Here is a 94503-nt window from a genome sequence, read left to right as displayed (position 1 = left end):
CGTGGCGCAGATCGGTGATCACATCGGCGAGATCGTCGGAGATCCGGGCCGGGACCTGGCATGAGTGCCTTGCGGGGCACCCGCCCGCTAGCGCAGCGCCTCCGCGAACAGCGGTACGACGTTCTCCAGGGCGTAGCCCACGGACAGCACGGAGTTGGTGGCGAACGCCTGGCTCACGTCCTGGTCGTCGAAGACGACCGAGCGTCCGGCCTCGACCGCCGGAAGGGACATGAACAGCGGGTCGGTGCTGATCTCGGTGGCCTCGACGCCGATCGGTGCCATCACGACCAGGTCGGCGTCCAGCATCTCCAGGTTCTCCTCCGAGACCGACACGGAGAACGCGGTTCCCGCCTCGGCCTGGACCTCCGGGTTGTTGGTGAAGCCCAGCGACTCCATGAAGTCGACCCGGCCGGTGCCCCGGACATACGCGCCCCAGCCGCTGGAGGTGCGGGAGCCGATGGTGACGCTGCGGCCGTCGAACTCGGGGTTCTCCTCGGCCGCCGCTGCGGCGGCGCCCTCCGTCTCGCTGATCAGCTGCTCGCCCTCGGCGCCGAGCCCCAGCGCCGTGGCGATCATCGTGGTCTGCTCCTGCCAGGTGATCTGGTACTGGTCGCCGCCCTCGGGCACGCCGATGGTCGGCGCGATCTGGCTGAGGGTGTCGTAGCGGGTCTGGTCGCCGCTGGACTTCACATCGAGGATCAGATCGGGGTCGAGTGCGGCGATCCGCTCGTACTCGGGCTCCAGCGTGCCGATCTTCTCCGGGCTCTCGTCGTAGCGGTCCTCCGCCCAGGGGCCGACGCCGTCGCCGCCGAAGGCGAGCCAGTCGCTCTGGCCCACCGGCTGGACCCCGAGTGCGAGGGCCGTCTCGGCGTCGCCCCAGCCGAGCGCCACGACGCGCTGGGGCCGGGAGTCCACGGTGACCGTGCCGAACTTGGTGGCGACCTCGGCCGGGAACGCCTCGGCGGACGACGAGGACGGCGAGGCGGAGGCGGTGTTCTCGCCGTTGTCGTCGGAGGACGACGAACAGGCCGTGCCGAGCAGGGCCAGGAGCAGGGTGCCGGTCAGGGCGCGCAGGGCGTGGCGGGGCCGTATGCGGGTCCTCGGGCGGGGGTCCCGGGTCCCGGGGAGCGTGGCTCCTCGGGTGGTTCGGGAGGTGGTGTTCGCGGACATGCGGTTTCCTTTCGTGCGGTGTGGTGGCTGGGTCAGGGACCTGTTCCGGCCGGCCGATGATGTTCCCCGGACGGTCCCGGTCACCCGGGTGCCGGGACGTGGTGGCGGCCGAGCGGGACGACCATCGGTGTGGCCGACGCCGGGTCGGCGATGACCGTCGAGCGCAGGCCGAAGACCTCGTGGACCAGGGACTCGGTGACGATGTCGCCGGGCGGGCCGGCGGCGACGATCCGGCCGTCCTTCATCGCGATCAGGTGATCGGCGTAGCGGCAGGCGAGGTTGAGGTCGTGCAGGACGAGGGCGAGTGTGACGCCCCGGTCCCGGTTGAGATCGGTGAGGAGGTCGAGGACTTCGAGCTGATGGGTGATGTCGAGATAGGTGGTCGGCTCGTCCAGGAGCAGGACGCCGGTCTCCTGGGCGAGGGCCATGGCGATCCATACGCGCTGGCGCTGGCCGCCGGAGAGTTCGTCCACCGGCCGGTCGGCCAGGTCGAGAACGTCGGTGGCGAGCATGGCGGCGGCCACCGCCTCGTCGTCGGCCGTGGTCCAGCGGCGGATCCAGCCCTGGTGCGGGTAGCGGCCCCGGCCCACGAGATCGGCCACCACCACTCCGTCGGGCGCGACGGGTGATTGCGGCAGGACGCCGAGCGTGGCGGCGACCTGTTTCGTGGGGGTCCGCTGGATGTCCCGGCCGTCGAGCAGGACGGCGCCCGCGAGCGGGGGCAGCAGTCTGGCCATGGCCCGCAGCAGGGTGGACTTGCCGCAGGCGTTGGGGCCGACGACGACCGTGATCCGTCCGGGCGGCAGGGTCACGTCCAGATCGGAGATGATCCGGCGCTCACCGTAGCCGAGGCTCAGTTGCCTGGCCTGGAGTGTGTGGGAGGGGGATGTGGTCGTCATGGTGTCGGTTCCTCTGGGACAGGGCGGGGAGAGGGTGGTGTCGCTGGGGCGGCCGTCTCGGACGGGCCTGATCTCCGGATCTCCGGTGCGGGACGGGGATCGGCCGAGGCCGGTCGGGGATCGGTGCGTGCAGAGGGTCAACCGCCCTGGCCGACCCGGTTGGCGCGGGCCAGCAGCACCAGCAGATACGGCGCTCCGACGATGCTGGTGACCACCCCGACCGGCACCTGGACCTGGGGAATCGCGTGCTGTCCGACCAGGTCGGCCACCGCGACCAGCGCGGCCCCGGTGAGCGCGGCCGGGAGCAGCGCGGCCCCGTGTCCGGGCAGCAGCCTGCGGGCGATGGGCGCGCTCACGAACGCGACGAAGCCGACCGGTCCGGCGGCGGCCGTGGCGACCCCGGCGAGGCCGGTCGCGCAGGCGAGCAGCGCCAGCCGGTCCCGTTCGACGCGGGAGCCGAGCCCGGCCGCCGTGTCGTCACCGAGCCGCAGCACGGACAGCGACCCGGCGGCCAGGAAGGTGAGCGGGACGAGGACGCAGAGGGCGGTGACGAGGGGCCACACGTACGACCAGGAGCGCCCGTTGAGGCTGCCGGCCAGCCAGACGAACGCGGCCTGTGCCTCGGTGACCTCGGAGCGGGTCATCAGATAGGAGACGACGCTGGACAGCCCGGCGCCCGCCCCCACCCCGATCAGCACCAGCCGCTGGCCGCCGACGCCCCGCCGCCAGGCCAGCGCGTAGACGGCGGCGCCCGCCGCCAGGGCTCCGGCCAGCGCCGCGCCGGAGAGGGCGAGTCCGCTCACGCTGTACACCATCGAGGCCAGGACCGCGGCGACGCCCGCTCCGGAGCTGACGCCGATGATGTCGGGGCTGGCCAGCGGATTGCGCAGCAGGGACTGGAAGATGGCGCCGGACAGCCCGAAGCAGGCGCCGACGAGGACGGCCAGCAGGGCGCGTGGCAGGCGCAGTTCCCTGACCACGAAGCGGCTGCCCGCGTCGCCGCCGCCGAGGAGCGTGTCCCACACCTGTCCGATCGGCAGCGCGATGTCGCCGAAGGACAGGGCGACCGTGAAGGCTCCCGTGACGAGCAGGGCGAGGGCCGTGGAGACGGTGGCGAAGCGGGCGGTGCGGTGTCGGCGGGAGCGGCGCAGCCCGTGGGCGGCCGTGAGGAGGCGCGGGTCGGGGCCCTTCACACCGCCGTCCCCCACTCCGTCGTGCGGCCCGGTGCCCTTGCGGTGGATCCGGTCCGTCACCGGCCCCCCGCTCACAGCGCGCCCCGTGCGGAGCGGCGGACGAGCAGGATGAAGGGGACGCATCCGAGGGCCGCGGTCACCACGCCGACCTGGACCTCGCCGGGACGGGCCACGACCCGCCCGGCCACGTCCGCGAGCAGCAGCAGCGCGGGCGCGAGCAGCGCGCTGCATGCCAGGATCCAGCGGTAGTCGGGGCCGGTGAGCAGCCGCGCGACATGCGGTACGGCGAGACCGACGAAGCCCAGCGGCCCGGCCACGGCGGTCGCCGCGCCGCAGAGCAGGACGACACTGACGGCGCTCCAGATGCGGGTGACGGACAGTCGCTGGCCCAGTCCCCGGGCCACGTCGTCGCCGAGGGCGAGCCCGTTGAGCCGGGGGCCGAGACCGAGGGCGATCACGGCCCCGGCGGCGATGAAGGGCAGGGCCTGCCCCAGTAGGCCCATGTCGCGGGTGTCGAGCGCGCCGATCTGCCAGAACCGGAACTGGTCGAAGGTCTGGCTGTCCGCCAGCAGCATCACATTGGTCACCGAGCCGAGCGCGGCCGTGGTGGCGGCGCCGACGAGGGCGAGCTTGACCGGGGTGGCCCCCTCACGGCCCAGGCTGCCGACGCCGTAGACGAGGACGGCGGCGAGACAGGCGCCGAGGAAGCCGAACCAGATGTAGTGGGCGGGGTCGGTCAGCGCGAGGACGCTCATGGCGAAGACGACGAAGACGGCGGCGCCCGCGTTGACGCCGAGGAGGCCGGGGTCGGCGAGCGGGTTGCGGGTCAGTCCCTGGATGACGGCGCCCGCGAGGCCGAGGGCCACGCCCGCCAGCAGTCCGGCCAGGGTGCGGGGCAGCCGGACCTCGTGGACGACGAGTTCCGCCCGGACGGACGGGTCGGGGCTGAACACCCCGTTCCGTACGGCCTCCAGCGGCACATGGCCGGAACCGACCGTCAGACTCAGCACTGTGGCGGCGAGCGTCACGACCGTGAGGAGAGCGAGGACGACACCGATGCGCAGGGGGCCTCGGGAGCGCGGGCGGGTCGGCGCGGCGGCGGGTGTGCCGTGCTCGGTTTCTCCGCCCTTGCCGGGGGCGGGGCGTGCGGCGCTGCCATCGGACTCTGCGCTGGTCACGGGCGGGTGCGGGGGATCGTTCACCGGAAGGTGGGCACCGCTGTTCAAGGACGGCCTGGCCGGTGGGGGGCTGCTACGGCATCGGTCAGTGGGCGCATGGGCATATCCTCGGGGCGGTGATATGGAGAAATCATCTCCGGTAGGTAAGGTGAGGCAAACCTAACACCAGATACAGTAAGGACGGCAACCATCAACCCGAGGGGGCAGATTTGAGCCAGATGCTCTTCACGAACGGGCACGATCCGGCCCTCACAGGGCAGACCGCGGACCCGAAGGGGAAGACCCCGGAGGTGAAGACCCCGGAGGTGAAGACCCCGGAGGTGAAGACCCCGGAGGTGAAGACCCCGGAGGGCTGCACGGAGATCGGCTCACCCGCCGAACTGCGCGCCCTGCTCGGGGAACCGTTCCCCCTCGTCATCGAGAAGGTGCACGACCGGCTCACCGACGCGGACCGGGACCTGCTCACCCGTTCGCCGTTCTGCCTGCTCGCCACCTCGGACAGCCGGGGCAACTGCGATGTCTCACCGCGCGGCGACGGCCCCGGCTTCACCCACGTCCTGGACGCCTCGACCATCGCCCTGCCGGACCGGCCCGGCAACCGCCGAGCCGACAGTTTCCTGAACATCCTGGACAACCCGCACGCGGGCCTGCTCTATCTCATCCCCGGCAGCAAGGATGTCCTGCGCGTCAACGGCCGCGCCCGCATCCTCACCGACGCCCCGTTCTTCGACGCCATGACCCGCGACGGCAAACGCCCCGCGCTGGCCCTGCTGCTGGACATCGACGAGATCTTCCTGCACTGCCCCCAGTCCCTGCGCCGCTCCGGCATCTGGGACCCTGCGTCCTGGGAACAGAGGGACTGAGTAGCGGGACTGACACTCGTCACAGCACGCGCCCCCGATGCCGCAACGGAACCCCTGCCCCCCGGGCGGGGCCCCACATCGGACCGAAGACCGCGCCCACCGCCCCCACTTGAGTGACTGGCAGACTGTCCCCCGGTCACGCGCTGCGGCAGCGCAGCTTTCGGGGAGGGATCAGGATGGGCACGAACTGGCGCAGCACAGGCCGCACGGTCTCCGCGGTCGCGGTGTCGGCGGTCCTCGTGGCGGTCACGGCGGCCTGCGGGGGCGGCTCCAGCGACGCCGCCCAGGCCGACAGCGGGCTCACCGCCGCGCTCGGCGGCATCCCCCAGGACCAGAGCGACCGGCCCCTCGTCTACTCGGACGTCCCCGAGGTGCGGCGCCTGACCCGGCAGAACGCGGAGCAGTACGCGGTGATCTCCGGCTTCGGCATCCCCGAACTGGCGCAGACCGCATACGCGGGGGAACCGGCGCGGGAGGCGTTCGGTTTCGACGAGACGGTGGTCGACACCTCCGTCCAGATCGGCGCGGACGCCGTCCGCCTGACCGGCCGCTTCGATGTGGACGCCGTCACCGGGGCGATGAAGAAGCGCGGCTGGACCGAGACGGAGAGCGACGGCGCACCACTGCTCACCCAGGACGGCACACGGGTCGCCGTGTCCTCGTCGGTCCGCTCCCTCGCCTACACCCGGAACGCGGCCCTGCCGCCGCTGAACAACGCCGAGACATCGGTCGCGGCGGACACGGCCTTCCGGGCGGTGGCCGACTGCATCGGTGACGACACCTACCACGCCACGTTCTACGGCAAGGACCGCGAGGGCCAGCTGCCCGGACTGACCCTCTTCGGCATCGGCGCCCGCGCCGGGGACGACGGGGTCTCGAAGGAACGCCTGTGCGCGGTGACCCGGTCGGCCGAGGCCGCCCGCACGGTCGCCGACGCCCTGCGCCCGGCGACGGCCGCCGGAGAACGGTTCGCCGGTGCACGCGTCGAGATCCGCGACGGCGCCGCGCCGGTGGTCACGATGGAGTGGACCAACTCCGTGTCGGAGCTGCGGCCAGGCTCCCAGAACCAGACCAATGAACTGCCCCAGCTGTTGATCCGCCTCCGCTGAACGCCACCGGGGCGCCGGGTGGGGGTGCGCAAGGCACCCACGGCAGGTGCCGAACGCGCCGACCGCTGGCACGACACTCCCCACGCTCGATCCGAAGCCGCACGCGATCCCCCCTCACCCATGCTGGGATCCATCGCTATGAACGATCACCTCCTTGACGAAACCGACCTGATGGACAGGACGGAACGGAATCTGGCGGAACACGCCTGTCACCTCCACCGGGGCATGACCGGTGCGACCGTCACCGAGGCTGCTGACCTCCTGATCGCGGACAGCGGCCTGGACGACGACACGTTCAACATCGTCGCCGCGGCCCGCTTCACCGCCGCCGATGTCACGGCACGCGTCACCGAGACCGCTCAGACCCTGACCCGCACCGGCCACCGCTTCTCCTGGTGGGTGGGGCCCGCCTCGGCACCGGCGGACCTCAGCGCCCGCCTGACGGCGGCCGGTCTGCCCGCGTCCGCACACGAGACGGCGATGTGGGCCGCGCTGGACGACCCCTTGCCACCGCCCATCGTCCGGGGACTGGACATCCAGAGGGTCACCACACCCGCACAGCTCGCCGATTACGCCATGGTCCTTGCCGCGAACTGGAACCCGCCCGCCGACACCGTCCGCCGCTTCTTCGCCGAGGCCGCCCCGCAGGCGCTCGCCGCGCACTGCCCGGCCCGGTATCTGGTCGGCTACGTGGAGAACCGTCCGGTCTGCTCCGCCGAGGTGTTCCCGCACGCGGGAGTCGCCGGCATCTACAACATCTCCACCCTGGCCGCCCACCGGCGACGCGGATACGGCGGTGCCATCACGCTCGCCGCACTCCGGACAACCCGTGACCTGGGCCACCGCATCGCGGTCCTCCAGGCGTCAGCGGAGGGTGAGCCCGTCTACCGCCGCCTGGGGTTCCGCCCCTGCGGCCGGTTCACCGAACACGCCGTCAACCCCTGAACCACCCGGACGCCACGGGCCTCTGAGCGCTCCCGCCGGTCCGGTCACCACGACTCGTCGACCGCCACCGCTGCGAGGACGGCGGCCCCGTGGCGGCCCGCGATGGTGGTGGCCGCTTTCATACGCCATCGGCAGGCAGGCGAACGACGAAGCGGGCCCCGGGGGCATGGCCCTCGATGTCAATACGGCCGTGGTGGACGGTGATGATGTCGCGGACGATGGCCAGTCCGAGTCCGCTGCCGCCGGTGTCTCTGGCGCGGGCGTCGTCCAGGCGGGTGAAGCGGTCGAAGACACGGTCCCGGTCGGGTTCGGGGATGCCGGGGCCGTCATCGGTGATGGCCAGTTCCGCGGTGCCGTCGCGGACCCGGAGACTGACCGTGATCCGCCGGACGGCGTGCCGGAGGGCGTTGTCCAGCAGGTTGCGTACGACGCGTGCGAGGGCGTCGGCGTCGCCCTCCACACGTGCCGCGCTGACGGCGTGCTGGTCGATGGTCAAGTGGGTGCGCTCGCGGGCGCGGTGGACCTCGGCGAAGACGATCTCGTCCAGGTCCAGGGAGCACATACGGAGTCGGGGGCGGGCATCGAGCCGGGCCAGCCACACGAGGTCGTCGACGAGGCGGGAGAGCCGTTCGCAGTCCTCCACCAGGTTGGGGGCCAGGGTGTGCCAGTCGGCGGAGTCGGGGTGCCGGGCGGCGACCTGGAGTCGAGTGTGGAGGCTGCTCAAGGGGCTGCGCAGTTCGTGGGCGGCGTCCGCGATGAACTGGCGCTGCTTCTGCGTGGCACCGTCCAGCCGGGCAAGGAGGTCATTGAGTGTGGTGGCGAGCCGGCCCAGCGCGTCGGCCGAGGAGGGGACATCGAGGCGGCGGCTGAGGTCGGAGGCGGTGATCTCCGCGGTCTGCGCGCGCAGCGCCTCGACGGGGCGCAGCGCCCGCCCGGTGAGCATCCACGCGACGCTGGTCAGCGCGGCGACGGCCAGCGGCACGCCGATGGCCAGACCACCGGTGAGCTGGTCCAGGCTGGTGTCGACGTCCTCGGTGGGCACGGCGGCGTACACGGTCACCGGATCTTGTCGGGTGCCGGCGGGGACGGCCACGGCACGCCAGCTCGTGTGGTCGCCCTGGGGCAGCTGGTTCAGGCTGCGGGCATGCGGTTCGTCGGAGGTGCTCGGCGGGAAGTCGAACGCCCGGCCCCGGCCCTGAAGGTTCGGCGAGCTGGACCGCACCGTGCCGTGGCTGTCGACGACCTGGACCGTGATGTCACGATCACCGGGGGCGGGAAGTGTGGCGGGCAGCCTTCCCGAGTCGACGATCTCCGCGACGGCCTGAGCCCGCTGCCAGGCGGCCTGGTCGAGACCGTCGATGAGGCTGTTGCGCAGCCAGGCGACCAGCACCACAGCGGCGCCGACGAGACCCACCGTGATCACGAGCGCCGCGGCAGTCGTCAGCCGCAGCCGCAGTGACCGGCGGGACCACCAGTCCCGGATGGGGTTGCGCACCGCGTCACCTGCCGACGCCGCGCAGCCGGTAGCCGGCGCCGCGCACGGTGTCGATCAGCCGGCGCTCGAACGGGACGTCGATCTTGCGTCGCAGATAACCGACGTACACCTCGACGATATTGAGATCGCCGTCGAAGTTCTCGTCCCACACATGGGTCAGGATGTCGGTCTTGCTGACCACCTCGTCGCGATGGCGGAGCAGGAACTCCAGCAGTCCGAACTCCCGTGCCGTCAGGGTGAGTTCCTGTCCCGCGCGGCGGCACCGGCGGGAGGCGGGGTCCAGGGTGAGGTCATCGGCGACGAGCACGGCGGGCCGGGCGGGTGCCCCGCGTCGCAGCAGCGCCCGCAGATGCGCGACGAGCACGACGAGGGAGAACGGCTTGCTCAGATAGTCATCGGCTCCGAGGTCGAGGGCGTCCGCCTCGTCGTACTCGCCGTCCTTGGCGGTGAGCATCAGCACCGGGGTCCATACGGCGGCGGCCCGCAACCGCCTGAGGAGCTCGTACCCGGAGAGTCCGGGCAGCATGATGTCCAGCAGGATGACGTCCTGCTGCTCGTGGACGGCACGCCAGAGCCCGTCCACGCCGTTGTAGGCGACATCGGCGACGAAGCCCTCCTCGGCCAGACCGTGGGCGAGCCCTTCGGCGAGACCGCGTTCGTCCTCGATGACAAGCACCCGCATGTCCGCCTCCTACCACTCCGCGCCGCGCCTTGGGGGGCGGCTTGCTGAGAGCGGGCTGAGAGCCGGAGTGGTTCTCAGCCCTCTCTCAGGAGCCTCGTCGCAGGGTGGGGATGTTGCCCCGCACGGGCGAACCCCTCCAGCGGCGAGGACAGGCACCATGACCAACGATCCCACCAGTCGCGAGGCGATGCCCGTCACGGCAGTGCCGATGGGTGGGGCCGGGAACGCAATTGCCTTAGCCGGCCTTCTTCCGGGGGCCCTGGTCAGGAATACCTCCCACACATCCCGCATATTCCATACATTCCACACACATTCCACATACGGGATGGACCGGCTGCTTTTCGGCGAACAATTCAATTCCACCGCTCTCATGACCGATGAAATCGCGGCCAGAATCCGCAGAGGATTCCCAGAAGAAGACCAAGGAAAGGAGCCGAAAGCATGACTTCCACCGCTCCCCCTCAACCCACCGTGACGGCCCGACCGGCTACCTATGTGATGCGGAAGCTTCCGCACGTGACGGCCCTGTTCTGGGCCCTGAAAATCATCGCCGTCACCCTCGGGGAAACCGCAAGCGACCAGTTCGCGATCGAACTCAAGATTGGGTACGAGACCTGCGCGGTCGCCTTCTTCATATTCTTCACCATCTTCGCCATCCTCCAGATGCGGGCCAAACGATTCCATCCGAGCCTGTTCTGGACCGTCATCTTCAGCACCAGCATCGTCGGCACCTCGATATCGGATCTCATGGACCGCGGCGTCGGCCACTCCGGGACCGTGACGCACAATGGGATCGGTTATGGTGCCGGTGCAATCATCCTCACCAGCATCCTCGTGGTCATCTTTCTGGTGTGGTGGCGAACCGGGCAGACCTACGACGTCGAGAAAATCGCCACCCGCAAGGGCGAGGGCCTCTACTGGATCGCGATCCTGGTCTCCAACACCCTCGGCACGGCCAGCGGCGACTGGCTGGCCCACGGCACCGGACTGGGATTCCGCAACGCGTTCTTCGTCATCGCCGGAGTAATGCTGCTGCTGCTCGCCGCGCACTACATGACCAACATCAACGGCATGGTGTTGTTCTGGCTGGCCTTCGTCCTGACGCGCCCGCTGAGTGCCGCCGCCGGTGACTCGATCACCAAACCCGTCAGTCAGGGCGGGCTCGGGCTGGGCACGCTGTGGGGTTCCGTGGCACTGGCGGCAGTGCTGATCGTGCTGGTCGCCTTCCAGACCTGGCACATCCGCCGTCACCCGCTCGACCTGCTGCCGGCCCCGACCCACAGGATCACCGGAGAGCCGCAGCGGCCCAATGGACAGGTCGTCCTGGCCTATGGACCGCACCCTGACCAGATCCTCCGGACGTCGAAGGCGGCGGTCAGCTGACGTTGCCCTCCGGTTCCTCCGGCCTTCGGTTCCCCGGCCCTCGGTTCTCGGTCTCCTGGCCCTCGGTCCCCTGATGTCGGGGGCGCGGGGGCCAGGGGTCGGAGGCCGGGGGCGGGGGGCTGGAGGCCGCCCGTTGCCTTACCCTGCCCTGCCCTGCCCTGCCCTGCCCTGCCCTGCCCTGCCGCAACGGCCATGCGAGACTCCCCATCATGCGCGCCGACCTAGACCTTCTCCGGGACCTCATCGCCGCCACCCCGTCGATCGTCACCTGGCCGGGCCGAGGCCGCTCGGAGAGCGTGATCCGCGCGGCGGAGTCCATCACCGGTCCGCTGCCCCGCTCGTACCGCTGGTGGCTGGCCGGGTACGGCGAGGGTGCGCTGCGTGGCCGTCCGCTCGCCACGGTGGAGCCCGTGCCCGGCCTCGGCGAACCCGGGCTCATCGAGGACTGGTCCGGCGGGGACCGGCTCTGGTTCCACGAGAGCGACGACCACGAGCGGTACGGATTCGCCCTCGACCGGGCCGCCGACGGGGAGTGGCCCGTCGTCGTGCACAGCCGCGTCACCGACGAGGAGTACCCGTTCGCCGACTCCTTCGCCGGGTTCCTCACCGTGTGGACGGCGCTCGCCACCGGCCTGCGGGAAGGGCCGAACCCGGCCGTCGCCCGGCTGTGGCGTGCCACCCCCGGGCTACGGCTGCCGGACGGCGGCGCACTGCTCGGGCCGCACACCTTCCATGCCCGCAACGACGCCTGGGAGGTGCCGGGGCGCGCACCCCACTGGGTCCTGGTCGGCGAGGACGGCGGCGGAGCGGGCCTGTTCATGCGTCGGCACGGCCGCGACCGCTCATCCCTGTACCGGCTCGCGCCCGGCCCTCCACCGAGCGATGTCGCCGACCAAGGGGAATGGCTGGCCGCCGACCTCTTCGACTGGCTCGACCTTCTCCCCCGGCCTGCGCACACCTCCACCTGACACGCAGATCGGCCATCACATCCTCCCCGCCGAAGCCGGTCGAGCGCCTCGTCCGGGCATTCCTGATCGGGCGGGAAGTGGGGCCGTTCGGTCACGTACCGGCCGCAGCGGCGCCGGTTTGTATCTGGTCGGAACTAACCTCGGGCCGTGGCTTCCGAAGAGCTCAATCATCTGTTCCTGGTGCTGACCGGCCAGGCGATGCCGGATCTCGACCCGACGCTGATGCGTGAGCATCTGGTGCTTCCGCAGCGGGAATTGGAGCAGCAGCTCGTACAGCTCCAGGAACTACTGGTGCGGGTGGCTCAGTCGGTGTCGGCAGAGTCGAACGGGGATTTCAGCGAGGCGTACTACGAGGCGATGCTGACGTTGGCGTCACCGGAGGGCAAGGCGCTCCTGGAGGGGCTGCGGGACGCGGCGAAGCAGCTCGGTGACTTCGCCGAGGAGTCGGCGTACCAGGCCGAGTACACGATCCTGATGATCCTGCTCCAACTGGGCCTTTTCCTGGTGGAGTTCGCGGTCACGTTCGTCATGGCGATCTGGAACCCCTGGGGCGCGATGATCCGCCAGGCGTATCTGCGTGCGCTCTACCGGAACATTCTGAACAGCCTGATGTTCAGATTGACCTCCGCGATTGCGTCGCAGCAGGTCCTCCAGATCGGTCTCGCTGCGGCGATGGACCGGCTGGCACAGTGGAGTCTGGCCAAGCAGGGGAAGGTGTCGGCGAACGGCGACGCGTATCTGAAGCAGTCCGTCATCTTCGGGTCGATCGCGGGGTTCGTGGCGGTGCCGGTCCAGTTCGGGGCGTCGGCGCTGGCGCAGAACGTGATCAAGCGGATGCACAAGGGAGCCGGGGACAGACTCCTCAAGAACCTCAGCGACGCGCTGGCGAACCGACCGGACCTCAAGAACCTCAAGACCCTCGCCAGCGACACGACGGACGACGTGGCCGACGACGTAGCGGACAACGCTTCGGACAAGGGGGTGGGCGGGACTCCGAGGCTGGTGCCCCGGCCCGAGAACAACGTGGGCGGGTTCACGGGGGACGGCCTTCCGCCCCTGGGTGGTGGAGCCATCGGTGGTCCGGACCGGGTGTTCGCACGGGACTTCGCAGACCGGATCACGGATGTGGCGAACCGGATCTCCCGCGACCAGGATCCCCTGGGGACGAATCGGCCGTTCGTCTCCGACATGGGTGACATCTTCGCCCGACGCTTCGGTGACGACATGGGCGGCGAGGATTCCGCACGGGCCCTGGGCCGGGACTGGGCCGACACTTTCCTCGGCAACATCCACCAGGGCACCCTGGGCGGCTCCCTGCGATCGGTGCTGGACGGGCGGCTGCCGGCCTCCTTCGGGGACGATGTGCTGCGGGCCATGTCCACATCGGTGCAGGATCTGTTCGGAACGAAGAACTTCGGCAGCAGGTTCGTGAACTTCACCCTGCACGCCGTCGGTGACGGAATCATCGGCCTCGGCTCCGAGATGGTCTTCAACGGGATCACGCAGAAGACCTTCAGCGTCAGCGGTGGCGGGTTCCTGACCTCGATCACCAGCGAGCGGGCCGCGAGCATCTTCAACTCCGGTGCCGAATGGCTGGCGAGGAAGTTCAAACCGGCGAACCTCGATATCGAGGTGAACAAGATCCCACTCGTCTCCGATCCGAGCACCTACCCGGGCACAGGGGCCTCCCCTGCCTCGACCGACCCCCACACGGGTGACGGCGACGACATCGGCACCGTCCGTCCCGGTGTCGTGAACACGGTCGGGGGTGGTGGCCCGAGTGGCGGTGTGTCCACGACGACCACGGGCGTCGGCTCCGGGGCGCCGACTATGCCGACGATGCCGACGGTTGATGACCTCCTGATCAGCAGTCAGCCGGTCGACATTCCGGACTGGCCGGTCCTGATCCCCCAGGCGTTCACCCCTCCCCTGATCGATGCCGGGCCGTCGGCGGCTCCTGACCCGGTCACCGGCATCGGTGGCTCCGAACGTCCGAGCCTCTGGCCGACCGCGAGCGGACGCGACACCGACGTGACGTCGCGCGGCACCGGACCGGGCGACCCTCCGAACCGGGACACCCCGTATGACGCCCAACCCCTGACCTCCGCGTCACCCACTCCGTACCGGTCCGGTGACCTGCCGGGGACGACACCGGGAGAGGGTGGCCGGGACATACCCGGCCCGGGAGGACGGCCGCCGCTGACGTCACCGGCCTCGTGGAATCCGGCGGTCGCCGCCGCCACGCCCATCGACGTCCCCTCGCCGACCTCATCCGAATCGACCACCATCACGCCACCGCCGCCTGGGGCGTACGCGACTGGAGGGATGGGAGGGCCTGGAGACCTGAGACCGTCAGACCTCAGGGCGTCGGACCTGAAGACATCAGACCTGAGGGCGTCGGACCCGAGGCCAACGGACCCACGCACATCGGATCCACGAGCCTCAGAACCGAGGTCCGCCGACTCCCGGCCCGCCGAGACCCGCTCCCCCGCCACGGGTACGGCACCTCACCGGGACAACAGCACCGAACCCCACCCGACCAGCACCACCTCCAATGGCCTCTCCGACCCACTCCCGCAGGACACGGACACGGACTCGGGCTCGGGCTCATCCGACGACACCTCCGACTCCGTCTCCATCACCTCCGACAGCTCCCTCACCTCCGAGGACTCCGTCGACTCCCTCAGCTCCGCGTTCACGGACAGCACAGCCCGTACCGACCCCGACCCCGACGAGGACGAGGACGAGGACGCGACCCGCGCGGACGCCGAGCGCGCCGGAATCGACGAGCCATTGCCGCTCGGTCTCGCCGACCGGGCGGCCCTGCTGAAGCAGTTGACGGACCCATTCCCGCACACCACGTTGACGACGGACCAGCTCAGAACCACAGTGCGGGACGCCATCGCCGCCACCCACGCACAGAACCCCGCGCACCTCGACGAGCATGTGATCCTGCTGGAAGAGCTGGCCCGTCTGCTGTATCCGCACAACACACCCGAGGCGTTCCGGCAGCAGCAGCCGCACAGTCCCGCCCAGGCCGGGAGTGGTATGCGCGACGACATCGGCATCGGTACTCCCCGTACCGATCGCCGTCTCGCCGCCGGGCCCGGCTGGGCCCCGGTCACCGACTGGGCCACCCTGGACAGGGCCCTCGAAGCCGCGGGAACCGGTTCCACCGCGCTGATCCTCACCCAGAACACCACCGGCCCCGGCCACGCCTATGCCGCCCATCGCACCGCCGACGGCACCCGCTGGACCGAACTCCAGGCCAGGTCCCCACACCAGCAGGTCACCCAGCATCCCCCCGCCCCGGCCCCGCGCGACACCCGCGCCGTCGTCATCACCCCGAACGGCCGGGTCGCCCGGACGACGACCGAGGGCGCACTCACCCACACCCCTGACCACACCTCGTACAGCACCCTCACCGACCCACCCCCCACCACCGCCTACAAGGGCTTCGGTTTCGAGGCCGAACTCAAGTACATCCTCAGGTCGTCCAGCGCGCTCAAGTACGGAGACGTCCTCGCCGTCCACTCCACCGGCCTCAAGATCGTCGTGGACAAGGACACGTTCTTCCTCGGCATCGACGGCAACTACTACGACACGGAAGAGAGGGCCCTCGCGACCACCGGGACGGCACCCTGGCCGGTGCCGGTCTTCATTCCCGAAGTGATGTCACCCACCACCTCGGCCCTCCCTGGTGAGCGGAAGAACCCGGGGCCGAACGTGATCCAGACGTACTTCACCACGCGCGGTCAGCTGGACGGGGCACACACCGGACCGGCCGACTCCCGACTGGACCGGCTGCTGTCCACCGACTCACGGTGGGTGATCCAGCCGGCCGGGAACTCCGTCACGGTGGCGCCCACCTCCGCCGGGCCCGGTCACGCCGCCTACGCGCAGTTCACGGCGGAGGTCCCGCTCGCCGGACTCACCCCCATGCCCGATCTCACCCGGCTTCGCCTGGAGTCGCCACCCATCGGGGGTGTGTCGGGCCCGCCGCGCCCGCCCGTCACCGGGCAGCCGTCGCGGGGACCACTCGGCCCCGGACACGAGAGCCCGTTCCCTCAGCAGCACACTCCCGCCGATCCGCCGACACCTGACACTCCGCCCGCCGACGGGGACGACGGAACCGATCAGGGGTCTCGGCGCCTGGCCGACAATGTCTTCGACACCCTCGTGGTGAGCGGCCGGGAGACGGATCGGCCGTCCGCCGAGCCGCACACCCACGCGGGGCCTCGCGGAACGGGCGCGCACGATCAGCGGTTCCCGCTGGACTTGCTGCGCAATGAGGTCAATCTCCGGCTGCCCAGGCTGGGGTGGACTCGCGGGGCCGTCGACGAGGCCACCGTCCAGCGGGTGCTCCGGAAGGTGCACGGGCCCGTGGCGGGCGTCAATCTGCGGGATCTGGCGGAACAGATCGCGGGCCGGATCACCGCGGGCCGAACTGTCAGGATGCGCGGGGGTGCGACGGGCAGCGGGCACGATCCGCGGCGGAGCGCCGACGAGGCCGGGCACGCCGGTGACCCGACCCCGCAGGACACCGCCGCCCAGCAGGCGGGCCCGTCACGCCTCACTCGCCGGACGCCCGGCCCCGACGAGGACTCCGCCCCGGCCGGGGTGACGGCTACGGAGGAGCGACGTACGACACCGACCCCGCAGCCCGAAGGACCCGGACGCGGCACGGTCAGTGGGACCGTCGGCGAGACGGACGACAACGCCCCGGCCCCGGCACCAACCCTGGTCCCAGCACCAGCACCAGCCCCGGTCCCGGTCCCGGCCCACCAGGCGGAGCCGGCCGAGCAGTTCTACTCCCGGGAGATCGCACGCCACCTGGAGTCGGAGCCGATCGACACCCGGGGCCTGCTGGCCCTGCTGCAACGGTGGTCCTCCAGCCCCCAGCTGCTCGACTCCGGCACATTGCAGACCGCGTACCGGGACCTGACCGGTGCCGAGCTTGCCACCGACCTCAACCGGGCGGTGGAGCAGGGTCGGCTCAACCTCGTGGATCTCCCGGCGGTGTCGCGCCGTCTCGGGCTCAGCACCGACACCCGGCCCGCCGAGGAGGCGCTGCCGCACATGGCGGCCAGGAGTCCGGCCGACGAGCCGGCGCTGCCCGCCGTGGTGGAGTACACGGAGGAGGTGCACCTCGCGTACCAGGAGGACAACCCGCAGAGCGCCCTGTCCCTGCTGGACGCCCTGGACCGCGATCTGCGCAAGGTGTGGACGGTCGAGGCCGCCTGGCGCAGACAGCACGGGAACTTCATGGGGCCCGCGCTCATGGCGAAGTGGCCGACCTACGGCTTCCGGATCGCCGACGCGTTGGGGTTCGCCGACCGGGCTGCCGTACCGGTGGCGCAGGTCGGCCAGTGGTACCGGCAACTGGCGGATCTCACCTTCGAGCACTACCGGCACGGCACGGTCCCGGTCACCACCGGGCATCCGGAGGACGGCTGTTTCTACCGCTCCCACCTGTGGGCCCTGCAACTGATGCGCTGGGGGGTGATGCCCCAGAAGGTGTACGCGGCGCGGGCCTCGGGGACCAAACTGACCGTGACGACCCACACCGCCCTCAACGCCACCAGGGACGCCCCCGGGCAGGTGTCCTGGAGGTTCCATGTGGCCCCGGTGGTCCACGCGGCGGTCGTCGGCGGCAGAACCGTGCCCTTCGTGCTCGACCCCACCCTCCAGCGCGGGCTCCTGACGATCCCTCAGTGGATGCAGGCCCTGGGCCTGTCGTCGCAGCCCGGAACGTACCGCTTCTACCAGGGCCCCCTGACCCAGGTGCACCATCAGCTGGCCGTCGACCGGCAGCAGCGCCCCGGCGCCTGGAGCACCGACGGGGCGACGCTGCCGCTGGATCCCACGCTGCTGCTCACCGACGCCCACGCCCACAGCTTCCCCTACCCCACCACCCCACCGATCACGTCCTGGCAGGAGAGCAACTCCCGGGTGCTGGAGAACTCCAACCGGCTCTACCGCCACCATGTGCGGGCCGAACGGCGGGAGCTGGCGCGCACCCTGGACCGCATCCTCGCCGCCGCTCCCGCCGGTCACCCGTCCGGGCAACTGCTGGAGCAGCTACGGGCCGAGGTCGAGCGCCGTGGGCCCATGCCCGGATTCCTCCAGGAACGCTCCGAGTTCGACGCCGAGGCCCGTCGACTGCTGGCCCCCACCGACTACGACCGCTTCGCGTCCCTGTTCCCACCACCGGACCCGGCCGCCCCCACGGTCGAGGAATCATCGGACGGCGAGACCAGCGAGGAGGAACCGGACCCGGACGACCAGTCCAGCCACGAGGACTCCTCCGACTCGGATCGTGAGGGCGGAGACGAAGACCGAGACGGCGACGGCGACGGCAACGGCGACGGCAACGAGGAACGGGGTGCCCCTTCGGGCGGGGAGCCGTCGCCTCCGGGCCGGTGAACGCATAGGTTCCGCCGCCTCGGAGCGGCTCTGTCAGCAGCAGCACTGCCGCACAGGCGGCGATGTCGTAGGCGTCGATGTACGACAACACACGCCCCGCACCGTACGGACCCTCCAGCACGCCACTATGGATTCAGGAACGCCGATTGATCACCGATACGAACGAAGAAGCCGGGTCGGAGCCGCCCCCTGACGACACCGCTCCGCAGGCCGTGCGCCCTGCCCACACCGCAGCACTCAAGCACCGGCGCCGCCCCGTCCGGTTCCCGGGCCGGGCGTGAGTCGCGTCCATCCGCCGGGCGGAGCCAGGAGTGTGCGGACATGTGGTCTGCGACGGCGCATCCGGACGTGTCCCCGGTAGTCGCGCAGGATGCGGTGGCCGAGGTGTTCGAGGGCCTTGAGGGCGAAGCCGTTCGCCGGACACATGCCCGCGCCCTTGCCGAAGGGGAGGTACGCGCGCCTCTGGTCGTCGGTCAGTCGCTGCCAGCGCGAGGGAAGGAACTCCAGCGGCCTGTCCCACACGGCCGGCGACCGGTGGATCGCGTGCGTGCCGATCAGGACGTGCTCACCCTCGTGGACCCGGGTGCCGCCCAGGTCGTGGTCGGCGGCGGCCACTCTCATCAGGCGCCAGGCGGTCGGATACAGGCGCAGCGTCTCCCGCACCAGCTGACGGACGTCCTCCGTCCGCACCGCCGGGGTGTTGCAGCCGTGCCGGATGCCGAGCAGCACGACCCATTCGAGCGTCACACCGGTGAAGCCGACCGTGGACAGGACGAGGCGTTGCAGCAACTGTGCCCGATCGGCGGTGGACAGCTCTCCGGGCAGCCCCAGCACCAGGTCGACCAGGTCCTGCGTGCCGTCTTCCGCCGGACGCAGCCGGTCCAGTCGCGCGGCGAGCCCGGCGCGGATGGCGGGCACCGTACGGTGCGAGCGTCTCACCACATGGCCGACGATGTCGTCGGCGACGATGCTCGACGTCGTGTAAGCGTCGATGAGGGCATTGATCTCGGTGTGGCGCGGGTGTGCGATGGCCGGGGCGAAGTACCGTCGGACGACTTCGACGCCCCAGCGCTGGTGGTGCAGGCGTCCGCGGGCGTCACTGACCTCACCGAGAGCCGAGTCGAGGTCGAACGACGCCGGGAGGTCGTGTCGGGCCAGCACGCCGACCAGTCGGCGGGATGCCTCGTTCCGTACCGTCGGGGGCAGGGTCTGCGGCCCGAGGCGGAGGAATCCGGACTGGGACAGATAGTCGGCGGAGGGATCGGCGAGTACGGTCAGGGCCGCGTCGGCGTCGGCCACGAAGAGGGTGCCGAAACGGAGCAGGAACGGACCGTGGCGGCCCGCGGCCTGCTCCTCCCACCGCCTGAGCTGCGGCCACAGGCTCTTCCTGTCCAGCAACACAGTCGTCGGGCTCTCCCCTCCGGCACAGGGTGAAACGTCCGTACGGCCCGTCCTCCTACCGAGAGGACATCAGTCCGGGCGCCCGTATCTGTCGCCGTACTGGTTGCGGCGCGTCCGCGCCTCACCGGTGAGAGCCCGCAGGCCCCTGCTGATCCATGCGATCACACTGTCCTCCATCCACGCTGGGATCAAGTCCGTTCGGGATCACGGCTGTTCGGGCGGACGAGCAGGCGGACGTCAGTCCTGCCGCCCGTAGCCGACGAAGTATCCGTGCCACCGCGCCCGCATTTCACCACTGAGAGCCCGGAGGCTGCTGCTCACCCACGACATCGTCGTCCTCCTCGCGCGTCAGTGCTGCTGGGCTCCGCCGCCACCCGGTTCGCAAGCCGCTGGCAGGAGAGGCCAGGCCATCAGCGGCGAGAGTACTCCCGCCGAGGAGGCCGGATGACTCCCGGAACCGGCCAAAGATGCCGGCAGGAAGGCGCGCTCTGTCGACCAGCGGGCCTACGACATTCTGGTCGCCGCGCTCGCCCGCTGAAGCCGGGTTTTGGCTGTTCTCGACCGGTTCGAGGGGGCGGCGCCTGCGGTCACAGGCCGCCGGATGTTCCGGTGCGGACCCGGGTCAGCACCTGGTCGGCCAGGTGCCGTGGGGCCAGTTCGCCGTCCAGGAACACCGTGCCGCCGGGCAGGGTGCCGATCGCGGCCATGCACGGCTCGATCCTGTCGCGGCACCAGCGCCGGACCTTCTCGTCCTGCTCGGGGTTGTCCGGGGTGAAACTCCGGCCGTCGATCCGCTCCGCCAGGATCTTTGGAGGGACCTTGAGGAAGAAGTGGTGGATGTCGATGCCCGCGCCTTTCAGCACGCCGAAGATCTCACCGATGTAGTCCGGATCGAGCAGGGTCATGGGGACCAGGACCGGACGACGGTACTCCTCGACGAGGCCCACGGCGAGGTCGGCGACCTGGCATCGCCAGAGTCGTAGGTCCTGGAAGTCGCCGGTCGGCACCTCAACGATCTCCCGCAGCACATAGCCGACCATTTCCGGGTCGTAGACCAGTGCCTCGGGCCAGCGCGGACGCAACTCGTCCACCAGCGTGGTCTTCCCGCTGCCGAACGCGCCATTCACCCAGATGATCAACGTAGTCCCCCGTCGCGTTGCCACGCGCCCCCTTCGGGCCCGGCGTACCGGATCAGGATCAGCATGCCGGGCGGGGCCGGGCGGGGCCAACTTCCGCTGCCGGGCCGGGTCCGACAGACCGTGGCGGGGCGCCGCGTCCCGGTGCCCAGCCCGGCCCCTCGGGGCGGGCCCGTGTCAGCCTGCCATGTCGAAGCGGGGCTCCTCTGTCCGGGTGCGCTTGACCTCGTAGAAGCCCGGGACCGTGGCCATGAGGAGAAAGCCGTCCCACAGTCGGCCCGCCATCTCCCCGGTGGGGGCAGGGGAGACGACCGGTCCGAAGAAGCCGACCCGCTCGCCGTCGGGCGCGGCGAGGGCCATCACGGGGGTGCCGATGTCGCCGCCGGCCAGGGCGACGGCCCGCGCGTGCGAGGAGCGGATCGCCGCGTCGTGGGCGGTGGACTCGGCGGCCTCCGCCAGGTCCTCGGGGAGACCGGCGTCCGCCAGGGCCGCGGTGAGGTTTCCCCAGTCGCCCTGGAGGTGGAAGCGGGTGCCCATCGCGGTGAAGAGGTCGCCCAGCGCCCGCTGTCCGAACCGCTCCTCCGTCGCGGCGCACACGCGTACCGGCGCCCACATGTACTCCTCCCACTCGCCCTCGGGGTTGTCGTCCCGGTGTTCGTTGAGCACCGAGAGACTCATCACCCGCCAGCGAACGGTCACCGGCCGTACCTTGGTGACCTCCACCAGCCACCGCGAGGTGATCCATGTGTAGGGGCACACCGGATCGAACCAGAAGTCCACGCTCCGCTGTTCGACCATCTGATCGGCTCCTTCCACTGTGCCGACTGAGAGCCGACTGAGATCGGTCGGTCCGGACTGGAGTGACTGACCGACACGAGAACCGTGTCGCCAGCCGCAGCAGCGGCAACCCTACGTCGCGGCCGGCGGTGACTGCCGAGCGTGGAGGTCGGACGTCGATGCCTGCCACGGGGGTGTCGGCGTGCCGTCCGGATCAAGGCCGTGCGGCCAGAGCCCGGTGAACAGCTCGCTCATCTCGCGCGGGTGGTACGGGGCGCGGTTGTTCCCCTGGTCGGCGGCCCGCCGGGCCAGGGCCGCGGCGCCGTTCTGATCCCCGGCCTTCTCCCGCATCACGGCCAGGCGGTACAGGGCGCTGATGTTGCCGAGGTCGGCGGCCTCCCGCAGCAGGGCCTCGGCACCCTCCCGGTTCCTGGCCTTCTCCCTCATCACGGCCACGAGGTACAGCGCGCCGGTGTTGCCGAGGTCGGCGGTCTGCCGGGCCAGGGCTTCGGCGCCGTCCTGGTCCCCGGCCTTCTCGCGCATGACCGTCAGGCGGTACAGGGTGCTGGTGTCGCCGAGATCGGCGGCCTGCCGGGCCAGGGCCTGGGCGCCCAGCCGGTCTCCGGCCTTCTCCCTCATCAGGGCAAGGCGGTGGAGGGCGTCCACGTTGCCGAGGTCGGCGGCCTCCCGCAGCAGGGCCTCGGCGCCCTCCTGGTCGTGGGCCTTCTCCTTCATCACGGCCAGGTCGTACAGGGCGCCGGTGCCGTCGGCGGTGTGCCGGGCCGGGGCTGCGGCGCCGTCCTGCGCCTTGGCCTGCCCCCTCCGCTCCCGCCGCTCCGTCACCTCCGTCAGCTCCGGCACCTCCCTCAGCTCCGTCAGGAGGTACAGGGCGCTGGTACTGCCGAGGTCGGCGGTTTCCCGGAGCAGGGCTTCGGCGCCCTTGGGGTCCCCTGCCCGCTCCTTCAGCATCGCCAGGCGGTACAGGGCGTCGAGGTCGCCGTGATCCGCGGCCTGCCGGGCCAACGCCACCGCACCCTCCTCATCCCCGGCCCTCCCCCGCATCATCGCCAAGTCATACAACGCACCGGTATTACCCAGATCAGCCGCCCGCCGAGCCAACACCGCAGCCCCATCCCGATCCCCCGCCCTCTCCCGCATCACCGCCAAGCGGTACAGGGCGTCGAGGTCGCCGTGATCGGCAGCCTGCCGGGCCAACGCCACCGCACCCTCCTCATCCCCGGCCCTCCCCCGCATCATCGCCAAGTCATACAACGCACCGGTATTACCCAGATCAGCCGCCCGCCGAGCCAACACCGCAGCCCCATCCCGATCCCCCGCCCTCTCCCGCATCACCGCCAAGCGGTACAGGGCGCTGATGTTGCCCAGGTCGGCGGCCTCCCGCAGCAGGGCCTCGGCGCCCTCCTGGTCTCCGGCCGCGTCCCGGTGCTCCGCCTGGCGGTACAGCGCGGCGGTGTTGCCGAGGTCGGCGGCGCGGTGCCGCAGGTGGTGGGCCCATTGCAGACGGTGGCGGCTTTCGGCCGCCTGGGCGAGGTTGTTGAGGTCGTCGGGGTGGGTCAGGTGGGTATGGGCGGCGTGCCAGAAGGACGCGGGCGGGCAGAGGTGGCGGCGGGCGGTGCGGCCGTGCTGTTCGAGGTAGTCGGCGAGCCGGAGCCGTGACTCCGCCTGCGGCGCGATGGCGGGGGCCGGGGAACGCCTTGAGGGCCGCGGGGTGGTGCGGCGCAGGGGTGCTTGCTTGCCGTGGACGGGTTCGGCGAGTTCGGCGTAGGCGGTTTCGGCCCAGTCGTCGGTGAGCTGGTCGTAGTCGGTCTGGCCGAGGTAGTCGATCGCGGCGTCGGTGAGGAAGGCAGGCGGGAGATGCGGGCCGACGCCGAGGCGGCGTGCGTCCATCGCCGCTTCCAGCAGCGCTTTCGCGGCGGGGGTGCGGGGGTTGTGGTAGCGGTTGAGGAGTTCGGGAGCGCCTGCCAGGTCCTGGGTCACCCTCCCGTCGTCGCGGGCCCGGGTGAGCGCGTCGGCCAGCAGCAGGTCACCGTTCTCGGCGAGCGCGGCTGCCGCGGCCAGGGCCTGGCTGTCGAAGGCGTCGGGGACGGGCAGAGTCCGGCCGGAGAGGAGTTCACGGACCCGGCTGTGCAGATCGTCCGAGCCCGGGGCGGGAAGCACCGTGTACCGGTGGGCGTACTCGGGCCAGAGCGTGCCGAGCACGAGGACCGGACCGCGCTCCGGGCTGACCAGCAGTTGGTGGACGGCGGACGCGATCCGCTCACCGAACGCGCGGTCCCCGAGGTAGTGCTGGGCCTCGTTCAGCCACACCACCGTGCGGGGCGTCACCCGGTGCAGGTCCTCCAGCGCGGCCTGTGCGCGGGTCGGGTCGAAGGGATGCCACAGCCGCCATCCCCGGTCCGCGAGCGGCTGCACGGCTTCCCAGCAGGCCCGGGTCTTCCCCGTCGACGACGTCCCCACCAGCACCACGATCCCGCTGCGCCCGGCCGCCGCGTCGCTCACCGCCCCGGCCAGCACCCGGTCATGCCCCCGGGACACATACCCGGGCAACTCCTGCGCCCCGCCGACGCCGCCGCAGCCCGAGGCGATCCTGCCGGGCCCGGCGGGATGAACCTCCAGATCGTGCGGGCTGTACCCCTCGATCGCCCGCCCCGGCCCGTCCGCGGTCACCGTGCCCTCGTCGCCGACGACGTGCGGCGCCGACGCGGTCCGGTGCAGCGCCAGCAGTTCCCCGGGCGGCAGCTTCAGCACCCCGGCCAGCGCCGCCACCGTCTCCGCGGACGGCACGGGCCCGTTCGGGGACAGCGCCTCCGACACCGTCGTACGCCCCAGCCCGGCGCGGGCGGCGAGCTGCGTCCGGTTCAGCCGGGCCACCGCCACCGAGGCGGCCAGCCTGCCGCGCAATTCGGCCAGCGCCGCACCGCGGCCGTCGTCCTGCTCGTCGCGCACGTGCCCGCCCCCGGTCCTGAGGTGTGTTCGCCGGTGTTCATCTTCGTCCGTCCGGACCCCGGCGCACACCGTTTCCACGACCTTCGACCACGTCAACACCCGTACTAGCAAAGGGATCCCGCCGTGGTCGTCGCCGTGGTTCTCCAGACCATCGCCCTCGTGATCGTCGTCGCGCTGCTCGCCGCGGCCTGCGCGGGCAAGCTGGCCCGCATGGACGGCGCCGGCTATCCCACCGCCCTCACCCGCGCCGCCGCGACCTTCGCCGCCGTGATCGGCCTCGCCGCCACGGTGACCGCGGCGCTCGCCGCCCTGTTCGACTGAGGCCGCCCCGGCGGAGGCGGAGCGGGCGGAAGCGGCGCGGGTGGGCTCGCGCGGGCCCGGGGGGCGCCTCCTCCTCATCGGCCACTCCAACCCGGTACCGGGGCGGGCTCGCGCGGGCCCAGGGGTGCCGGAGGGGGCCGGGGGGCGTTGTTCCGGATGGCCACGGGGCTGTGCCCGGTTGCGCCGGTTCTCAGAGGTTTCGGGCGTCCCGGCCTCCCCGGACAGATTGGCTTAGGTTAGGCTTACCTTTGTCGCTTGATGATGGTCGCGTCTCCGCCCCGGCGAGGCGTATCTCGTGGTGCCCGGAAGTCCCCCGCGTTCCCCCGCAGTTCCCCGCAACACCCTGCCGCTCACGCCGCAGGTCCTGCCCGTCCCGTACGTCCTGCCCGTCCCGTACGTCCTGCCCGTCCCGTACGTCCTGCCCGTCCCGTACGTCCTGCCCGTCCCGTAGTCCTGCCCGTCCCGTACGTCCCCGTGCGTCCAGCACACCCGGCAACACCCCGCACGTCCCGTACACCCCCGTACGTCCAGTAGACAAGGTGCGTCATGGCCTTCGCCGCCTCTCCCTTCCGTCGCCGTAATCTCGCCGTCGCGGGTTCCCTCGCGCTCGCCCTGTTCATGACCGGCTGCGGCGGGTCCGACGACACCGCCGGTGACGACGCCGCTTCCGGTGATGCCGGGGCCACCGCGGGCGCCTTCCCGGTCACCATCGACAGCGCGCTCGGTGAGGCCACCATCGAGAGCGCGCCCCAGCGCATCGTCACCCTCGGCCAGGGTTCGGCGGAGACGGCCATCGCCCTGGGCACCGTCCCGGTCGGCGTGGAGGACTACCCGTGGGGCAGCGACGACACCGGCTATCTGCCGTGGGTGCACGCGGCGATCACGGAGCGGGGCGCCGAGCTGCCCGAGGAGTTCACGGGCGGTGAGGAACTGGACATCGAGGCCATCACCGAGCTGGAGCCCGACCTGATCCTCGCCCCCTGGTCGGGCGTCACCCAGGACCAGTTCGACATCCTCAAGGACATCGCGCCGACCGTCGCGTACCCGGAGGAGGCGTGGTCGACCAAGTGGGACAACCAGATCGAGATCATCGCCAAGGCCCTGGGCAAGCCCGACCAGGCGCAGGTCCTGATCGACGACATCGACAAGCAGCTCGCCGACGCCGCCGCCAGCCGCCCCCAGTACAAGGACATCACCTTCTCGTACATCTACAACAGCGGCCCCGGCACCCTGGGCATCTTCAAGCCGCAGGAGCAGCGCGTGGCGATGGTCAGCAAGCTGGGGCTGAAGGTGGACCCGGTGGTGGACACCTTCGAGGAGACCCCGGGCACCGACTCGGCGGTCATGGGCCTGGAGAACGCGGACAAGCTGAGCGACAGCGATGTGCTGTTCACCTTCTACTCGGACGCCAAGACCCGTGAGGAGGTCGAGGCGCAGCCGCTGTACGGGGCGATCCCGGCGGTCCGCAACCAGGCGCTGGTCCACAGCAACGACCAGCCCTTCGTCACCGCTTCCTCGATCATCAACTCGCTCACCGTGCCGTACAGCATCGACCGCTATCTGCCGATGATCGACAAGGCCGTCGAGCGAGTCGCGCAGTAGTCGGCCACCGCCGTACCGACCGACCCGACGACGACCTCACCCACGGGAACCGGCGTTGACCACACTCACCTCCACCCGTCCCGGAAAGGGCCGCCCCGCCGCGCTCCGGCGGGGCGGCCCCGCCCGCTATGCCTCGGCACTCCTGCTGTGTCTGCTGCTGCTCGTGTGCGCCCTGCTGGCCAGCGTGATGTTCGGCAGCCAGCCCACCTCCCTGCGCGCCGTCCTGGAGGTGGTGACGGGGGACGGCGAGAGCTACACCCGTACGGTCGTGGAGAGCCGTTATCCACGGACCGTACTGGGGCTGATGGCCGGGCTCTGCCTCGGCGTGGCCGGGACCCTGATGCAGGGCATCACCCGCAATCCGCTGGCCGAGCCCGGACTGCTCGGCATCAACGCGGGCGCGTCCGCCGCGATCGTCGCGGGCACCGCGTACTTCGGGGCGGCCGGGCAGCGGGAGACGATCTGGTGGGCGCTGGCCGGGGCGCTGCTGACCGGGCTGGTGGTCCATGTGATCGGCACGGCGGGCGGGGGCGGCGGCCCGGTCCGGCTGGTGCTGGCGGGCGCGGTGCTGTCGGCGGTGCTGGCGGCGTTCGTGCAGGCGGTGGCGCTGTCCCGGCCGCAGGTCTTCGACACCTACCGGTACTGGGTGGTGGGGTCGCTGGCGGGGCGCGGCTATGACGCGTTCTGGGCGGTGCTGCCGTTCGTGGCGGTCGGGTTCGTGCTGGCGCTGGTACTGGCTCCGGGGCTGAACGCCATGGCGATGGGCGACGACAAGGCCGCCTCGCTCGGGATCAGTCCGGTGCGGGTCAAGGGCGCGGGGCTGCTCGCGGCGACCCTGCTGAGCGCCGCCGCGACGGCGGCCGTCGGGCCGATCGCCTTTGTCGGGCTGGCGGTTCCGCATGTGGTGCGGGCGCTGGTGGGGGCGGACTTCCGGGCGCAGATCCTGTTCACCACACTGGCGGGCCCGGTCCTGCTGCTGTTCTCGGATGTGGTGGGCCGGGTGGTGCTGCGTCCGCAGGAGCTGATGGTGGGTGTGATCACCGCGTTCGTGGGCGCTCCGGCGCTGTTGTTCGCGGTGCGTCGGATGCGGGGGGCGGCATGAGCGGCATGACTGGTACGGGCGGTATGGGTGGGGCGAGTGGCTCCACCGCGGTCAAGGAGCGCGGGTCCGCCGGGCAGCGGCATCGGCCGGGGCGGGGGGTGCTGCGGGTCGGTCCGTGGATCGCCCTGCCCGTGCGGTATCTGACGGTGACGGCGGCGGGGGTGTCCCTGCTGTTGCTGGCCGCGGCGGCGGTGGCGACCCTCTCCCTCGGGCGCCTCGGGATCGCGCTGCCGGAACTGCCGTCGGCGCTGGCGGGCGACGCGACGGGCAGCGACGCGTTCGTACTGAACCGGCTGCGCGGGCCGCGCCTGGTGGTGGCGATCGCCACGGGCGCCGCGTTCGGGCTGTCCGGGGCGCTGTTCCAGTCGGTCACCCGCAATCCGCTGGGCAGCCCCGATGTGATCGGCCTGGGCGCGGGTGCCGGGGCGGGGGCCGCGGCGGCGGCGCTGTTCCTGCCGAATGCGGTGCCGGTGGCGGTGGGCGCGCTGCTCGGGGCGCTGGTGGCGATGGCGGTGGTGTACCTCAGTACCGGGACCGGGTTCCGCAACCCCGGGCGGCTGGTGGTCGCCGGCATCGGGGTCTCGGCGATGGCCACGGCCCTGACGCAGTACGTCGTCTACGCCGTCGAACGCGACCGGGCCAGCGCGCTGACCGCCTACATCAACGGCAGTCTGTCGGCACGCTCCTGGGAGGACGCCCGGACCATCTGGCTCGTGCTGCTCCTCGCCCTGCCCCTGGCCGCGCTGCTGGCCCGCCCGCTGCGGGTCGCGGAGATGGGCGACGATCTGTCGGCGGGACTGGGCGCGCGTCCGGCCCGGACGGCGACGGCGGCGATCCTGCTGTCCATCGTGCTGTCGGCGGGCGCGGTGAGCGTGGCGGGGCCGATCGCCTTCATCTCCCTGACGGCCCCGCAGATCGCCAAGCGGGTCACCCGCAACGGCGGCCCCCACCTGGTCATGTCCACCCTTCTCGGCGGTCTCCTGCTGGTACTGGCCGATCTGACGGCCCAGCAGCTCCCGCTCTTCGACAACCTGCCGGTGGGGCTCTACACCATGGCGCTGGGTGGCGCGTATCTGGGGTATCTGCTGGTACGGGAGTGGCGGCGGGTTGGGGGGTAGTGGGTGGTGGACGGGGTGGCGGGCCGGGGGGAGCCGGGGGAGCCGACGGATGGGGTGGCGGGCTGGGGGTAGTCGGTGGATGGGGTGGCAACCAGTGGGTGGGTGGGGGCGGAGAGGGTCGGTCGGTCCGTGCATGACATCCGTCACCAAAGCGGGTGACAGACCGCAATGGTGAGGCCGTCCGAACGCCCGGACACTCACCTCATGACGAATCATCAGCCCGGCGACGGCCCCTCCAGCCGACCCTGGACGCGCCGCGCGGTGCTGGCCGCGACCGGCACCATGGCGGCAACCACAGCCCTGGCCGCCGCCACCCCAGCCACAGCCACAGCCACCGCCACCGCCACGACCACGGCCTCGGCCACCCCCACGACACCCGCTCCTCCCCTGCGCCTGACCCTGCCCGCACCCACCGGCCGTCACCCCATCGGCACCCACACCCTGCGGCTGGTGGACCGCTCGCGGCGGGACCCCTGGGTGCCATCCCGGCCGGTGCGGGAGTTCATGGCGCAGATCTGGTACCCGGCGGCCCACCCGCCCGGCCGCACCCGGGCCCCCTGGATGACCCCGGCGGCGGCCCGTCACTTCCAGGCGTCGGGCGTCCTGCCCGCCGGTTACGTGACCCTGCCCGACTCCCACGCCGGAACGGACCTCCCGGCCCGGACCCTGGGCGGCGCCCGCCCGGTGATCCTCTACTCCCACGGCCACGGCCAGCACCGTACCTCGGGCCTCTCCCTGGTGGAGGATCTGGCCGCCCACGGCTATGTCGTCATCACGCTCGACCACACCTATGACGCCGGGCAGGTCGAGTTCCCCGGCGGCCGGGTGGAGACATACGGCATGCCCGAACTGACACCCGAGCTGCCGCCCGAGGAGGAGCGGCGGATCGTCGAGCGGGCACTGCGGGTACGGGTCGCGGATGTCCGGCACACCCTGGCGACGCTCACCCGCGCGGTCCGGGACGGCGACCCCGCTCTGCCCTCCGGTCTGCGCCGGATCATGGACCTCTCCCGCACGGCGATGTTCGGCCACTCGCTGGGCGGCGCCACCGCGGCGGAGGTGATGTGCCAGGGCCTGCCCGTGCTGGCCGGGGCGAACCTCGACGGAGCCCTCTTCGGCGATGTCCTCACCCATGGCCTGGACCGCCCGCTCCTGCTCCTCGGCGCCGACGAGCCCGACCCCCGGAGCTGGCTGGACACCTGGCCCCGTCTGCGTTCCTGGCGCCGCTTCCTGCGGCTCACCGGCTCCGCGCACTTCTCCTTCACCGACTACACTCCCCTGCTCCCCCAGGCCGCCCCCCGTATCGGCGCGTCGCCCGAACTGGTCGCCGCGCTCATCGGGACCCTGGACGCACCCCGGTCGCTGGCGGTTCAGCGGGAACTGCTGCTGGCCTTCTTCGACCTGCATCTGCGGGGGCGCGGGGCGCCGGTGCTGGAGGGGCCGAGGGGCGACATGCCGGAAGTCGAGTTCCGGAAGGAGGCGGGTTCCTGACGGCTGAGGGCCCGACCTGCCCGTAACACCCCCACCCGCGCCGCAGCCGAGAACCGCGAGCTGTTGGGATGCCATGCCGCCTGATGGACGCGCCCCGCCCGCCCGTGCAGATGAGAGCAAGTCAAGACTACGGACCACGGCGGAGCCGGACCGTCCCCGTGAATCGGCTGACGCACACGAACCGGCCGCCGTGCCGGAACACCCGCCCGGGACAGCCCGTGTGCCAGCGCGGGATTCAGGGCGTGTCGGTGACCCGGCTGAACAGCCGGCCGGCGAGGTCGACCCCGGTCACCGCACCGTTGGCGTCACGGGAGAAGTAGCCGCGCTGCCCCTGAAGACCGCCCTCGGTGACCAGGTACTCATCACCGTCTCCGGCAAGAAAACCCATGGTCGCGGCGGGGTAGTCCGGGGGCATGTCCTCGTCCGAGGCCTCACGGATCTCGGGCTTGATCCCGACCGCCAGGGTGAGACGTGTGCCGTCGGTGGCGATGTCGAGGTTCATGGCGTCGATCTCGTACCGCCCGACGACCTCCCGCGCCCGGCCCTCCTCGTACGGGACCGGCTCCACCGTCTTCTCGACGACGCCGAGGCAGTGCTCAAGTGCCCATCGGACGACGGACTGGTTGAAGGGGTAGCCGTTCGGGCCGGCGTTGGCCAGGGAGACCACCGCGAAGTTGCGCTCGGGCACGATGAGCAGTTCGGCGAACTGGCCGTTGCCCGAGCCGCCGTGCCCGATCGCGTGCAGGCCGTCCAGGTCGTGCAGGAACCAGCAGATGCCGAAGCCGTCGCCGAGCGTGCTGGCGCGCAGCGCGACCGTCTGCTCCCGCATACGGTGCAGCTCCGCGGCGGGGAGCACGCCCTCGCCGTCGCCCAGCTGGAACCGCGCCCAGCGCAGCAGATCGCTCACCGAGGAGGAGAGGCCGCCGCCGGGGTTGTCGGCGCGCGCTCCCTCCTTGAACGCCGCCCAGGGCCGGGCGGGGCGCATTTCTCCGTCGTCGCCGCGGTTGTATCCCACCGCGAACTTGCGGACCATCACCTCGGTCAGGCCGTACACGGTGTCCGCCAGGCCGACCGGCTCCAGGACGAGCGAGGCCATGGCCTGCTCGAAGGGCTGGCCCGTGACCGTCTCCACGACCCGCCCGGCCAGGTTGTAACCGGCCTGGCTGTAGGAGGCGCGGGCCCCGGGCGGTGCGATGAGCGGCAGCTGCGGCAGCTTCGCCATGAGCCCGGTGAGGGAACGGTCGCCCTCGCCGTCGTCGATCAGATTCCAGTCCAGACCCGCGGTGTGGTTGAGCAGGTTCAGTACGGTGATCTGCGCCGCGGCCTGCTCATCGGCGAGCTTCAGCTCGGGCACATAGCGCCGCACCGGCGCGTCCAGGTCCACCTTCCCCTCGGCGACGAGGCGCATCAGCGCGGTCGCGGTGAAGGTCTTGGACACCGACGCCAGCGGGAACAGCGTCCTCTCGTCGATCGGCAGCGGGTTGCTGAGGCTCGTCACGCCGTGCGAGGCGTACATCTCCTGGCCGTCCAGGAGCACCCCCACGGCCACACCGGGCACGCCCAGCTCGGTGGCCTGCGCGTCGACGAAGTCCGACAGCTCGACCTGCGTCTTCTGAGCGTCCTGCGTGTTCAGCATGTCCTGCGTCATTGCTCCCCCTTCGGGTACTTGAACTAAGTACGAGAAACACCATAGAGGCCGACTTGAACTATGTGCAAGTCCTCCCGTGAACTAAGTTCAAGTAAGGTGGTCGCCATGCCCAGAGACACCCTGACCGCGGACCGGATCGTCCGCGCGGCCATCGAACTGCTCGACGACGAGGGGCTGGACGGCCTCAACATGCGCAGCCTGGCGAAACGCCTCGACTCGGCCGCCACCGCCGTCTACTGGCACGTCAAGGGCAAGGACGACTTGGTCCGCCTCGCCAGCGACGCGATCTGGCACGAGGTCGAGCTGCCCGACCTCTCCACCACCGACTGGCGCACGGCCGCCACCGCCCACGCCGACAGCATGCACGCGATGTTGACCCGGCACCCCTGGCTCGTCCAGGCGTTCGGCAGCCACCTCCTGCATGGACCCGCCCAGGCCCGCTACAACGATCTCAGCCTGGCCATCTACGAACAGGCGGGATTCACCGCCGACGCCGCGGACCGGGCGGCAGCCGCCGTGTTCACCTTCGTACTCGGCAGCGCACTCGGCCCTGCCGCGGAGGTCTCGCTGAACCGCCGGCTCGGTAAGAACGGCGCGGACGCGGAGAAGCTGATGGCCGACGCCGTGGCACAGGCCACGGAGACCGCCATGCAGTTCCCACGCCTGCGCGAGCGCCTCGACACCACGGCCGCGAGGGAGTACGCCGCGGCGCCGGACAGTTCCTTCGAGTTCGGCCTTCAGTCACTCCTCGACGGATTCGAGGGGCGCCTTGCCGCCGATGGCGCCGGTCGGCGAAAGTGAGCCGCTCGCCTCGTCGTCCCGCAGGCAGTGGTTCCATGGATGACGCGTTCACCCTCCTTCGGCATGCGGTCGACCTGCTGCCCGAGGACGCCATGGCAGCGAACGGCCAGACGGCCCGAGAGGTTCGCAGAGAAATCGGGCTCCAGGAATGGGAGATGGCACTCGACGCGCTCATCGAGATCGCGGACGTCCATCCCGTGTCCGTCACCTTCTGGGAGACACTCGCCGAGGCTGCTCGGCAGATGATGCTCGACCGTCGGCGTCGTTGGTGCGAGTGGCGGGGCTGGGAAGTCACGTTCGGCACCATCCGCGCGACCCTGAGTCTGCTGGGAACCGACGAGGGCGGACGACGGAGCGCCTTCTCGGGGGACGGCCGACTCAGACCCATGTGGGACATCGGCAATCGCACCGCGGACGGACAACAAGCCCTCAACATCGCGCGCCTGTGGGTGGAGTTCGCACCACAACTCGGCCCCGGTGAGACAGCCGATGTGCGCCTGGCTCCCCTACAGCCCGAACAGTGGCAGCACCTGAAGCCCGGTGACATAGTCACCATGCACGAGGCCCGACCCGCCACCGGCATCGCCGAGATCATCGAGGTCCTGCCACCACGCGCCTGAGCCGATCCACTCATGCCGTCCAAGGGCGGTAGGCACCTGCTCTGGCGTATCGAGTGCGGCTGATGGCACCATGGCGCCGATGATGACCACCAGAAAGACCCATGCCGCGTAAGCGCCCGGGGGCGATCCGCGCCCTGCGCGAACGCCGACCGCCCGAGTGGGCGCATGAACTGCCGCCCGTCGACCGTCTGTCGCCCGATACGAGTGCCGCGATCCACTTGGTGGAACATGGTTCCTCCCGCAGCGGTGAGGTCCAGCCTGGGCGAACCTCGGAGTTCCTCCACAGCTACCGGACATTCTTGCGCCGACCCGGTCGGAAGCTGAGGTTGACCGCCTCGGAGTGCCCGGCGTGCCCCGGGTGCCGGTACGACGACATCGCGGTGGTCAGGGACGCGTTGGAGGACAAGGTGGGCATCCTCCCGCTCCCGGCCCGATCCGAGTTGCGACGACTACTCGCCTCTCTTGATGCGGAGTTCCGAAGCAGGACACTGCCCGACCCTGATCCAAGCCACTGGGTGGACTGGAGTGGCAATCCGTACCGATGGTGGCACCGGCGGCTCTACGCGGGTGTCTAGGGTGAGGGTCTTGTCCTTCACCCGGTGACGGTGAGCGCCCCGTACTTCTCGGCGGGCCGCTCACCTCGTCGTCGGCGTGCGATGAAAGCCCACGGACCGGCTTCAGCTTGGCCGGTGAGCCCGGCGGCAGGCCGCAGACAGCAGACAGCAGACAACCCAGGATGTCAGTGGCTCCTGGCACGATGCGGCTCATGGATCTCGTACACCCGCTCGATGGCCTGGATGCCCGGCCCTGGTCTTCCCTCTCTCATGCCTACGGCGGCGCGGAGGATGTTCCCGATCTGCTCCGGGCTCTGACCGGCGCGGACGTGGATGCGGCGGACGAGGCGCTGGACGAGTTGTACGGGTGCGTTCTGCATCAGGGGACGGTCTACGCCGCCACCGCGGAGGCGGTGCCGTTCCTGGCCCGGATCGCGGCGAGCGGCCACCGCACGGCGGACGTCCTGGCGCTGCTCGGCGGCATGGCGGAGAGCGGGGACGAGTACGGTGTGGCGCCGGGCACGGTCAGGGCGGCCGTGGCGGACCAACTGCCGCTGCTGCTGCCGCTGCTGGCCTCCGCGGACCCGGAGATTCGCCGGACCGCGGCCTGGGCGGCGTCCCACACCCGCGCGGCCACCACTGTGCTCCCCGCCCTCCGGGCCCGCTGGAACGAGGAGCCCGAGTCCTCCGCGCGCGCGGAGATCCTGGCCGGGATCGCGCGGCTGGACCCGCGGGGCGGAGCGGCGCTGGCCGCCGCCGTCCTGGACTCACCCCAGTCGGCCGAAGTGCTCATGGCCGCCGTCTTCGCCTCCCTCGACGCCAGCGCCGCGTGGACCGCGCCGGTGCACCGGGCGATGCTGTCCCTGCTGCCCGCCGACGCCCTGCGCTCCGATTTCGACCTCCGCCGCGGCGAGCCGCTGGCCGCCGTCGTCGCGGCGCTCCTGGGCCGGGGGAGCCGTACGGATCGCGAGGCGGCGTTCGCGCTGGTCGACGCGGCTCTTCATGACGACCGGGCCGAGGTGCGGGCCGAAGGGATCTGGGCCGCGGACCGCGCCTGCATGGTCTCGCGCAGTGCCCCGCCGCGGCTGGTGCGAGGCTTGCGCACGGCGGCCGTCGACGAGGAGTCGGTGATCTCCGTCTCGTCCCTGCTGGGCCGGCTGGGCAGCGTCGCCGCTCCGGCCGCGGACGTCCTCGCCCCCCTCGCCGGGCGGAACCCGGACCATGACGACGACCATGCGGACCGGGCTCTGGCCGCGCTCGTACTCGTCGCGCCCACGCAGTCGGGCCCGCTCCTGGCCGCCGGGCTCGGGCGGCGCCCGCGGGCCCTGGACGCGGCGGCCGGGTGGCAGAGCCCGGAGGACGCTCCGTTCCCGTACAGCGGCGCACTCCTCGACGCCGTGCGAAGCCGTCTTGCCCGGCCCGAGGCCCTGAGCGGCAACGAACCCTGGCGGCTGACGAGCTTGCTGGCGGGCTGGGGCGCCAGGGCGGCACCGGCGCTGCCCGAGTTGTGCGCGGCGCTCCCGCGTTTTCCCGGTCAGGTCGCCCCGGCCATCGCCACCGTCGCCGCCGGATCCGCCCCGGCGGATCGTGCCCAGGCGATCACCGCGTTGCGGACGCTGGTGGCCGCACGGGAATCCCTCCCGGCGGCGAAGGCCCTGAGCGACCTCGGCGGCGAACTCGCGCCCCTGCTGCACTGCCTCGAACAAGCCCTCGTGCGTGACGCCGACGGGCGCGAGGAGGCTGCCAGGACGGCCGGTGCGCTCGGTCCCCGGGCAGCGGCTCTTGCGCCCGCCCTGCGCGAGGCGCTCAGCGGCCCGGACGACGACCACATCACGCCCGTGCTGGACACGGACACGGCTCTTGCCGAGGCTCTGTGGCGTATCACGGGCGACGCGGACGAGGTGGTCGCCGTACTGGACTCCGTCTTCGCGCGCGCCGAACAACTCCCCTGGTCCCGGTGGTCGGTGGTGCGGGCCGCCCGCGCGGCGGCCCTTCTCGGCGGCGCGGGGCGGGCGCTCACGGCCCGGCTGGAAGCGGCCCTCGACGATCCGACGCAGGCACCGGCCGCTGTGCTGGCGCTCCGCGCCGTGGCCGAACCCGCCTCGCTGGACCGCGCCGCGCTCGCCGAGACAGCCTTGCGGTCGGCCGAATCGGACGCGGATCCGGTGGGTGCCTGCGATGCCCTGGAGGCGCTGGGTCCTGTCGTGCTGAACGGCGACCACGCGGGGCGGCTCGCCGCCCTTGCCGACGGTGATGCCCGGGTGGTCCGCTCGGGAGTCGAAGGCCGTGTCATCCGCCAGGACGAAGCCCTCCGCACCCGAGCCCGCGCGCTCCTCAGCGCCTGCCCAACCCCCGCAACACCCTGACCCCCCGGGCATGGTCAGCCCCGCCTCGGCATCCGGACCGGACCACAGCCCGCACCACTCGTCCCGGACCGTGATCGTCCAATCCGCCGTCGGTCAGGGCTTGTGTGCTGTGGGCTTGCGTGCTGTGGGCGGGTGCCGTGTCGAGTTGCGTGTTCAGGCGCTGCGGGACCCCGTATCGAGCCCCCGCACCAGATTTCCCGGCGCCGACAGAGTGAAGTGGTGTGGCCGGATCCCACCCCCGGGGCACACCTGTTCACGTCGGCCGAATGCCGTCGGTGTGAATCGGGCGGTCGTGGACAGGGTCGCGCGGAGCGGGTGTTCATGAACGTCGGACAGTCCCCGGACTCCCCGTGGACGGTCTTCTCGGTTCCCCACAGCCGGACCCCGACGCCCGGTCTCCGCGACCGGGCCCCGACGACTTGGAGCTTCTTCCGTGCACCGCAGAATCCTCGCTCCCGGCGCGCTGGCCGCGGCCTCCGTGCTGCTGGCCGTCCCGGCATCGGCCGCCGGCGTGTCCCCCGGAGCCCCCGGCATCGGCGACCCCTACTACCCGGCCTACGGCAACGGCGGCTACGACGTCTCCCACTACGACCTGCGGCTGAAGTACCAGCCCGCGACCGACCGGCTGGAGGGCACCGCGACCCTGCTGGCCCGGACCACCCAGGACCTCAGCCGCTTCAATCTGGACTTCCTGCTGGATGTCTCCGAGGTCCGGGTCAACGGGGCGCGGGCCACGTTCACGACCTCCGGGGAACATGAGCTGGTGATCGTTCCGCGTACCCCGCTCGCCGCGGACACCGAGGTCACGATCGTGGTGCGGTACGCCGGGGTGCCGTCCTCGAAGGAGGCGTACGGGCTCACCAACTGGCAGCGCACCTCGGACGGCGCGTTCGCCGCGAACGAGCCCGAGGCGGCCTGGTGGTGGTTCCCCAGCAACGACCACCCCAAGGACAAGGCCACCTACGATGTCTCGGTCCAGGTGCCGGACGGCACCGAGGCCATCTCCAACGGCACTCTCCAGTGGACGAACTCGCGGGCGGGCTGGACCCGCTGGTACTGGCGGTCGAACAAACCCCAGGCGACCTATCTGGCCACCCTCGCGGTCGGCCAGTACGAGATCACCACCGGGACCACGGAGAGCGGGCTGCCGGTCCTCAACGCCTACAGCGAGGACCTGGGCGATCTGGCGGGCGCCGCGCGGGCGAGCGTCGAGCGTACGGGGGAGATCACCGACTGGCTGGCGGAGTACTTCGGCCCCTATCCCTTCAACGCGGTCGGCGGCTATGTGCCGAGCGGGGACGCCTGGTACGCGCTGGAGACCCAGACCCGGCCGTTCTACGGGCCCAATATGTTCATCGACGGCTCCAACACCTCCGTCGTCGTCCATGAGATGGCCCACCAGTGGTACGGCGACCTGGTCTCGGTGGACGCCTGGAAGGACATCTGGATCAACGAGGGCTTCGCCCGCTACGCCCAGTGGCTGTGGTCCGAGTACCAGAACGAGGGCACGGCCCAGGAGCTGGCCGACTGGGTGTACGCCTCGCGCCCGGCCGACGACCCCTTCTGGTCCGTACGCGTGGGTGACCCCGGCCCCGAGCACCTCTTCGATCTGGCCGTCTACGATCGCGGCGCCCTGGCCCTGCACGCCCTGCGCAGCGAGATCGGTGACGCCGACTTCTTCCGGATCCTGAAGGGCTGGCCGCAGCGCTACGCCCATGGCAACGCGTCGGTCACCGACTTCCGGCAGTACGCCGAGGAGGTGAGCGGCCGGTCGCTCACCGCGCTCTTCGACACCTGGCTGTACCAGCCGGTGAAGCCGGACGCACCGGCCGCCCCGGCATCGGCCGCCGCGGCGGCGGCTCGCTCCGCGGACTCGCCCCCGGAGCAGCCGAAGTCCTGGGAGGAGATCACCGCCACCAACCGCGTGCACGACCACTGACATCCCACCCGGGCCGGGTCCCGGGTGGGTGCGATGTCAGTGGGTATGCCGGACGGCCCGTCCACACGGGCCGTCCCCGGCGCCGCCGCGCGCTCTGCCCGGTCGGGGGACGCGGCGCCTGTTCCCGGCGGCCGGTCTCCCCCCGACCGGGCGGAGACCGGCCGCTTCCGGCGCCGGGGGGCGCACCGTCACCTGGCCCGCACCCCTCACCTGCCCCGCCGCAAAAGCGGCGGCCCCGTACCGCGCGGTCGCCCTCGGCACCGGCCGACTGCTCGCGCCACCGCACATCGTCGGCGGTCGACGACGGTCGTCGTACGGTGGTTGTGGTGGGACCTTCATCTGTCCGGGGTGACGACACCCTCCAGTGCCCGAGGCAGCGCGTAGGCGCGCTCCTCGGGGAACAGCCGCCGGGCCTTGCCGGCGTGGCCGGTCCGGATCAGTGTCGATGCCTTGCGGACCTGGGCGGTGAGGTCGGTGAGGTCGGTGATCCAGTCGTCGGTGAACGTGCGGATCAGGTGGCGGCCGATGCCGACCTGGATGCTGTAGTGGTTCAGTGCCGCTCCTCGCGGTGAGCGCTCCGGGTCCCACTGGACATGTACGGCTGCCTGGGCCACCGCTGCCGGGTCGGCGGTCGTCAGCACGGCCTGGGACAGGGCATCCTCCCAGCCCTCCCGAGTGATCCGCACGGCGAGGACTCGTTCCTGGCCCGGTTTGCGGGCCCAGTTGCTGCGGTGCATCAGCCACAGGAACGACGGCTTGATCCAGGTCATCCGGTGGAAGGAGAACGGCGCCACGAAGCGGCCCGCCCGCAGTGCCGCGTCGGCGATGGCGGGCGAGTACGCCTGATAGACCACGATCGTGCGGGCGTCGTAGTCGGCACGAATCTGATGCTGGGGCGTCATGGGCCGCACCCTGCCATCCGATCCGCCCACGTAGCGAGCCCTTTTTGCCCTGCGGCCCCCGGCGCCGATCCGCCGCGCCACGGTGCCGGCGCCGGGGGCGGCCCGCGACCGGTGGGGCCATGCTCCACCTGCCGAGGCCGGTCGCCGACCACCGCACCGGGACGCCCGCGCATGATTTCGCCGTCGCCCTCACCTGTCCGGATCTGTGGGTTCGACGTCCGTTCGCGTGGTGGGCGGAAGTCCGGGTCAGCCCAAGACTGGAGTGAGTCAAGTCGGTGCATGGTTCTGGGTTCTCGCGCCGTACGTGATCGCCGGGATGCCCATCGGTGTGGGCCATGGGCCGAGGGCGTCCAGCTACGACACTCCGGAAACAGTGAGGTGATGCCCGTTGCCTGTCAGGGACCAGGCGGAACGATTGCGGAGGGCTTCCCTGCGCGTCACCGCGCAGCGCACCGCCGTGCTGCACGTATTGGAACAGCATCCGCACTCCGACGCCGGATTCGTCGCCCGTGCCGTTCGGGAGGTGATCGGCGCGGCATCGGTCCAGGCCGTCTACAACGTGCTGGACGTGCTGACCGGGGCCGGGCTCGTCCGCAGATTCCAGCCGGCCGGCTCCCCCGGCCTCTACGAGCTGCACACCGACACCCAGCACCACCATGTCGTGTGCCGGGCCTGCGGCGCGGTGGCCGATGTCGGCTGTGCCATCGGGAGACGGCCCTGTCTGACACCACCGGACACCGATGGCTTCGTGGTCGACGAGGCCGAGGTGGTCTTTTGGGGACTGTGCCTCTCGTGCACCGGCTCCTCCGGACAACGCCGTGACGTGTGAACACACCACGGCATCGGACACTCTTCAGGAGATGAAATGGCTTTCGAGGACAACACCCACCCGCTGACCACCGCGGCGGGAGCCCCCGTCACGGACAACCAGAACAGCATGAGCGCAGGCGCCCGGGGTCCGCTGCTGCTCCAGGATCTGTGGCTGATCGAGAAGCTCGCCCACTTCGACCGTGAGGTCATCCCCGAGCGTCGTATGCACGCCAAGGGATCCGGAGCGTTCGGCACGTTCCGGGTCACCCATGACATCTCCCACTACACCAGGGCCGCGATCTTCGGGAAGGTCGGCAATGAGTGCGAGATGGTCGCCCGGTTCTCCACGGTGGCGGGCGAGCGCGGTGCCGCCGACGCCGAGCGGGACATCCGCGGTTTCGCGCTGCGCTTCTACACCGAGGAAGGCAACTGGGACGTCGTAGGCAACAACACACCGGTCTTCTTCCACCGCGACCCGCTGAAGTTCCCCGACCTCAACCGCGCGGTGAAGCGGGACCCCCGTACCAATCTCCGCGACCCCGAGAACAACTGGGCGTTCTGGACGGGCCTGCCCGAGTCCCTGCACCAGGTCACCATCATCATGAGCGACCGGGGGATTCCCCGGTCCTACCGGCACATGCACGGCTTCGGCTCGCACACCTTCAGCCTGATCAACGCCGCCGGGGAACGGAACTGGGTCAAGTTCCACTTCCGCACCCGGCAGGGCATCGAGAACCTGACGGACGAGGAGGCCGCGAACATCATCGCCCACGACCGCGAGTCCCACGGGCGTGATCTGTACGAGTCGATCGAGCGCGGCGACTTCCCGAGGTGGACCCTGTATGTGCAGATCATGCCCGAGTCCGACGCCGCCACCTATCGGTTCCACCCCTTCGACCTCACCAAGGTGTGGAGCAAGAAGGACTACCCGCTCATCGAGGTCGGCGAGTTCGAGCTGAACCGCAACCCGGACAACTACTTCGCCGACATCGAGCAGGCGGCCTTCACTCCGGCCAATCTGGTCCCCGGCATCTCCTTCAGCCCGGACAAGATGCTCCAGGGACGGCTGTTCTCCTACGGTGACGCCGCCCGCTACCGGGTGGGCGTCAACCACCACCAGGTCCCGGTCAACTACCCGCGGGGCGCCAAACTGGTCAACACCTATCACCGCGACGGGGCGATGCGCGTCGACGGCAACCAGGGCGGTGTTCCCGGCGTCGAACCCAACAACTTCGGCCGATGGGCCGATCAGCCCGGCTACGCCGACCCCGCCCAGGCCATCGGTGCGACGGCCGACCACTTCGACTTCCGGCAGGACGACGACGACTACTTCACCCAGGTCGGCGACCTGTTCCGGCTGATGACCCCGGCACAGCGGCAGGCACTCTTCGACAACACCGCCCGCGCGATCAAGGGCGCCCAGCACAAGACGGTCCTGAGGCACATCGAGAACTGCGCCAGCGCGGATCCCGCCTACGGCGAAGGCGTGCGCGAGTCCTGTGAGACCTTCGGCGCGCTCTGAGTCGCGGGGCCCGACGATCGCCCTCCGGCACCGGCCCCCCGTCCACCGCCGCGCTCTGAGTCCGCAGGGCCCGACGATCGCCTCCGACACCGGCCCCCGTCCACAGCCACCGAACCCCGCCAGTCCTCGTACCGGCCTCCTGAGGGGAACCGGTCCGCGAGCCCTTCCAAGGTGCGCCCGCCGAGCCACTCCGGGTAGGGCACGAGGGCGTGCCCCGCCGGGGAGGCGAACGGGGAGGCCCGCTGGGGGAGTTGTACCGGTGCCCGGCCGGGGCGGCACCGGCCGGGACTGGCACCGGCCGAAAGTGGGACCGGCCGGGACCGGCACCGGCCGGGACTGGCACCGAGCCCATCAATGCCCGTTCGGGCAGTCCTCGTACCGCCCTCTTGAGGGAAACCGGTCCGCTGTTCTTGAGTCGTCTTCTCCGGCGGCGGCCGTACCGGCCGTGCGCCGGGGTTTCGGTGTGCCCTCGGATCACAGGGAGGACCGGCATGGCGAGGACGGACCCGGACAGACCCCGGTCGGTGACGGCCGAGTTCGAGGCGCTGCGCCGGCGTTCCCCGGACACTCCCCTCCTCACCTATGTCGATGACGACGGCCGGGACACGACCGTCCTCACCCCCTCCGCGCTGGCCGCCGCAGCCGCCGGCGCGGCCCGGGAGCTGACCGGTCGAGGGCTGCGGCCGGGTGACCCGGTGCTGCTGTGCTACCCGCCGTCACCGCACTTCGCGGTGGCGCTGCTCGCCTGTCTGCGGTCGGGTCTGCTGCCGGTCCCGGTGTATCCGCCGAACCCCCTGCGGCGGCCACCGGACACCACCGCCCTGGCGGCCGTGGCCCGGGACTGCGGTGCGGTGGCCGTCCTCACGGAGACCGCGTACGACCGGGCGCGGACCGTCGGCAGGGTCGTCGGCGCGGTGTCCGCGCGCCCGGCGTCCTGGACGGCGCTGCCCTGGTACCGCACGGACCGCTGGCGCCCCCTGGACCCCGACGCCGAGGACACCGGGCCCCCCGTTCCCACCGAGCCGGACGCCCCCGCGCTGCTCCAGTACACCTCGGGGTCGACCGGGGATCCCCGGGGTGTGGTGATCACCCACGGCAACCTGTGGGAGGAGACCACCGCGAACGCGCGCGACCTCGGCCTCGGCGAAGGCACCCGGGGGGTGTTCTGGCTCCCGCAGTACCACGACTTCGGACTGATCAGTGTGCTGCTGAGCGCCCTCTCCGGGAACGGGGGCGCCCATCTGCTGTCCCCGCTGGCGTTCCTCCAGGACCCGGCGGTCTGGTTCGACGTCATGGACCGGGTCCGCGCCACCCACACGGCGGCACCGGACTTCGCCTACGACCTCGCGGTCCGCCGGACCACCGAGCGGACGCGCAGCCGCTGGGACCTGTCCTCGCTGCGGGTCGTGATGTCGGCGGCGGAGCCGATCCGCGCCGACGCCATGGACCGCTTCTTCGACGCGTTCGCCGTCACCGGTCTGCGCCGCGAGGCGTTCTACCCCGCCTACGGACTGGCCGAGCACACCGTCAGCGTCACCATGGGCGGCCGGGCCCGGCTGCGGCTGGACCGGGCGGCGCTGGGCGGCGGCAGGGCCGTCCCGCTGGACGACCGCGACGCGGACACCCCGTCGGCCGTGCACCTCGGGTGCGGGCGGGTCACCAAGACCGGGGCGCGGCTGCGCATCGTCGATCCCGGCACCCTGCTGCCGTGCGAGCCGGGGAGGGTGGGGGAGATCTGGGTGGACTCCCCCACCAAGGCGCGCGGCTACCAGGGCCGTCCGGAGGAGACCCGGGCCGTCTTCCGCGCGCGGGTCGCCGACGGGGACCCGGCGGAGTATCTGCGCACCGGGGACCTCGGCTTCCTCCACGACGGTGAACTGTTCGTCACCGGCCGCCGCAAGGACCTGATCATCCTCGGCGGTCGCAATCTGTATCCGCAGGACATCGAGGAGAGCGTCCGGCGCTGCCATGACCTGGTGCGTCCCGGAGGGATCGCGGCGTTCGCCGTCCCCGAGGAGCCGGGACGGGTCCACGCGGAGCGGCTGGTGGTGTTCGTGGAGGTCAGGGAGGCACGGCCGGCTCCCGAGGCGCTCGACGCGCTGGCCGCCGCCGTGCGCGCACGGGTCCGCCGGGACCACGGCCACGGCTGCGACCTGGTGATCGGCACGGCGGGACTGGTCCTGAAGACGACCAGCGGCAAGGTCCGGCGTGCCGCCTGCCGCGCCGCCCACCTCGACCCCGGCGCGGGCGCGGGGGACGCGGTCCGGAACCCTCACCGGGGTGCGAGACCGGCGCGGCCGGTGCTGCGGACCCTCCTCATGGGTACCGCGTCCGACGCGGCCCCCACCCAGGGGTGAGCGCATGGCATCCCACCACGGGCCGCTGATCTGCCGGGGCCCCGGCGACCCCCGCCTCCACGACCTCGACGCCGCCTTCCGCGCCCTGCTGGACCTGGTCGGCCGCACGGTCGCCGACGCGTCCCGCGCCCTGCGCACCCGGGCGTTCCACGGCGTGTCGGTCACCGCGTCGGGAGAGCTGGAGGTACTGGACGCGGCGGAGCAGACGTATGCGGACGGCTCCAGCTCCAGCTCCAGCTCCGGCTCCGGCTCCGGCTCCGGCTCCGGCTCCGGGGAGCGGACACCGCACGGCTTTCTGCGGCCGGGGCGCCGCTTCGGGGTGCTGGCCCGCTACAGCAACGCCGTCTCCGGCGACGACATCTCCCCGGCGGTGCGCGGGGTGACCCTGCGTCTGTTCGACGGCCCCCCGCACCCCTCGGACACCGGCGCCGTCCTGGACCTCACCCTCAACACCGGGGAGTGCTTCCACGCGGCCAGCGCGCATGAGTTCGTCGCCCTGAACCATGAGGGCCCGGAGTGCGACGCGCTGCTGGCCCGGCACCCCGACCGGCGCGACCGGCTGTGGAGCAACCACCGCCTCGCCGTGCCGTACCCGGAGTACGACTACTACTCCCAGGTGCCGCGCGGCTACCTCGCCCCGGACGGCACGGTGTGGGCGGCACGGTTCCGGCTGGTGGCGCCGGACGGCCCCCGCGATCTCGGGCACTGCGACCCGGAGGGACGGTGGCTGCCACCCCGTCCCCCGGACCGGCTGCCACGCCCCGCCGGTGACACCCGGCCCCCGGCGTTCCTCCGCGACGCGCTCCGCGCACAGCTCGCCACCGCGCCCGTGACCTCACTGCTCCAACTCCAGCTCCACCCCCTCTCCGGCGATCCCACCGCCGACGCGGCCGTGTTCGACGCGACCCGGCGGTGGACGCGACGGCCCTGGCGCAACCTGGCCCGGCTGCGGCTGACCGGGGTGGTGCCCGACGACGCCGTGGAACCGCTGCGCTTCAACCCGGCGCTGGCACCACCCGACCTGGGCATCGCGCTGTCCGGCTCCCCGCACGCCACCACGTCCGTGGACCAGCTGCGGGCCCTCGTCTACGCACTGGGGTCGGCGGCGCGGCTGGGGCTGCGGACGGCCGGGGAAGGCAGGGCCGTACCGGCGGCTTCCACCGTCAGGGACCGGCCGTCCCGTCCCGACAGCGACCGCGACGCCTCATCAGGGGCAGCACGGGGCGGGTCTCGTAGCGTCTGTGTCGTGGGGGCCGGTCCCGGGGGACTCGCCGCCGCGCGGCGGCTGGAGCGGCTGGGGCATCGGGTCACCGTCCTGGAGTCGGCGCCGGACATCGGCGGCAAGAGCGAGTCCGTGGAGTTGGACGGCGCTGTCTACGATCTCGGCGCGCATCTGTGCACGACGGCGTACACCACCGTCTCCCGGCTCGCCGACGAACTCGGTGTCGTGACCGTGGACACGACCCCGTACCTGGTCCACGGCGACCGGCCGCACCCGCCACCGGACGACTTCTTCCGGCCGGACGTGTTCCGCCGCTACCAGCGCCTGCGCGCCGACCGCTTCCCGGCTCTGGCCCGTCCCGGACTGGCGCATTCCGCAGGCGCGCTCGCGGCCCCCGTCGGGCAGTGGCTGGCCGAGCACCGTCTCACCCCCATGGCACGCTCGCTCTGCACCGGGTTCACGGCCGCCGGGTACGGCTCCCTCGACGCGGACATCCCCGCGCTGCTGTTCGCGAAGTACGCCGAGCTGACGGGCCTGCTGTCCACCACAGCGCAGTTGCGCGGCCACACCGGCGGGTTCACTCCGGCGGCCGGGTTCGCCGACCTGTGGCGCCGGGTGGCGGCCGAGCTGCGGGACGTACGGACCGGGGTGCGGGTCGAGCGGGTCGAGCGGACGGGCGGCCGGGTGCGGGTCCGGTGCGGCGACGGGGCCGTCGTCGAGGCGGACGACCTGGTGCTCGCCGTCTCCCCCGACCGGATGCGGGAGGCGCTCGACCTGTCCGAGGAGGAACGGGAACTGGCCGCTCTGGTGCGGTACATGCCGTACCGCACCCTGCTGTGCACGATCACCGGACTCCCCCGCTCCGGGTTCTATCTGCTGGCGGAAAACATTCGGTCGGCGGACCCCGGCCGCTGTGTCTCCTTCCATCACCGCCATCCCGGCACCGATGTCTACACCTGCTACGCCTATGACGGCCCCGGCGGGTCCGGGGCGGCGGAGCGGCGGCTCGCGCGGGACGTGGAGCGGCTCGGCGGACGGCTGGTGGCGGTGCACGAGGAACGGAGCTGGCCGTTCATGCCGCACTTCGGCAGCGCCGCGACCGGTGCGGGAGCGTATGAGCGGCTGGAGGCGCTGCAAGGTGTCCGGGGGACGTACCACGTGGGCGGACTCCCCGCGTTCGAGCTGGTCGAGTGTGTCGTCGCGCACGCCGAGGACACGGTGGACCGCCACTTCCCACCGGTCGGGGCGACGGCCCCGACGCGGACGGCGGCAGCGCCGCCCCTCCCCGCCTCACCGAGCGGAACGGCCCCCACCGCCCCCACCGCCCCTGCCGTACGCGACTGGCTGGCCGCGCGGCTCGCCGCCGAACTCGGTGTCCCCCGCGACACCCTGGACACCGCCGCACCCCTGGACGACCACGGCCTGACGTCGCTCACCGCGGCCGTGGTGCAGTCCGAGCTGTCCGAGTGGCTCGGCTACCGCGTACCGCACACCCTGCTGCTGCACTCCCCCACCCTGGACGCGGTGGCCGACCGGCTGGCCTCCCACGGTCAGGACGGCGGCGTGGACGCGACCGACCAGTCCCCCGGCACCGCGCCGTCGCCCCTCCTGCTGCCACTCACCCCGGTCCGGCCGCTGTTCCTGCTCGGCGGGATCGTCGGCACACCGCACTACCTCCGTCCGCTGGCCCGAGCGCTCCACCGCGCCCACCCCTGCTTCGGTCTGCGGTCACCCGGACTGGACGGACTGGAGCCGCCGCCGGACCGGATCGAGGACCTGGCGGACCGGTACGTCGAGGAGCTGAGGAAGGTCCAGCCGCACGGCCCGTACACCCTCGCCGGGCACTCGTTCGGCGGACTGGTCGCCTACGAGATGGCGCTGCAACTGGCCCACGAGGGAGCGGAGATCACCCGGCTGGTGCTGCTGGACACCTATGTGCCGGTACCGGGACAGCGTCCGCCGCCGTCCGACGAGACGGCCGCCATCCGCGAGCTGTGCCGCATGAACGCGGCCGTCTCCGGCACGCCGGTACCGGAGATCGACCCGGAACTGCCTCTCGCGCGGCAGCGGGAGCTGCTGGCCAGAGCGCTCGGCGCGACGGACTCACTGCCTCCCCAGGACCATGTCACCCATCTCCTCACGGTCTACCAGGCCAATCTGGAGGCGCTGACGGAGTACCGGATCAGCCATACCGAGGTTCCGGTGACCCTGATCCGGGCGCGGGGCGGGTTCCCGTCCGTGATGGATCCCGAGCGGGCGATCCGGCATCCCGCCGACCCGTGGAACGGCTGGAGCACCGCGCGGCTCGCCGACTTCGAGGTGCTGGAGGCGCCCGGGGACCACTTCACCCTGCTGCGCGCGCGGCACCGCCCCCGGCTCGCCGCCCTGCTGACCCGGGCACTGCGCCCCCGGGACGGCGGCGACGCCGTGCCCGCACCCGTCCCGGAGCCGCCCCGATGACCACCACCACCGCCGTCCCCGCCCCACCCCCCTATGTCTCGGGCGGCCTACCCGTCCTGGGTCACGCGGCGGAGTTCATGCGCCGGCCGGAATCGTTGCTCGCACGGGGCCGGGCGGAGCACGGCGATGCCTTCTCCCTCCGGCTCCCCGTGGGACGCGCGGTGGTGATGGGCGGGTCCGAGCACGCCGGGTTGGTCTTCGGGCAGCCGGAGGAGAGCCTGTCGATCCGGGAGGCGTATCCCTTCTTCCGGCACATGTTCACGGCCGAGGCGTACTTCCTGGCGGAGCACGAGGAGTATCTGCGGCAGCGCGAGATCGTGCTGCCGAGATTCCGGTCGCACCGGATGGCGGACCATCTCGGCGTCATGGAGCACGAGATCGGCACCTTCGTCGCGGGGTTGTCGGACGAGGGCGAGTTCGACCTGGTCGAGGCCATGGGCCCGCTGGTGCTGCGGATCGCGGCCGGCTGCTTCCTGGGCCGTGATGTCGGGGCCTCGATCAGCGGGTTCTTCTCCCTGTTCCGGGACTTCTCCGGCGGGGTGGACCCGCTGCTGCCGGGCTGGTTCCCAGCACCCCGTCTCATCCGCAGCCACCGGGCACGCGACCGGCTCCGCACCGAGGTGGGCCGCCTGCTCGACGACCGGCGGCGCAATCCGCTGCCAGAGCCCGACTTCCTCCAGCAACTCGCCGGGGCACGGTACGCCGACGGAAGTCCCGTCCCGGACGCCATCCGGATCAGCCTCGTCCTGATGCTGGTCTGGGTCGGCTACGAGACCACGACCGGTCATCTGTGCTGGGCCCTGATCGACCTGCTCCGGCATCCGGAGGAACTGCGGCTCGTGGACGAGGAGCGGCTACGGCTGCTCCCCGACCCGACGGCACCCCTGACCCCGGCCCTGCTGCACCGGATGCGGTACCTGGACGCCGCCGCCCACGAGAGCGAACGCCTCCACCCGATCACCAACGGGGTCGTCCGCAAGGCACGCGAGGACCTCGTCCTCGGCGAGGCACTGATCCCGCGCGGTACGACCGTCGTCCTCCACCCCGGCTTGGTGCACAGCCAGCCGGGGACGTTCCCGGACTCGGAGGTGTTCCGTCCGGACCGCTTCCTCACCGACCCCGCCGCGACCCGGGGCCTGATCGGCTTCGGCGGCGGCCTGCACCGCTGCCTGGGTGAGCACTTCGCTTACACGGAGATCAAACTCATACTGACCAGACTGCTCCACCACACCGACCTACGCCTCCTCGGCGACCCACCCCGCCCGGTCGCGGGCCAGAAGAACAAGTGGCCTCGGACGCCGTGCCGGGTCGGATACGTCCGCGTCCACGGCTGAATGAACAGGCGCAACGTCACTTCGTCGGCGGGCATTTGACCACCAGGAGCAGACGGTGAGAGCACGCCTCACCTCGCGGCCCAGCTGCCCCGCAGAGCCATGCGTCCTGGCCTCCCGTCAGGTCGCCTCTCCCAGCCCCTCGCCGCTGGGGGTCACACCTTGCCCCACCGCCCAGGCGCGCAGTGCCGTTTCGGCCTCTTCGCGGGACTGCGGGCCACGGTCGATGTGGAGTTGCTGAAGAAGGCGAATGGCCGCTCCGATCATCCGGCCTTGAGGTATTCCGAGCAGGCCGATGATGTCCTTCCCGCTGAGCGGCACCGGGATACCGGGCAGCCGCTCATGGACGGCTCGCGCGGCTGCGGCACGCTCCCTGGACTCCCGCTCGGCCTCCTCTCTCGTCTGCCATGCGTCGTAGTCGGCCACATCGCGGGCCGCCAGAGCGGCGCGGTGCCAGTCCCGCTCGTCCCGCCCTTGGCCGAGGCCCACCTCCACGAACAGATCGCGGTACTCCGGCACGCCGGGGCCGACCGACACCACCCCGAGGCGGGCGAGCGCGGCGTTGATCGGCCAGCCGTCCCTCGGACCACCGAACTCCGAGGCAGCCACCGGCCCCCACTCCCGTACACCTGCCCGCCACAAAGCGGCGGTCTGCTCCCCGTCACCGCCCCAGAAGTCCGCCGTCACATGGGCCACCGGTCCGCTCTGCGAGATTTCGCACAGGAAGAGCGGCAGGTCACCGCGGAGTTCGGTGGTCAACGGCAGCAGCCCCATACGTTGCCTGAGCGGGGCGACCACCGCCCCGTCCACCTCCGCGGCCCAGCGTCGCAAACGGTCGAAGTCACCTACGACAGCATCCAGTCGGTACGACATTCGCGCACACTAGCCGCGCGTCCACGGCGCCAGCCACCCGCCCAGCGCCATCCGTCATCACCTACGCCCTGCGTTCGCCGCCGACGGAGTTGTTGGACCTGCGGATTCCGCCTCCTGGACTCACCCTCCCCGTGCGGGGCCCCATCCGGGAGGGGCGACGCTGGGACCACCGAAGGCTCTGGAGCCGGACGAACGCCGTGGTGGTGGGCGTTGGCCTGCGCGGTCTGCGAACGGCTGGGCGAACTGGGTGGGCGAATTCGGGCCACCCGAGCCGCCGAGCATCGCTAGTCCTTGGTCGCGCTCTGAGAGGGGCGGGGGTGCCCAGGGGCCTCCGCCGCCCGCCGCTACCGTCCCGGATGCGGACGAGCACGGCGGGCCGCGCCGCCTCGTTGTCTGTCGGCGCCGGAGCCCTTACCCACATCACCAACATCGTCACCTGCGCAGCACTTGAGGTCGGGGCACACCATCCGAAATTCATCGGGTCATCCCACAAGTGATGCGTTTGGGCGAATGTGTTGCGCACAGTGATCGGCTGACTCGACATCACTGATATCAATCTCCCTGCGCTCGAATCCGAGCCGAGCACCCTCTTTCCCAGGCCGCGCGTGAAACGCGCCCGACCTGGGTCGAGAATGGAGTCCGTGCATGGGAATCACCGTCCGCAAGCCCCTCGCCCTTGTCGCCTTGACGGCGATGGCTTCCCTCCTGCCGGTCGCTGAGTCCGGGGCGGCACCCACCGCCCAGCAGGCCATGAGCCCCGGCCTGTACTGCCTCGCCAACGCCTGGGACACCCCGGACATCTCCAGCCAGCCGTGCGACACCAATGAGCGCGGCCAGCGCTGGACCGTCTCGGGCAACCAGATCTCCCTCACCGACGCGTCCGGCTACTGCCTGGCCAACACCTGGGGCACCACGGAGATCTCCACCAAGCCGTGCGACCCCAAGGACCAGGGCCAGTACTGGGACGTGACAGGCCAGCAGATCTCGCTCAACTACGCCTCCGGCTACTGTCTCGCCAACGCCTGGGGCACCACGGACATCTCCAGCCAGCCGTGTGACACCAACGACCCCGGTCAGCACTGGGTGGTGTTCAAGGACCAGATCAGCCTGGCTCTCGTCTGATCCTCACCACCGTGCCCGGGGCGGGACCACCCTCCCCGGGCACAGCCATGTGCCGGTGCCGATGAGGGACCTGATCCTCGGGCGCCGATCCGCCCTCCCGGGGAACGCCCCTGGGCAGCGGCCCCGTGCCCTCCATGGACAGGCCCGCACGCGGCGGCCCGACTAGGTTGAGCGCATGACGAACCTCGCTCACCCCCGGTTGTCCGGGCTGGGCCGCAACCCAACAGCCCCTCAGGGCGTCCTCATACGCCTGGCCGCACACCGGGCGGGCCGACACGGGCTGGCGCTGCGTCGCGGGCGCCTGGAGGACGCTGTTGTCGAGGCTCTGCTGACGCACGGGGACGAAGACACCGCCGTACGCCTCCACGGAGACCGGATCTCCCCCACGATGCGCCGAGCATCCCGATCCGGCGATCCGTGACGCGTACCCGGGCTTTGTCCGCGCCATGGTGGACAGCAAGGTGACGATCCCCATCGACCACCTGGAGGAAGCCTATGGCCGACCTCGGATGGCGCTCGTCAGTGCGACGAGTCCGAGCCTGCGGGCCGCGGTCGCGCGGTCCTGGTACGACCGGCCTCTCGCCGTACAAGTCGAACTGCTCGCCGATCCGGATCCCCAGGTCCGCGCAGCCGCCACCGAGCACCGGCAACCGGGTGTCCCGCCCGAGTGGTGGGAGCGTTGCCTCGCCGACCCTGCCGTGCAGGTCAATGTGGCGCGCTACGTCCCGCTCACGCCGGAGCAGTTCGCACGGCTCATGCGGAGCGGGGAAGAGCAGGTCCATCAGGCTGTCGCCGGGAACCCTCATCTCTCGGCGGAGATGGTTGCCCGGCTGCTGGACATCGACGATCCGCTCGTGCGGGTCGCGGCAGCGCAGAGCCGCCATGCGGATGCCGAGACCCGGGACCGGCTGTACGCGCTCGTGGAAGCCGAACGCGCGGCCGGAAGCATCGCGGCCGAGGTGGCGCTGAACTGGAACTTCGCCGAACCGGACTGGCTGCGCGAAGCGCCCCTCAGCGAGCGGATGACCTACCTGGACTGCCCGTACACAGCATTCCGGCGCGCACTGGCCTCCTGTCACGATCTGCCCGAAGAGGCATGGCGTCGGCTGGACAACGACCCGGACCTCATGGTCCGTCGCACTGCCGCACGTCGGCCCGACACACCGCCGAGCGTCCTGGAAGGACTGGCACGCGCACACGGCGACGTGTTCCACATCCGACCGCTCCTCGTCGATCACCCCAACTTCCCCCGCCACACGCTGCGCACCTTCGTCGACGAACCAAGCCCGGACGCGCGCTATCTCGCCCTGCAAGACCCAGAACTACCCGTGCCGGACCTTCGGCAACTCGCCACCGCTGCCGAGTCCTTCCTGCGCCGCGGAGTCGCCCGTCACCCCAACGTCACGGACACGTTGCTGGAGCGTCTGCTCTCCGACCCGGACCCCGAGGTGGCCGACGACGCCGCTGCCAACTCCGCGCTGCGGCCGACCCGGATGTATCGAATCCTCACCGCCGCCGGCCTGTGACCCGGACGGGTTCCGCTCCGCCCTGCTGTGAAGGATCTCCGCGCCTCCACCGTGGGCCCCGCTGGTGAGAGGCAGAGGTGTTCACCCGCGCGGACTGGATCCGGATTCCGGGAGCGGGGTACTCGGGAGCCGGGATCCCGACAGGTCCCGCGCGCCCTCGCGCTGGCCGGCCGAGTGACGGTGGAAGAATCGAGGCCCCCGTGACATCGCCGCCGCCCTCGCCGACGTCCACCCCCAGATCTTCGGGGCGGTGCCGCAGATCTGGCAACGCCTCCACAACGGCTTCCGCGCGGCACTGCGACAGGCCGCGGACAGCGAACCCGACGCGGTACGCCGACAGGCGCTGTCCGAGGCCCCCTGCCTCTGCCTGCGCTACGCCGAGGCCGCCGAGCAGGGCCGACTCACCGTCGAACTCGCCGACCGCTGGGCGGCGTTGGACTCCAGGGTGCTGGCACCGCTGCGGGAGCGGTTCGGCCTGGACCGACTGCGGGTGGCGGCCTCGGGTGCCGCGCCGATCGCGCCGAGCCTGCTGCTCGACCTGCGCGGTCTGGGTATCCCCGTGAGCAGTGGCCTCGGCATGTCCGAACTGTCGGGGATGGCGACCTACTCGCCCCCCGGTGAGGCCCCGGTGACGTCGGTGGGCCACCCCATGCCGGGCGTCGAGGCCACCATCGCGGCGGACGGCGAGCTGCTGATCCGCGGCGAGACCGTGATGCGGGGCTACCTGGGCGCCCCCGAGAAGACCGCCACCGCGTTCACCGCCGGGGGCTGGCTGCGGACCGGCGATGTCGCCACCATCGACTCGACCGGCGCGATCACCCTGCTGGACCGCAAGAAGGACCTGATGATCAGCACGGGTGGCAAGAATCTGTCCCCCGCCGCCATCGAGGGAGCCGTCCTCACCCACACCCCCTTGCTCGCGCACACGGTCGTGATCGGCGATGCCCGCCCCTTCGTCACCGCTCTGCTGGTACCCGATCCCGATGCGGTCACCGCCTTCGCCGCACGACTCGGCCTCGACGGCGGACCCACTGAGCTGTGCCGCCACCCCGAGGTCCGGGCGGCGATCGAAGCGGGGCTGGCCGCGGCCAACTCCGTCCTGTCCAGGCCCGAACAGGTTCGCGCCCACATCGTGCTGACCGACGACTGGGGGCCCGGCGGCGACTTCGTCACCCCCACCCGCAAGACGCGCCGCGGGCCGATCCACGCGCACTACGCCGGGCAGATCGAGGCGATGTACGCCGAGCACACCGCAACCACCGGCACGGTCTGAGCCGTACCGGACCCTGCACGGAGGACTCTGTGCGGGCAGCCTTTGAATCGCCGCGTCCCGGGCCTCGGCCTCCCAGCACATCCCGGGCAAGTCGGCGAGTGGGACGACGACGTCCGCTCGTGACGCCTTGAAAGCCGAGCCAGGGCGCGTGGTGACTCCGCTCCGCCCATCCCCACCCGGAGCCCGCTGGCCGACGCCGCGAGCCGCACCCACCACAGGGCTGACCCCCGACCCCCCTCAAGGACCCGCCATGCCGTTGCCCCCCGTTCTCTCGCTGCCCCTCACGCTTCCCGTCGTGGGCTCCCCACTGTTCATCGCCTCCGGCCCCGAACTGGTCATGGCCCAGTGCCAGGCCGGGGTCATCGGCTCGTTCCCGGCCCTCAACGCCCGTCCCGCCTCGCTCCTGTCCGACTGGCTCGACCGCATCACAGCGGAGAACGCGTCCTACGCGGCAGCGCATCCGCAGGCCGTCGTCGCCCCGTTCGCGGTGAATCAGATCGTGCACCGCTCGAACGACCGCCTGGAGCACGACCTGGACGTGATCGTGAAGCACCAGGTGCCGATCGTCATCACATCGCTCGGCGCGCGGCCGGAGATCAACGACGCGGTGCACTCCTACGGAGGGGTCGTGCTCCACGACGTCATCAGCAACGAGTTCGCGCACAAGGCCATCGACAAGGGTGCCGACGGTGTGATCGGGGTGGCCGCCGGGGCCGGGGGCCACGCCGGCACCCAGTCACCGTTCGCCCTGGTGCAGGAGATCCGGGAATGGTTCGACGGTCCACTGCTGATGTCGGGCGCCATCGCCCACGGCCGCTCCATCCTGGCCGCGCTGGCCGCGGGCGCGGACCTCGCGTACGTGGGCTCCGCGTTCCTCTCCACCACGGAGGCGAACAACTCGACCGCGTACAAACAGATGATCGTCGACAGCACCGCGAAGGACATCGTCTACAGCAACCTCTTCACCGGCGTCCACGGCAACTATCTGCGCGGCAGCATCTCCGCCGCCGGGCTCGACCCGGACAACCTCTCCGAGTCGGATCCGACCGCCATGGACTTCGGCACGAGCGACACCGCGAAGCCGAAGCCATGGAGGGACGTCTGGGGCTCGGGCCAAGGCATCGGCGCCGTCAAACAGAGCACGACCGTCGCCGACCTGGTCACCACGCTCAAGGAGCAGTACGACGAGGCGCAGTTCGCCCTGCACACCAGGACTCAAGCGCGCGGCGCGAACACGACGGACCGGGCCTGAGTGAACCTGTCACCGGGTGGGCGTCGGAAGAACGGCCATGGGCAAGCAGCCCCGCCGTCGAGTGTGCTCGTCGAGAGCCATGTCCCACATTCCCGCTCATGAGACCGGCCCGCCCGGACCGTCAGACCCGCGCGGTCGTCCTCACCGGCGCCGACCGCGGGTGCCGCGTCGGAACGCTGCTCGGTCACACCCCGGCGCGGCCGGTCGTACCTGAACATGACGGAGGGCGGGGCGGAAGGGGCAGCGTTTGCCAGTTCCCGTTGCGCAGCGGGCACGGCCGCTTCTTATAGTCGCCCGCAGCGTCCCGCCTACCGCGGACCCAGGGCGGGAGAAGGGCGGTGCAGGGAGTGACCGTGGAGTGGGGGGGATTCGTGGACGCCGCCGATCAGCGCGTCGCTCGTGATCCGCGGGGCGAGGCCGCCGCGCAGGGCCTCCGGCACCGGGTGGCCGCCAGCGTCGTCACCGACGGCGTCGACCGGGTGCTGGTCCTCCGCCGTCCCGGCACAACCGCGGTTTCGCGGGCCCTGCGCGGCAGGCCGGCCGAACGGAGAGCAGTCGGCACCGCCCCCGGAGAACGCCGTTGAGTGCGGGCGGGGAGTCGGCTCCGCGATCATCCGGCGAGGTCACCCGGCCCGGCACGGAACGTCCCACGCCCCCGGTCACCCATCCGGAGACACTCGTGACAACGTCCGGACCCGGTCCCTCCCACTCCCCCTCTGCGGGTCCGGCGCATCACGCCTGCCGCAATCGTCTCGCCCGGCGGGTCGTCGGGCTCGTCGGCGAGGACGGATTGATCCGCGCTGCGTGCGAGTCCCGGGTGCTGGAATCCGCCCTGCTGCTGCACCTGTGCACCGAACTCGCTCCTCGCCTGCCGGCCCGCGCACGGCTGACCGACCACCTCCGGCGCACATTGCGCGCTGCTCCCCCGGACCCCGTCCAGGCGGCTGTCGCGCGCGCCGCGCTCGGTGAGCGGGCCACCGGGGAGGCGGGAACGGCTGCCGCGCTGAGCGACTTCGCCCACTTCACCGCGGGCCGCAAACAGCTGATGTTCACCACCCTGCTCGCGGAGCTGGGGGCCGCCCGCTGGCCGCGCGTCCCGCTCCACGCGTACGACGGGCGGGGCCGGCAGAGCTGGCTGGCCCTGGAGATGACCGCGCTGAAGGTGCTGGCGGCGTATGGGACGGGCCGGGTGAGCGAACTGAGGGAGGACGACTGGCGGGCGCTGGCACCCGCTCTGTGGCCGGACCGGATCTGGGAGGCCAACTATCTGGCCCGGCTGCTCGGTCTGCTCGCCCTGGGCCGGGACCCCGGGCGGCGCCCGGCGGTGATCGAGGCCGTGGCCCGTACGGCCCAGGACCTGCGGCCCGATGGCGGGCTTCCCTTCATCACCGGCATGGACATCTTCACCACCGCCCTGGCCGGGCTCGCCCTGACCGCGTGCGGGCCCGCGCCGGGGGTGCCCCTGGCACGCATGGCCGACGCACTGGCGGCCCGGCAACTCCCCGACGGCGGCTTCGGCTTCACCCGGGACGTGCGGCAGAGCGACACCGACGACACCGCGTACTGCCTGGAGTTCCTACGGGCCACCGGCCCGTCGCGGTACGCCGAACACATCCACGCGGCCGAGGACCGGCTGGCGGCGCTGCGCAACGAGGACGGTGGATTCCCCACCTTCGCCCGGGGCACGGCCTCTGAAGTGGCCATGACCGCGGGCGCCGTCAACGCACTCGCCCCCGGCATCCGTCACCGGCGCCTGGCGGAGGAGGGATTCGTCTTCCTCGCCGACGCGATTCTCTCGGGACGGCAGCCGGAACGCAGTTGGAGCCGCAGCATCGGCAACGTCCTCTTCCGCACGGTCCTGGCCTGCCGGACCATGGGTCCCTCGCCCCGGACGGCGACAGTGCGCACCCGGGCATTGGACCAGTTGCTCGGCGCCCGCGGCCCGGACGGCCTGTGGGGCCATACCTCCCACGGCCCCGCCGACCCGGTCTCCACCGCCTACGCGACCGTCGCCCTCGCCGCCGCCGGACCGGCGGACTCCGCCCGAGCAGCCGCCCCGCTGCGCGCCTGCGTCGACTACCTCACCGCACACCAGCGCCCCGACGGCGGCTTCGACTCCATGCCGGACCAGTCCGGGCCGCGCCCACTGCTGTACGACGTCCCCGTGCTGACCGACGTCTGTGTACTGCTGGGCCTGGGGTACGCCAGCAGGCTTCAGCCGGTCATGACACCGGGTCTTTCACCGGGTCGGCCGAGACCCGGCCGAAAGGGGTAGCGGGCGATCGGCATGTGCGGCCAGGCATGATCGCTGCACGCCGTTCGTTACTCGGGCCGAGTCGCGCCAGTGACTCTCACCATCGGCATCGGGCGCCGCACCAGCTCACAGAACTGCGCGGGCCGTGGGGGACTGCCCCTGCAACGCCTGCTGCACTCGTTCCGCGAACATGCCCGTCAGGATCTCCAGATGGTCACCGCCGTACGCCTCTGTCCAATCCACTGCCTCGATCTCATAGGTGACGGCGGCCATGACGCTCCCCGTCCTCACCATGGACATCACCGTCTTGGACGAGCTTCCGTCACTGCTGCTCACGGCGTGACTCTCGTCCCCGAAGGACGGCAGCGCCATGGAGGGCGGCGCGCCCTCTTCCACTTCCCGGTAGGCGGCTTCGGCCGCACCGACGTTCGAGAACGAGTACATCTCGAAGGTGGCGACGTTGTTCGTCGACGGGTCCTGGTAGGAGACAGTGCCGCAGAACAACACCTCGGTCCTGCACTCCTCGACGACCTCGGCGTCGGCCTCCAGGGTCCAGCCACCGGGCACCGCGTCCAGCCCGGGAAGCACCGACTCCACCACAGCGCCGTCTTCCAGAACCGGGCGGACCCCCTCGTCGGTCAACCCGTTCCCCGCGCCGCCCGTACCCCCGGCACCGCTGACGCCCTGCTCCGATGTCGTGCCGCTCCCCTGACCGGGCGAGTCGTTCAGGCCGATGACCTGCACGCCGCCGTACACGGCGAGCACCACGATCCCCAGCAGAAGAGCCGCCAGGACCGTCAGGGCGCCCGCGCCGCCACGCGTGGTGGAGATGGTGAGCGGGCCGAGGGAGATGTTGCTCCCGCGCAGCCTGTTGCTGTCCCCGATGACCACGCTTCCGGGAGGTGGCGGGGGCATGAGGGGCGCGGGTGGTGCTCCCAGCAGGGCGATCAGTCGCTGTGCGAACGTCGGGTCCGCGTCGAGAGCGGCCTGCAAGGCGGTGCGGAGCCGGTCGGCCGCCGTCGAGTCGTCGGGGGCTTGATCCACCCCCGCAAGAGCCACCTGGCCCTGCTCCGAGCCTCCCAGACGCTCCCGTACCAGGCCCGATACCACCTGAACGGCTCCCGTTCCCATCGCGGTACCCGCCCCGGTGATCGCGGCCACGACGAGTGGTACTGCCGCTGACGCTAACTCTGCGCTGTCCATGTATCCCCCCGTGAGTAGAGCCAAGTATGGGGAGGAGCCGACGGGAAGTGAAGGTTTTTGAGCAGATGACTCAGTGAGCGTGTGGTGAAGTGCGGCAGCGCTGGATCGGCATGGGCAACGAGCACCACGGGCCAGCCGACGACGGTGATTCCCTCGCCAATGAGGCTTTTCCGGGCTCTTCGGGTGGGTCGGCGCGGCAGGTTGGGCCCCGGTCAGGCACGCACCCGCCCGACCCGGCCCTCTTCCCACACCGGCCCAGCCGACTCCATCACCCGGCCGTCCTCCCGGAAGACCAGGAACCGGCTGAACACCCGGGCGAACCAGCGGTCATGGGTCACCGCCACCACGGTTCCGGTGAAGGCGGTCAGGGCCTGCTCCAATGCCTCCGCCGAGATCAGGTCGAGGTTGTCGGTCGGTTCGTCCAGCAACAGCAGTGTGGCACCGGCGAGTTCCAGCAGGAGGATCTGGAAGCGTGCCTGCTGGCCGCCCGACAGGGTCTCGAAGTTCTGGCGCCCGGCGCCCGCCAGGCCGTAGTGGCTCAGGGCCGACATGGCGCTGCGCAGGTCCAGTCCGGGGCGGTCGCCCTCGCCTGCGCCGAGGATGTCGGCCGGGGTCCGACCGGCCCATTCCGGGTGCCGGTGGGTCTGGGCGAACAGCCCAGGTCGGACCCGGGCGCCCAGCTGGCAATCACCGGTGTGTGCCACGGTCGCGGCGGTGCCTGTGGAGACCTCGTCCAGCAGGCGCAGGAAGTGGCTCTTGCCGGAACCGTTCGATCCGAGCACGCACACCCGGTCGCCGAAGAACACCTCCAGGTCGAACGGCCGCATCAGACCGCTGAGTTCGAGGTTGCGGCAGGTGATCGCGCGGATGGCGGTCCGGCCGCCGCGCAGGTCCGGTGCGACCCGCTGGCGGCGGGGCGGGGCGGGCGGCGGCCCGGCCGCCTCGAACTTCGCCAGTCTCGTCTGGGCCGCGTGGTACCGGGAGGCCATCTCGTCACTGATGGCGGACTGCTGGCGCAGGGTCCGGACCAGTGTCTTGAGCTGCTCGTGCTTCTCGCTCCAGCGTTGCCGCAGCTCCGCCGCGCGCTGCCGGCGGGCCTCACGGGCCTCGCCCCAGGTGGCGAATCCGCCGCCGTGGGTCCAGGCCGTTCCGCCCTCCAGGGTCACGATCTGGCCGGCCGTGCGGCTGAGCACCTCACGGTCGTGGGTGATCAGGAGCACGCCCTGCCGGGCCCGGGTGAGCTGCTCCTCCAGCCAGCGTTTTCCCGGGACGTCCAGGTAGTTGTCCGGTTCGTCGAGGAGGAGCAGGTCGGCCGGTCCCCGGAGCAGGGCCTCCAGGACGAGGCGCTTCTGCTCGCCGCCGGACAGGGTCGTCACCTTCCGGAACTGCGCGGCCTGGAACGGGACTCCGAGGGCGGCGACCGTCACCGTGTCCCAGAGCACCTCGTGGGCGTATCCGCCGGCCTCACCCCAGTCGGCCAGTGCCTGGGCATAGCGGACCTGGGTGGGCTCGTCGTCGGCCTCCGTCATGGCCAGCTCGGCGGTGTCGAGGGCGGCAGCGGCGGTGCGGAGCGCGGGGGGGAGCGACGGTGAGCAGGAGGTCGCGGACGGTGCGGTCGTCGCGCAGGCCGCCGATGAACTGCGGCATGACGGCGAGGGTGCCCTGGCTTCGGAACGATCCCCGCTGCGTGGGGATCTCGCCGGTGAGGGTGCGCAGGAGAGTGGTCTTGCCCGCGCCGTTGTCCCCGATGAGTGCGACCGTCTGGCCCGATGTCACCCGGAACGAGACGTCGTGAAAGAGTTCGCGGCCATCGGGGAGAACGTGCCCGAGGGAGGTGGCTTCGAGGTAGCCCATGGGGTGAATGCTAGCGTCCGGGAATTCGGCAGGTGATTCCGTTCGGGCGGCCCGCTGATGGATTTCCGGTCCTTTGACGAGTTTTCCCTTACCGCTCACCGGCTGATACTTCTGTCGGCTGATCGGGCTATTCACCCGCCGGTTTCGATGCCGCACCGATTCCTTGCGTGGCGTGTCGAGCGCATGCCAGCGTTGTGTTCGCAAGACACTTCGGCGAGGTCCCGGCGATCTCACCCGGGGCGATCCGGCACCTGTGTGCATGCTGATGCGCACGGGGTGCTCGCTCACTTTCCAGGCATGCCACCCCTCCTTGACATCACGGGAGTCAGCCAATGCCGTCCAGCACTGTCCAGCACCCCATGGCCCCTGACACACGATTAGATCCGCTGACCGTCGCTGTCGTCGGGGCGGAATTCGGATGGGGAAGCTCGGGGAAACTGAGCGCGGTGCTTTCCGCGCTGCGGGACCGGTCGACACTTCCGCTGCGGTTCATCGGAATGGCGTCGGGACTGGGCCGGCCCCTGCTCGCCGAGCACGCGGTGGAGGGCTGGTACGACCTGCCGGACGGTCCCGCCGGGCCGGGCAGCGCGGTCGCGGACCTGGTGCGGTCGCAGGGGGTGCGGGCCGCCGTGGTCGTCCTGGACGGTGCGGCGGCGACGGCACTACTGGCCACCGGCGTGCCCACGGTCTTCGTCGACAGTCTGCCCTTCCTCTGGTCCGAGGGCGACCGGGCCGCGCTGCCGCTGGACGCGACGGTGTACTGCGCCCAGAAGTGTGTCGAACTGCCGCCGGAGTGCCGGGCCGTCCTGGCCGACGCCCGGGGGCTGCGCTGGGTCGAGGCCGTCATCGCCCCACCCGGCGACAAGCGGCCGGAGCGGGGCGCCCTGCGGGATGCGGGCCGCCCGTACCGCAGTGCGCTGGTGAGCCTGGGCGGTCTGCGGGCGCCGGGGCTCGCCGATCCGGAGCACTACCCGAGCCTGGTCGTCCCGGCCGTCCTGGAAGCCCTCGCCGACCAGGGCGTCGAGGAGGCGCACATCGCCGGCAACCTGCCGGGCGACCTGGCGGCCCGTCTCATCGCGTCGTCGGTCGCGCCGCCGCGCACGACCGCGGGCCCGCTCGCGCACGGCGCGTTCCTGGAACGCCTGGACGCCTGTGACGTGCTGCTCACCTCGCCCGGTCTGACCACCCTGCTCGAAGCGGGCCGACGGGGCGTTCCCACCGTCTGCCTGCCGCCGCAGAACCTCAGCCAGATCTTCAACGGCCGGTATCACAGTCAGGCGCTCGGGGCCCGGCTGCGGGTGCTCTGGCCCCATGACGTGCTGGTCGAGGACGAGGCGCTGGCGCTGCGCTCGCAGGGCGAGGACCACGCCCTGGAACGGATCTACGGCGCGATCGGGGCCGCCGCGCGGGGCGACGACCGGCAGGGCATCGGCCACACCCTGCGCGACGGCATCCTGGACGCCCTTCGCCGGGCCGCTGCCGTCGGCCGGTGGGACGCGCTCACCGCCGCGGTGGGCACCGGTGGCGCGGCCCAGGTCGCCGACGCGCTGCTCGAAGTCCTGGACGCGGCCGTTCACACGGACGTCCACGCTCCCGACCCGCCCGAGCCGCGCGTCGCAGTCGGCGCGGAAGCCACCCGGCGCCATTTCCCCCGCACCGCCCCACCCGCCCCGTGAGCCGCCTGGAAGGTCTCCGCCCCATGCGTACACGTGATCGCTATCTCTTCATCAGAATCCTGGAAGCCTGCAACGCGGACTGTTTCATGTGCGAGTTCGCCCTCTCCCGCGACACGTTCCGCTTCTCCCTGGAGGACTTCGCCGACCTGGTGCCCAAGGCCAGGGACGCCGGAGTGGGCTACATCCGGTTCACCGGGGGCGAACCGCTGATGCACCCCCGCGTGCTGGACCTGGTCCGCGCGGGAACGGACGGCGGGATGAAGATGTCCCTCATCACCAACGGCTCGATGCTGCCGCGGATGGCGGCCCCCCTGGCCGCCGCGGGCCTGGCCCAGGTGATCGTCAGTCTGGACGGCGCCTCGGGCGCCACCCACGATGTCTACCGGCGCTCCCCCGGGATGTTCGACAGCGGGCTGCGCGGTCTGCGGGAGGCCGCCGCGCTCGGTGTCCTGCCGAGGGTCAACACCGTGGTGGGGCCGCACAATTACACCGAGATGCCACGCCTCCAGGAGGTCCTGACGAGGGCCGGGGTACGGCAGTGGGAGCTGTCCGCGCTCAAGCTCGACCGCACGATCACCTACCCCGACGCCGACCATGTCCGCGGCGTCTGCGATCCGATCTACGACGCCGACCCGGCCGCCCTGCTGGTCCCCCTGGGCAAGCGCTTCTACGGGGACACCCCGCAGGAACAGGAGCGCTACTTCACCGGATCCGTCACCCCGCGCGCCGCCGCACCGCTGTGCCATGTCGCCGACGACGTCATCTACGTGGACGGCAAGTACGGGCGGATGTACGCGTGCAGCTGCATCCCCCACCGGGAGGGCGACGACGGGCCCGGTGGCGCGCCCTTCCGGGAGCAGGGCGTGATCCGGCTGGACACCCCGGTGTTCCGGGCGCACGCCGACTACTTCCGTGAGCGCGGGCCCGAGGTGTGCAACGGATGCTCCACCACCGCCGCCGGATACAGCGACGACGTGGCCCGGCTCGGGGCGGTGGGGGCATGGCACTACTGAACCGGGCCGGGGCGGTCCCGGCCGCGCCCGATGGTGCGGCACCCGGCCCGCGGGTGCTGCTGAGCGCCCGCGAGGAGCAGTTGGACTCGATCCTCGCCCTCCACCGGGTGGCCGCCCACCTCGGTGACCTCCGCCCGACCGACTGGTCCGAGCCCGGACCTCCACCGGTCGCGGCACTGGTCTGCGACGACCCGGCCGCCACCGAGCGGCTCCTGACCCAGGGCGTGCCGGTGGTGCACCTCCGGTCGGGGCCCGCCGAGGAAGCGCCACCGGGGCGGGCGCTCGTACGGGTGCACCGGCCGGGGTGGCTGCCGCTGCCTGGGCCACCGGCCCGGGGCGCACGGGTGACCGGAGTCCTCGCGCCCCGGCGCACCGGCCGGAGCCCCACCCGGTCGGGCACCCTGGTGCTGCTGTCCCTGTGGGGCGTCCCGGAAGCCGAGGCGGGGCCCTTCACCTCCGGGACGCTGCGGGAACTGGCCGCCGCCGCGCTGCGGCGCACCGGGACCTGCACGGTGGTCGCCGACACCGGCCTCGCCCTCGTACGGTCCGCGCTGGCCGGGCAGCCCGGGGTGCGGGTGCTGCGGGCCGCCGAGGCCGACCCGGACGCGCTCCATGCCGACGCCGCCGTGTTCCTCGCCTCGCCGGTGCTCGGGGCGCTCGCTCTCGCGCAGGCCCGACGGTCACCGCTGGCCCTGCTGCCGCCGCTGGGGTCGGCTCAGCGGGCCCTCGCCGGACAGGTCGGCGAGGTGGTGCCGTTGCCCTCGGCCGACGATCCCGACGATCCGGGCCTATGGTCGCCTCCGGCCCCGGCCGGGCCGTGGCAGTTGCTCGATCCGGCCCTGGACGATCTGCGCGGTGCGCAGCGGGTCGCCCGCACCCTCCGCCAACTCGCGCTCGCACCCCTGTGAGCCCCGTACGCCGCCGGCCCGTGGCGCCCCCCGTTCACGCCGCCTCGTCAGCCCGCCGCTCCGGCCCCGCCGGTCCCGGCCACCCCACCCACGGCGTCCGCGTCGTGCAGGAGCCGCCATGTCCGACACCCTCCGCGAACCCCTACCCGCCCCCCAACCCGAACTGATCCGCCCCAGGGTCCCGGCCACCGACTGGGACGACTGGCGCTGGCACATGCGCCGACGCATCACCAACGTCGAGAAGGCCCGGCAGTGGATCAACCTCAGCGCCGACGAGGAGCAGGCCATCGCCGGGGTGGCGGGCAAGTACCGCTGGAGCGTCACCCCGTACTACGCCTCCCTGATGGACCGGGACGACCCCGGCTGCCCGGTGCGCCAGCAGGCGGTGCCGGCGCTCGGCGAACTGGCGGAGTTCCCCGGGGCCGAGGTCGACCCGGTCGGGGACACCTACTACCGCAAGACCAACCGGGTCGTGCACAAGTACCCGGATCGGGTGATCATGCTGATCACCGAGGCGTGCCCGGTCTACTGCCGCCACTGCACCCGCAAGTTCCACACGACCGACGTCGACGGCACCTACTTCCGGGACGACGAGGGCGGCTCCTTCGACGAGGATCTGCGCTACATCGCCGACCACCCCGAGATCCGGGACGTCCTGCTGACCGGCGGTGACCCGCTGTCCTACCAGGACGGCAAGCTGGAGGAGATCATCGCCGGGCTGCGGGCGATCCCCAGCGTGGAGATCATCCGGATCGGCAGCCGGTTCCCCGTGCTGCTGCCGCAGCGCATCACCGAGGATCTCTGCGCGATGCTCGCCCGCTACCACCCGGTCTGGCTGAACACCCACTTCAACCATCCCAAGGAGATCACGCCGGAGGCCGCGGCGGCGGTGGACCGGCTGCTGCGCCACGGCGTCCCGGTCGGGAACCAGACGGTGCTGCTGCGCGGGATCAACGACGACGTCCCCACGATGCGCACCCTGATGACCGAACTGCTGCGGATCCGGGTCCGGCCCTACTACCTCTACCACTGCGACAACGTCACCGGCGTCTCGCACTTCATGACGACGGTCGAGAAGGGCTGGGAGATCATGGACGGCCTCCAGGGCCATATCACCGGCTTCGGCGTCCCCCAGTACGTCCTGACCACCAGGATCGGCAAGATCCCGATCGCGCAGCCCGCCTACACCCGCACTCCCGAGGGCCTGCTGCTCCGCAACTACCGGGGCGAGGAAATGGTCGTCGGCGGTGACGCGCAGCCGATCACCGAGCCGGACACACCATGAGCACCCTCGACAAGCGGCTCGGGCAGCGCTTCCTGCCCTACGGAGCGAACTACCTCGACTGGTCCGACATGTCGGAGCTGCGGAAGGTGATCGAGCAGCAGGTCCTGTTCCGGTACCAGACCGAGACCGAGAGCATGGCGTCCCGTCTGGAGCGGACCGTGGCCGAACGGCTCGGCGCGGGCCATGCGCTGGCCGTGCACAACGGCACGGAGGCGCTCCGGCTGGCGTTGATCTCCACCCGCCCGGCCATCGGCGACCTGGTGCACATCCCGGCGGTGACCTTCGTCGCGGTGGCCGGGGCGGTGCTGTCGTGCGGTCTGATCCCGGTGCTGGTGGACGCCGACGACTCGCTCTCCATGGACCCGTCGCTGCTGCCGCCGGGCGCGCAACGGGTGATCACGGCCCATATGGAGGGCACCGTGGCCCCGCTGCCGGTGGATGTGCCCTACCTGGTCGAGGACTGCGCCCAGTCCCTCGGCGCGCGCTTCCCCGACGGCCGGTACGCCGGGACGGCGGGCTACGCCGGGACGTTCAGCTTCCACCACAACAAGGTTCTCACCTCGGGCGAGGGCGGCCTGATCGTCACCGGCGCCGAGGACGCCTGGGCGACCATGCGCCGCTACCACGACCACGGCTCGGCGCGGGTGCCCGGCCACTACCCGACCTGGCACGACGACGCCCACTTCGGGGAGAACTTCGTCACCAGCGAGCAGGTCGCCGCCGTCCAGTGCCAGCAGTTCCGCCATCTCGACGAACTGCTCGCCGGGCTGGAGCGGATGTACGCCATCGCCATGGCCGAACTGCCCGCCCGGACCGACCTCACGGTCCTGCCCCGGACCGCCGGTGATGTGAAGGTCAGCCTGCGGTTCCGGTGCGAGAGCAGGGAACTGCGCGATGCCGCGGTAACCGCGCTCACCGGGGCCGGGATCGCCAACTGGACGCTCGGGAAGTATCTGCTGCCCGAGCACCCGGTGCTCACCGGCCGCCGTTCGCTCTACCGCGACGGCTTTCCCTGGAACCACGCCCCCGAGGGACCCCTCGCCCTCAGCCGCGACGGCTTCGCCCGGACCCGGGACCTGCTGGAACGCACCCTGTGCGTACCGCTCTCCCCGGAACTCCCGGAGAAGGACCAGGCCCTCGCCGCCCAGGCCGTCCGTCAGGTGCTGGAGGGGGTGTGAGCGGCGCCGAGGTGCTGTTGATGGTGGATGACCGGCCGTCGTCCTTCACCCGCTACGCGGCCCGGGAACTGGCCGGGCGGCTGGTCCTGCTGCGGTTCGCCGCCACCCGCCCCGAACTACCGGAGGACCATCTGCGGGAGACCGCCCACCTGCCCGCCTTCCAGGTGCGCGAGGGCGCCTCGGTGGCCGAGGAGGCCCGGCGATACCGGGACTGGGCGGCCGGGCTGCCGGTCGCGCCGACCAGGTTCTGCAACCCCTCGGAACCCCTGCAGGCCACGGCCCAGCGGTTCGCGGAGCTGGCCGGGCTGCCGCACCTGACCGAGCGGCAGGTGACCCTGGTCCGGGACAAGGCCGCCATGAAGACCCGCTTCCGCGAACTGGGCCTGCGTACGGCGGAGTTCGGGCGGGTGCGCTCGGGCGCGGAGATCGAGCGGTTCGCCGGCCGGCACGGCTGGCCGGTGGTGCTCAAGCCGGTGGACTCGTTCGCCTGCGTGGACACCTACCGCCTCGACGGGCCGGGCGACCTCGCGGGGATCGACCTCGCGGCCCGCGACTGGATGGTGGAGGCGTACCTCGGCGGCACCGAGTGGGAGGTCTGCGCGATCGTCCTGGGCGGCGAGGTCCTCGACGCCTGGCCCAGCGCCATGCCCTGCCGTCCGCTGGACATCGTCGACGGCGCGATGAACGCCAACATCAGCGTCGGCACCGGCGAGGGCCCACCCGTCGACCTGCGGGCCCTCGTCCAACGCGTCGTCACCGGGCTCGGCATCGACCACGGCTACACCCATATGGAGTTCTTCCTGATCGACGGCGAGGTGTACGCCGGTGAGATCGGCGTACGCCTCGCGGGCTGCGAGATCCCCGCCAACCACGGCCACGCGTACGGCTTCGACGTGTTCGGCGCCACCCTGGCGGTCTATCTCGGCCACCGCCCCGACCTCGGCTACCGCCTGCGCCGCTGCGCCGGTGACCTGCTGCTTCCGCTGCCCGGCACCGGGCTGGTCCGGCGGATCACCTCCCGGGACGACCTGCTGGCGATGCCCGGAGTCATCGACGCGGTGCTCAAGGTCCGCGCCGGTGACACGGTGACGGCCCGCCGTGCCTCGCACAGCGCCTCCGGGTACGCCCATGTCGTCGGGGCGTCGATCGCGGAGGTGGAGAGCCGGATGCGGGAGGTGCTCGCCCGTTTCACGATCGAGGTGGTGGCGCAGGAGGGTCACAGGGTGCCTACGTGACCGTCGACCGTGCCGTCCCCACTCGAACGCCGACCCCGCACGGCCTCCAACCCCGCACGGCCTCCAACTGACCACCGACCGCACCACCCGCAACTGACCACCGCCCGCACCGCCCCCACCTGACCACCGACCGGACCGCCTCCACCTGACCACCACCCCCACCACCCGCGCCTGATCGCCGCCCATGCCGTCCGCGCCCGAACAGCGGCCCGGCATCCGACCCGGCCGCCCCGCGCGGCCGTCGAACGGAGACCGACACGTGACCAGCGGCCTGCCCCGTCGCTTCCTCGACCTGCTCACGCGTCCCCGGGTGGCCGGGGCGGCCTGGTGGAGCGTGGTCTCCAGGCTGCCGGTCTATCTGATGTCACTGGCCCTCGTCCTGACCGTCCGCGAACAGGGCGGCAGTTACGCCCAGGCCGGGCTGGTCGCCGCGCTGTACACGCTCGGGATGGCGCTGGGCAGCCCGCTGATCGCCCGCCGCCTCGACCGCCGCGGTCGTCCGGCGGTGCTGACGGTGACCGCCCTCGCCTACCCGGCGGCACTCGGCGTCCTGGTGTGGGCGACCCACCCGGGCGGCTGGGCGCAGCCGGTGACGGCGTTCGCCGCCGGGGTGGTGCTGCCGCCCGCCAACGCCTGCATGCGCTCGCTGTGGGCGCGGCTGCCGCTGCGCGAGGAGGAACGCGAGACGGCCTACCTCTGGGAGGCGCTGCTCACCGAGGTCCTGGTGATCGGCGCGCCGCTGATGCTGGCGGCGCTGATGCTGGCCGGTTCGGCGGGCCTGGCGCTGACCGTGATCGCGACGCTGGGCGGTCTGGGCACGCTGGGGCTCGCGTACACCCGGCTGCCGGAGGGCACCGAAGCGGCGGCGACGGCTTCGAAAGGCCCGCGTCACCCGCTGGGCCCGCTGCGGGAACCCGCCCTGCTGGCGCTGTCTGCCATCATGGCTGTCTCCGCCGTGCCCATCGGTCTGCTGACCCTGGCGATCCCGGCGTTCACCGACCAACACGGAGCCCCGGGCGGCGCGGGTGTGGTGTACGCCTGCTGGGGTGTCGGCAGCGCGCTGGGCGCCGTCTGGCTCGGCCGGTCCCAGTCCGAGGTGGCCCCGCAGACGCGGCTGCCCCGGCTGCTGCTGGCCTACGCCGTCGGCACCGGGCTGACGCTGCTCGCGGGCTCCGAGGTGGGCCTGGCCGTGGCGCTCGCGGTGGGCAGCGCACCCATCGCCCTGGTCTCCGCCACCGAGATGAGTCTGGTGAGCGGCATCGCCGATGGTCGGTCCATGGCGGAGGCGTTCACCTGGGCGTCGCTGGCCACCGTCCTGGGCGACGCGGTGGGGCAGCAGGCGGGCGGGCTGCTGATGGACCCCTTCGGACCCCGGACGGTGTTCGCGGTGGCGACCGGAACCGCGCTGGCCGCCGCCGTGCTGGCCTACGCCTTCCGGGGGTTGCTGACCCGGCGAGCGGCACCGACGGTGAGGTGCGCGGTATGACGGCGGGCGCAGGTGGGATGACTGGCGTGCGTGGCTCGACGGGCGTACCCACCACCCGAGGCCCTCCCCTCCCCCGGACCTCCCGCCCTCTCCGGCCCCGTCACCCCTACCCGGCGCGAGCCGCTCCCCCGCCTCATCCCACTCCCCCTCCCAACTCCCCCCTCTCCCCCGCGCCCCCGGCGCGGGCAACACCAGGTGGTCCACCATGAACGCCGCGCTCACCGAGCAGCGAGCCGACCGGCCGTCCGGGCCGGCCCCCCTGTTCCGTCCCGTCACCCGCCAGGAGCTGGCCGGGGCCGTCCGGGAGTTTCTGGACTCCCCCCTGCTCCTGCCGGTGCCGGTCCCGACCGAGGACCGCCCCGATCTGACGGAGAGCGTCGAACTCGCCGGGCGGCTCTACGGCGGTCTGCGTCGGCCGCACCCCCTGGACGTCGGTGTCGTCCTCGGCGCGGCGCGGCTGCCCGAAGGGCTCGCGGAGCTGGCCCGTCCGTTCGCGCGGACATGGGTGGGCGAGGAGGAACTGGCGGATGTCGCCGCGCTGCGGGCCCGGCACGGCGGTGCGGTGCTGGTCGTCGGCTGCTACGACCGGGTCACCCTGGACCCCGTACGCGCTCTGCTGCTGGCGACCTATCGCGGTCCGCGGCACGGGCTGACGCTGCTGAGCGGGCGGGACGGCGCCTCGGTCTGCTGGAATGTCGCCAAGCAGTACGCGCACCCGGCTCTCGACGTCGACGCGCTGGGCCTGTTCACCGACACCGACCGGCCGCCCCGGCTGCCCGGCGTCCAGGTCTTCGACGACCGGGACTTCGAGCGCGCCGACATCCAGGCGGAGATCCTCGGCACCCGGTGGCTGCGGGTGGGGTTCCAGGGGCACGGCAAGGACGACAGTGTCAACCTCGGCGAGTTCACCATCTGCGGTCTCAACACCTCGGCCCCGGCCGTACCCGGGCTGCTCGGCCCGCGCTGCGCGTACGGGCTGCCGTGCTACAAGCCGGAGGACAAGCTGGTCCCCCTCAACCGGGTGGAGGCCGTGGAGCTGGTGCTCAGCGCCTGCAACAGTGGCCCGCTCGCGGACCTCGCCCTGTACGACCCGAAGTACCAGCTGCTGCTGAACGCGCTCGACGGCCCCGCCCGTACGGTTGTCTCGGCCGTGTCGGTGCACGACTCCGACCGGCCGGAGAACGTCGCCTGGATGCACGGCGCCCTCATCGGCGCGGACTCGGTCGACACCCTCAACGCCAGCCTGGCGGGCTCGCATCCCTACCCGGCGTTCATGCGCTTCGGGCTGCCGGGGGCACCGGAGGACACCCCCGCGCCGCCCGCGCCGACGGACCACCGCCCCGACCCGCTGCTGCTGACCGTGGGCAGCCGGCTCACCGCCTATCTCGCCTCGGACCTGCTGCCGCACAACCACCCGCTGCGGCCCCGGCTGACCAGACTGGCCCGGAAGGTCGATCTGTGGGTGGCCAGGCCCACCCATCTCGCCGACCAGTCACCCGAGCAGATCCATGCCTCGCTCACGGCGGACCTCCAGTCCCTCGACCATGTCATCACCGAGCAGATCGCGGCCGACCCCGAGACCGCGCTGATGAACTACCCGGCGCACTTCGGCGACCGCAGCTCCCTGGACCCGCGGGTCAGGGAGGTCGGCTGCCACTGCGGGCGGCCCGCGCAGGAGTTCACCCGGCGCGGCCTGCTCCCACACGTCCTGGACACCACGTGCGCGGTCTGTATGCGGTGCGGCGATGTCACCTTCCGGATCCCGGACGCCCCGGCCGTGCTCGCGTACGCCGCCGACGAGGTCGGGCAGGGCGGGGTGCTGGAGGTGCGGGCGGCGGTCACCGCGGCCCGCACGGGCCCGGTCCGGCTGGGCCTGTTCGTACCGACCTATCTGCGCGAGGACACCACCGTCGAACCGGCCACCACCAGGCGCCGGCTGCACGGAGGGCGGACCGAGGAGGTCACGTTCCGGGTGCGGTTCGCGCCCGGCACCGCCCCGCAGGCCTACTACTTCACGGTGTTCGCCGTCCAGGATCTCGCCGTCTCCACAGCCCGGCGCCACTTCGGCGTCGTTCCGCCGACCGCCTGACCGAACCCCGGTACCCGACCCGCCCCCACCCCGCAGGGAGAAGACCATGGAGATCCAGAATGTCTCGGAGCGGGGCACCGTGCCCCAGGCCGAGCCGGCGATCGAACTGATCGAGCAGGACGGCCAGGTGACCCTCAGCATCGGCGGCGAACAGGCCATGCAGGCTTGGGAGCGCGACCTGATGTGGGCCAGCGCCGACATGCTCTGCGAGTACGGCCGGGACTTCTACGAGGTCGGGCTGGGCCTGGGCCTGTCCGCGCTGCGCATCGCGGGCAACCCGGCGACCCGCAGCCACACGGTGCTGGAACTCTTCGGCGAGGTCGAGGACCTGTTCCGGGACCGGCACCCCGACCTGCCCAACAATCTCACCATCGAGCGCGGCAATTTCTTCGAGCGGATCTTCGACCTGCCGTCGGAGAGCATCGACGGGATGTTCTTCGACCCGGCCCTGGATCTGGAGGTCTGGACGGACGCCGAGCTGTGGGCCCGTGCCATGCCGGAGGTCGTCCGGGTGCTGCGCACCGGCGGTGTGTTCATCCCGTTCTTCAGCACCAGGCCGGAACTGCGCTGGCAGTACCTCCCGCACTTCCGCCGGATCCGGGTCGAGCGCCATCCCTTCGTCGCGTACGACACCACCGAGTACACCCACGGCGGCACCACCGGCGACGCCTTCATCCAGTGCTTCCTCAAGGACTGACCCCCCACCCCGCACCCGCCCCCTCCGGAGGTACTCCCATGGCCCCCGCATCGCCCCTCGACCCTCCTGGCTCCCGCCCCGACCTGGGTATCCGCTCGGTCTTCGTCGCGGGCCCGTTCATCCAGCTCCTGGACCCCGCGACCGGGGAGATGCCCGCCGCCGCGCGGGCCCCGTTCGACGTTCTGATCAAGCACTTCGAGGCGCAGGGGCTCGCCGTGCACAACGCCCACCGCCGCGAGGCCTGGGGGGCGGAGCTGATGCGGCCGGAGCAGTGCACCAAACTCGACCAGGACGAGATCCGCAAGGCCGATGTCTTCGTGGCCCTGCCGGGCCGCCCGGCCTCCCCGGGCACCCATATCGAGATCGGGTGGGCCAGCGCCTTCGGCAAGCCGATCGTCCTGCTGCTGGAGCGCGACACCGAGTACACCTTCCTGGTCCAGGGCCTGCACACGGTGGCGTCGGTGGAGTACGTCGTCCACACCGACATCGCCTCCTGTCTGCCCGCCGTCGACCGGGCGGTGGACCTGGCGGTCCTGCGGCAGCGGGAGGGCGACGCCGGACGGTCCCCGGCGGGCGCGCGGGGGGACGCTTGAGCAGGTCCGCCCGGCTTCTGACGGCGGTCCTCGGGTGCTTCGCGCTGCTCGCCGCCACGACGGGCGGCGCACCACCCGGTGACGGGCGGCCTGCCGATCCGACCCGGACACCGGCCTCCGCGGCCTACTCGGTCGAACTGGCCGGTGATGCCTCGGGAGGCCAGTGGTCCGGGCACGAGCGGGTGAGCTTCACCAATGTCTCCGCGGATCCGCTCCACGAGGTGTTCCTGAGGCTGTGGGGCAACGCCCACGGAGGCTGCTCGGCACCGGCGGTCACCGTGGCCCGCCTGTCCGGGGCCACCGCGGACGGCCTGCGGGTCGGATGCACGGCACTGCGGATCGCCCTGCCGGTCCCGCTCGGTCCCGGCGAGCGCCACACCATCGGCTTCGACCTCACCGTACGCGCCCCCGAACTCGCCGACAGCGCGGGGCGGTTCGGGCGGCACGGGGCGTTCAGTCACTTCGGCAACGCCCTGCCGGTGCTCGCGGTACGGGACGCCGGTGGCTGGCACCTCGACCCGTTCACGGATACCGGGGAGTCCTTCTACACCCTGGCCGCCGACTTCACCGTGGCGCTCGATCATCCGGCCGCCCTCAAGGTGCCCGCCACCGGCGGCACGACCGACACCCCGGGGACCGCCGGACGGGCCATCACCAGGGCGACGGCCCGCAAGGTGCGTGACTTCGCCTGGTCAGCGGGCCCGTTCGACACCGTCTCCGCCCTCTCCGCGGGCGGGGTCACGATCAACATCCACAGCGTGACCGGCGTCCCGGCGAGGGACGCCCGGACCATGCTGACCACCGCCGCGTCCGCGCTGGACACCCACGCCCGCGCGTTCGACGCCTACCCCTACCCCGAGCTGGATGTCGTAGTGGACAACGACCTCTGGTTCAGCGGCATGGAGTATCCGGGGTTCGTCCTGAACCGGGTGAAGGCCCCCGCCCTCATCCACGAGATCGCCCACCAGTGGTGGTACGGCCTCGTCGGGGACGACCAGTACCACCGGCCCTGGCTGGACGAGTCCTTCGCCGAGTACGCCACCCACCTCGCCCTCGGCCGCGACGGACCGGACTGCTGGAGCGCCGTCGAGTGGTCGACACCCCAGGAGCGGATCACCAACGGCATGGCGTACTGGGACGAACACCCGGACCGGTACGAGGACGTCGTCTACGACTACGGTGCCTGCGCGCTGCACGACCTGCGCCGGACGATCGGGGCCGACGCCATGACCCGCCTGCTCCGCGACTACGTCCGCGCCCACCGGTACGGCGTGAGCACCACGTCCGCCTTCAAGGCCGCCGCGCAGGCCGCCACCGCCGAAGATCTGACCGAGTTCTGGACCACTCACCGGATCGATGGCTGACCGGCCTTGCCGCCGCCGGTTCGGCGAGGAGGTCACTCAGCGGCGGATCCGGTGGTCTCCTGGAGCTGACTCCCGACGGGCAGGTCGGTGATGAGCACGGTTCGGGTGCGGTCGTCTTCTGTGACGATGACCTTGAGGGCGGGGAAGTAGTCCAGAAGAACCTGACGGCAGCGCCCGCAAGGGGGGACGACTCCCCGGTCGCCGTTGCCCACGGCCACGATCGTGTCCAGTTCGTGGGCGCCCTGGGCGACTGCGGCGCCGATGAGGATCAGTTCGGCACAGGATCCTCCCGTGACATGGTGGGCGTTCACCGCCGTGACGATCCGGCCGTCCCGGGCGCGGGCCGCGGCGGCCATGGTGTGGTTGTCGCCCGAGCAGCGGGTGCGGGCGAGGTGGGCCGCGGCCTCGACGAGTTCCTCGTCGACGGGTTGGGTCTGCGTGACCATCATCTCCTGGCGCTGTCAGTCACTACCGGAGCAAATCCGCATAACGGGATGAAACAACGGGAGAAAACGGTCTGTCAAGAGCGGCGTCCACCGGCACTCCGGTCGCCCCTCGGGCATCACCGCCGACAGCGCCCTCGGTCCGCGAGCAGCGCACAGGGGGAGCCCTGCGCAGCCCGGAGCTCCCCCTCCCCCACTACTCCACCGGCGGCATCGCCGGTCCCGTCGTGCCCAGTTGCTCCGTCGCCAGGACCGGCGGGACCGGCCAGGTGATGCCCTGCGGGGGCCAGGACTGGCCCGTGCGGGTCAGGAAGTCCGCGGGGGGCTGGTAGAGCGGGGGCTGGGTGTCGTCCGGGATCATCGACGCCCAGGTCACGCCCTCGGTACGGGCCTTGAACTCGTCCGTCATCGCCGCCAGCCGGTCGGGCTGCTCGATGAGGTCGATGGCCGCGGCCGACAGATAGCGCGCGGCGGACAGCAGGCCCTGGTGGCCGATGTTGGTCGCGGCGGTGGAGGTCACCGCCCAGTTGTGATTGGGCAGACCGGGCGGGTAGGCCGCGGCCAGCAGCACCGCCGTGGGCGTCTGCCAGCTCACATCGGCCGTGTCGGTGGACAGGCCCCCGGTGTAGGTGGCGGCGGGCGGGGCGAGCGGGGTGAGGTCCGTCGGCATACCGACTTCCGGGCGGCCGAGGGACTTCTGGACCGCCTTCGCGAGGGTGTGGTCCGCCTCGGTGAAGCTCGGGGCGCCTATCTGGCGCATGTTGTCATTGAGGAGTTCAGCGCCCGACTTGCTGGCGAGGAGATTCCAGGTACCGGAGTGGAACTTGTGGACCAGCCGGGTCTGGCTGGCCTGTGCCGCCGCCCGCGCGCACTCCACGATCTTGTCGTAGAGCACCTTGGCGCGCGCCGGGCTGCCCTCGCGTACGAAGAACCATATGGAGCACATGTCTGGGGTCACATTGGGGGCGCCGCCGCCGTTGATGACCGCGTAGTGGAAGCGGCCGGAGGGGGCGACGTTCTTCTCCCGCAGGTACTCCGACATCGTCGCCATCAGCAGCGCGCCGTCCAGGCCGCTCTTGTTGCCGAGCGGGGTGCCGCCGTGGCCGGAGGCCCCGAGGAAGGTGAAGGTGGCCGATATCAGGGAGCTGGTGGTGTTCCAGAACGGGACGGTGATGTTGAAGGGGTGCCAGTCCAGGAAGGCGTCCAGCCCGTCGTACACCCCGGCCTTCACCGCGTACGCCTTGCCGACGAGTTGTTCCTCGCCCGCGCTGCCGAAGAGCTTCACGGTCGCCTTGAGCCGGTGGTCGCGGATGGCTCGGGCCACCGCGACGGCCGCGCCCACCCCGCCCGCGCCGAGCGTGTTGTGGGCGTCGCCGTGCCCCGGGCCGTAGGTTGGCCCATAAGCGTCGTAGTTGTATACGAGTGGGTCGTGTGTGGCGCCGCCCTTCTTCTGGGACAGGCCGGGCAGGGCGTCGTACTCGGCGTTGAAGCCGATGACCGGGCCGCCGCTGCCATAGGTGGCGACAAAGGCGGTGGGGAAGCCCGCCGAACCCCATTCGACGGTGAAGCCGTTGGCCCGCAGTACGGCCGCGGTCGCGAGGGACGACTTCCACTCGCGCAGGGACAGTTCCGCGTGGCGCCAGATGTCGTCGCTGAGCCCGGTCAGGGTGGCCCGGTTGGTGTCGATCCAGGCCAGCGCCGTCCGTTTGGCGTCCGTGCTGCCCGCCAGGCCGGTCGGCGCGCGGTACTCGGCGGCGTACACGCCGGTCTTCTCGTCGTGGCCGAGGGTCGCGGCGAGCACCGGATCCGCCTGGAGGACGGCGGCCGTCGACGCGGTCGCACTCACTCCGAACATCTTCAGCAGCCGGCGGCGGCCCAGGGTCGGGTCGGTCATGTGCACTCTCGTTCCTGAGGATTGAGGCCCACTCGGGGCGGAATCGTCCGGAGGATCGCACAGCATCGGCGCACGTCGAGATGGATCGGAGCCCATGGGTGGCTGGAAAGCGCTGGTGTGGTGCGGGGGCGGGCACGGGGGCGGGCGGCTGCGCGAGGGTCTCCCGCGTGCTGTCGTGATGACCCGTACCGGATACTTCGGCGGCCGTGAGCGTCGGCCCTCGGCTTCACATGGGTCCGGTCCGGGCCGGTCGTGTCAGTCTCTCGTACAGCACGGCCCGCGCACGGTGCTCCACGCGCGGGCCTGGGCCGGGTGCACCGGCCCGGTCGGGCTGCAACCTCCTAGGGCGGGGACGTCCGTACTGATGAGGCCGTAGGGGTCCGCCCCTACGGCCTCGTGCCCTCGCTCCGGGCTCTCAGGTTCCCCGGCCTCGACCGGCTGAGAGCCCAGGGGACCGCGGCCAGTGCTGTGTCATCGCTCCGCTTCCCTGAGCGCGGGTGACAACTCCACCCAGGGATTGGGCAGTTCTCCCGTGACCGGGCCGGCGACCGCGGCGCCGCGCGCGTGCGCGGTCCGCACGGCGAGCGGCACCAGCGCCTCGGGTACGCCGTAGACCAGATGACAGAACCGCTCCGGCGGGTGCCTGGCCGTCCAGGTCGGTCTGCTGAAGGCCGACACATACGTCGACCAGTGCCCTTCGAACGTCACCACCAGATCCGCGATCCGCGCGTACCCGGGCGCCGGATGCGCGCCCGGGTTGAGCACGATGGGCGAGGCACCGAGGCGGCGTACCCCGCGTACCAGGCGTCGGCACGCGGACAGTTCCTGCGGCGCGGCCGTCACCTGGTCGAGGAAGCAGCCCTCGGTGCCGTACCACTCGTGGTGGCGCAGCACATCGCGCATCACCTCGGACTGCGGGCGGGTGCCGTAGTCGGTGTCGACATAACCGAGCAGCCGCGCGCCGGCCTCCCGCAGCGCCCCGGCCACCGCCGTGAACGCGGGGTCGGGTTCCGTACCGGGGCCGTTCGCCGGGTTCAGCACCACGCCATAGGTGTGCGAGGCCGCCTCGATCAGGCGATGCCACGCGCCGGGGTCCTCGGCCGGATGGACATACAGCGGAACGAGCAGGCTCACGGAATCCGGACACCTTCCGGCCGTGCCACCCGGGCCCACAGCGCGCCCAGGGAGTCGTCGAGGGTGTACGAGGGCCGCCAGCCGAGCGCGGACCCCGCGGCCGTGATGTCCGAACACTGCCACGAGACCTCTCCGGACCGGGCCGATCCGCCGCCGTTCTCCTCGATTCGCCCCCGGAACCCGGCGATCCGGGCCAGCGCCCGCACCAGGTCCCGTACCGGGGTCGCCCGACCGCCGCCGATATTGAGCACCGCCGGCAGCGGCCCCGGCGCCCGCGCCGCGAGCACCGCCGCCCGCGCCACGTCCCGCGCGTCCACGAAATCGCGGTACGCCGACAGGTCGCCCAGCCGCAGAACCGCGTCGGGGTCGCTTCCGGCCGTGCGCAGCAGTCCGGCGAGCCGGCCAGGCAGCCCGGTGACCGGCGCACCGGCCCCGAGCGGGTTCCCGACCCGCAGCACCACCGCGTCCAGCCCCGATGTGGAGACGGCGACCGTACCGGCGAGCTTGGTGGCCCCGTAGACGGACAGCGGGCGGGTGGCCGCCGACTCCGTCACTGTGGAGTGCGGTACGCCGGGGCCGTACTCGGCGGCCGAGCCCAGATGGACCAGCCGCGCCGACGGCGCCGCGTCGCGCAGGGCGGCGCACAGTACCGCCGGGCCCCGGGCGTTGACCTCGGCGAGGGTCACCGCGTCGCCCCCGGTGGCACCCGCGCAGTTGATCACCGCGTCCGGCGCGGCTTCTTTGAGGGTGTTCGCCAGGTCGTCCGGGTGGACCGTGGCGAGGTCGATGCCGAACCCGGCGGCGGAGGACCGGCCGCCGCCGAGCACCCGCACGCCCTCCAGGGCGCGCAGTTGCCCGGCCACATGGCCGCCCAGATAGCCGGTGAGGCCGAGGACGAGAATGCGCATCGGTTGGTCAGGCTCCCTTGAGCAACAGCGACTTGCGGGTGGTGAACTCGGCGTTGGCCTGGTCGTAGTCGTCCGGGCGGCCGATGTCCAGCCAGTACCCGTCGAACTCGTAGGCGTGCGGTGGATCGCCGCGGCCGAGCAGGTCGAGCACCAACTCGTCGAAGCCCAGCGGCAGCCCGGGTGTGTAGCCGTTCAGCGTGGACCGGGACAGCCCGTACACACCCATGGAGACGCGGTAGTCCATGCTGGGCTTCTCGGTGAAGGCGACGACCCGGCCGTCGGTGGTGGTCAGCACCCCGAAATCGATGTGCACCTTGCGGGCGTACGTCGCGATGGTGAGCGGCGCACCGGAAGCGCGGTGGGCGCCCAGAACGCCCGCGTAGTCGAGGTCGGTGAGGATGTCTCCGTTCATGACGAGAAACGTCTCGGGCAGCTTGTCCAGCATGGTGACCAGCGGTCCCATGGTGCCCAGGGGGCTCTCCTCGGAGACATAGTCGACGGCCATGCCCCACTGGCTGCCGTCACCCACGTAGGCGCGGATTATCTCGCCGAGATGACCGATGGCGAGGGTGGCTCGTCTGAACCCCGCCGCCGCGAGTTGCCGCAGCACGATCTCCAGGATGGCGTGCTGGTCTCCGATCGGCACGAGCGGCTTGGGCAGCGCGGTGGTGTAGGGCCGCAACCGGACGCCCTTGCCTCCCGCCAGGATCACAGCGTGCATGGGACTCCTTCTTGGTGTCCGTAGTGTGCTTCGGGCTCTCGTGGACGTGCTGTCTGTCAGATGTTGTAGATGCCGGTCTTGTACCGGGCGAGGTTCGCGGGGTCGCGGAAGAACTCCACGGTGTGCGCGAGGCCCTCCTCCAGGGAGTGCGCCGGCCGCCAGCCGGTCGCCGCGGTCAGCCGGCTCGCGTCGGCGACCAGCCGCATCACCTCGGAGTTCGCGGGCCGGATGCGCGCGGAGTCCTCACGTACGTCGAGGCCGGTGTCCATCACCTTGCCGATCAGCGCGACCAGGTCGCCGACCGAGATCTCTCCGCCGGTACCGGCGTTGAAGGTGCGCCCCACCACCTGCCCGGCGGGCGCACCGCCCACGGCGAGGAACGCCTGCGCGGTGTCCTTGACGTAGCAGAAGTCCCGGGTCGGACGCAGATCGCCGAGGGTGATGGTGCGTTCCCCGGCCGCGATCTGGCCGATCACGGTCGGGATCACGGCCCGCATCGACTGGCGCGGACCGAAGGTGTTGAACGGCCGCAGCGTCACCACGGGCGTGTCGAAACTGGCGTGGTAGCTGTCCGCCAGCCGGTCACCGCCCGCCTTCGAAGCGGCGTACGGGGACTGGGTGTTGATCGGGTGGTCCTCGGTGATCGGCACCGTCTGCGCGGTGCCGTACGTCTCGCTGGTCGAGGTGTGCACCAGCCGGGGCGTACCGAGGGCGCGCACCGCCTCCAGCACATTGAGCGTGCCGGTGACATTGGTGTCGACGTAACTGTGCGGCGCCTGGTACGAGTACGGGATCGCGATGAGCGCGGCCAGGTGGTAGGCACACTCGGCGCCTTCGAGCAGGGAGCGCACCGATCCGGGGTCGCGGACATCGCCGAGGACGATCTCGACCTGGTCGAGGACGTCCTTCGGCAGGGTCTCCAGCCAGCCGTAGGAGGAGAACGAGTTGTACTGCGCCATGGCCCTCACCCGGTGCCCCGAGGCGACCAGCGCCTCGGTGAGGTGGGAGCCGATGAAACCCTCGGCTCCGGTGACGGCGGCGAGTGGTGCGGTGGTCAACGCGTACTTCCTTTCGGCTGGTGGTGCGGGGTGATGTGTCTTCTGTGGGACGGGTTGGGGGCCGGGTTCGTCGTCCCGCCGGGCGTGGCGCGTGCCGCGCCCGGCGGGTGGACTCATGCGTGGGGTGCGGGTCGTCCCAGCAGGCGCAGCGCCCAGCCGAGCAGGCCCAGCGTCGCCGCCCCGGTACAGACCGACAGGGCGTCCAGGGCGATGGGCGGGTCGGCCAGGGTGAGCGTGCCGGCCACCGCGGCGGCGGCCAGGGACAGCACGGCCGGAGGCCACGCCACCCCGAACGCCTGGAGCAGCAGGGCGATCCACAGGGCCGCCGCGAGCAGCAGCAGTGGAACGGGCGGGGAACCGGTGAGCAGCGCCAGCGGCAGCAGCGGCAGCAGATAGCAGCCGAGACACAGGGCGAGGACGCCCGCCGAACGCAGCCGGAACCCGGCCGGTGTCGCACTCGCCCGCAGCGCCGTCACGGACAGCCCCCGGAAGCGGTACAGCAGCCATTCGGCGAGCCCCATGCTCACGGTCAGCACGATCACCGCCCAGGGCTCCTCCCGCCCGAGCAGCAGCACCAGCGTGCCCGCCGCCAGCCCGAACAGGCCGTACGGCAGTGACCGGCCGAGCGGAGGCCGTACGGTGTCCGCCGCCGGGGCGGTGCCGTCGAGGGCGGTGCGCAGCACCACCGCGGCGGCACCGACCGTACCCACCAGGGCCAGCAGCGGCAGCCCTGCGCGCAGCACATCGCCCGGCTCCCACCACGGCAGCACCGCCGCCCCGGCGACCAGCGGGGCGAGGGAGGCCAGCAGCAGCCGCTCCCTGCCCAGCACCAGCAGCACACCCGCCGCCGCGAGATACATCGACTGGGCCGCCGCGGCGACCATCGCGGCGCCCGAGCCGGAGAGCAGGATGCCGGCCCCGGTCGCCGCAGCCGCGCCGAGGGGAGCGCCCTTGAGCAGGGTGACGGCCGCTTCCCGGCGGCCGGTGACCATCCGGGCGAAGGCCCGGTGGCCGAGCGCCTGCCCCCACGCCCAGGAGACGAGACCGGCCACCACCAGTACGGCGAGGGCACGGTCGGCGTCCCACAGCGGCGAGGTGAGCACATACGCCAGCCCCGGCAGCGCGAACAGGGCCCCGCGCAGGGCGGAACGGACATGGTCCGGGCGCCAGGGGTCGGGTGGCGACTCGGGTTCCGGGAAGGTGCGCGGCACCTTCTCGTAGAGCGCGGCGGCCAGGGAGAAGAGGTTGCGGTGGCCGTAACGCTCCTTGATCAGCTCACCGGTCAGGCCCTCCGACTCCAGCAGCGCGGCGACCTCGTAGGGATGCACGGCGGGACCGATCCGATCGGCCAGCTCGGCCGCCAGTTCATCGACCGCCGCGTGGTCTATCTCGAACCTGGGCCGGCGCAGCGTCATCGTCTCGTCCCATCGCAGGGCCTTACGAAGCGGGGCTTTGACCATGCGCAGGGCGAGGGTCTCGCCCTGTCTGCCGTCGGGATCGAGAGGCATCGGTCCGCTCATCCGGCCATGCTCCTCGTGCTGATGACGGCTGCGCCCACGACCGGCTCCGGCCGGTGGGCGGACGGGCTCCACACCCGGGTGGCCGAGGCCAGTTCCAGATAGATCGAGCGGAAGGTGTCGACGGTCTGGCGCAGGGTGAACTGCTCGATCACACGCGCCCGCGCCGCCTCGCCCATCTGGCGGCGGCGCTGCGGATCGCCCAGCAGTTCCAGCGCGGCGTCCGCCATCAGCTCGGGATCGCGTGGCGGGACCACCAGGCCGGCGCTGCCGACGGCCTCGCGCACACCGCCGACATCGGTGGAGACAGTGGCCCGCCCGCACGACATCGCCTCGATCAACGTGAACGGGAAGCCCTCGCTGATGCTGGAGAGCATCACGACGTTCCCGGCCGCGTAGGCGTCCTTGATGTCGTCGACCCGTCCCTCGAAGGTGACCGCGTCACCGTGACCGAGGTCCGCGGCGAGGGCTTCGCAGCGCTCGCGGTAGGACTCGCCGCCGCGCGGTGTACCGCCGAACAGCCGGAGGGTGGCATTGGGGATCTTGCCCCGGACCAGGGCGAAGGCGCGTATCAGGGTCTCCAGGTCCTTGATCGGGTCGACCCGGCCGGCCCAGCTCAGGGTGGGTTCGACCGGTTCGGGCCCGGCCGGGGGGAAGGCGCTGGGGTCGACGCCGTTGTAGACGGTGCGGATCGACTCGGGTGCGGCCCCGCCCTCCTCCTCCCACAGCCGGTTGTACCGGTTGCCCGGGGTGATCAGCGCCGCACGCCGGTAGGTCTCCTCGGCCAGCAGCCGGAAGAATCCGAGGACGACGGCCTTGACGGGCCAGCGGTAGGGGGCGGTGCGGTAGCCGAGGTAGCGCTCCCGCAGATAGACACCGTGCTCGGTCAGCAGCAGTGGCACACCGTGCTGTTCCAGCGCGGCGAGCCCCGGCAGCGCGGCGACCCCGCCGCTGACCGCGTGCGACACCCCGTCCCGGGGCAGCGGTGTGGCCAGCGGGCGCAGGGCGTGTTCCAGCAGGCCCGTCGCGGTGATCGCGTCATGCAGCGTCGGGCGGGCCTCCCGTACGGTCAGGCCCGGCCGGTTCCACACCGCGGTCAGCAGGCCGATCGCCTGGTCGTCGCGGAGGAAGGGGCTGAGCGTGCCCCCCGCCGCGGCCCGGGCCATGGTGTAGAGGGCGGGGGCGAAGCCGTGCTCGGCGCGCGGGTCGAGCAGGGCCGCGAGGAACTGCTCGTAGGCGAGGGCGAGTTGGTTACGGCTCCGGCCGCGCGGCGGGCGGCCGTCGGGCGCGGGACCCCACATGGGGACGGAGTCGACCCGGGTGACATGGGCGGGGACATCCCAGACGAGGGGTTCGCGTCCCGTGCCGGTCACGGCGATGACCTCGAAGTCGAGATCGGGCATTCCGGTGACGAGCTGGTCGCACCAGACGCTCACCCCGCCGTGACTGTGCGGGTATGTGCCTTCGGTGAGCAGGGTGACGCGCGTCGCTGCGAGACGGCGCGCGCCAGCGGAAGCGTGCATGGATGGGCTCCACGGCTGAGGTCGGTGGTGGGTGCAGCGACCCCGGCCGCACTCGGTGCGGCCGGGGCAGAGGCCGCGCTCAGGTCTCCGGGAGGTACGGCACCGGCCGGCTCGCGCCGGGGGGCACCGTGGTCGCGGGTGCGGTGGAGGTGGCCGCCCCCGCGGTGTCGTCGATCGCGGCCGGGGCGGCCGGGGCCGACGGCAGGGTGAAGGTGAGTGGCTGCCCCGCCGAGGCGGTCCAGCCGGACACCGCGCCCGCGTAGGCGTTGCCGAACGCCGAGCCGCCCAGGGTGGTGCCGGTGGGCAGGGTCGCGGTGACGGCCACGCCGTTCGGCGCCTCGACGGTCACCGTGTCGCCGACGCGGTAGGCGGTGACCTGACCGGCGGCGAGCGCCGCGGCCCAGTCAGCGCGTCGCTGCATCTCGATGCCGAGGTCCTTCATCGGAAGGTTCACCACGGGCGTGCTCGCCGCGAACAGGGCGTCATAGCCGTCGAGGACACCGTTGAGGACGGGGTAGGCGATCCGGTCCTCGGCCAGGTTCGACTGGTGGATGAAGTGCGGCTTGGGGTCGTTGGCGAGCACATGCCCGAGTGCGGTCCTGGTCTCCAGCGGCACGATGTAGTCGGCGTAGCCGGTCGCGGTGTCGAGCGGCGCCGCGAGGCAGGTGGTGGTCGCCGGATTGTCCTCGCAGATGCCACTGCCGCCCTGGGCGCGGCTGGTGTAGATCCAGTTGTACTCGTCGACCTGCTCGGCGGCCCGCCCGGCGTTGTAGAAGATGTTCATCGGGTAGCGCGGGACGGTCGTCGCGGGGCCGGCCGCACGCTGTACGGGGTCACGGGAGCTGTCCGAGGCGAGCCACTCGACACCGTTGGCGGCGAGCGCGGGCGCGAGATTGGGGTTGTCCACCGGCTGCTGCGGAGAGATCCGCAGACCGGAGTGCTCGCCGGTCACCAACTCCTCGTTGTCCAGCTCCAGTCCGACGGACTCGCCCCAGACCCGGTTGGTGGCGATCTCGTCGGAGATGGCGGCCTCGCTGACCCACTGGGTACTGCCGTTCGCGTTGGTGGCGCACACCCACGGCACCACGGTCACGTTCTGCACACAGCCGAGATAGGGGTGCGAGTAGGTGTGGTTGACCCAGCGGAAGCTGCTCTTGTCCTCGATGAACTCGTCGGCGAGCAGATCCACGCCACCGTTGTCCTCGCGCTGGTTCACGCTTCCCGCGCCGTTGTAGACCATGTCGAGGGTGATGCCCTGCTCCTGCTGCCAGGTGACGGCGGCGTCGACATCCGCCGGGGTCATCCGGATCGGATCGGACACGCCCTGCCCCGGGGCACAGTCGATGTCGCCCGGCGTGCAGTTGAGTGTGGAGTCCCAGCGGTCGTCCGCCGCGAACACATCGTCGACATGCACACCGAAGTAGTTGCGGGAGGCGCCGAGGTGCACCCCGCCCGTCATCCACTCCACGATGCCGCGCGCCAGCAGCCGGAACTGCTGCTGGTACTGGTTGTAGACGAAGGTGACGACAAGTTCGCGCCGCCCGTCGTGCCGGTACTCGCCGACCAGGGACCCACGGGTCGTCCGCCCCGGGATCGGGGCGTCCACGTAGCTGGTGAAGTCGGCGCCGGGCGCGGGAGTCGACAGATAGCCGTAACTCTCACCCACGGTCGGTGAGTTGTTCTCGAACGGCACGGCTCCTTCGAGATACCCGAACGGCCCCGCCGCACCGGCAGTGGTCACCTGCGCGGTGACCCCGTCCAGGCTGCCCGAGTAGCCGCCGTAGACCGGGTACTGAAGTCCGGCCTGGGGGCGGGCGTAGGTGTAGGCGTCGACCTGCGGAATCGCGTACGTCTGCTCGTAGGAGACCAGCGCCGCCATCTCGGCACTGCCGGCCGCGAACGGATTGTCGTTGGGCAGCACGACCGCCTGGTACTTGGCGCGCGGCACGCTTCCGGCCGTGTCCGCGAGGAAGGCCGCGTTGATCACGGGTCTCGCGGGATCGGTGAGATCGATCTCGGTGTACGGCGTTCCGGCGGTCCCGAGTTCGGACGCGATGGCGTCGGTGGCCGGGCCGCCGTCGCTGACGATCAGGACCCGCAGATCGATGCGGGGCGTGACGGTGTCGGCGTGCGCTGTGGCCGGGGCCAACAGCGCGGCGATGGCCGCGCCCACGGTGAGCGCGGCCGTGCGTATGGATCGCTTCATGCGGTGAATTTCCCTCCCCTGGCAGGGGTGGGTCACCGCTCCTGCAAAGAGCGGACGCACCCCCCCGATGCGCCGCGCCACGCCCCCCTAAGACGTTCGCTGACGCACTCGCAGCATCCATGGTGATGTTCTTGTGTAGCTTTTGTGGTCCCGAAGCGGAACGTGGCGGAAAAGTGCGGGCGACGGGTTGGGGGGCGAATCGGCCCGCGCGGCCCGTCCGGAAGGTGCATTCTCGTCAGGTCCGGACCCAGGCAGATTATATGTTCGCAGGTCAGGGTCCTGCCCCCGATCGTTGTCGGCCCCGCCGTCTTTGCTCCGCCATGACCGCACATCCTCGACAGGGCCGTATACGTCCCCGTTTTTCGTCTGGTTACATCCCATGTGGATCTCGGTATGCGGATGGCGGCCGTCCCCCGGTGTCGGCCGCCCTGTGAACCGCCTGTGCGTCAGGCGCAGAGCACCCGGGTCTCGGGGGTGTAGACCGGACCGCCGCTGATGCTCGTGCTGTCGCTGAACTCGATGTAGTTGTACGAGTAGAAGCCGATGTTGCCGTTGCAGCCGGAGGCGGCGTCGACCGACAGCGTGAGGGTCACGGTCCGGCTCTGGCCGGGCGGGATCGTGGTGCCGTAGTTGGAGCCGAGATTCGCGGGACCGGTACCCGAACACGGGGTGGAGCCGCCGCCGGGGGTGGCCAGCGTGCAGCCGGTGAAGCTGTACAGCAGGTCGGGCCGCTGGGTGGTCAGCCACGTCGGGTCGATCGTCTGGTAGACGAACCAGATGTCGTAGGTGTGGTTGTTGGTGAGCGTCATCGACAGACTCACCGAGCCGCCGGGCGTGGTGGTGGTGGCGCTCGTGCTGAACGCGAGGTCGGCCTGGGCGGCGCTCGCGGACGGCGTGAAGCCGAAGACGGCGAGCGCGACGGCGAGAACGGAGGTAAGCCCGAAGCGTCTGAGCAGAGTTGATCGCATGGCCAGGGAGGCTAGGCAGATCGGACGCGCAGCGTCTGCCCCGCGCCGCCCCTCGAACGTGCCCCGCGGCCGAAAGTGTGCGATGCGTGAAGACGGTGTGGAGGCGTCATCACGTGCCGTTCGATCGGTATCCGCGCACTCCACGGAGTGTGAGGAGGAAGGGGACCGAGGAGCGGACGGGACCCGGGCGGGAAGGTGCGGCCCGTGGGGGAATTGGCGAGTTTCCCAGGGGGCGCGGAGTTCCTGACACACCTCACGTATGGCCGACTTTCACAGGAGGTCCATCGGTGGCGGGGTATCGGCCGGGCCGTCATGGTGTCCATCACGGGCTCGGTGGAGGCGGGGAGGGGTACCGGTGAGCGGCGGCGGCGGAGTCGGTCGCCATGCCGTCGGCTCGTCGGACAGTGGGTGGACCAATGCCCTGTCGCTCGCGTCGATGCGCAGGGAGATTCCCGTGGAAGCCGCCCGAGAGCGATGACCTGATCAGTCCTCGACGGTGATCAGACCGCGGCTGACCACAGTCACTGCCCGCCTCGCCGACCACGTGGATGTCGGCCTCGTTCGCCGGCATCCCGCGCAGCCCGGCCCGCACGACCGGCTGGTCGTCGACGATGGGCACGGTGATCGGTTCGGGTTCTGTCATCGAGGTACCTCCACCAGGATCGTGGTCCCCTCGCCCGGCGTGCTCCTTAGCTGCCTGCTCCCGCCGAGCTTCCCGGTCCTTCTGCTCATTCCCGCCAGCCCGTACCCGTGCGGGCGGCGGTTGGCGTCCATACCGTCCCCGTCGTCGCTCACCCGCACCGCTGTGATGGAGCAGTGATCTTCAGGGATTGTGGCTGTCCTGTTCTGGTGTCCTGCCTTTGGGTTGGGCCTTGGGGACCAGCGGAACAGTCAGTAACGCCAAGCACTTGATCTTGGGCGCCTAACGAGCTTGTGCATGGTTGGCGTTGAGGCGTCGAAGGGTTCGACGTGGCCCTGGGCTCACATCTGCCGTGCTGCGGTCAGGTCTGCGGATTGTTGGTGGGACAGCAGGCCGGCGACGGCCTGGACGGTGTCGCTCATGTGCTCGCGGCGGCCGAGGTGGCGGGCCAGGGCCCGCCAGTTCTTCAGGTGGGCGATGCCGTGCTCGACCCGGATACGGCGTGAGGAGTGTGCCTTGCGCCGATGTTCGTGAATCTCCTCGTACCAGTCCGGGGCGTCTTTCCTGAATTTGCGGTACGGCGGTGTGACCACCCGGCCACCGGTCTGGGCGCCCAGGCCCTGGTAGCCGGCATCGGCCAGGATCTCCACCGCGGGCCCGTCGGCCAGGAGCCTGACCAGCCCCAGCTGGCGGGCGTGGGTGATGTCCGCGCAGCTTGCGGGACGTGCTGGACTGCACCACAGGACGCGGCCTTCGCTGTCCGTGACCACCATGGACCTGACGGCGTTCTGCTTGTTCCTGCCGGAGATGAACGAGTCCCGGTCCTTGCGTCCGGCGGCGGGCCGACGGACTGGGATCTCCGTGCCGTCGACGATGCCGGTCTTCCCGCTCGCGCCGAGATGGTCGACGACCTCGGCCAGGGACGGCAGCCGCACGTCAGGGCTGACGGTGCATCCCCGCTCGGCGAGCAGGGGCCGCACCTCACCGATGGCCCGGGTGATCGTGGAGCGGTCCACGCCGAACCAGCCGGCCGGCACGTCGTGGGTGACCCCGTGGCGAAGATGGACCAGTGTGGCCGGCAGCCGGTCGATGAACACCAGCCGGTGCTTCGCGCCGGCGCCCAGGGCCCGCTTCCGCGGCTTGGACGCCAGCCTCGCCTGGTACCACTCATGCCACAACGGGCCTACTTCGGAGACAAGTTCAGCGATCACGTCAGCCGACAGGCCGGTGATGCGACGGTTGCCGACGATCACTGCACGGGACGCGTTCTCCATCACCTGACCATGATTAACGATCAAGAGCCCGACGCCTCAACGCCAACCATGCACGAGCGCGTTAGAGAGCGTATTTGGTCATGATCAAGGAAGGGTCTTGGTGAGGTCCTTGATCCAGATCATCGAGGCGCGGAGGTGGAGGCCGGGGAGGTGGCTCTCGGGCTTCCTGCCGAAGCGGGTGGCGATGCCCCGCCAGGCCTTCAGCCTGTTGATCAGGCGCTCGACGGTGTTGCGCTCTTTGTGGAGTTCGGCGTCGTGGCCGACAGGCCGGCCACCCCGGCTGCCCTTCTTCTTCCGGTCGGCGGCCTGGTCCCGCTTCTCCGGGATGACAGCCCTGATACCGCGATTGCGCAGGCGGGAACGGTTGCCGCGGGACGAGTAGGCCTTGTCCCCGGCGACCGCGCCAGGCCGGGTACGGGGACGGCCGACCGGCCCGCGCACCCGCACCTACTTCAGCACGGGGATGAACTGCGGGCTGCCGGCAGCCCGCCCCCCGGCCAGGACGACGGCCGGCGGGCGGCACCTGCGCTCGCCGGCAACGTGGACCCTGCCGGTCCGCCCGCCCCCGGAGCACCCGAGCAGGGCGGCCTTCAGACGGAGCCTGCGCCGGCGTCGGACACGTCTCCGCTCGTCCCGCTGCGGGCCGTCCGCGGTGTCCTGCCCGTCCTGTTCCTTCGGGACTCCCCCTTCTGCCGGGCCTTCTCCGCCTCTTCGGCCGCCTTCTCCAGGCCGGCCGGCGTGTCCGGGCCGAGGTGCATCCCGGCGGCGTCGTGGTGGGCGCGGACGGTGGTGGAATCCACGCCGGCCAGCGACAGGTCCACCTCACCCCGCTTCGCGGCCCCCGCGACCGCGCCCTCCGGCAGGGCCTCGAAGACCCCGGCGTCCCGCCACTGCCGGAAACGGTTGCGGACCGTCGGCCAGGCACCGAACTCCCGCGGCATCTCCCGCCACTGGCCGCCCGTCCGAAACCGCCAGATCAATCACGCCCCCGAACTGCCGGCGCAGCCGCTCCGGGTACGGGCCGTACCCGCCGATCGGCAGGAACGGCCCGATGAACACCCACACGGCGTCAGCCAGTTGCACTCGAGTCACGCAACACGGTCCATCGGATCAGGCCCGACCACGAGGGCGAATCCCACAGATTGATCACGACTCAATACGCGCCCTAGAGGCCGTCGGTGAACAGCAGCCGGTTCGGGCTGTTGTCGCTGAGGTTCTGGACGATGTCCTTCGTCGATTCGTCGGTCAGGAACTCGTGCAGCTCGGTCGGTGAGGCGTTGGGGTGCTTGGCCTTGTAGAGGGCCGCGACGCCGGTGACGTGCGGGGCGGCCATGGAGGTGCCGTCCAGGGCCACGCTGCCACCGCCGAGCTTGGCGGAGACGATGGCGCGGCCCGGCGCGTAGAGGTCGAGGCACTCACCCCAGTTGGAGAAGTCGGTCTCCTCGTCGTAGCGGTTGGTCGCGCCGACCGCCAGCACGCGGGCGGCCGAGGCCGGTGAGACCCGGCAGGCGTCGATGTTGGAGTTGCCCGCGGCGACCACCGGCAGCACCCCCCGGTCGGAGACCGCGGTCGCGGCCTCGTTGACCGCGGCCACCCGGTCGCCGCCGAGGGAGGCGTTGAGGGTGGCGGGCTGCCGGGCGTTGCGGGCGACCCATTCGAGGCCCGCGATGATCCCGGACCAGGAGCCCCTGGAGTCGCATCCGAGGACGCGGACGCTGACCAGGTTCACCTTGCGTGCCACGCCGAAGGTCGTGCCACCCACGGTGCCGGCGACATGGGTGCCGTGGCCGTTGCAGTCGGCGCCGTTGCGGCCGTCGCCGATCGCGTCGAAGCCGGGCCGCGCACGGCCGCCGAAGTCGGGGTGGGAGTAGTCGATGCCGGTGTCCAGGATGTAGGCGGTCACGCCCTGGCCGCTGCCGGCGGTGCTGAAGTCGTCGTCGAGGGGCAGGAAGCGCTGGTCGATGCGGTCCAGGCCCCAGGAGGCGGCGGGGGCGCGCTGGGGTCTCGCGGGGGTGGGCGGCGCCGAGACCGTCGCGTCCTGCTGTACCGACCTCACGCCCGGGTTCCTCCGGACGGCCTCCAGCTGGACCTTGGTCAGCGGCGCCGCGAAGCCGTTCAGGACCGTGCCGTAGTGGAAGGTCGGTCTCAGACCCAGCCTCTTGGCGAGCTGCGCGGCGTCGAGTCCCTTGTGCAGGGTGACGATGTACCGGCCGGGGATGGGTCTGGGCGCGTCGTGCAGCGGCGCCGGGGGCGGCAGGTGGGTTTCGGCGGTGGCCGTACCGGCGGCCGTCACCGGGGTGACGGTGAGGAGGGCGGCGGTGGCCAGACGTGCGAGCAGGCGCATCGAGGGAGCTCCCTGACAGATGGGGGACATGCCACCTCCATCGATGCCACCTCGCACGCACTTGAAGCACCCTCGCCCCCACCCGGCCGAATCACCCGGTACGCCGCCTTCCGTACGGCGAGGCGGGGAATCGCCTGGTGCTGGTCGAGGGGGCACGGTGTTCGGCCGCGTCTGTCAAGATCACCCGTTGGGCCGAGCACTTCACCGGGGTTCCGGCACAGCCCCCGATGACGAAGGCGTGCGGGGCGTGACGCCGTCCGCCCTGAGGCGCCCCCCGCCGAAACGGCGGTCGTGTCCGCGTCCTACTCCGCGAGGAGCTGAGGCGTCGCGGCGTGCTTGAAGGGGGCGGAGAGAGCCGAGGCCGGTGCCCAGCGGATGTAGGTGTCCCGTACGACGCGCCGCAGGGGATTCTCCACCTGCTCCAGCGCGCCGAGCTTGCGGGAGGCCTGGACGAGTTGTCTGCTCTTCTCCCGGCGTACGTCCTCGTAGGCCCGCAGAGCGGTCACGGGGTTCTCGCGGGCGGCGAGGCATTGGGCGAGCACGACGGCGTCCTCGATGGCGGAGCTGGCGCCCTGGCCGAGGCTGGGCAGCATGGGGTGTGCGGCGTCTCCCAGCAGGGTGACGGGGCCGTCCCCCCAGGTTTCGAGGAACGGCCGGTCCTGTGCGGGCACGGCGACGATGTCGTCGGTGCGGGTGGCGAGGATGACGTCCTGCACCTCGTCGGCCCAGTTCCCGTACGCCCGCGCTATCTCGGTCCGGTCGCCGTCCCAGGCGCGCGCCGCGTCGGCCGGCATGTTCACCGTGCCCCACCAGTAGACGCGCCCCGAGCCCACGTCGTGGAGACCGAACCGGGCTCCGCGGCCCCAGTAATGGGCATTGAAGCCGACGGTCATTCTGGGGTGGGAAAATGGAATGATGGAGAGCCAGCACAGAAATCCACCGTACCGTGGCTTTCGGATGTCTCCGGTGCGCTGTCTGCGTATTGCGGAGTTGATGCCATCGGCTCCGATGAGGATATCGCCCGAGGCTTCCCGCCCGTCCGTGAAACGGACACGGACACCGCCGCCCCGGATTTCATACGACGCAGCGTCGGCACCCAATTCGATCGGAACATCGCCCAACGCTCCCATCAGGGCCTCGTGCAGATCGGCACGGTTCATCGCGACACTCGGGGCCGCCGCCGGGGCAGCGGGGTCCATGGGCGGCATCTCCCGCATCGTCCGGCCCGCGCTGTCCAGAATCACCGTGCGCCGGACTATCTGTCCCCGCCGCTCCAGGCCGAGATCGATATCCAGCGCGCGAAGGGCACCGACCGCATTGCTCATCACCGAGATACCGGAACCCGCAGGGCGAAAACACTGGTCCCGTTCATAGACCGCGACGTCCACGCCCACCTTTCGGAGAGCGACCGCCGCGGCGAGACCTCCTATCCCCGCTCCGACGACTATGGCTTTCTTGCGCGCACGTAAGGACAACGAGATCCGCTCCCCAGAATGATCCGAAGCATCAGCAAGCTTCAAGCGGTGAATGAAAGAGGTGAGCCCCGCGGGTCCGTCACGCTAGTTCCACCGTGGTACCCACCACTCGCCGTGGGCTCGAGGGCAGCATCAACAGGTAGTGTCCGTGCACCTACGGGCGCCCGCGATGCGTCGGATGACCCGCTTGAGGCCCTCTCGCGCACTCCCGGAGTCGTAGCCGGGGTGCGATCGGCCACCGACGTGGCTCCCGGCGTCGGTCGCGCCCACCCGAACGGCGGACGCCGGGCACGCGCTCCGGCGGCGGCCCCGCGCCCGGATACGAGCGGCCCTGCCGAGGAATGCGAGAATGTTGCAGACGCATGCAATGAGGAGGCGCAGTGCCGGGCAAGGCAACCACACCGTCCAAGGCTTTCAGGGTCGGGGTCTGGCGGTCGTTCATGGAGGTGCATCAGCAGGTGCTGGGCGAGATCGAGAAGGCACTCGCCGAGCAGCACCGGCTGTCCATCAGCGAGTTCGACACCCTGGTGAACATTCCCCTGGCCGGCACCCGGCTCAAGGACCTCAAGGAACGGATCGTGCTGACGCAGAGCGCGGTGAGCCGGCTCGCCGACCGGCTGGCGCAGCGTGGCCTGGTGACCCGGACGCCGATCGAGGAGGACCAGCGCGGCGCCCTGATCCAGCTCACGGACGAGGGGCGCAAGCTGCTGCGGGCGGCGGTGCGGACCAATGCCGACGTGGTGGAGCAGAGCTTCGCCGGCCGCCTCTCGCCGGAGGAGCTGGAGTTGCTGCACGGCATCCTGGTCCGGCTGGGGCCGGGAGGGCATCCGGCGGAGTGCGACACCACCGAGTGAAGTGACACACGCCACGCGGAACGGCTGACCGGGCGAGGAATGGGCGCCCACCCATCGACGTTGAGATGAATGCGCAAGCAACAAGATGGGGCTTGCGCAGTGGGCAGACGCCCTGGCCGCGCGACGGCCGCACTCCCCCAGAGAACCAGGAAGACCATGAGCGAGAACAGCTACCTCACCCACCGGCTCACCCCGGAGAACACCGGGATCCTGCTGGTCGACCACCAGACCGGGCTGATCCTCGGCGTCCAGGACCATGACCAGAACGAGGTCCGTCGCAACGCCCAGGCCCTCGCGCGTACCGCGAAGGTGTTCGGTCTGCCGATCGTCGCCACCACCTCCGCACCGCAGGGCCCCAACGGCCCGCTGCTCCCGGAACTCCTGCGCGAGCTGCCCGGGAACGCCCCCGTCATCCACCGCAGCGGCGAAGTGGACGCCTTCGACGACCCGGCCTTCGACGCCGCCGTCCGCGCCATGGACCGCCCCAACCTGGTCATCGCGGGCGTCATCACCGATGTCTGCCTGATGTTCGCCTCGCTGTCCGCACTCGGCCGGGGCTACCAGGTGCACGCCGTCACCGACGCGTCGGGCACCACCAACACGCTCGCCCGGGAGACCTCGCTGCTCCGGCTCCAGAACGCCGGTGCCACCCTCAACAGCACCGTCGGCGTCATCTCGGAACTGCTCCGCGACTGGAAGAACCCCGGCGGCCCCGGCACCGCCGACATCTTCAGCAACCTCGCCATGCCGTTCTACGGCGCGGTCACCGCCGGCCACGCCGCCGCCAGCGGCAGCGGCAGCGCCAGCTGAACGACAGCGGGTACAACGGAACGGCCGGTGAGCCGCGTGGGGAGGCAGCACGCGGCTCACCGGAGCAGCACGACAAGCGGCGTCCGGGCGGAGCCACGATGGCTCGGCCCGGACGCCACTACACCGCTACGCCGCTGTTCAGACGAGGTGCATTCCCGCGTCGACCACGATGTTGGCGGCGTTGACGCCAGGGCACTCCAGCAGGAACATGACCGCGGCGCTGATGTCGTCGGCGGTGGGGAGCCGCTTGGCGGGAGTGCGTTGGCGCATCTCCTCGTACCAGTCGGCGCGTACGTCGTCCGCGTCGTCCACGGCGGCGGTGCCGGTGACGATGCCGGGGGTGACGGCGTTGACCCGGACCGGCGGGATCTCCACGGCGAGGGAGTTGACCAGGCCGATGATGCCCGCGTTCGCCATGGAGATGGTGGTCGAGCCGGGTACCGGCCGCCACATGGACAGACCGCTGAACATCACGACCGAGCCATCGGCGGCGAACTTCGGCAGCGCCTCGTGGACGGCGGTGGCGTAGCCGACCGTCTTGGTGAGCAGTGTGCGGGCGCAGTCCTCGGGCCGGAAGTCGGTGATGGTGTTGTGGTCACGGTCCAGCGCGGCGAGGACCAGGTGATCGACGACGTCGATGCCGGCGAAGAGGGCGCGGACCGAGTCCCTATCGGCCAGTTCGCACGCGGCCCCGGTGGCCAGTGGGCCCAGTTCCTGTGCTCGGGAGCGGGCCGTGGCGGCGTCGCGGCCGGTGATGGTGACGCGCGCACCACGGGCGACCACGGCACGGGCGACCTCGTATCCGAGTCCTCGGGTGCCGCCGATGACGACGATGTGACTGCCTGCTGAAACCATGGATCGTCCTTGTGCTCTGAGTCGGAATCGGTGTCGGAATCGGAACCGGTGTCGGTGTCGGTGTCGGATGGGTGCTCTCGCGGTGTCGGTGGCTGTCGTCACCTTCCCGGTCGGCCGGGTGGCGGCGGGACGGTGACGACAGGTCCTAGGGCGTGTCCGCAAAGTTGGTTGGTCGTTGCTCCGTTCGTGGTGCGACGTCATGAATTGACTGATCAGGCCTGGACGGTGATCGGGCCGCTG

General features: G+C 71.4%; 71 protein-coding genes and 3 pseudogenes. 41 read left to right on the top strand and 33 right to left on the bottom strand.

The annotated features are described in order from the left end of the window. Positions 1 to 87 precede the first annotated feature (87 nt). The 4 genes from ABZX40_RS34705 to ABZX40_RS34690 form a co-directional block, all read right to left on the bottom strand. On the bottom strand, positions 88 to 1170 hold the full coding sequence (locus tag ABZX40_RS34705; protein WP_355735526.1) for an iron-siderophore ABC transporter substrate-binding protein: 1083 nt from the start codon (positions 1168 to 1170) through the stop codon (positions 88 to 90). Positions 1171 to 1250: 80 nt separating this feature from the next. Then, the gene (locus tag ABZX40_RS34700) at positions 1251 to 2069 is read right to left on the bottom strand and encodes an ABC transporter ATP-binding protein (RefSeq protein WP_355735524.1); all 819 of its coding nucleotides are present in this window, start codon (positions 2067 to 2069) and stop codon (positions 1251 to 1253) included. Between the two features lie 137 nt (positions 2070 to 2206). Then, a complete protein-coding gene (locus ABZX40_RS34695; protein ID WP_355735521.1) occupies positions 2207 to 3337 on the bottom strand; it encodes an iron chelate uptake ABC transporter family permease subunit in 1131 nt (376 codons plus the stop codon). Beyond that, the gene (locus ABZX40_RS34690) at positions 3334 to 4326 is read right to left on the bottom strand and encodes an iron chelate uptake ABC transporter family permease subunit (protein ID WP_355735776.1); all 993 of its coding nucleotides are present in this window, start codon (positions 4324 to 4326) and stop codon (positions 3334 to 3336) included. The genes ABZX40_RS34695 and ABZX40_RS34690 overlap by 4 nt, the downstream gene beginning before the upstream one ends. Positions 4327 to 4658: 332 nt before the next feature. Here ABZX40_RS34690 and ABZX40_RS34685 point away from each other — a divergent pair, with 332 nt between their 5' ends. The 3 genes from ABZX40_RS34685 (at position 4659) to ABZX40_RS34675 (ending at position 7357) form a co-directional block, all read left to right on the top strand. Then, positions 4659 to 5303 (top strand): MSMEG_1061 family FMN-dependent PPOX-type flavoprotein, encoded by a 645-nt coding sequence (locus tag ABZX40_RS34685; RefSeq protein WP_355735519.1) that lies wholly within the window; start codon positions 4659 to 4661, stop codon positions 5301 to 5303. Between the two features lie 176 nt (positions 5304 to 5479). Further along, positions 5480 to 6412 (top strand): hypothetical protein, encoded by a 933-nt coding sequence (locus ABZX40_RS34680; protein ID WP_355735517.1) that lies wholly within the window; start codon positions 5480 to 5482, stop codon positions 6410 to 6412. A 171-nt stretch (positions 6413 to 6583) separates the two neighbouring features. Continuing rightward, positions 6584 to 7357: a GNAT family N-acetyltransferase gene (locus ABZX40_RS34675; RefSeq protein WP_355735773.1), complete on the top strand. Its 774-nt coding sequence runs from the start codon at positions 6584 to 6586 to the stop codon at positions 7355 to 7357. A gap of 118 nt (positions 7358 to 7475) precedes the next feature. Here ABZX40_RS34675 and ABZX40_RS34670 read toward each other — a convergent pair whose 3' ends face one another. Then, positions 7476 to 8852 carry an ATP-binding protein gene (locus ABZX40_RS34670; protein ID WP_355735514.1) on the bottom strand — a complete coding sequence of 459 codons (1377 nt, stop codon included), beginning with the start codon at positions 8850 to 8852 and terminating at the stop codon, positions 7476 to 7478. Between the two features lie 4 nt (positions 8853 to 8856). Then, complete coding sequence (locus ABZX40_RS34665) at positions 8857 to 9534, bottom strand: response regulator transcription factor (RefSeq protein WP_355735511.1); 678 nt, start codon at positions 9532 to 9534, stop codon at positions 8857 to 8859. A gap of 157 nt (positions 9535 to 9691) precedes the next feature. On the opposite strand from ABZX40_RS34665, the gene ABZX40_RS34660 reads away from it, so the two are divergent. From ABZX40_RS34660 to ABZX40_RS34645, 4 genes are all read left to right on the top strand, one after another. Beyond that, positions 9692 to 9979: a hypothetical protein gene (locus tag ABZX40_RS34660; protein ID WP_355735508.1), complete on the top strand. Its 288-nt coding sequence runs from the start codon at positions 9692 to 9694 to the stop codon at positions 9977 to 9979. Next, entirely contained in the window at positions 9976 to 10917 is a 942-nt protein-coding gene (locus ABZX40_RS34655) for a hypothetical protein (protein WP_355735505.1), read from the top strand. The genes ABZX40_RS34660 and ABZX40_RS34655 overlap by 4 nt, the downstream gene beginning before the upstream one ends. 209 nt (positions 10918 to 11126) lie before the next feature. Further along, positions 11127 to 11885 (top strand): SMI1/KNR4 family protein, encoded by a 759-nt coding sequence (locus ABZX40_RS34650; protein WP_355735502.1) that lies wholly within the window; start codon positions 11127 to 11129, stop codon positions 11883 to 11885. Between the two features lie 147 nt (positions 11886 to 12032). Continuing rightward, positions 12033 to 18311, top strand: a complete 6279-nt coding sequence (locus tag ABZX40_RS34645; protein WP_355735499.1) for a protein-glutamine glutaminase family protein — start codon at positions 12033 to 12035, stop codon at positions 18309 to 18311. Positions 18312 to 18548: 237 nt separating this feature from the next. Here the strand turns inward: ABZX40_RS34645 and ABZX40_RS34640 are convergent, their stop codons facing one another. The 4 genes from ABZX40_RS34640 to ABZX40_RS34625 all read right to left on the bottom strand — a co-directional run bounded on the left by ABZX40_RS34640 (position 18549) and on the right by ABZX40_RS34625 (position 24592). Then, positions 18549 to 19712, bottom strand: a complete 1164-nt coding sequence (locus tag ABZX40_RS34640; protein WP_355735496.1) for a cytochrome P450 — start codon at positions 19710 to 19712, stop codon at positions 18549 to 18551. Between the two features lie 587 nt (positions 19713 to 20299). Further along, positions 20300 to 20851 (bottom strand): AAA family ATPase, encoded by a 552-nt coding sequence (locus ABZX40_RS34635; protein ID WP_355735493.1) that lies wholly within the window; start codon positions 20849 to 20851, stop codon positions 20300 to 20302. A gap of 174 nt (positions 20852 to 21025) precedes the next feature. Further along, complete coding sequence (locus ABZX40_RS34630; RefSeq protein ID WP_355735491.1) at positions 21026 to 21646, bottom strand: disulfide bond formation protein DsbA; 621 nt, start codon at positions 21644 to 21646, stop codon at positions 21026 to 21028. A gap of 111 nt (positions 21647 to 21757) precedes the next feature. After that, positions 21758 to 24592, bottom strand: a complete 2835-nt coding sequence (locus ABZX40_RS34625) for a hypothetical protein (RefSeq protein WP_356009012.1) — start codon at positions 24590 to 24592, stop codon at positions 21758 to 21760. A gap of 123 nt (positions 24593 to 24715) precedes the next feature. Here ABZX40_RS34625 and ABZX40_RS34620 point away from each other — a divergent pair, with 123 nt between their 5' ends. The 6 genes from ABZX40_RS34620 (at position 24716) to ABZX40_RS34595 (ending at position 30226) form a co-directional block, all read left to right on the top strand. Beyond that, entirely contained in the window at positions 24716 to 24913 is a 198-nt protein-coding gene (locus ABZX40_RS34620; RefSeq protein WP_355735483.1) for a hypothetical protein, read from the top strand. A 298-nt stretch (positions 24914 to 25211) separates the two neighbouring features. Continuing rightward, complete coding sequence (locus ABZX40_RS34615) at positions 25212 to 25364, top strand: hypothetical protein (protein ID WP_355735481.1); 153 nt, start codon at positions 25212 to 25214, stop codon at positions 25362 to 25364. A 95-nt stretch (positions 25365 to 25459) separates the two neighbouring features. Beyond that, on the top strand, positions 25460 to 26515 hold the full coding sequence (locus ABZX40_RS34610) for an iron-siderophore ABC transporter substrate-binding protein (RefSeq protein WP_355735479.1): 1056 nt from the start codon (positions 25460 to 25462) through the stop codon (positions 26513 to 26515). A gap of 55 nt (positions 26516 to 26570) precedes the next feature. Then, positions 26571 to 27617 (top strand): iron ABC transporter permease, encoded by a 1047-nt coding sequence (locus ABZX40_RS34605; RefSeq protein ID WP_355735477.1) that lies wholly within the window; start codon positions 26571 to 26573, stop codon positions 27615 to 27617. 5 nt (positions 27618 to 27622) lie between these two features. Further along, on the top strand, positions 27623 to 28735 hold the full coding sequence (locus ABZX40_RS34600) for an iron chelate uptake ABC transporter family permease subunit (RefSeq protein ID WP_355735771.1): 1113 nt from the start codon (positions 27623 to 27625) through the stop codon (positions 28733 to 28735). 204 nt (positions 28736 to 28939) lie between these two features. Continuing rightward, positions 28940 to 30226 (top strand): lipase, encoded by a 1287-nt coding sequence (locus ABZX40_RS34595; protein ID WP_355735474.1) that lies wholly within the window; start codon positions 28940 to 28942, stop codon positions 30224 to 30226. A gap of 235 nt (positions 30227 to 30461) precedes the next feature. Here ABZX40_RS34595 and ABZX40_RS34590 read toward each other — a convergent pair whose 3' ends face one another. Next, complete coding sequence (locus tag ABZX40_RS34590) at positions 30462 to 31874, bottom strand: serine hydrolase domain-containing protein (protein ID WP_355735471.1); 1413 nt, start codon at positions 31872 to 31874, stop codon at positions 30462 to 30464. A gap of 105 nt (positions 31875 to 31979) precedes the next feature. Between ABZX40_RS34590 and ABZX40_RS34585 the strand changes: the two genes are divergently transcribed. Beyond that, complete coding sequence (locus ABZX40_RS34585; protein ID WP_355735468.1) at positions 31980 to 32675, top strand: TetR/AcrR family transcriptional regulator; 696 nt, start codon at positions 31980 to 31982, stop codon at positions 32673 to 32675. A gap of 35 nt (positions 32676 to 32710) precedes the next feature. Continuing rightward, positions 32711 to 33295, top strand: coding sequence for a hypothetical protein (locus ABZX40_RS34580; protein WP_355735465.1), 585 nt, complete (start codon positions 32711 to 32713; stop codon positions 33293 to 33295). A 286-nt stretch (positions 33296 to 33581) separates the two neighbouring features. Here ABZX40_RS34580 and ABZX40_RS34575 read toward each other — a convergent pair whose 3' ends face one another. Continuing rightward, positions 33582 to 33710, bottom strand: a complete 129-nt coding sequence (locus tag ABZX40_RS34575) for a hypothetical protein (RefSeq protein ID WP_355735462.1) — start codon at positions 33708 to 33710, stop codon at positions 33582 to 33584. Positions 33711 to 34061: 351 nt separating this feature from the next. Here ABZX40_RS34575 and ABZX40_RS34570 point away from each other — a divergent pair, with 351 nt between their 5' ends. Both ABZX40_RS34570 and ABZX40_RS34565 read left to right on the top strand, forming a co-directional pair. Further along, positions 34062 to 36215 carry a hypothetical protein gene (locus ABZX40_RS34570; protein WP_355735459.1) on the top strand — a complete coding sequence of 718 codons (2154 nt, stop codon included), beginning with the start codon at positions 34062 to 34064 and terminating at the stop codon, positions 36213 to 36215. 433 nt (positions 36216 to 36648) lie between these two features. Next, positions 36649 to 38154, top strand: a complete 1506-nt coding sequence (locus ABZX40_RS34565) for a M1 family metallopeptidase (RefSeq protein ID WP_355735456.1) — start codon at positions 36649 to 36651, stop codon at positions 38152 to 38154. A gap of 335 nt (positions 38155 to 38489) precedes the next feature. On the opposite strand, the gene ABZX40_RS34560 is transcribed toward ABZX40_RS34565, so the two are convergent. Further along, on the bottom strand, positions 38490 to 39056 hold the full coding sequence (locus tag ABZX40_RS34560) for a DUF4291 domain-containing protein (RefSeq protein ID WP_355735453.1): 567 nt from the start codon (positions 39054 to 39056) through the stop codon (positions 38490 to 38492). Between the two features lie 388 nt (positions 39057 to 39444). Here ABZX40_RS34560 and ABZX40_RS34555 point away from each other — a divergent pair, with 388 nt between their 5' ends. The 5 genes from ABZX40_RS34555 (at position 39445) to ABZX40_RS34535 (ending at position 48761) form a co-directional block, all read left to right on the top strand. After that, positions 39445 to 39885: a Fur family transcriptional regulator gene (locus ABZX40_RS34555; protein ID WP_355735450.1), complete on the top strand. Its 441-nt coding sequence runs from the start codon at positions 39445 to 39447 to the stop codon at positions 39883 to 39885. A gap of 36 nt (positions 39886 to 39921) precedes the next feature. Continuing rightward, positions 39922 to 41388 carry a catalase gene (locus tag ABZX40_RS34550; RefSeq protein WP_355735448.1) on the top strand — a complete coding sequence of 489 codons (1467 nt, stop codon included), beginning with the start codon at positions 39922 to 39924 and terminating at the stop codon, positions 41386 to 41388. A 491-nt stretch (positions 41389 to 41879) separates the two neighbouring features. Continuing rightward, a complete protein-coding gene (locus ABZX40_RS34545; protein ID WP_355735445.1) occupies positions 41880 to 43745 on the top strand; it encodes a fatty acyl-AMP ligase in 1866 nt (621 codons plus the stop codon). Between the two features lie 4 nt (positions 43746 to 43749). After that, positions 43750 to 47427 carry an alpha/beta fold hydrolase gene (locus tag ABZX40_RS34540; protein ID WP_355735442.1) on the top strand — a complete coding sequence of 1226 codons (3678 nt, stop codon included), beginning with the start codon at positions 43750 to 43752 and terminating at the stop codon, positions 47425 to 47427. Continuing rightward, a complete protein-coding gene (locus ABZX40_RS34535; RefSeq protein ID WP_355735439.1) occupies positions 47424 to 48761 on the top strand; it encodes a cytochrome P450 in 1338 nt (445 codons plus the stop codon). Before ABZX40_RS34540 ends, ABZX40_RS34535 begins: the two co-directional genes overlap by 4 nt. Positions 48762 to 48878: 117 nt before the next feature. On the opposite strand, the gene ABZX40_RS34530 is transcribed toward ABZX40_RS34535, so the two are convergent. Continuing rightward, positions 48879 to 49631 carry a hypothetical protein gene (locus ABZX40_RS34530; protein ID WP_355735436.1) on the bottom strand — a complete coding sequence of 251 codons (753 nt, stop codon included), beginning with the start codon at positions 49629 to 49631 and terminating at the stop codon, positions 48879 to 48881. Between the two features lie 645 nt (positions 49632 to 50276). Here ABZX40_RS34530 and ABZX40_RS34525 point away from each other — a divergent pair. The 6 genes from ABZX40_RS34525 (at position 50277) to ABZX40_RS34500 (ending at position 57079) form a co-directional block, all read left to right on the top strand. Continuing rightward, complete coding sequence (locus tag ABZX40_RS34525) at positions 50277 to 50753, top strand: ricin-type beta-trefoil lectin domain protein (RefSeq protein WP_355735433.1); 477 nt, start codon at positions 50277 to 50279, stop codon at positions 50751 to 50753. A gap of 446 nt (positions 50754 to 51199) precedes the next feature. Further along, entirely contained in the window at positions 51200 to 52279 is a 1080-nt protein-coding gene (locus ABZX40_RS34520; RefSeq protein WP_355735430.1) for a hypothetical protein, read from the top strand. Between the two features lie 205 nt (positions 52280 to 52484). Then, a complete protein-coding gene (locus tag ABZX40_RS34515) occupies positions 52485 to 53552 on the top strand; it encodes an AMP-binding protein (RefSeq protein ID WP_355735768.1) in 1068 nt (355 codons plus the stop codon). A 250-nt stretch (positions 53553 to 53802) separates the two neighbouring features. Then, positions 53803 to 54804, top strand: a complete 1002-nt coding sequence (locus tag ABZX40_RS34510) for a nitronate monooxygenase family protein (protein ID WP_355735427.1) — start codon at positions 53803 to 53805, stop codon at positions 54802 to 54804. 353 nt (positions 54805 to 55157) lie between these two features. Next, complete coding sequence (locus tag ABZX40_RS34505; protein WP_355735424.1) at positions 55158 to 55388, top strand: hypothetical protein; 231 nt, start codon at positions 55158 to 55160, stop codon at positions 55386 to 55388. 95 nt (positions 55389 to 55483) lie between these two features. After that, complete coding sequence (locus tag ABZX40_RS34500) at positions 55484 to 57079, top strand: prenyltransferase/squalene oxidase repeat-containing protein (protein WP_355735422.1); 1596 nt, start codon at positions 55484 to 55486, stop codon at positions 57077 to 57079. 105 nt (positions 57080 to 57184) lie between these two features. Here the strand turns inward: ABZX40_RS34500 and ABZX40_RS34495 are convergent, their stop codons facing one another. Next, complete coding sequence (locus tag ABZX40_RS34495; protein WP_355735419.1) at positions 57185 to 58102, bottom strand: hypothetical protein; 918 nt, start codon at positions 58100 to 58102, stop codon at positions 57185 to 57187. Between the two features lie 371 nt (positions 58103 to 58473). Continuing rightward, positions 58474 to 60115 (bottom strand): annotated as a pseudogene (locus ABZX40_RS34490) (ATP-binding cassette domain-containing protein). A gap of 332 nt (positions 60116 to 60447) precedes the next feature. On the opposite strand from ABZX40_RS34490, the gene ABZX40_RS34485 reads away from it, so the two are divergent. The 11 genes from ABZX40_RS34485 to ABZX40_RS34435 all read left to right on the top strand — a co-directional run bounded on the left by ABZX40_RS34485 (position 60448) and on the right by ABZX40_RS34435 (position 73639). After that, on the top strand, positions 60448 to 61791 hold the full coding sequence (locus ABZX40_RS34485) for a hydroxymethylcytosylglucuronate/cytosylglucuronate synthase (protein WP_355735416.1): 1344 nt from the start codon (positions 60448 to 60450) through the stop codon (positions 61789 to 61791). 23 nt (positions 61792 to 61814) lie between these two features. Further along, positions 61815 to 62804: a cytosylglucuronate decarboxylase gene (gene blsE / locus ABZX40_RS34480; protein WP_355735413.1), complete on the top strand. Its 990-nt coding sequence runs from the start codon at positions 61815 to 61817 to the stop codon at positions 62802 to 62804. Next, positions 62792 to 63712, top strand: a complete 921-nt coding sequence (blsF, locus tag ABZX40_RS34475; RefSeq protein WP_355735410.1) for a CGA synthase-related protein — start codon at positions 62792 to 62794, stop codon at positions 63710 to 63712. Before blsE ends, blsF begins: the two co-directional genes overlap by 13 nt. A 118-nt stretch (positions 63713 to 63830) precedes the next feature. Further along, positions 63831 to 64997, top strand: coding sequence for an arginine 2,3-aminomutase (gene blsG, locus ABZX40_RS34470; protein WP_355735408.1), 1167 nt, complete (start codon positions 63831 to 63833; stop codon positions 64995 to 64997). Continuing rightward, the gene (locus tag ABZX40_RS34465; RefSeq protein ID WP_355735406.1) at positions 64994 to 66175 is read left to right on the top strand and encodes a DegT/DnrJ/EryC1/StrS family aminotransferase; all 1182 of its coding nucleotides are present in this window, start codon (positions 64994 to 64996) and stop codon (positions 66173 to 66175) included. The genes blsG and ABZX40_RS34465 overlap by 4 nt, the downstream gene beginning before the upstream one ends. Continuing rightward, positions 66172 to 67410: an ATP-dependent carboxylate-amine ligase gene (locus ABZX40_RS34460; protein WP_355735403.1), complete on the top strand. Its 1239-nt coding sequence runs from the start codon at positions 66172 to 66174 to the stop codon at positions 67408 to 67410. Before ABZX40_RS34465 ends, ABZX40_RS34460 begins: the two co-directional genes overlap by 4 nt. A 259-nt stretch (positions 67411 to 67669) precedes the next feature. Beyond that, positions 67670 to 68896: an MFS transporter gene (locus ABZX40_RS34455; RefSeq protein ID WP_355735400.1), complete on the top strand. Its 1227-nt coding sequence runs from the start codon at positions 67670 to 67672 to the stop codon at positions 68894 to 68896. 205 nt (positions 68897 to 69101) lie between these two features. Beyond that, complete coding sequence (locus tag ABZX40_RS34450; protein WP_355735397.1) at positions 69102 to 70985, top strand: hypothetical protein; 1884 nt, start codon at positions 69102 to 69104, stop codon at positions 70983 to 70985. A 46-nt stretch (positions 70986 to 71031) separates the two neighbouring features. After that, on the top strand, positions 71032 to 71682 hold the full coding sequence (locus ABZX40_RS34445) for a class I SAM-dependent methyltransferase (RefSeq protein ID WP_355735394.1): 651 nt from the start codon (positions 71032 to 71034) through the stop codon (positions 71680 to 71682). Positions 71683 to 71720: 38 nt separating this feature from the next. Next, positions 71721 to 72275 (top strand): nucleoside 2-deoxyribosyltransferase, encoded by a 555-nt coding sequence (locus ABZX40_RS34440; protein ID WP_355735391.1) that lies wholly within the window; start codon positions 71721 to 71723, stop codon positions 72273 to 72275. Next, positions 72272 to 73639 carry a M1 family metallopeptidase gene (locus tag ABZX40_RS34435; protein ID WP_355735389.1) on the top strand — a complete coding sequence of 456 codons (1368 nt, stop codon included), beginning with the start codon at positions 72272 to 72274 and terminating at the stop codon, positions 73637 to 73639. The genes ABZX40_RS34440 and ABZX40_RS34435 overlap by 4 nt, the downstream gene beginning before the upstream one ends. A gap of 32 nt (positions 73640 to 73671) precedes the next feature. Here the strand turns inward: ABZX40_RS34435 and ABZX40_RS34430 are convergent, their stop codons facing one another. The 16 genes and pseudogenes from ABZX40_RS34430 to ABZX40_RS34355 form a co-directional block, all read right to left on the bottom strand. Next, positions 73672 to 74085 (bottom strand): cytidine deaminase, encoded by a 414-nt coding sequence (locus ABZX40_RS34430; RefSeq protein WP_355735766.1) that lies wholly within the window; start codon positions 74083 to 74085, stop codon positions 73672 to 73674. 193 nt (positions 74086 to 74278) lie between these two features. Beyond that, positions 74279 to 75976, bottom strand: coding sequence for an amidohydrolase (locus tag ABZX40_RS34425; RefSeq protein WP_355735386.1), 1698 nt, complete (start codon positions 75974 to 75976; stop codon positions 74279 to 74281). 471 nt (positions 75977 to 76447) lie between these two features. Beyond that, complete coding sequence (locus tag ABZX40_RS34420; protein WP_355735383.1) at positions 76448 to 77110, bottom strand: spherulation-specific family 4 protein; 663 nt, start codon at positions 77108 to 77110, stop codon at positions 76448 to 76450. Further along, positions 77107 to 78018: an NAD(P)-dependent oxidoreductase gene (locus tag ABZX40_RS34415; protein ID WP_355735381.1), complete on the bottom strand. Its 912-nt coding sequence runs from the start codon at positions 78016 to 78018 to the stop codon at positions 77107 to 77109. Before ABZX40_RS34415 ends, ABZX40_RS34420 begins: the two co-directional genes overlap by 4 nt. 7 nt (positions 78019 to 78025) lie before the next feature. Next, positions 78026 to 78739 carry a sugar phosphate nucleotidyltransferase gene (locus tag ABZX40_RS34410; RefSeq protein ID WP_355735379.1) on the bottom strand — a complete coding sequence of 238 codons (714 nt, stop codon included), beginning with the start codon at positions 78737 to 78739 and terminating at the stop codon, positions 78026 to 78028. 56 nt (positions 78740 to 78795) lie between these two features. Next, entirely contained in the window at positions 78796 to 79797 is a 1002-nt protein-coding gene (locus tag ABZX40_RS34405; RefSeq protein WP_355735377.1) for a GDP-mannose 4,6-dehydratase, read from the bottom strand. Positions 79798 to 79910: 113 nt separating this feature from the next. After that, a complete protein-coding gene (locus tag ABZX40_RS34400) occupies positions 79911 to 81317 on the bottom strand; it encodes a hypothetical protein (RefSeq protein ID WP_355735375.1) in 1407 nt (468 codons plus the stop codon). Then, a complete protein-coding gene (pelF, locus tag ABZX40_RS34395; protein WP_355735373.1) occupies positions 81314 to 82837 on the bottom strand; it encodes a GT4 family glycosyltransferase PelF in 1524 nt (507 codons plus the stop codon). Before pelF ends, ABZX40_RS34400 begins: the two co-directional genes overlap by 4 nt. Before the next feature lie 79 nt (positions 82838 to 82916). Beyond that, positions 82917 to 85043, bottom strand: a complete 2127-nt coding sequence (locus tag ABZX40_RS34390; RefSeq protein WP_355735370.1) for a hypothetical protein — start codon at positions 85041 to 85043, stop codon at positions 82917 to 82919. A gap of 446 nt (positions 85044 to 85489) precedes the next feature. Further along, positions 85490 to 86011: a hypothetical protein gene (locus ABZX40_RS34385; protein WP_355735367.1), complete on the bottom strand. Its 522-nt coding sequence runs from the start codon at positions 86009 to 86011 to the stop codon at positions 85490 to 85492. A gap of 526 nt (positions 86012 to 86537) precedes the next feature. Next, positions 86538 to 86654 (bottom strand): annotated as a pseudogene (locus ABZX40_RS34380) (DNA-binding response regulator); the annotation flags it as partial. Next, the gene (locus ABZX40_RS34375; RefSeq protein WP_355735364.1) at positions 86651 to 86806 is read right to left on the bottom strand and encodes a hypothetical protein; all 156 of its coding nucleotides are present in this window, start codon (positions 86804 to 86806) and stop codon (positions 86651 to 86653) included. The pseudogene ABZX40_RS34380 and the gene ABZX40_RS34375, both read right to left, overlap by 4 nt. Before the next feature lie 186 nt (positions 86807 to 86992). After that, positions 86993 to 87925: a transposase family protein gene (locus tag ABZX40_RS34370; protein WP_355735763.1), complete on the bottom strand. Its 933-nt coding sequence runs from the start codon at positions 87923 to 87925 to the stop codon at positions 86993 to 86995. 84 nt (positions 87926 to 88009) lie between these two features. Further along, positions 88010 to 89017: pseudogene (locus tag ABZX40_RS34365) on the bottom strand (transposase). Between the two features lie 73 nt (positions 89018 to 89090). Then, positions 89091 to 90269 (bottom strand): S8 family peptidase, encoded by a 1179-nt coding sequence (locus tag ABZX40_RS34360; RefSeq protein ID WP_355735361.1) that lies wholly within the window; start codon positions 90267 to 90269, stop codon positions 89091 to 89093. A 302-nt stretch (positions 90270 to 90571) separates the two neighbouring features. After that, positions 90572 to 91744: an FAD-dependent monooxygenase gene (locus ABZX40_RS34355; RefSeq protein WP_355735761.1), complete on the bottom strand. Its 1173-nt coding sequence runs from the start codon at positions 91742 to 91744 to the stop codon at positions 90572 to 90574. A 380-nt stretch (positions 91745 to 92124) separates the two neighbouring features. Between ABZX40_RS34355 and ABZX40_RS34350 the strand changes: the two genes are divergently transcribed. Both ABZX40_RS34350 and ABZX40_RS34345 read left to right on the top strand, forming a co-directional pair. Beyond that, positions 92125 to 92598, top strand: a complete 474-nt coding sequence (locus ABZX40_RS34350; protein WP_355735359.1) for a MarR family transcriptional regulator — start codon at positions 92125 to 92127, stop codon at positions 92596 to 92598. Between the two features lie 156 nt (positions 92599 to 92754). Beyond that, positions 92755 to 93408 (top strand): isochorismatase family protein, encoded by a 654-nt coding sequence (locus ABZX40_RS34345; RefSeq protein ID WP_355735356.1) that lies wholly within the window; start codon positions 92755 to 92757, stop codon positions 93406 to 93408. A 138-nt stretch (positions 93409 to 93546) separates the two neighbouring features. On the opposite strand, the gene ABZX40_RS34340 is transcribed toward ABZX40_RS34345, so the two are convergent. Then, a complete protein-coding gene (locus ABZX40_RS34340) occupies positions 93547 to 94263 on the bottom strand; it encodes an SDR family oxidoreductase (protein ID WP_355735354.1) in 717 nt (238 codons plus the stop codon). Positions 94264 to 94503: the final 240 nt, after the last annotated feature.

This window comes from Streptomyces sp. NPDC004610 (assembly GCF_040609715.1).
In the GTDB taxonomy this organism is placed as follows: domain Bacteria; phylum Actinomycetota; class Actinomycetes; order Streptomycetales; family Streptomycetaceae; genus Streptomyces.
This window is presented reverse-complemented; position numbering and strand designations above follow the sequence as displayed.

Excerpts from the sequence above, each read along its gene's own strand:
- ABZX40_RS34585 (WP_355735468.1), top strand. The coding sequence starts at position 31,980 with ATGCCCAGAGACACCCTGACCGCGGACCGGATCGTCCGCGCGGCCATC.
- ABZX40_RS34680 (WP_355735517.1), top strand. The coding sequence starts at position 5,480 with ATGGGCACGAACTGGCGCAGCACAGGCCGCACGGTCTCCGCGGTCGCG.
- pelF (WP_355735373.1), bottom strand. The coding sequence starts at position 82,837 with ATGCACGCTTCCGCTGGCGCGCGCCGTCTCGCAGCGACGCGCGTCACC.
- ABZX40_RS34445 (WP_355735394.1), top strand. The coding sequence starts at position 71,032 with ATGGAGATCCAGAATGTCTCGGAGCGGGGCACCGTGCCCCAGGCCGAG.
- ABZX40_RS34530 (WP_355735436.1), bottom strand. The coding sequence starts at position 49,631 with ATGTCGTACCGACTGGATGCTGTCGTAGGTGACTTCGACCGTTTGCGA.
- ABZX40_RS34360 (WP_355735361.1), bottom strand. The coding sequence starts at position 90,269 with ATGCGCCTGCTCGCACGTCTGGCCACCGCCGCCCTCCTCACCGTCACC.
- ABZX40_RS34665 (WP_355735511.1), bottom strand. The coding sequence starts at position 9,534 with ATGCGGGTGCTTGTCATCGAGGACGAACGCGGTCTCGCCGAAGGGCTC.
- blsF (WP_355735410.1), top strand. The coding sequence starts at position 62,792 with ATGGCACTACTGAACCGGGCCGGGGCGGTCCCGGCCGCGCCCGATGGT.
- ABZX40_RS34400 (WP_355735375.1), bottom strand. The coding sequence starts at position 81,317 with ATGAGCGGACCGATGCCTCTCGATCCCGACGGCAGACAGGGCGAGACC.
- ABZX40_RS34705 (WP_355735526.1), bottom strand. The coding sequence starts at position 1,170 with ATGTCCGCGAACACCACCTCCCGAACCACCCGAGGAGCCACGCTCCCC.
- ABZX40_RS34410 (WP_355735379.1), bottom strand. The coding sequence starts at position 78,739 with ATGCACGCTGTGATCCTGGCGGGAGGCAAGGGCGTCCGGTTGCGGCCC.
- ABZX40_RS34545 (WP_355735445.1), top strand. The coding sequence starts at position 41,880 with ATGGCGAGGACGGACCCGGACAGACCCCGGTCGGTGACGGCCGAGTTC.
- ABZX40_RS34570 (WP_355735459.1), top strand. The coding sequence starts at position 34,062 with ATGGATCTCGTACACCCGCTCGATGGCCTGGATGCCCGGCCCTGGTCT.
- ABZX40_RS34560 (WP_355735453.1), bottom strand. The coding sequence starts at position 39,056 with ATGACGCCCCAGCATCAGATTCGTGCCGACTACGACGCCCGCACGATC.
- ABZX40_RS34630 (WP_355735491.1), bottom strand. The coding sequence starts at position 21,646 with ATGGTCGAACAGCGGAGCGTGGACTTCTGGTTCGATCCGGTGTGCCCC.
- ABZX40_RS34430 (WP_355735766.1), bottom strand. The coding sequence starts at position 74,085 with ATGGTCACGCAGACCCAACCCGTCGACGAGGAACTCGTCGAGGCCGCG.
- ABZX40_RS34660 (WP_355735508.1), top strand. The coding sequence starts at position 9,692 with ATGACCAACGATCCCACCAGTCGCGAGGCGATGCCCGTCACGGCAGTG.
- ABZX40_RS34425 (WP_355735386.1), bottom strand. The coding sequence starts at position 75,976 with ATGACCGACCCGACCCTGGGCCGCCGCCGGCTGCTGAAGATGTTCGGA.
- ABZX40_RS34550 (WP_355735448.1), top strand. The coding sequence starts at position 39,922 with ATGGCTTTCGAGGACAACACCCACCCGCTGACCACCGCGGCGGGAGCC.
- blsE (WP_355735413.1), top strand. The coding sequence starts at position 61,815 with ATGCGTACACGTGATCGCTATCTCTTCATCAGAATCCTGGAAGCCTGC.
- ABZX40_RS34650 (WP_355735502.1), top strand. The coding sequence starts at position 11,127 with ATGCGCGCCGACCTAGACCTTCTCCGGGACCTCATCGCCGCCACCCCG.
- ABZX40_RS34450 (WP_355735397.1), top strand. The coding sequence starts at position 69,102 with ATGAACGCCGCGCTCACCGAGCAGCGAGCCGACCGGCCGTCCGGGCCG.
- blsG (WP_355735408.1), top strand. The coding sequence starts at position 63,831 with ATGTCCGACACCCTCCGCGAACCCCTACCCGCCCCCCAACCCGAACTG.
- ABZX40_RS34345 (WP_355735356.1), top strand. The coding sequence starts at position 92,755 with ATGAGCGAGAACAGCTACCTCACCCACCGGCTCACCCCGGAGAACACC.
- ABZX40_RS34385 (WP_355735367.1), bottom strand. The coding sequence starts at position 86,011 with ATGCGATCAACTCTGCTCAGACGCTTCGGGCTTACCTCCGTTCTCGCC.
- ABZX40_RS34655 (WP_355735505.1), top strand. The coding sequence starts at position 9,976 with ATGACTTCCACCGCTCCCCCTCAACCCACCGTGACGGCCCGACCGGCT.
- ABZX40_RS34600 (WP_355735771.1), top strand. The coding sequence starts at position 27,623 with ATGACTGGTACGGGCGGTATGGGTGGGGCGAGTGGCTCCACCGCGGTC.
- ABZX40_RS34610 (WP_355735479.1), top strand. The coding sequence starts at position 25,460 with ATGGCCTTCGCCGCCTCTCCCTTCCGTCGCCGTAATCTCGCCGTCGCG.
- ABZX40_RS34370 (WP_355735763.1), bottom strand. The coding sequence starts at position 87,925 with ATGGAGAACGCGTCCCGTGCAGTGATCGTCGGCAACCGTCGCATCACC.
- ABZX40_RS34510 (WP_355735427.1), top strand. The coding sequence starts at position 53,803 with ATGCCGTTGCCCCCCGTTCTCTCGCTGCCCCTCACGCTTCCCGTCGTG.
- ABZX40_RS34575 (WP_355735462.1), bottom strand. The coding sequence starts at position 33,710 with ATGCCCACCTTGTCCTCCAACGCGTCCCTGACCACCGCGATGTCGTCG.
- ABZX40_RS34595 (WP_355735474.1), top strand. The coding sequence starts at position 28,940 with ATGACGAATCATCAGCCCGGCGACGGCCCCTCCAGCCGACCCTGGACG.
- ABZX40_RS34535 (WP_355735439.1), top strand. The coding sequence starts at position 47,424 with ATGACCACCACCACCGCCGTCCCCGCCCCACCCCCCTATGTCTCGGGC.
- ABZX40_RS34675 (WP_355735773.1), top strand. The coding sequence starts at position 6,584 with ATGGACAGGACGGAACGGAATCTGGCGGAACACGCCTGTCACCTCCAC.
- ABZX40_RS34485 (WP_355735416.1), top strand. The coding sequence starts at position 60,448 with ATGCCGTCCAGCACTGTCCAGCACCCCATGGCCCCTGACACACGATTA.
- ABZX40_RS34685 (WP_355735519.1), top strand. The coding sequence starts at position 4,659 with ATGCTCTTCACGAACGGGCACGATCCGGCCCTCACAGGGCAGACCGCG.
- ABZX40_RS34415 (WP_355735381.1), bottom strand. The coding sequence starts at position 78,018 with ATGCGCATTCTCGTCCTCGGCCTCACCGGCTATCTGGGCGGCCATGTG.
- ABZX40_RS34590 (WP_355735471.1), bottom strand. The coding sequence starts at position 31,874 with ATGACGCAGGACATGCTGAACACGCAGGACGCTCAGAAGACGCAGGTC.
- ABZX40_RS34700 (WP_355735524.1), bottom strand. The coding sequence starts at position 2,069 with ATGACGACCACATCCCCCTCCCACACACTCCAGGCCAGGCAACTGAGC.
- ABZX40_RS34340 (WP_355735354.1), bottom strand. The coding sequence starts at position 94,263 with ATGGTTTCAGCAGGCAGTCACATCGTCGTCATCGGCGGCACCCGAGGA.
- ABZX40_RS34440 (WP_355735391.1), top strand. The coding sequence starts at position 71,721 with ATGGCCCCCGCATCGCCCCTCGACCCTCCTGGCTCCCGCCCCGACCTG.
- ABZX40_RS34525 (WP_355735433.1), top strand. The coding sequence starts at position 50,277 with ATGGGAATCACCGTCCGCAAGCCCCTCGCCCTTGTCGCCTTGACGGCG.
- ABZX40_RS34540 (WP_355735442.1), top strand. The coding sequence starts at position 43,750 with ATGGCATCCCACCACGGGCCGCTGATCTGCCGGGGCCCCGGCGACCCC.
- ABZX40_RS34390 (WP_355735370.1), bottom strand. The coding sequence starts at position 85,043 with ATGAAGCGATCCATACGCACGGCCGCGCTCACCGTGGGCGCGGCCATC.
- ABZX40_RS34520 (WP_355735430.1), top strand. The coding sequence starts at position 51,200 with ATGGTGGACAGCAAGGTGACGATCCCCATCGACCACCTGGAGGAAGCC.
- ABZX40_RS34580 (WP_355735465.1), top strand. The coding sequence starts at position 32,711 with ATGGATGACGCGTTCACCCTCCTTCGGCATGCGGTCGACCTGCTGCCC.
- ABZX40_RS34465 (WP_355735406.1), top strand. The coding sequence starts at position 64,994 with ATGAGCACCCTCGACAAGCGGCTCGGGCAGCGCTTCCTGCCCTACGGA.